The 110539-nt window shown below is 69.5% G+C and carries 108 protein-coding genes (1 of these 108 cut by a window edge); 61 read left to right on the forward strand and 47 right to left on the reverse strand.

The genetic code is table 11. From position 1 onward, the window contains the following. Positions 1 to 146 precede the first annotated feature (146 nt). Complete coding sequence (locus SNE35_RS29950) at positions 147 to 827, forward strand: hypothetical protein (protein ID WP_320426732.1); 681 nt, start codon at positions 147 to 149, stop codon at positions 825 to 827. A 58-nt stretch (positions 828 to 885) separates the two neighbouring features. Here SNE35_RS29950 and recQ read toward each other — a convergent pair whose 3' ends face one another. Continuing rightward, positions 886 to 2757 carry a DNA helicase RecQ gene (gene recQ, locus SNE35_RS29955; protein ID WP_320426733.1) on the reverse strand — a complete coding sequence of 624 codons (1872 nt, stop codon included), beginning with the start codon at positions 2755 to 2757 and terminating at the stop codon, positions 886 to 888. Positions 2758 to 2785: 28 nt separating this feature from the next. On the opposite strand from recQ, the gene SNE35_RS29960 reads away from it, so the two are divergent. Beyond that, the gene (locus SNE35_RS29960; RefSeq protein WP_320426734.1) at positions 2786 to 3271 is read left to right on the forward strand and encodes a cupin domain-containing protein; all 486 of its coding nucleotides are present in this window, start codon (positions 2786 to 2788) and stop codon (positions 3269 to 3271) included. A gap of 6 nt (positions 3272 to 3277) precedes the next feature. Here the strand turns inward: SNE35_RS29960 and SNE35_RS29965 are convergent, their stop codons facing one another. Genes SNE35_RS29965 through SNE35_RS29975 form a run of 3 tightly spaced genes read right to left on the reverse strand, consistent with a single transcriptional unit; the run spans position 3278 to position 5954 of the window. Continuing rightward, complete coding sequence (locus SNE35_RS29965; RefSeq protein WP_320426735.1) at positions 3278 to 4123, reverse strand: head GIN domain-containing protein; 846 nt, start codon at positions 4121 to 4123, stop codon at positions 3278 to 3280. Then, positions 4120 to 4851 carry a LytR/AlgR family response regulator transcription factor gene (locus SNE35_RS29970; RefSeq protein WP_320426736.1) on the reverse strand — a complete coding sequence of 244 codons (732 nt, stop codon included), beginning with the start codon at positions 4849 to 4851 and terminating at the stop codon, positions 4120 to 4122. The genes SNE35_RS29965 and SNE35_RS29970 overlap by 4 nt, the downstream gene beginning before the upstream one ends. A gap of 5 nt (positions 4852 to 4856) precedes the next feature. Then, a complete protein-coding gene (locus tag SNE35_RS29975) occupies positions 4857 to 5954 on the reverse strand; it encodes a sensor histidine kinase (RefSeq protein ID WP_320426737.1) in 1098 nt (365 codons plus the stop codon). Positions 5955 to 6222: 268 nt separating this feature from the next. Here SNE35_RS29975 and ssb point away from each other — a divergent pair, with 268 nt between their 5' ends. Together ssb and SNE35_RS29985 are read left to right on the forward strand one after the other, a co-directional pair. Beyond that, positions 6223 to 6774, forward strand: coding sequence for a single-stranded DNA-binding protein (gene ssb, locus SNE35_RS29980; protein WP_320426738.1), 552 nt, complete (start codon positions 6223 to 6225; stop codon positions 6772 to 6774). Positions 6775 to 6935: 161 nt separating this feature from the next. Beyond that, positions 6936 to 8393 carry a B12-binding domain-containing radical SAM protein gene (locus SNE35_RS29985; protein ID WP_320426739.1) on the forward strand — a complete coding sequence of 486 codons (1458 nt, stop codon included), beginning with the start codon at positions 6936 to 6938 and terminating at the stop codon, positions 8391 to 8393. A 23-nt stretch (positions 8394 to 8416) separates the two neighbouring features. Here SNE35_RS29985 and SNE35_RS29990 read toward each other — a convergent pair whose 3' ends face one another. Further along, complete coding sequence (locus tag SNE35_RS29990; protein WP_320426740.1) at positions 8417 to 9430, reverse strand: phosphoenolpyruvate carboxykinase (ATP); 1014 nt, start codon at positions 9428 to 9430, stop codon at positions 8417 to 8419. Between the two features lie 32 nt (positions 9431 to 9462). On the opposite strand from SNE35_RS29990, the gene SNE35_RS29995 reads away from it, so the two are divergent. Beyond that, positions 9463 to 10701, forward strand: coding sequence for a nucleotidyltransferase family protein (locus SNE35_RS29995; RefSeq protein WP_320426741.1), 1239 nt, complete (start codon positions 9463 to 9465; stop codon positions 10699 to 10701). Here SNE35_RS29995 and SNE35_RS30000 read toward each other — a convergent pair. Beyond that, entirely contained in the window at positions 10683 to 11789 is a 1107-nt protein-coding gene (locus SNE35_RS30000) for a glycosyltransferase family 4 protein (RefSeq protein WP_320426742.1), read from the reverse strand. The genes SNE35_RS29995 and SNE35_RS30000 overlap by 19 nt on opposite strands. A gap of 23 nt (positions 11790 to 11812) precedes the next feature. Between SNE35_RS30000 and SNE35_RS30005 the strand changes: the two genes are divergently transcribed. Next, positions 11813 to 12640: a class I SAM-dependent methyltransferase gene (locus tag SNE35_RS30005; protein WP_320426743.1), complete on the forward strand. Its 828-nt coding sequence runs from the start codon at positions 11813 to 11815 to the stop codon at positions 12638 to 12640. On the opposite strand, the gene SNE35_RS30010 is transcribed toward SNE35_RS30005, so the two are convergent. The 12 genes from SNE35_RS30010 to SNE35_RS30065 form a co-directional block, all read right to left on the reverse strand. Beyond that, the gene (locus SNE35_RS30010) at positions 12604 to 14040 is read right to left on the reverse strand and encodes an oligosaccharide flippase family protein (RefSeq protein ID WP_320426744.1); all 1437 of its coding nucleotides are present in this window, start codon (positions 14038 to 14040) and stop codon (positions 12604 to 12606) included. The two genes, SNE35_RS30005 and SNE35_RS30010, sit on opposite strands and share 37 nt — an antisense overlap. Beyond that, positions 14037 to 15122 carry a glycosyltransferase family 4 protein gene (locus SNE35_RS30015; protein WP_320426745.1) on the reverse strand — a complete coding sequence of 362 codons (1086 nt, stop codon included), beginning with the start codon at positions 15120 to 15122 and terminating at the stop codon, positions 14037 to 14039. Before SNE35_RS30015 ends, SNE35_RS30010 begins: the two co-directional genes overlap by 4 nt. Next, positions 15123 to 16583: a B12-binding domain-containing radical SAM protein gene (locus SNE35_RS30020; protein ID WP_320426746.1), complete on the reverse strand. Its 1461-nt coding sequence runs from the start codon at positions 16581 to 16583 to the stop codon at positions 15123 to 15125. Continuing rightward, positions 16580 to 17746, reverse strand: coding sequence for an amidohydrolase family protein (locus SNE35_RS30025; protein ID WP_320426747.1), 1167 nt, complete (start codon positions 17744 to 17746; stop codon positions 16580 to 16582). Before SNE35_RS30025 ends, SNE35_RS30020 begins: the two co-directional genes overlap by 4 nt. Continuing rightward, entirely contained in the window at positions 17743 to 18420 is a 678-nt protein-coding gene (locus SNE35_RS30030) for a class I SAM-dependent methyltransferase (protein WP_320426748.1), read from the reverse strand. The genes SNE35_RS30025 and SNE35_RS30030 overlap by 4 nt, the downstream gene beginning before the upstream one ends. Further along, a complete protein-coding gene (locus SNE35_RS30035) occupies positions 18417 to 19409 on the reverse strand; it encodes a radical SAM protein (RefSeq protein WP_320426749.1) in 993 nt (330 codons plus the stop codon). Before SNE35_RS30035 ends, SNE35_RS30030 begins: the two co-directional genes overlap by 4 nt. Beyond that, entirely contained in the window at positions 19396 to 20478 is a 1083-nt protein-coding gene (locus SNE35_RS30040) for a DUF3445 domain-containing protein (RefSeq protein WP_320426750.1), read from the reverse strand. The genes SNE35_RS30035 and SNE35_RS30040 overlap by 14 nt, the downstream gene beginning before the upstream one ends. Continuing rightward, a complete protein-coding gene (locus SNE35_RS30045) occupies positions 20475 to 20888 on the reverse strand; it encodes a c-type cytochrome domain-containing protein (RefSeq protein WP_320426751.1) in 414 nt (137 codons plus the stop codon). The genes SNE35_RS30040 and SNE35_RS30045 overlap by 4 nt, the downstream gene beginning before the upstream one ends. A 106-nt stretch (positions 20889 to 20994) precedes the next feature. Next, positions 20995 to 21699, reverse strand: coding sequence for a TorF family putative porin (locus tag SNE35_RS30050; RefSeq protein ID WP_320426752.1), 705 nt, complete (start codon positions 21697 to 21699; stop codon positions 20995 to 20997). Further along, complete coding sequence (locus SNE35_RS30055; RefSeq protein WP_320426753.1) at positions 21699 to 22937, reverse strand: S8 family peptidase; 1239 nt, start codon at positions 22935 to 22937, stop codon at positions 21699 to 21701. The genes SNE35_RS30050 and SNE35_RS30055 overlap by 1 nt, the downstream gene beginning before the upstream one ends. Next, positions 22934 to 23566, reverse strand: coding sequence for a zf-HC2 domain-containing protein (locus tag SNE35_RS30060; protein ID WP_320426754.1), 633 nt, complete (start codon positions 23564 to 23566; stop codon positions 22934 to 22936). The genes SNE35_RS30055 and SNE35_RS30060 overlap by 4 nt, the downstream gene beginning before the upstream one ends. A 19-nt stretch (positions 23567 to 23585) precedes the next feature. Next, positions 23586 to 24203: an RNA polymerase sigma factor gene (locus SNE35_RS30065; protein WP_320426755.1), complete on the reverse strand. Its 618-nt coding sequence runs from the start codon at positions 24201 to 24203 to the stop codon at positions 23586 to 23588. Positions 24204 to 24332: 129 nt separating this feature from the next. Between SNE35_RS30065 and SNE35_RS30070 the strand changes: the two genes are divergently transcribed. Then, entirely contained in the window at positions 24333 to 25049 is a 717-nt protein-coding gene (locus SNE35_RS30070) for a PEP-CTERM sorting domain-containing protein (RefSeq protein ID WP_320426756.1), read from the forward strand. Here SNE35_RS30070 and SNE35_RS30075 read toward each other — a convergent pair. From SNE35_RS30075 to SNE35_RS30105, 7 genes are all read right to left on the reverse strand, one after another. Next, the gene (locus SNE35_RS30075; RefSeq protein ID WP_320426757.1) at positions 24991 to 25536 is read right to left on the reverse strand and encodes an SRPBCC family protein; all 546 of its coding nucleotides are present in this window, start codon (positions 25534 to 25536) and stop codon (positions 24991 to 24993) included. The genes SNE35_RS30070 and SNE35_RS30075 overlap by 59 nt on opposite strands. A 31-nt stretch (positions 25537 to 25567) precedes the next feature. Beyond that, positions 25568 to 26527, reverse strand: a complete 960-nt coding sequence (locus SNE35_RS30080) for a YncE family protein (RefSeq protein WP_320426758.1) — start codon at positions 26525 to 26527, stop codon at positions 25568 to 25570. 2 nt (positions 26528 to 26529) lie between these two features. Beyond that, positions 26530 to 26901, reverse strand: coding sequence for a hypothetical protein (locus SNE35_RS30085; RefSeq protein WP_320426759.1), 372 nt, complete (start codon positions 26899 to 26901; stop codon positions 26530 to 26532). 11 nt (positions 26902 to 26912) lie between these two features. Next, complete coding sequence (locus tag SNE35_RS30090) at positions 26913 to 27578, reverse strand: hypothetical protein (protein ID WP_320426760.1); 666 nt, start codon at positions 27576 to 27578, stop codon at positions 26913 to 26915. Further along, complete coding sequence (locus SNE35_RS30095) at positions 27575 to 28459, reverse strand: quinoprotein dehydrogenase-associated putative ABC transporter substrate-binding protein (protein ID WP_320426761.1); 885 nt, start codon at positions 28457 to 28459, stop codon at positions 27575 to 27577. The genes SNE35_RS30090 and SNE35_RS30095 overlap by 4 nt, the downstream gene beginning before the upstream one ends. Then, positions 28456 to 28863, reverse strand: coding sequence for a c-type cytochrome (locus tag SNE35_RS30100; protein ID WP_320426762.1), 408 nt, complete (start codon positions 28861 to 28863; stop codon positions 28456 to 28458). Before SNE35_RS30100 ends, SNE35_RS30095 begins: the two co-directional genes overlap by 4 nt. A 146-nt stretch (positions 28864 to 29009) precedes the next feature. Beyond that, a complete protein-coding gene (locus tag SNE35_RS30105; RefSeq protein ID WP_320426763.1) occupies positions 29010 to 30830 on the reverse strand; it encodes a methanol/ethanol family PQQ-dependent dehydrogenase in 1821 nt (606 codons plus the stop codon). 442 nt (positions 30831 to 31272) lie between these two features. On the opposite strand from SNE35_RS30105, the gene SNE35_RS30110 reads away from it, so the two are divergent. From SNE35_RS30110 to fae (SNE35_RS30175), 14 genes are all read left to right on the forward strand, one after another. After that, positions 31273 to 32295 (forward strand): AAA family ATPase, encoded by a 1023-nt coding sequence (locus SNE35_RS30110; RefSeq protein ID WP_320426764.1) that lies wholly within the window; start codon positions 31273 to 31275, stop codon positions 32293 to 32295. Beyond that, complete coding sequence (locus SNE35_RS30115; RefSeq protein ID WP_320426765.1) at positions 32292 to 33122, forward strand: DUF58 domain-containing protein; 831 nt, start codon at positions 32292 to 32294, stop codon at positions 33120 to 33122. Before SNE35_RS30110 ends, SNE35_RS30115 begins: the two co-directional genes overlap by 4 nt. Next, a complete protein-coding gene (locus SNE35_RS30120; protein ID WP_320426766.1) occupies positions 33115 to 33972 on the forward strand; it encodes a hypothetical protein in 858 nt (285 codons plus the stop codon). Before SNE35_RS30115 ends, SNE35_RS30120 begins: the two co-directional genes overlap by 8 nt. 8 nt (positions 33973 to 33980) lie before the next feature. Further along, positions 33981 to 35033, forward strand: a complete 1053-nt coding sequence (locus SNE35_RS30125; protein WP_320426767.1) for a vWA domain-containing protein — start codon at positions 33981 to 33983, stop codon at positions 35031 to 35033. Further along, positions 35030 to 35584: an MxaK protein gene (locus SNE35_RS30130; protein ID WP_320426768.1), complete on the forward strand. Its 555-nt coding sequence runs from the start codon at positions 35030 to 35032 to the stop codon at positions 35582 to 35584. The genes SNE35_RS30125 and SNE35_RS30130 overlap by 4 nt, the downstream gene beginning before the upstream one ends. Further along, positions 35581 to 36591 (forward strand): vWA domain-containing protein, encoded by a 1011-nt coding sequence (locus tag SNE35_RS30135; RefSeq protein ID WP_320426769.1) that lies wholly within the window; start codon positions 35581 to 35583, stop codon positions 36589 to 36591. The genes SNE35_RS30130 and SNE35_RS30135 overlap by 4 nt, the downstream gene beginning before the upstream one ends. Beyond that, positions 36588 to 36980, forward strand: coding sequence for a 4a-hydroxytetrahydrobiopterin dehydratase (locus SNE35_RS30140; RefSeq protein ID WP_320426770.1), 393 nt, complete (start codon positions 36588 to 36590; stop codon positions 36978 to 36980). The genes SNE35_RS30135 and SNE35_RS30140 overlap by 4 nt, the downstream gene beginning before the upstream one ends. Before the next feature lie 70 nt (positions 36981 to 37050). Then, positions 37051 to 38061: a beta-ribofuranosylaminobenzene 5'-phosphate synthase family protein gene (locus SNE35_RS30145; protein WP_320426771.1), complete on the forward strand. Its 1011-nt coding sequence runs from the start codon at positions 37051 to 37053 to the stop codon at positions 38059 to 38061. A gap of 8 nt (positions 38062 to 38069) precedes the next feature. After that, positions 38070 to 38993 carry an NAD(P)-dependent methylenetetrahydromethanopterin dehydrogenase gene (locus tag SNE35_RS30150; protein WP_320426772.1) on the forward strand — a complete coding sequence of 308 codons (924 nt, stop codon included), beginning with the start codon at positions 38070 to 38072 and terminating at the stop codon, positions 38991 to 38993. Beyond that, positions 38993 to 40015: an ATP-grasp domain-containing protein gene (locus SNE35_RS30155; RefSeq protein ID WP_320426773.1), complete on the forward strand. Its 1023-nt coding sequence runs from the start codon at positions 38993 to 38995 to the stop codon at positions 40013 to 40015. The genes SNE35_RS30150 and SNE35_RS30155 overlap by 1 nt, the downstream gene beginning before the upstream one ends. Next, positions 40008 to 40994: a methenyltetrahydromethanopterin cyclohydrolase gene (mch, locus tag SNE35_RS30160; protein WP_320426774.1), complete on the forward strand. Its 987-nt coding sequence runs from the start codon at positions 40008 to 40010 to the stop codon at positions 40992 to 40994. Before SNE35_RS30155 ends, mch begins: the two co-directional genes overlap by 8 nt. Next, positions 40994 to 41917, forward strand: coding sequence for an ATP-grasp domain-containing protein (locus SNE35_RS30165; RefSeq protein ID WP_320426775.1), 924 nt, complete (start codon positions 40994 to 40996; stop codon positions 41915 to 41917). The genes mch and SNE35_RS30165 overlap by 1 nt, the downstream gene beginning before the upstream one ends. Positions 41918 to 41924: 7 nt before the next feature. Then, positions 41925 to 42770, forward strand: a complete 846-nt coding sequence (locus SNE35_RS30170) for a triphosphoribosyl-dephospho-CoA synthase (RefSeq protein ID WP_320426776.1) — start codon at positions 41925 to 41927, stop codon at positions 42768 to 42770. 50 nt (positions 42771 to 42820) lie between these two features. Continuing rightward, positions 42821 to 43330 carry a formaldehyde-activating enzyme gene (gene fae / locus SNE35_RS30175; RefSeq protein WP_320426777.1) on the forward strand — a complete coding sequence of 170 codons (510 nt, stop codon included), beginning with the start codon at positions 42821 to 42823 and terminating at the stop codon, positions 43328 to 43330. Between the two features lie 70 nt (positions 43331 to 43400). Here the strand turns inward: fae (SNE35_RS30175) and SNE35_RS30180 are convergent, their stop codons facing one another. Then, complete coding sequence (locus SNE35_RS30180) at positions 43401 to 43877, reverse strand: dihydroneopterin aldolase (protein ID WP_320426778.1); 477 nt, start codon at positions 43875 to 43877, stop codon at positions 43401 to 43403. A gap of 199 nt (positions 43878 to 44076) precedes the next feature. Here SNE35_RS30180 and SNE35_RS30185 point away from each other — a divergent pair, with 199 nt between their 5' ends. From SNE35_RS30185 to SNE35_RS30230, 10 genes are all read left to right on the forward strand, one after another. Next, positions 44077 to 46137: a sigma-54-dependent Fis family transcriptional regulator gene (locus SNE35_RS30185; protein ID WP_320426779.1), complete on the forward strand. Its 2061-nt coding sequence runs from the start codon at positions 44077 to 44079 to the stop codon at positions 46135 to 46137. Beyond that, positions 46115 to 46726, forward strand: a complete 612-nt coding sequence (locus SNE35_RS30190) for a flavoprotein (protein WP_320426780.1) — start codon at positions 46115 to 46117, stop codon at positions 46724 to 46726. The genes SNE35_RS30185 and SNE35_RS30190 overlap by 23 nt, the downstream gene beginning before the upstream one ends. Next, positions 46705 to 48102, forward strand: a complete 1398-nt coding sequence (locus tag SNE35_RS30195; protein WP_320426781.1) for a DUF6513 domain-containing protein — start codon at positions 46705 to 46707, stop codon at positions 48100 to 48102. Before SNE35_RS30190 ends, SNE35_RS30195 begins: the two co-directional genes overlap by 22 nt. Continuing rightward, a complete protein-coding gene (locus tag SNE35_RS30200; protein WP_320426782.1) occupies positions 48099 to 48674 on the forward strand; it encodes a DUF447 domain-containing protein in 576 nt (191 codons plus the stop codon). Before SNE35_RS30195 ends, SNE35_RS30200 begins: the two co-directional genes overlap by 4 nt. Then, positions 48671 to 49366 (forward strand): (5-formylfuran-3-yl)methyl phosphate synthase, encoded by a 696-nt coding sequence (locus tag SNE35_RS30205; protein WP_320426783.1) that lies wholly within the window; start codon positions 48671 to 48673, stop codon positions 49364 to 49366. Before SNE35_RS30200 ends, SNE35_RS30205 begins: the two co-directional genes overlap by 4 nt. A 64-nt stretch (positions 49367 to 49430) precedes the next feature. After that, positions 49431 to 50924 carry a TonB family protein gene (locus SNE35_RS30210; protein ID WP_320426784.1) on the forward strand — a complete coding sequence of 498 codons (1494 nt, stop codon included), beginning with the start codon at positions 49431 to 49433 and terminating at the stop codon, positions 50922 to 50924. 407 nt (positions 50925 to 51331) lie between these two features. Further along, positions 51332 to 55933, forward strand: a complete 4602-nt coding sequence (locus tag SNE35_RS30215; RefSeq protein WP_348539332.1) for a response regulator — start codon at positions 51332 to 51334, stop codon at positions 55931 to 55933. 85 nt (positions 55934 to 56018) lie between these two features. Then, complete coding sequence (locus SNE35_RS30220; protein WP_320426785.1) at positions 56019 to 56402, forward strand: COG4315 family predicted lipoprotein; 384 nt, start codon at positions 56019 to 56021, stop codon at positions 56400 to 56402. Positions 56403 to 56555: 153 nt separating this feature from the next. Further along, entirely contained in the window at positions 56556 to 57086 is a 531-nt protein-coding gene (locus SNE35_RS30225; RefSeq protein ID WP_320426786.1) for an RNA polymerase sigma factor, read from the forward strand. Further along, positions 57083 to 57868 (forward strand): anti-sigma factor family protein, encoded by a 786-nt coding sequence (locus SNE35_RS30230; RefSeq protein ID WP_320426787.1) that lies wholly within the window; start codon positions 57083 to 57085, stop codon positions 57866 to 57868. The genes SNE35_RS30225 and SNE35_RS30230 overlap by 4 nt, the downstream gene beginning before the upstream one ends. A gap of 15 nt (positions 57869 to 57883) precedes the next feature. Here SNE35_RS30230 and SNE35_RS30235 read toward each other — a convergent pair whose 3' ends face one another. From SNE35_RS30235 to SNE35_RS30245, 3 genes are all read right to left on the reverse strand, one after another. Then, entirely contained in the window at positions 57884 to 58468 is a 585-nt protein-coding gene (locus SNE35_RS30235; RefSeq protein ID WP_320426788.1) for an amino acid kinase family protein, read from the reverse strand. 116 nt (positions 58469 to 58584) lie between these two features. Continuing rightward, positions 58585 to 59631 (reverse strand): hydantoinase/oxoprolinase family protein, encoded by a 1047-nt coding sequence (locus tag SNE35_RS30240; protein ID WP_320426789.1) that lies wholly within the window; start codon positions 59629 to 59631, stop codon positions 58585 to 58587. After that, positions 59628 to 60590 carry an ATP-grasp domain-containing protein gene (locus SNE35_RS30245; RefSeq protein ID WP_320426790.1) on the reverse strand — a complete coding sequence of 321 codons (963 nt, stop codon included), beginning with the start codon at positions 60588 to 60590 and terminating at the stop codon, positions 59628 to 59630. Before SNE35_RS30245 ends, SNE35_RS30240 begins: the two co-directional genes overlap by 4 nt. Before the next feature lie 9 nt (positions 60591 to 60599). On the opposite strand from SNE35_RS30245, the gene SNE35_RS30250 reads away from it, so the two are divergent. The 7 genes from SNE35_RS30250 (at position 60600) to SNE35_RS30280 (ending at position 67672) form a co-directional block, all read left to right on the forward strand. Then, the gene (locus SNE35_RS30250; RefSeq protein WP_320426791.1) at positions 60600 to 61304 is read left to right on the forward strand and encodes a HisA/HisF-related TIM barrel protein; all 705 of its coding nucleotides are present in this window, start codon (positions 60600 to 60602) and stop codon (positions 61302 to 61304) included. Positions 61305 to 61473: 169 nt separating this feature from the next. Further along, positions 61474 to 62736, forward strand: a complete 1263-nt coding sequence (locus tag SNE35_RS30255; RefSeq protein ID WP_320426792.1) for a molybdopterin-binding domain-containing protein — start codon at positions 61474 to 61476, stop codon at positions 62734 to 62736. Continuing rightward, positions 62733 to 64427, forward strand: a complete 1695-nt coding sequence (locus tag SNE35_RS30260) for a formylmethanofuran dehydrogenase subunit A (RefSeq protein WP_320426793.1) — start codon at positions 62733 to 62735, stop codon at positions 64425 to 64427. Before SNE35_RS30255 ends, SNE35_RS30260 begins: the two co-directional genes overlap by 4 nt. A 178-nt stretch (positions 64428 to 64605) precedes the next feature. Further along, on the forward strand, positions 64606 to 65517 hold the full coding sequence (gene fhcD, locus SNE35_RS30265) for a formylmethanofuran--tetrahydromethanopterin N-formyltransferase (protein ID WP_320426794.1): 912 nt from the start codon (positions 64606 to 64608) through the stop codon (positions 65515 to 65517). Then, on the forward strand, positions 65514 to 66311 hold the full coding sequence (locus SNE35_RS30270) for a formylmethanofuran dehydrogenase subunit C (RefSeq protein WP_320426795.1): 798 nt from the start codon (positions 65514 to 65516) through the stop codon (positions 66309 to 66311). Before fhcD ends, SNE35_RS30270 begins: the two co-directional genes overlap by 4 nt. 15 nt (positions 66312 to 66326) lie before the next feature. Further along, entirely contained in the window at positions 66327 to 66863 is a 537-nt protein-coding gene (gene fae, locus SNE35_RS30275; protein ID WP_320426796.1) for a formaldehyde-activating enzyme, read from the forward strand. A gap of 152 nt (positions 66864 to 67015) precedes the next feature. Continuing rightward, positions 67016 to 67672: an HAD family hydrolase gene (locus SNE35_RS30280; RefSeq protein WP_320426797.1), complete on the forward strand. Its 657-nt coding sequence runs from the start codon at positions 67016 to 67018 to the stop codon at positions 67670 to 67672. On the opposite strand, the gene SNE35_RS30285 is transcribed toward SNE35_RS30280, so the two are convergent. Next, positions 67673 to 68338 (reverse strand): M48 family metalloprotease, encoded by a 666-nt coding sequence (locus SNE35_RS30285; protein ID WP_320426798.1) that lies wholly within the window; start codon positions 68336 to 68338, stop codon positions 67673 to 67675. It lies immediately after the preceding gene. 255 nt (positions 68339 to 68593) lie between these two features. Between SNE35_RS30285 and gspG the strand changes: the two genes are divergently transcribed. The 10 genes from gspG to SNE35_RS30335 are packed head-to-tail and all read left to right on the forward strand — an operon-like array spanning position 68594 to position 77854. Continuing rightward, the gene (gene gspG, locus SNE35_RS30290; RefSeq protein ID WP_320426799.1) at positions 68594 to 69028 is read left to right on the forward strand and encodes a type II secretion system major pseudopilin GspG; all 435 of its coding nucleotides are present in this window, start codon (positions 68594 to 68596) and stop codon (positions 69026 to 69028) included. Between the two features lie 6 nt (positions 69029 to 69034). Next, the gene (locus tag SNE35_RS30295; RefSeq protein ID WP_320426800.1) at positions 69035 to 70231 is read left to right on the forward strand and encodes a type II secretion system F family protein; all 1197 of its coding nucleotides are present in this window, start codon (positions 69035 to 69037) and stop codon (positions 70229 to 70231) included. Then, positions 70228 to 71769 carry a GspE/PulE family protein gene (locus SNE35_RS30300; RefSeq protein ID WP_320426801.1) on the forward strand — a complete coding sequence of 514 codons (1542 nt, stop codon included), beginning with the start codon at positions 70228 to 70230 and terminating at the stop codon, positions 71767 to 71769. Before SNE35_RS30295 ends, SNE35_RS30300 begins: the two co-directional genes overlap by 4 nt. Further along, entirely contained in the window at positions 71762 to 73108 is a 1347-nt protein-coding gene (locus SNE35_RS30305; RefSeq protein WP_320426802.1) for a hypothetical protein, read from the forward strand. The genes SNE35_RS30300 and SNE35_RS30305 overlap by 8 nt, the downstream gene beginning before the upstream one ends. Then, positions 73105 to 73662, forward strand: a complete 558-nt coding sequence (locus SNE35_RS30310; protein ID WP_320426803.1) for a hypothetical protein — start codon at positions 73105 to 73107, stop codon at positions 73660 to 73662. The genes SNE35_RS30305 and SNE35_RS30310 overlap by 4 nt, the downstream gene beginning before the upstream one ends. Next, positions 73662 to 74264: a hypothetical protein gene (locus tag SNE35_RS30315; RefSeq protein WP_320426804.1), complete on the forward strand. Its 603-nt coding sequence runs from the start codon at positions 73662 to 73664 to the stop codon at positions 74262 to 74264. Before SNE35_RS30310 ends, SNE35_RS30315 begins: the two co-directional genes overlap by 1 nt. Further along, on the forward strand, positions 74261 to 76471 hold the full coding sequence (locus SNE35_RS30320) for a secretin N-terminal domain-containing protein (protein WP_320426805.1): 2211 nt from the start codon (positions 74261 to 74263) through the stop codon (positions 76469 to 76471). Before SNE35_RS30315 ends, SNE35_RS30320 begins: the two co-directional genes overlap by 4 nt. A 7-nt stretch (positions 76472 to 76478) precedes the next feature. Continuing rightward, positions 76479 to 76946 (forward strand): type II secretion system protein, encoded by a 468-nt coding sequence (locus tag SNE35_RS30325; protein ID WP_320426806.1) that lies wholly within the window; start codon positions 76479 to 76481, stop codon positions 76944 to 76946. Then, complete coding sequence (locus tag SNE35_RS30330) at positions 76946 to 77329, forward strand: type II secretion system protein (RefSeq protein ID WP_320426807.1); 384 nt, start codon at positions 76946 to 76948, stop codon at positions 77327 to 77329. The genes SNE35_RS30325 and SNE35_RS30330 overlap by 1 nt, the downstream gene beginning before the upstream one ends. 21 nt (positions 77330 to 77350) lie before the next feature. Then, a complete protein-coding gene (locus tag SNE35_RS30335; RefSeq protein ID WP_320426808.1) occupies positions 77351 to 77854 on the forward strand; it encodes a type II secretion system protein in 504 nt (167 codons plus the stop codon). Here the strand turns inward: SNE35_RS30335 and SNE35_RS30340 are convergent. Together SNE35_RS30340 and SNE35_RS30345 are read right to left on the reverse strand one after the other, a co-directional pair. After that, positions 77851 to 78255, reverse strand: coding sequence for a hypothetical protein (locus tag SNE35_RS30340; RefSeq protein ID WP_320426809.1), 405 nt, complete (start codon positions 78253 to 78255; stop codon positions 77851 to 77853). The genes SNE35_RS30335 and SNE35_RS30340 overlap by 4 nt on opposite strands. Further along, the gene (locus SNE35_RS30345) at positions 78252 to 78686 is read right to left on the reverse strand and encodes a VOC family protein (protein WP_320426810.1); all 435 of its coding nucleotides are present in this window, start codon (positions 78684 to 78686) and stop codon (positions 78252 to 78254) included. Before SNE35_RS30345 ends, SNE35_RS30340 begins: the two co-directional genes overlap by 4 nt. An 86-nt stretch (positions 78687 to 78772) precedes the next feature. On the opposite strand from SNE35_RS30345, the gene SNE35_RS30350 reads away from it, so the two are divergent. Continuing rightward, positions 78773 to 79294 carry a CAP domain-containing protein gene (locus SNE35_RS30350; protein ID WP_320426811.1) on the forward strand — a complete coding sequence of 174 codons (522 nt, stop codon included), beginning with the start codon at positions 78773 to 78775 and terminating at the stop codon, positions 79292 to 79294. On the opposite strand, the gene SNE35_RS30355 is transcribed toward SNE35_RS30350, so the two are convergent. The 4 genes from SNE35_RS30355 to SNE35_RS30370 form a co-directional block, all read right to left on the reverse strand. Then, positions 79266 to 79925, reverse strand: coding sequence for a response regulator transcription factor (locus SNE35_RS30355; protein WP_320426812.1), 660 nt, complete (start codon positions 79923 to 79925; stop codon positions 79266 to 79268). The two genes, SNE35_RS30350 and SNE35_RS30355, sit on opposite strands and share 29 nt — an antisense overlap. Positions 79926 to 79947: 22 nt before the next feature. Next, positions 79948 to 81201 (reverse strand): sensor histidine kinase, encoded by a 1254-nt coding sequence (locus tag SNE35_RS30360; protein WP_320426813.1) that lies wholly within the window; start codon positions 81199 to 81201, stop codon positions 79948 to 79950. After that, the gene (gene mnmA, locus SNE35_RS30365; RefSeq protein WP_320426814.1) at positions 81198 to 82301 is read right to left on the reverse strand and encodes a tRNA 2-thiouridine(34) synthase MnmA; all 1104 of its coding nucleotides are present in this window, start codon (positions 82299 to 82301) and stop codon (positions 81198 to 81200) included. The genes SNE35_RS30360 and mnmA overlap by 4 nt, the downstream gene beginning before the upstream one ends. 83 nt (positions 82302 to 82384) lie before the next feature. After that, positions 82385 to 82879 carry an NUDIX hydrolase gene (locus SNE35_RS30370; RefSeq protein WP_320426815.1) on the reverse strand — a complete coding sequence of 165 codons (495 nt, stop codon included), beginning with the start codon at positions 82877 to 82879 and terminating at the stop codon, positions 82385 to 82387. 103 nt (positions 82880 to 82982) lie between these two features. On the opposite strand from SNE35_RS30370, the gene SNE35_RS30375 reads away from it, so the two are divergent. The 3 genes from SNE35_RS30375 to SNE35_RS30385 are packed head-to-tail and all read left to right on the forward strand — an operon-like array spanning position 82983 to position 85861. Beyond that, complete coding sequence (locus SNE35_RS30375; RefSeq protein ID WP_320426816.1) at positions 82983 to 84098, forward strand: Re/Si-specific NAD(P)(+) transhydrogenase subunit alpha; 1116 nt, start codon at positions 82983 to 82985, stop codon at positions 84096 to 84098. Positions 84099 to 84119: 21 nt separating this feature from the next. Continuing rightward, positions 84120 to 84440: an NAD(P) transhydrogenase subunit alpha part 2 gene (locus SNE35_RS30380; protein ID WP_320426817.1), complete on the forward strand. Its 321-nt coding sequence runs from the start codon at positions 84120 to 84122 to the stop codon at positions 84438 to 84440. Beyond that, positions 84437 to 85861, forward strand: a complete 1425-nt coding sequence (locus tag SNE35_RS30385) for an NAD(P)(+) transhydrogenase (Re/Si-specific) subunit beta (protein WP_320426818.1) — start codon at positions 84437 to 84439, stop codon at positions 85859 to 85861. The genes SNE35_RS30380 and SNE35_RS30385 overlap by 4 nt, the downstream gene beginning before the upstream one ends. On the opposite strand, the gene SNE35_RS30390 is transcribed toward SNE35_RS30385, so the two are convergent. Both SNE35_RS30390 and SNE35_RS30395 read right to left on the reverse strand, forming a co-directional pair. Beyond that, positions 85845 to 86705, reverse strand: a complete 861-nt coding sequence (locus tag SNE35_RS30390; protein WP_320426819.1) for a PEP-CTERM sorting domain-containing protein — start codon at positions 86703 to 86705, stop codon at positions 85845 to 85847. The two genes, SNE35_RS30385 and SNE35_RS30390, sit on opposite strands and share 17 nt — an antisense overlap. Before the next feature lie 65 nt (positions 86706 to 86770). After that, positions 86771 to 89518, reverse strand: a complete 2748-nt coding sequence (locus SNE35_RS30395; protein WP_320426820.1) for an ATP-binding protein — start codon at positions 89516 to 89518, stop codon at positions 86771 to 86773. Positions 89519 to 89705: 187 nt separating this feature from the next. Here SNE35_RS30395 and SNE35_RS30400 point away from each other — a divergent pair, with 187 nt between their 5' ends. The 3 genes from SNE35_RS30400 to SNE35_RS30410 are packed head-to-tail and all read left to right on the forward strand — an operon-like array spanning position 89706 to position 92654. Next, positions 89706 to 91379 (forward strand): long-chain-fatty-acid--CoA ligase, encoded by a 1674-nt coding sequence (locus SNE35_RS30400; protein WP_320426821.1) that lies wholly within the window; start codon positions 89706 to 89708, stop codon positions 91377 to 91379. Positions 91380 to 91417: 38 nt separating this feature from the next. After that, positions 91418 to 91915: a hypothetical protein gene (locus SNE35_RS30405; protein ID WP_320426822.1), complete on the forward strand. Its 498-nt coding sequence runs from the start codon at positions 91418 to 91420 to the stop codon at positions 91913 to 91915. A gap of 13 nt (positions 91916 to 91928) precedes the next feature. Beyond that, a complete protein-coding gene (locus tag SNE35_RS30410; RefSeq protein WP_320426823.1) occupies positions 91929 to 92654 on the forward strand; it encodes a 16S rRNA (uracil(1498)-N(3))-methyltransferase in 726 nt (241 codons plus the stop codon). Here SNE35_RS30410 and SNE35_RS30415 read toward each other — a convergent pair. Continuing rightward, complete coding sequence (locus tag SNE35_RS30415) at positions 92613 to 93923, reverse strand: THUMP domain-containing class I SAM-dependent RNA methyltransferase (protein WP_320426824.1); 1311 nt, start codon at positions 93921 to 93923, stop codon at positions 92613 to 92615. The genes SNE35_RS30410 and SNE35_RS30415 overlap by 42 nt on opposite strands. A 71-nt stretch (positions 93924 to 93994) precedes the next feature. Here SNE35_RS30415 and SNE35_RS30420 point away from each other — a divergent pair, with 71 nt between their 5' ends. Next, positions 93995 to 94924, forward strand: a complete 930-nt coding sequence (locus SNE35_RS30420; protein ID WP_320426825.1) for a S1C family serine protease — start codon at positions 93995 to 93997, stop codon at positions 94922 to 94924. A 12-nt stretch (positions 94925 to 94936) separates the two neighbouring features. On the opposite strand, the gene SNE35_RS30425 is transcribed toward SNE35_RS30420, so the two are convergent. The 6 genes from SNE35_RS30425 to argS all read right to left on the reverse strand — a co-directional run bounded on the left by SNE35_RS30425 (position 94937) and on the right by argS (position 101145). Next, entirely contained in the window at positions 94937 to 96463 is a 1527-nt protein-coding gene (locus tag SNE35_RS30425) for an RNA polymerase factor sigma-54 (protein WP_320426826.1), read from the reverse strand. 17 nt (positions 96464 to 96480) lie between these two features. Next, positions 96481 to 97257 carry an LPS export ABC transporter ATP-binding protein gene (lptB, locus tag SNE35_RS30430; RefSeq protein ID WP_320426827.1) on the reverse strand — a complete coding sequence of 259 codons (777 nt, stop codon included), beginning with the start codon at positions 97255 to 97257 and terminating at the stop codon, positions 96481 to 96483. Further along, positions 97254 to 97892: a lipopolysaccharide transport periplasmic protein LptA gene (gene lptA / locus SNE35_RS30435; protein ID WP_320426828.1), complete on the reverse strand. Its 639-nt coding sequence runs from the start codon at positions 97890 to 97892 to the stop codon at positions 97254 to 97256. The genes lptB and lptA overlap by 4 nt, the downstream gene beginning before the upstream one ends. Positions 97893 to 97961: 69 nt before the next feature. Next, on the reverse strand, positions 97962 to 98636 hold the full coding sequence (locus tag SNE35_RS30440; protein WP_320426829.1) for a thiol:disulfide interchange protein DsbA/DsbL: 675 nt from the start codon (positions 98634 to 98636) through the stop codon (positions 97962 to 97964). A gap of 92 nt (positions 98637 to 98728) precedes the next feature. Further along, positions 98729 to 99436 carry an SPOR domain-containing protein gene (locus tag SNE35_RS30445; RefSeq protein ID WP_320426830.1) on the reverse strand — a complete coding sequence of 236 codons (708 nt, stop codon included), beginning with the start codon at positions 99434 to 99436 and terminating at the stop codon, positions 98729 to 98731. Then, positions 99433 to 101145, reverse strand: coding sequence for an arginine--tRNA ligase (gene argS / locus SNE35_RS30450; RefSeq protein WP_320426831.1), 1713 nt, complete (start codon positions 101143 to 101145; stop codon positions 99433 to 99435). The genes SNE35_RS30445 and argS overlap by 4 nt, the downstream gene beginning before the upstream one ends. Positions 101146 to 101185: 40 nt before the next feature. Here argS and SNE35_RS30455 point away from each other — a divergent pair, with 40 nt between their 5' ends. From SNE35_RS30455 to SNE35_RS30465, 3 genes are all read left to right on the forward strand, one after another. Further along, positions 101186 to 102538, forward strand: coding sequence for a serine/threonine-protein kinase (locus SNE35_RS30455; RefSeq protein ID WP_320426832.1), 1353 nt, complete (start codon positions 101186 to 101188; stop codon positions 102536 to 102538). A 124-nt stretch (positions 102539 to 102662) separates the two neighbouring features. Next, complete coding sequence (locus SNE35_RS30460; RefSeq protein WP_320426833.1) at positions 102663 to 102896, forward strand: PsiF family protein; 234 nt, start codon at positions 102663 to 102665, stop codon at positions 102894 to 102896. 165 nt (positions 102897 to 103061) lie between these two features. Next, on the forward strand, positions 103062 to 103343 hold the full coding sequence (locus SNE35_RS30465; protein WP_320426834.1) for a hypothetical protein: 282 nt from the start codon (positions 103062 to 103064) through the stop codon (positions 103341 to 103343). A gap of 21 nt (positions 103344 to 103364) precedes the next feature. Here the strand turns inward: SNE35_RS30465 and SNE35_RS30470 are convergent, their stop codons facing one another. Beyond that, positions 103365 to 104291, reverse strand: coding sequence for a LysR family transcriptional regulator (locus SNE35_RS30470; protein ID WP_320426835.1), 927 nt, complete (start codon positions 104289 to 104291; stop codon positions 103365 to 103367). A gap of 119 nt (positions 104292 to 104410) precedes the next feature. On the opposite strand from SNE35_RS30470, the gene SNE35_RS30475 reads away from it, so the two are divergent. Continuing rightward, positions 104411 to 106585, forward strand: a complete 2175-nt coding sequence (locus SNE35_RS30475; RefSeq protein WP_320426836.1) for a malate synthase G — start codon at positions 104411 to 104413, stop codon at positions 106583 to 106585. Positions 106586 to 106693: 108 nt separating this feature from the next. Here the strand turns inward: SNE35_RS30475 and SNE35_RS30480 are convergent, their stop codons facing one another. Further along, a complete protein-coding gene (locus SNE35_RS30480) occupies positions 106694 to 109636 on the reverse strand; it encodes a TonB-dependent receptor plug domain-containing protein (protein ID WP_320426837.1) in 2943 nt (980 codons plus the stop codon). A 753-nt stretch (positions 109637 to 110389) separates the two neighbouring features. On the opposite strand from SNE35_RS30480, the gene SNE35_RS30485 reads away from it, so the two are divergent. After that, positions 110390 to 110539 carry the 5' end (the start) of a TonB-dependent receptor gene (locus tag SNE35_RS30485; protein ID WP_320426838.1) on the forward strand. 2601 nt of this gene lie beyond the right edge of the window, so only the first 150 of its 2751 coding nucleotides appear in the window; its start codon is at positions 110390 to 110392; its stop codon lies beyond the right edge, outside the window.

The following is a 110539-nucleotide window of genomic DNA, read 5'->3' on the forward strand; positions in this document are numbered from 1 at the left end:
GTGAGAATGCTCATGGACTTCCCCTTCCGGATGCGTTGATGAGATATCGCACTTCCCATCGTGGCATTCAGTTGCCGTTCGCCGCAACGCGGCCCATTCGGGACGGGGAAGTCCCTTTCATTCGTTAGCCATTGCAGCAGCGCTTCATGCCGGATACACATCTGCTCTACGAGAGAAATTTCGACACACTGCTGCTCGACAGCCTCGACTTTCTTAGAAGGTCTTCAGACCTCCACGAAGTGGACGATGAGGGCCAAGCATTCGCCCGAATCTCGATAACCTATTCATTGCTGCTCCTTGAGGCGGTCGCGAACACCTGTCTCGAACATCTCGACTTAAGCCGATCTGTGCACGACGAAATGGACCGACTTCCGGTGCTTGCAAAGTTCGACTTTTACCTTCGGATTCGATTTAAGGGTCGCAATCTTGATCGCGGCAGTCACTATGTTGAATGGCTGTATGAGCTGAAGAGGCTCCGGGATGGCCTTGTGCACCTCAAGCCTCACAAGGTCGAATGGATCGGTGATCTCGATGGCAGCATGTCGGCCGAGTCCGTTCGCACCAAAAGCCTAGATATTGCGGTCAACCCGAAATTCTGGGGCAAATCAGATGCAATCAACGTCAGTCGTGGCGTGCATGGATTTCTCCGGTACTTCTTTCGAGAGCAATGTCGATATGGCCCTACCAAGGTCGCGTCGCTACTCTTTTCGGAATCCCGGGTGCCTGGCGACAACAATCACTTCTTTCCCTGTGCGCCACGACATTGGAAGGCACTCTTCGCATCCCGGGATGTGGACCTGTCGTATATCAAGCTGATGTGGGTGTGAAGGCGATGGCTAACCCTGCATTCCAGCGGACGCCTAACGGCGCCGCTGAAATTGAACGTTAGACGGCTTCCAGCACCCGCAGCAGCTCTCGCCCGTAGGCCTCCAGCTTCTTCGCGCCGACGCCGCTGATCCCGGCCAGGTCGTCCAGGCTCTGCGGATGCTGGCGTGCCATCTCGGCCAGGGTCACGTTCTGGAAGATCACGTAGGCGGGCAGGCCGTGTTCCTTGGCCACCTCGCCGCGCCAGCTCTTCAGCGCCTCGAAGCGTTGCTGGGCGCCGGTGTCCAGGTCCATCGCCTCGACGGCGGCCTTGCTGCTGGTGCGGGTGCCGCGTTCACGTGAGGACTTGCCGCCGCTGCCGCGCTTGGGCTTCTCGTTGGCTTCGCGCAGCCGCACTTCCACGCCGCCCTTGAGCACGGCCCGGGCGCTGTCGGTCAGCGCCAGCGTGTGGTATTCGCCTTCGGCGACGACGTGGCCCAGGGCGATCAGCTGGCGCAGCACCGCGCGCCACTGCTGCTCGCTCCGGTCGGCGCCGACACCGAAGGTGCTGAGCGCCTGGTGGTCGTACTGCGCCACCTTCTCGGTGGACTTGCCGCGCAGCACGTCGATCAGGTGGCCGGCGCCGAAGCGGCGGCCGCCATGCTGGTGGAAGCGGTAGATGCAGGACAGCAGCTTGCGTGCCGCGTCGGTCGCGTCCCAGGTGGCAGGCGGGTTCAGGCAGTTGTCGCAATTACCGCATGCGCTGGAGGCCTCGCCGAAGTAGCCGAGCAGCCGCACGCGCCGGCAGTCGGTCGCCTCGGCCAGGGCCAGCAGCGCGTCGAGCTTGCCGCGCTGGACCTGCTTGAAGTCTTCCTCGGCCGGGCTCTCGTCGATCATGCGGCGCTGGTTGACGACGTCGGCCAGGCCGTAGGTCATCCAGGCGTCGGACGGGCCGCCGTCGCGGCCCGCACGGCCGGTCTCCTGGTAGTAGGCCTCGATGTTCTTGGGCAGGTCCAGGTGGGCGACGAAGCGCACATCCGGCTTGTCGATGCCCATGCCGAAGGCGATGGTGGCGACCATCACGATGCCGTCCTCGCGCAGGAAGCGGTCCTGGTGCTTCTGGCGCACGGCACCGTCCAGGCCGGCGTGATAGGGCAGGGCACGGATACCCTCGGAACTCAGCCACTGGGCCGTCTCCTCGACCTTCTTGCGGCTCTGGCAGTAGACGACGCCGGCCTCGTCTTCGTGTTCGTCGCGGATGAAGCGCAGCAGCTGCTTGCGCGGCTCGTCCTTCTCGACGATCGCATAGCGGATGTTGGGCCGGTCGAAGCTGCTGATGAAGACGCGCGCCTCCTCGAGCTTCAGGCGCTGGATGATGTCGGCGCGGGTGCTGTCGTCGGCGGTGGCGGTCAGCGCGATGCGCGGCACGTCGGCATAGCGCTCGTGCAGCAGCGACAGCGCCAGGTACTCGCTGCGGAAATCATGACCCCACTGACTGACGCAGTGCGCCTCGTCGATCGCGAACAGGCTCAGCAGGCCCCGTTCGTGCAGCGAATCGAGCTGGGCGAGGAAGCGCGGGTTCGTCACCCGCTCCGGCGCCGCGTAGAGCATCACCAGGCGCCCGCTCATCAGCTCGCGCTCGACGAACAGGTACTGCTCGGTGTCCAGGGTCGAGTTCAGGAAGGCTGCGTGCACGCCCGCTTCCTCCAGCGCGCCGACCTGGTCGTGCATCAGCGCGATCAGCGGGCTGACGACGACGGTGACCCCCTGCTTGCCCCGGTGCCGCGCGATGGCCGGCACCTGGTAGCAGAGGCTTTTCCCGCCGCCGGTGGGCATCAGCACCAACGCGTCGCCGCCGCCGGTGACGTGATCGATGATCTCGGCCTGCGCGCCGCGGAACGCGCCGTAGCCGAAGACTTCTTGCAGGATGTTCAGGGGGCGGGAATCATTCATGGACCCGCTATTGTCGATGGAGACGAAATTGAGCCCAGACGAGCTTCGAGGGAGCCTGATTCGCAACTTCCTGACGGTGCCGCGCGAGCACTTCGTGCGCGAGCCGCTGTACGAGTCGAGCATGGCCCGGGTCAGCGACGGCACCGTCGCCCGCAAGCTCGGCTGCGGCGTGGACACGCTGCCGCCAGGCAAGACCGGCTGCCCCTATCACTTCCACCATGCGCAGGAGGAGATGTTTGTCATCCTCGAAGGCCGCGGCACCTTGCGCGTGGCCGGCCGGATGCTGCCGATCGAGGCCGGCGACGTGATCCACATCCCGCCCGGCCCCGAGTACCCGCACCAGATCCTCAACACCTCCGACGCCGACCTGAAGTTCCTGTCGATCAGCAGCCAGGAGCGGCCCGAGGTCTGCGAGTACCCGGATTCGGACAAGACCGGGGTGTTCTTCGGCAAGGGCAAGCGCCCGCCTTTGATCCAAAGAGAATCGCTCGACTACTGGGACGGCGAGCCCTGATGAGGGCTATTTCTTGTCGCCCCGCGCGTTGACCGAGCCCAGGCCCTCGGTCGACTTCTTCACCTGCGGCTGGCCCCAGTAGTCGACGTTGCCGACGCCGGAGATGCCGACGCGTAGCGCGTCCGTCACCCACAGGTGGGCGTTGCCGACGCCGCTGATCGAGACGCTGGCCGAGGTGGCGCGCAGCGAGTCGGCGATCAGCTTGCCCTTGCCGCTGATGCTCAGCCGCAGCGCCTTGACCTGGCCGGACAGCTGGCCGTCGCCGGCGCCTGAGACGTCGAAGCTCAAGGTGCCCGCGTTCAGCTCGTCCATCCGCACCTGGCCGGCGCCGGAGATGCTGATGACGAGCTGGTCGGAGCGGATCGGTCCGACGGAGACGAGGTCGGTAGCGCCGGACAGGGTGAGCGCGCTCAGCTCGCGCATCCGCACCTCGACCTGCAGGCGCCGGTTGCCGGCCCAGAACTTCCAGCCGCCGCCCGGGTGGATCGTCAGCCGCTTGTTGCGCACCTCGATCTCCACCCCCTGTTGCACCGTGTCGTCGCCGGAGATGAAGACCTGGTCGCGCTCGTCCTGGATCAGCCGCACCTTGGCGGAGCCGTCGATCTCGACGCGGTCGAACGGACCCGGCGTGTAGAGGCGGCCGTCGGTCAGCGGCGGAACCGGAGGCACCGGTGGCACCGCGGGAACGGCCGGTGTCGCGGGGACGGGCTGGGCCGCCGGCGTGGCTGGCGTTGCGGGCGTCGCCGGCACGGCGGGTGTCGGGTACGGCGCTGGGGTCGGCGGTGTCGCGCGCTGCGCCTCGGCGCAGCCGGCGCAGGCCAGCAGCAGGAGGCTCGGCCAGATGCGGTTCATATCGATTGCTCCCGAAGCTTCTTGGAGACCTCACGGCTGGCCGTGATGCGGGTACCGTCGCGCATCTGCACGATCAGTTGCGAGTTGTCGTCGGGCGTCATCGAGTCGACGAAATCCAGGTTGACGATGCAGGCGCGCTGCAGCCGCAGGAAGCGCGTGGGGTCCAGCCGCTGCTCGAAGGCCGCGATCGGCAGCCGCACCAGGAAGCTGCGGCCGCGGCTGGCGATGGCGGTGTACTTGTTGTCGGAGCGCAGGTGCTCGATCTCGTCGACCTGCAGCGGGAAGATCTTGCCCTGGTCGCGCACCATCAGCCGCGTCAGCGGTTCGCTGGACGGTGCCTGCAGCGCCTCGACGACCGGCGCGGCGATCTGCGTGGCGTGCTCGACGGCCTCGACGAAACGCTCGTGCGAGAAAGGCTTCAGCAGGTAGTCCACCGCATGCAGCTCGAAGGCGGCCAGCGCGTGCTCGTCGTAGGCGGTGGTGAAGATCACGGCGGGGCGCTCCCCGTCCTCGCCCAGCGCGCGCAGCACCTGCAGGCCGGTCAGGCCGGGCATCTGGATGTCCATCAGCACCAGGTCGGGCTTCTGCGCACGGATCTCGGCCAGCGCGGCCTCGCCGTTGGCGGCGATGCCGATCAGATCGAGTTGCGGCATGTCGCGCACCCAGTCGGCCAGCGCCTCGGCGGCCAGCGGTTCGTCTTCGGCGATCAGGACTCTGGTGGTGCTCATCATGTTCACTGGGGAATGAGAAGGTCGACACGGAAGCCGGCGCCCGGCGCGGTCTGCACACGCAGCCGGGCCCGGCCCTCGTAGTCCAGCGCAAAGCGGCGCTGCAGCGCGGCCAGGCCGATGCCGCGGCGACCGCCCGGCTTGTCTTCGAGCTTGGCCGGGTCGCAGCCGGGGCCGTCGTCCTCGATGCTCAGCTCCAGGCCCTGGCTCAGCGCATTGCGGCTGCTGCGGATGCGGATGCTGCCGCCCATCACGCGCGGCGCCACGCCGTGCAGGATGCTGTTCTCCACCAGCGGCTGCAGGGTCAGCGGGGGCAGTTCGTCTTCCAGGGTGGCGGGGTCCAGCTGCCAGTCGATGCTGAGCCGGCCACCCAGGCGCAGCGATTCGAGCGCCAGGTAGTCGCGGACGAACTCGATCTCTTCGTTCAGGCTCACCCGGTCGGTGGCGCTCCGCTTGGTGTCCAGCACGTAGCGCAGCATGCCGGCGAAACGCAGCAATGCGGCCTCGGCGGCCTGCGGGTCCTTGCGCGTCAGCGCGATCAAGGTGTTCAGCGTGTTGAACAGGAAGTGCGGATTCAGCTTGCCGCTGATCACGGCCAGCTCGGCCCGCGCCAGCGCCGACTCGGCCTGCGCCGCGGCCACCGCGGCGGCGCGGGCGCGCTGGGTCTGCAATGCGGCGGTGAAGCCTGTGGCGATGGCCGCGTAGACCACCACGCCCCAGATCGCGCGCCACAGCAAGGTCTGCGTCAGCACCGCCGAGGCATGGTCGATGCCGAACATCGCCCAGGCGCTACCGAACTCCAGCGCCTGCCAGGCCGCGCCGAATAGCAGCGCTGCGGCTACGTGGACGCCGGCCAGCACGCCGGCGGAGAACTCCTGCTTCTGCAGGCTGCGCACCCAGGGCAGCACCGCAAAGCCCAGCAGCATCGGGGGCCAGAGGGTCAGGCTGGCCTGGTAGACGGCCACCCACAGCTGCCACAGCCCGCGCTGGAATTCCGCCCCGGCCAGCACGTAGAGCAGCCAGGCCAGCAGGCAGGCGCCGGCATAGGCGAGCCAGAGGCGGCGGCTGTTGGGCGTGGACGGTGACGAGGGGGCTGCGGGCATGGTCAGCGCTGCCCGGCCGTCCGAAGGCGCTGACGCGCCCCCTCGGGGGGCAGTGAACGAAGTGAGCGGGGGGGCAACATGGTCAGCATCTTAGGAGTCGCCCACCGGCGGCGCAGCGCCGGGGCGATCAATCGCCGGCCCGGCGGCGCGGATTGCGATTTCGTGACACCGGCCGGGCCTCCCCTGGTCCGCAGGAGGCGGCCGCCGAGGGTCAGGCGGCATAATCCGCCACCTACCCACCGAATTGAACGAACGAGCGGAGCCCCTCATGGCCAGCGTCAACAAAGTCATCATCGTCGGCAACCTCGGCCGCGACCCCGAACTCCGATACAACCCCAGCGGCGTGGCCTTCTGCTCCGTCAGCATCGCCACCACGCGCCAGTGGAAGAACCGCGAGAGCGGCGAGCGCCAGGAAGAAACCGAATGGCACCGCGTCGTCTTCAACGACAAGCTGGCCGAAATCGTCGGCGAGTACTGCAAGAAGGGCCGTTCGCTGTACGTCGAAGGCCGCCTGCGCACCCGCAAGTGGCAGGACAAGGAAGGCCGCGACACCTACACCACCGAAATCATCGCCACCGAGATGCAGATGCTCGGCGGCCGTGACGGCGGCGGCGAGGGTGGCGAAGGCGGCGGCGGTGGTGGATACGGCCGCAGCAGCGCCCCGCGCGGCGGCGACGATTACGGCGATGCGCCGGCCGCCGCCCCGCGTGCTCCGGCCCGCACGGCCGCCCCGGCTCCCCGCGCGCCGGCGGCTGCCCGCCCGGCACCGACGAAGTCCTCGACCGGCTTCGACGACATGGACGACGACATCCCGTTCTGAGTCCGGCCGGCAGCAGCCCTGCCCGCATCAGGCCCGCAGCCGCAACGGCTGCGGGCCTTTTTCTTTGCCGCCCGGCAAAGGTGCGCGCTTGAACCCGCCGAGGGCCCGCAGGCACATACCGCAGGCGCAGCGTCGTGCGGCGCCCTGTGGAGAGGCCCTGCATGCTGTCCATCCTGATCGGACATTCCTATTTCCAGCAGTTCGACCGCAAGCAGGCCGAACGCGCGAAACCCTATCCGCCGCTGGCGACGCTGCAGGTCGCGGCGCTGCTGCGGCAGCAGGGCCACCGCGTCGGCCTGTTCGACGCGATGCTGGCCGCCAGCGAGGCAGAGTTCGAGGCCAGCCTTGAGCGTGACCGGCCGCAACTCGTGCTGGTCTACGAGGACAACTACAACTTCCTGACCAAGATGTGCCTGGCCCGCATGCGCGAGGCCTGCCTGGCGATGATCGGCATGGCGCGCGAGCGCGGCGCCCGGGTGATCGTGGCCGGCTCGGATGCCAGTGATGCGCCGGAACCCTATCTGCAAGCGGGCGCCGATGTGGTGCTGCGGGGCGAAGGGCTGACGGAGCTGCAGGCGATGCTGCCGCGCCTGGCGGCACGGATCGACCTGCCGGCGCTGCAGCTGATCGCGGGCCTGCCTTCCGCCAGCTGCCTGGCCGACGGTGTCGTGCGGCGCGGCGAAGCGCCCTTGCTGGCCTACGCGGAAGTCCCCAGCCGCGGCGAGGAGCGGCCGCTGGAGGCCGAGGCTGCCTGGGATCTCGTCGACGTCGAGCGCTACCGGCGCGTGTGGACGCAGGCGCACGGCCGGTTCAGCCTCAACATGGCCTCCTCCAAGGGCTGCAGCTTCCGCTGCGCCTGGTGCGCCAAGCCGATCTGGGGCCGGCGCTACGAGCAGCGCGACCCGGTCGCCGTCGCGGCCGAGATGACGCTGCTGCGTGAGCGCTTCGCCCCCGATCACGTCTGGTTCGCGGACGACATCTTCGGCTTCCGCGCCGACTGGGTGCAGCGCTTTGCCGATGCGCTCGAAGCGCGCGGCGGCGGCGTGCCCTTCACCATCCAGATCCGGCCCGACCTGATCAGCGAGGCGATGGCCCAGGCGCTGGCGCGGGCGGGCTGCCAGGAGGCCTGGCTCGGCGCCGAGAGCGGCAGCCAGAAGGTGCTGGACGCGATGGACAAGGGCACGACGGTCGAGACCATCCATCTGGCACGCGCGCGGCTGCGCGAGCAGGGCATCCGCGTGGGCTTCTTCATCCAGCTCGGCTACCTGGGCGAGGAGGGGGAGGACCTGCTCGCGACCCGGCGCCTGGTCGAGCAGGCCCGGCCGGACGACGTCGGTGTCAGCGTCGCCTATCCGCTGCCCGGCACGCGCTTCTTCGACGAGGTGCAGGCGCAGTTGCGTGGCAAGACGCACTGGGACGACAGCGGCGACCTGGCCATGATGTTCGAAGGCACCTTCGGCACGGCCTTCTACCGCGAAGCGCGGGACCTGCTGCACGAGCAGGTCCGGGTCTCGCAGCTGCCTTCCGAAGCCCGGGCGCTGGCCGAGCCTGTTCTGGCCGGCCGCTGGGACGCGCTAATGGCCCGCGCGCAAGTCCATCAGGAAGCCTGTCTCGCGTGACGATGGCGCCGCTTCTTCAAGAATCAATGCCGGCCGAGCAGTTCGCCCAGCGCGGCCACGCCCTCGCGCGGATGCGCGCCGCGGCGCAGCTCGAAGCAGCGGAGCTTGGCGATGCTGCGTTCGAAGGCCGGCCAGTTGTCGAGCTGGGCCGCGTAGGGCTGGGTCGCGCGCAGGCGGACCGTCGCGGTTGCAAGGTCCAGCGGCCGCAGCAAGGGCTGCCCGTCGCTGACTTCCGGGCTCAGGAACACGATCGCCTGCAAGGCCAGCGGCGTCGCTGCCAGCACGGCGCCGCTGCCGCGAAGGTCGACCTCGAACTTCTCCACCCCGCTGCGGCGGCGGATCACCGGCGCGGCCTGCATCTGCACGCGGCGCGCCTCCGCTTTGACGAAGCGCAGCGCATCGAAGCGTGGATGAAGGAAGTTCGCCACGCCGGTCACTTTCAAGGATGCCGGGTCGACGAAGCTCGCGTCCTCGGTCAGGAACTCCATCCCTTCCAGCAGCGCTTGCAGGGTCAGCGTGGTCTTGCCAGCGCCGCTGTCGCCGATGAGCAGCACGCCGCGGCCCTGCCAACCCACGCAGCCGGCATGCAGGGGCGCCAGGTTCTGCGCGCGGCTGGCCAGCGTGAAGACGGCGAACTCGAGCAGCTCGTAGCGGGCGTGATAGCGGTGGGCTGCAAGCAAGCCGCGGGAGATCGACACGCAGGCGCCGCGTGCGGCCGGCGCGGCGAAGGCGAAGTTCGCGCCATCGATGACCGCGCCGAACAGGCCGGCGCCGCCGTGCATCCGCGGCAACGGCGGTTCGGCCTGATCGGCGAGCGAGATGTCGTCGATCAAGGCCAGATCGACGCGCAACGGAGCCGGCGTCGCGCCCAGTCGCTGCGCCGGCAGGTCGGCGTAGGCCTGGTCGACGAGGTCCAGCAATTCGGCGCTGTCGCTGCGGAACTCGAAGCGCGTTCCGAGCAGATCAAGCTCGATCGCGCGTTGGCTGCTTCCGAACTCGCCGAAGGGATCGGCCGCATTGGCAGCCGGTGGGTTCACGGTGTTCATTGGGTAGGGCCGCAGGAGTGAAGATGATGATGAAGAAAGATCGATTTGCGGATCCGTTGCCGGCACGGAGCGAGCTGGAGCGCGCGCTTGGCAGCGTCTCCCGCCGCCTGACCGCCGAACTGCAATCGCCCAGTGAGGAGCCGCCCGATTGGCAGGATTTCGAATGGCGCGTGGCCATGGCGGTGGCGGTGATGCAGGGCACATCGGCCCTGCTGGCGCGTCGTCTGCGCTGGCGCGGCCCCGGCGACTGGCAGTCGTTCCTGGCCGAGCAGCGGGAGCATGGCGTCCTGCGTGAGCGGCGGATACGGCAACTGCTCGAACGCATCGATCTGGCAGCACGCGAGGCTGGTGTGCCCTTGGTGGCGCTCAAGGGCTCGGCGCTGCTGCATACGGGAATCTATGCTGCGGGAGAACGTCCGCAGAGCGATATCGACCTGCTCTGCCGTGAGCAGGATCTGGGGGCCGCCGACCGCGCGATTGCCGCGCTCGGCTACGAGGCAAAGGGAGCCACCTGGAAGCACCGCGTGTACGACGTCGCTGACGGGCACGCCGAGGTCCGCTTCGGCGAGCACGAAGCCAATCCCCTGAAGATCGAGCTTCACACCCGCATCGCCGAGCGCCTGCCCTATAGCGATGTGCAGGTCGATGTGTTTCCCGCGGAGGCCCAACCGGGCCTCAACGGATATGCGAGGCCTTCGGCCCTGCTGAATCACCTGTTGCTGCATGTCGCGGGTAATCTGTCCTGGCGCGGCGGCCGGCTGATCCAGGTTCACGACATTGCTCGCCTGTGCCGGCAATTGCCGCAGACCGAACTCGCCGATGTGGCCGGGGACCCCCGGGCTCGCTGGTGGAAATGGCCGAGCTTGCGAATTGCCGAGCGTTGCTTCCCAGGGAGCGTGCCCGACTTCCTCCTTGCGCGAACGGCCGAGGCTTGTCCCTGGCACCTTCGGCATTGGGTCGATTCGCGCTCCTTCGATGAGCTGTCGCTTGTCGATCCCCGGCATGCGACCTTGCTTGGGCTGGCCTGGGCAACGGATCTTCGCGAGGCCGTACGATACCTTGGGGAGTCCCTTGTACCGCCGGAGTCGAGGCTCGAGGGGCAGACGATGCTGATCCGTAAGGACCCATGGTCGACCGGGTCCGACTGGCAATGGCTGCCTCGCTGGCAGCGCGTGCTGCACCGCCTGTTCCGGCGTCCGGTACGTGCGCCGACGCTCTATTCGCTGCACAGTGCCATCGCGTATCACCCGGCGAACTCCTGATGCAATTGCTCGAACAGCGCACCAGTGTGGTCAGCATCCTCGTGCAGCGCCCACTGCTGCGCGGCAGCCGCAAGCCGCAGGCGGCCGTCTTCGTCCCGCCCCAATTGGGTGATGGCGGCTGCCAGTGCGTCGGCATCCCCGATCGGAACCGCCGCGGCCGCATCCGGCGCCCATTCGGCGATGTGCCCGACCGCCGTGCCGACGCAAGGCACGCCGAGCGCCGCGGCCTCCAGCAGCGCGAGCGGCCCCGCCTCGTGGCGCGAACTCATCACGAGCAGATGGGCCGCGGCCACCCGCGGGCGGAGCATGGCCTGCGTTGCGAATCCATGGAAGCGCACCCGCTGCGCCAGCCCGAGCTTCACCGCCAGCGCCTGGATCTCGCCGCCCAGCGTGTCCTCGCCGACGATGTCGAGTTCGAAGTCCACGCCGGCGCCGTCCAGCAGCGCCATGGCCCGCAGCAGTGTCGGCTGATCCTTGACGCGGTTCAGGCTGGCCACATGGATCAAGCGCAGCGGCTCGCCCGGTTGGCGGCGCCGCGGCGGCATCGGCGGCCAGGCCTGCAGGTCGACGCCCAGCGGAATGCGCCGCGCCGGCAGGCCCAGCTCGCGCAGTTGATCGAGCATCGGCGCGCTGGCCGCGCTCAGCACGCTCGCGCCGCGCAGCACCAGTGCTTCACGCGCGCGGCCGCGCCAGCCCAGCCGCCCGCCGTAGCCGATGTCGTGCAGCGCGACCAGCTCGCCGCCGGCCAGGTGCACGCAGCACGGCAGCCAGAGCCAGCGCGCCGCCAGCACGCCAGCGAGGCCCGGCTCGCCGGACCAGATCGACTGCACCAGATCGAAGGGCGCGCGCCGGTGCTCGCCGACGATCGCCGCCGCCGTGCGCAGCGCGCTGAAGCGACCGTGCGCGCCGATGTTGTGAATCGTGCAGCCGCGCAGCATCCACCGGCCAGGCTGCGCTTCCTGCCGCAGCGCAAACACCTGCACGTCGTGCCGCCGCGCCAGTCTCTCCAGCAGGGCGAGCAGGGTCGGGATCACCCGCTGCTCGCCCGTGCGGTCGACGCCGCCGGGCACGACCACCGCCAATCTCATCGCAACGTCTCCCATCGATTCCCATGAACGACACCCGCACCGAGCTTCGCCTGCACGACACCCAGCAAGCCTTCGACAGCGTCGCCCCTGACTACGACGGCCCGCGCGGCAACAACGCCGCGATCCAGGACATGCGCGCCGAGATGTGGGGCTGGCTCGACCGCAGCTTCGCGCCGCGCAGCCGCCTGCTCGACCTGGGCTGCGGCACCGGGCTGGATGCCGTCCATCTGGCGGGCCTCGGCCATCGCGTCACCGCCAGCGACTGGTCGCCGGCCATGGTCGAGCGCACGCGCGACCGGGCGCAGCAGGCGGGCCTGGGCGAGCAGGTCGAGGCGCTGGCCATCGGCGCGCACGAGCTGGCCCGCATCGAGGGCGAGACGCGCTTCGACGGCATCTACTCCAACCTGGGCCCGCTCAACTGCGTGCCCGACCTGGCCGAGCTGTCCGCGCAGTGCGCGCGCCTGCTGAGCCCTGGCGGCGTGATGGTGTTCACCGTGATCGGTCGCTACTGCCCGTGGGAATTCATGCACTACGTCGCGCGCGGCCGCTGGCAGCGTGCCGGCATCCGCTTTGCGCGCGGCACCGTGCCGGTCGGCATGAACGGCAAGACGATCTGGACGCGCTACTACACGCCCGCGGAATTCACCCGCCCGTTCGCTGAGCAGTTCGACGTCGAGCACGTGCGCGGGCTCTGCGTCTTCGTGCCGCCGCCCTACCTGCTGGGCCTGCGCGACAGGCATCCGACCTGGTACGAGCGGCTGTGGCGCCTCGACCGGCGCGTGGCCGGTTGGCCGGGGATCAGGCAGTTGGGTGATCATTTCCTGGTGGTGCTGCGCAAGCGCGCGAGCTGAATCAATTCGTCGAGCAGCGGGTGCCGCGTCAGGCGCAAGGCCAGCGGCCAAGCGCAGAAGGCCGCGGCGGCCGAGAGCCAGAGAGACGCCCAGGGCGTGGCCGCCAGTGCGCAGGCGCCTGCGACGAGCAGGCTGGGCAGGTCAGCGCGCAGCAGTTGTGGCAAGCCCAGCCGCAGGTGCCGCTCGAACAGGCGCTGTTGCAAGGGCAGCACCAGCAGCACGGCCGCGGCCAAGGCCCAGGCGAAGGACGCCAGCCGACCGTCGTAGAGCACCCCGACGAGCAGCAGCCGCGCCGCGAACTGCGCCGCCGTCAGCAGGGTCGCGAGATGTGGCCGACCGATGGCGGTGAGCGCCAGGCCGGCATGATGCGTCGCCAGACCTAGGGCAGCAGTCAGGGCCAGCGGCGCGACGGCTGCGGCGCTGCCGGCCCAGGCGCTGCCGAACAGCAGGTGCAGCAGCGCCTCGCGCTCCATTGCGATCCACGCGAGCAAGGGCCAGGCAGCGCCGGTGAGCAAGGCGCTGGCGCGCATCAAGCCCGGGGCCAGCGATGTGCCCGCGGCATGCTGCCGTGCCACCAGCGGCAGCGTGCCGAAACCGATCGCCGCGCCGGCCATGTTCTGGAAGCTGCCGACGACCGCGTTCGCCCGGCCCAGCATCGCCACCTGCGCCGAGCCGCCGAGGCGGCCGAGCAGCAAGTCCGGCACCAGGCCGTTGAGCCCGCTCAGCAGATTGCCGCCCAGCGCTCCGCTGCCGAAGCGCAGCACCGGCCGCCAGCCCTGCCAGCGCGGCCGCCACGAGAGACCCGGCGGACGCATGAACCCGTAGGCGATGGTGCAGACCAGCACCCGCAGGACCTGCGCCCATGCCAGGCCCAGCGCGCCGTGGCCTTGCTGCGTGAATCCGATCGAGGCCAGTCCCCAGCTCAGCGTGCCCAGCCTCGACACCCAGGCGATGCGCGAAGCCTCGAGCGCGCGCAGCTGCAGCGCGGCCATCAGCGCGCTGAAAGGTGTGAGCACGAGGCCCAGCGTGAGGACGCGGATCAGCGGGGCGAGCGTCGGCATGCCCAGCAGCTGTGCCAGCAGGCCCGCGCCGGCCAGTAGCGCCGCGCCCAGCGCCGCGGTGACGGCGATCTGCAGCCCGACGCAGGCGCCGAAGCGCTCCGCGTCGAGCTCCGGCTCCCGCTGCAGGTAGCTGCTGACGCCCAGGTCGCGCAGCAGCTGCGCCACGCCGATGACGGCCGAAGCCGTGGCGAACAGGCCCAGCTCCGCCGGTGCCAGCATCCGCGCCAGCAGCAGGCCGATCACGAAGCTGCCGACGACGGCGCCGACGGACGAGGCGAGATTGATCCACCAGGCGCGCCGCAGGCGACCGTTGTCGTGCATCGGCAGCGCCGCGATCACGACAGCAGATCCCGGTAGACATCGACGAGCCGCCGGCCGAGCGCCGATGGCGACAGCGCCTCATCGAAGCGTGCTCGGGCCGCCGCGCGCAGCGCCGGCTGCGGGCGGGCCCAGGCGGCGACCAGCGCCGTGGCCAGCGCCGGCGCGTCGGCGACGGGCGAGAGCCCCGGCAGCTCGGTGCCCTCGCCCAGCACCGCACGGAAGGACGGAATGCCCGTCACCACCGGCGGCAGCCCGCAGGCCAGTGCCTCGATCAGGCTGTAGCCGGTGCTCTCGCGATGGCTGGCCTGCACCAGCAGGTCGGCCGCGCTCATCAGCGTCTCGATCCGCTCGTGCGGCTGGCGGCCCAGCAGATGCACGCGGCCGGCCAGTCGCGGATCGCCGGCCACGCGCTGCTGCACGGCGTCCAGCAGCGGCGCGCTGCCGTAGCAGCACCACAGCTGCGCGTCGGGCAAGCGAGGCGCGGCCAGTGCCAGCGCATCGAGCATCGTCAGCGGATCCTTGTTCGCATCGAGGTGCGCGACCCACAGCAGCGCCGGAGCCCCGTGCAGGCCGGTGGCGCGGCGCGCCTCCTCGCGCGGCTGCGGCTGGAAAGCGGAAGTCGACTCGGGCAGCTCGTAGATGCGCGTCTGCGGCGCCAGCAGTCGAGGCTGCGTGAACGGCAAGGCCTGCTCGCGCGAGCAGAAGATCACCCCGCGGGCGGCCCGCGCGGATCGCCGCCAGTGCCAGCGGCGCCAGAGCCGCGGCGGCCGGTCGGCATGGTCCTGCAGCACGATGGGCCGGCCGGCGCTGATGGCGGCCAGATTGCGCAGCTCGCGGCCGAAGCCGAGCCCGTGGACATGCAGGATCTCCGCGTCAGCGATCGCCGCCTGCAGCCGGGTTCCATCCAGCGGCCCGAAGCGGTACTCGACGCCCGCATCGGCCAGGATGGCGCGATGGCCGCTGGCCTGCAGCACGCGGACCTGCGCGCCGCCGAGCGCGGCCGAGCGCGCGAGCTGGCCCAGCGTCGGCCAGGCGGCCAGCAGCTCCGCCGGCGCACGGCCCGCGGCATCGCGATGGAAGTTGAGCTGCGCGACCCGCATTCACAGCCCCTTGAGCTGCGGATCCCACAGCCGCACCACGCGGCGCATCAGCGCCAGCTCCCAGGGCCGGTCGTAGCGGCGCAGCCGGTAGCGCCAGGCCGCCACGCCGCGCAGCGCCTGCTTCTGCCAGCCGGGCGCGCGCCAGTCGGTGACCGTCGGGAAGCGGCTGCCGAGCACCAGGCGGAAATCCTCGATGCGCTGGCGCAGCGGCGCGTCCACCCAGGGTGCATCCTTGTGGCACCAGTAGCGCACCCACTGCGGCTCGGCCCAGCCTTCGGCCGTCTTCGGGAAGTCCAGCTTGGGCGCGTTCGGGTCCGGCCGCATGCCGCGCTGTGGCGGCAGCGGCGTGTTGATGTGCAGCATGATCTCGGCGGCCGGATGGACGCGCTTGATGCGCCGGATGAACTCGAAGGTGCGCTCGGTCTCGCCGACCGGATCGTGCGGCGGCGCAAGCATGAAGGAGAGTTCCGGCACCACGCCGTTGCGCCGGCAGGCTTCCACTACCTCCAGCGTCTGGTCCGAGCGCGTGCCCTTGCGCATCGATTTCAGCGTGGCATCGTCCGGCGATTCGGCGCCGATGTAGGCCATGCGCAGCCGGCTCTTGCGCACGAGGGCCCAGGAGGCTTCCGACAGGCCCACCAGCGCGTCCGCCCGCGCATAGCACCACCACGGCATCGCCACGCGCGCGAGCGTGTGCAGCAGCGGCTGCATGTCCACCTCGCGGTCGAAGAAGTTGTGGTCGTAGAACTGCACGGAGTCCACGCCGAAGCGCGCGCGCAGTTCGAGCAGGTCCTGCTCCACGCGTTCGGCCGGTGGCAGCGCCGTCTTGCCGCGGAACAGCGCGGCCACGCCGCAGAAGCTGCAGCGGTAGCGGCAGCCCAGCGCCGCCTGGTAGCCGGTGGTGCGGCGGCCCAGGTACGTTGGGCCGATGTAGCGCTGGGGCTCGTCCACGCTGTCGAAATCCAGCGCCGGCGCCACCGGCGAGAAGCCGCGGTCGTGGTTGTGGATGATCTCACCCTGGCGGCGCCACGAGAGCCCGGCGATGTCCTGCAGCTCGCCGCCGGCCGCCAGCGCGTCGAGCAGCTCACGGATCGTGCGCTCGCCCTGGCCGCGCACCGCGTAGTCCACGACCGGGCTGGCCAGCGTGGCGTCGGGGCACAGCGTCGGGAAGTAGCCGCCCCAGATGATCGGCAGCTGCGGCGCCTCTTCGCGGATCGCACGCGAGACCGCCAGTGCCGAGGGCAGCTGCGGTCCGCCCATCACGCTGATGCCGATCGCCACCACGCCGCCTTCGCGCAGCGCGGCGCGCGTGCGGTCGATGAAATCGCGATCGAGATTGCCGTCGATGATGCGCGTCGCATAGCGCTCCGACAGCGCCGCGGCCAGCTGCATCACCGCCAGCGGAAAGCGCGCATGCGAGGTGATGGTCGGGTTGATGAGCAATACGCGGGGCGGGGTCATGACAAGGCTTCCAGGGCGGGTGCCAGGTCGAGGCCGGGCTCCGTCACGTCTTCGAGCTGCAGCGCGGCGACGAGGCGGGCGTGCAGGAGCTTGGGGCGCCCGTCGAGGCGGACGGGCAGCAGGTCCGCGTCGTCGAGGCCGGGCAGGTGCGGATCGGCGAGGAGGATGCGGCCGTCGACCGCGACCAGCTCCACGTCGGCCCGCCGGGCGCGGGACAGCGCGAGGCCTGCCGGCAGCACCAGCAGGTCGGCCCGCGCGCCCGGGGCAAGATGGCCGCAGTCGGGCAGGCGCAGCAGTGCGGCGGCCTGCGTGCTGACCAGCGCTTCGAGCGCCATCTCGTCGAGCATGCTGTGCTGGCGAGCCACGGCCAGCTCGTCCAGCAGGTCGCGTGTGCCGCTGATGCGCGAATCGCTGCCCAGCGCCAGCCGGCCTTGCGCGGCCAGTGCTTGCGGGGCGATCGTCCGGCCGAACAGATGCAGGTTGGAGGCCGGGCACCAGACCAGGCCGCCGCCGGCCTGCACCAGGCGGCGCTGCTGGGCGTCGTCGAGCGCGAGGCCGTGGACGAGCAGCGTGCGTGGACCGAGGCAGCCCAGCGCTTCGAGCCGCTCGAACTCGAGCCGGGCGGCATCGTCGACACCCTCGGCGGCATGAACGATCCACGGCTCGCCCGCAGGCGCCCCGTGGCAGGCCGCACGCACGGCCGCGTCGCCATCGAGGCCCAGCGAGTGCGACCAGGCGCTGCGCAGCACGCGCACCGGAAAGTCCTCGTCGTCGAGGCGGGGGTGCCAGGGATCGTGATGCGCCACGGTGGTGGTGCCGGCCAGCAGGTTCTTCAGGCCGCCAGCGAGCAGCCGCGCCGGCTTGGACCGTGCCGCATTGGCGCGCAGCCGCGGGTCGAGCGCGCGCTGGGCGTCGATGTCGGCGATCCATTCGGCCACGTTGGCATGCGGCTGCTGCCGGTACTTGAGCCGCGGCAGGCTGTTGAGCTGCAGGTGGTCGTGGGCGTTGATCAGGCCCGGGCGCAGGCAGCGGCCGGCCAGGTCCAGCACGTGGTCGCCGGGCTGCGGCGCCGAACCTGCCACGCGGCCCTCGGCCACGCGCAGGTCGAAGCGCCGCCCTGCGGCATCGCTAGCGTTGGCGAGGAACAGCGGCGTGCTCGTCACGGCTTGTCCATCCGCACGACCAGCAGCAGCGGCAGGCCGTGCCAGCGCGCATGGAAGGCGTCCGAGCCACTGAACTGTTCGGTGAATTCATGCCCGACCCGCAGGCTGCGGCAGACGCGCAGATGGAGGCCGCAGACGGCCGCGGCGAAGGCGTAGTCGGCCGGGTCGTGCAGGTTGTGCGCCAGGCGGTGCTCCTGCCCTTGCGCATCGGTGAAGCTGCGGTGCATGCCGGCGCGCGCCGCGTCGGGGTGGAAGTCGGAGATCAGCAGGCTGCCACTCGGTGCCAGCACTCTGGCGGCCTCGCGCACCCAGGCCATCAGCGAGGGGGCGTGGCCCACGGCCAGGCCGCAGAGGATCAGGTCGAACTGTGCGCTGGCGAAGGGCAGCGCGGCCATGTCGGCCTGCACGCGCCAGGGCAGCACGGCGTGCTGCAGCATCTGCGGCGCGCGGTCCGCGCCGACCACGGCCGCGGCGCCGCGCTGCTGCATCAGCAGGCCGTAGCGACCCGTGCCGCAGGCGAGGTCGAGCACGCGCCGTCCGCTCGGGTCCGGGCACAGCGCCAGCATGGCGGCCTGCTCGGTGCGCATCAGCGGGTTGTGGGCCTCGGGCGGATAGCGTTCGGCCCAGCGGTCGTAGGCGGCGACGTTGGCGAGCGCTTCGCTGGTGTGGTTCATGCCGCGATGGCTTCCGGCTCACGCCACTTGGCGCAGACGCAACGCTCGCATTCGGGCCGACGGCCGGCGGCGATGTTCCCGCGCAGCTGGCGCATGAAGGGCGTGTTCAGCGCGGCGGCCAGGTCGGTGGTCGGTGGCGCCGGCGGACCGGGGATGAAGAAGCAGGGCCGCAACTGGCCATCGGCCTGTACGACGGCCGAGAACGCCGGTGCATTGCAGCGCACCGGCGGAAACGCCCCCTGGCCGGCGAGCGCCGCGTAGTAGGCGTGCAGGCGGCGCAGCTTCGGCGGCGATTCCTCGATGAAGCGTTGGGCGAAGGTGCTTGCTTCGCCGCGTTCGAGCGCGTCGAGCACGTCGGCAAAGTCATCCAGGTCCGCGCCGGTGATCGCGATGTCCGCAGCGCCGCCTTGCCCCGGCTCGCGGCCGAAGGCCTCGGCGTTGCCGAGATCGGCCGCGAGGAAGGAGACGCTCGCCGCACCGAGCTCGCGAGCCAGTGCCACGAAGCGCGGCAGCGCGCGGAAGTTGCCGCGCTGCACCGTCACGCGCAGCCCCACCTGCGCACCGGCGTGCACCGCGGCGTGAATGCCTTTGCAGACGGCATCGAAGGCATCGACCCCGCGGATGGCCGCATAACTCTCACGATCGGCGCCATCGAGCGAGACGGTGACCCGCTCGAAGCGCTCCGCCGCCGCCTGCGCATGCTTGGCCAGCGCGAGGCCCGCGGTGAGCAGCCACAGGCGCAGACCCTGTGCGCGCAGCCGGTCGGCGATGGCGGCCCATTCGGGATGCAGCAGCGGCTCACCCCCCGAGATCAGTACCTCGCGCGTGCCGAGGTCCTTCAGGCCGGGCAGCAACGCATCGAGCTGCTCCATGCTCATGTCGCGCCGGCCGGTGCGCCAGTAGTCGCAGCTGATGCAGCGCGAGTTGCAGCGCTCCGTCAGATAGAGCGTCAGCAGCGACAGCGACTGCAGGGGCTCAGAAGAAAGCATGGAGTTCGGCGAACAGGGTTCGCCGGTTGTCCACCGCGTTCTGCGGGATGCCGCCATACCAGCGGTAGCCGCCGCGCAGCTGCATGAAGCCGATCGGCGTGTACTCGTAGACCAGGCTGTAGCGGACCTTGTCGTCGTGGCTGACGTGGGTGTCCGGGTCCAGCCATTCGCTGCTCAGCTTCAGGTTGTGGCCCTTGATCACCAGCCAGTTCGCTTCCAGCAGGCTCGCGGTCTGGCGGCGCCGGCCTTCCGGGAAGCCCTCGTCGCTGACGTAGTCCAGCTCGGCCAGCCAGGCGACCGGCCCGGTCGTCGTGCCGGCGAACAGGCCCCAGGCGTCGCGGCCGCCGGCGGTGGACTGCACCTTCGCCGTCGATGCGCCCAGGCGCCCCCAGGACTGCAGCCACATCACCTGGCCGGTGAGCTGGTGGCCGCGCACGGAGCCCTTGTTGCCGGGGCCGTCGCTGTAGACCAGCTGGGCCGACCAGTCGCCCTTGTCCATGCCGAACTCGACGCCCTTGTCGGGAACCGTCATGCTGATGCCGCTGAGCTGGCGCACGAAGGCCGTGTTGTCCTGCAGCCGCCAGCCGAAGGGCAGGTAGAACTGGCCGGCCTTGGCGTACCAGCTGCCGTCCGAGGTCTGCAGCCGCAGATAGGCCTCCTGGCGCAGCGACTTGCCCGGCGCCACCTGTTCGTCGATGTAGGCGCCGAGGCGGTTGTCCAGCAGCTGCAGATCGGCATAGAGCCGGGTCTGCTCGTTGCCGGAGACGCGCGTGCTCGGCTGGCCGCTGACGTGGGTCTCGGTCGAGTCGGTGCGCAGGTCGCCGCCCACGCGCAGCCAGCTCGCCAGGCTGCCTGTCCACGAGGACATCGGTGCCGGTGCGGGGTTCGCCGCGATCACGTTCTGCACGAAGGTCTGGCCCAGCGCGGTGCGCAGGCCGCCGCCGCTCGGGTTGACGTGGCAGGCGGAGCACTTGAGTCCGTAGCGGATGGCCAGGTAGGGCTCCGCCTGCGCGGTGACGGACGCCAGCAGGCCGATGACCAGCGCGAGCAGCAGGTGGATCGCCCTCATGGTGCCGCTCCTTCGGCGATCCACTGGCGGATCACGGCGATCGTGGCGTCATCCAGGTAGGGGCCGCCGAACGGCATCCGCGCGCCGACGGCGGCATGGCCCTCGATCTTCTGGATCAGGTAGCTGTTGTCCGGATCGCCCGGCGCGATGCGCTTCAGCGAAGACACCTCGGCGCTGGAGACGCCGACCGTCATCGCGTAGGCATTGCCGGCGTCCAGCCGCAGGCCTTGCGGCGCCGAGCCGCCGGCGTGGCAGGCCGCGCAGATCGGCGTGAACACGTGCGACTGTATCGACGTGTAGTTGGGCAGCAGCGGGCCGCCGGGATCGGCGCCTTCGCCGATCGGCCGCCCGTTGGCATCGAGCCCTTCCCCGCTGCCGCCACCACATGCGTCGACCAGTGCGACGATCAAAACACAAAGGGCAATCCGCCCCACCCAAGCCAGCCGCATCATGACCTCCGAGTCCGTCGAGATTGCCGGTTAGTACCGGCGCGACGGTCAGGGGTTCAAGTGCGGACTAGAAGCTGGTTGAGAGACCGAGTACGAGGGCGTTGCGCCGGCGCTCGGTCATCCAGGTGTACGGGCCGCCGCGGCTGACGGCGACCCAGGAGAGCTGCAGTTCCACGGACTGCACTTGCCAGGCTAGGCCCAGGCGCGAATCGAAGCGGGTGTCGCCGTGCGTGATCCCGTAGTCGCCGCGGGAACCGTTCAGCGCGCCCAGGTGGGCGCTGGCCATCAGGGTCTTGCGCAGCGGCCAGTTGAAGTTGAGTTCGCCGTAGACGCTGTGCTGGCCGGTGCCGTAGTAATCGTTGGCGTAGTGCAGCCGGGCGGACCAGCGCTCGCCGAGCAGGCCGGCGTAGAGCTCACCGAAGTCGTAGCGCGTGATCGAGGCGTAGTGGTTGAACTGCAGGCCGGCCTCGGCATCCAGGCCGGGCGCCAGGTTCACGACGCGGCCCCCATAGGCGCTGATCACGTTGCTGCTGTGTTCCGAGAACTTAGCCCGCATCGCCGTCCCGCCGCCGTACCAGCCGCCGTTGCCGTCGTAGGCCAGCGTCAGCTGCGCGGCCGGCTTGTCGTCGCTGTACGAGAGGCCGCGGTCGCGCGCGTCAGACTGGATGGACACAGTCCCGCCAAGCTCGGCCAATGCCGGCGGCGTGATGCTGGCGAGGAGCCATGCCAGGGATGCGGTCGTGGCCGCGCGGTTCGGAGATCCGAAGGACATTACTCCGAAGTTTGCCCCAGAGTCACGGCTCCACAGCTTGGCGAGGGTGAACGGGCGCGCCGCGCGAGCGTGGCGCAGGTGTCGATCCGGCCGGATTTGTCCAGCACCAACATCTTGCCCAGGTCCTTGGGCTGCCCACCGCCGAGTTCACGCAGCAGGGCCACCAGCCCGGCTGCATGGGCCGACGCGAACGACGATCCGTTGACCAAGGTCCAACCGCCGTTGGGCGTCGTGGCCGGCACGTCGCGCCCCGGCGCCAGCACCGCGCCCGCGGGCAGCGGTGGCGCGCTGCCCACGGCGAGCACGCCGGCGTGGTCGGCCGGAAAGCGCTCACCCTCCTCGCTGCCCACGGCGGCCACCACGGCGATGCCGCGCGCCACGGCCTCGTCGATCAGGCGGCCCAGCAGCCGGTCGTCGGGGCCGCCCAGACTCATGTTGATGACCTCGGCGCGCTGCTGGATCGCCTCGTGCAGGGCCTTGGCGAGCGAGAGCGTGGTGCACAGCGTGAGCGCGGCGCCCTCCTGCCAGCAGGCGCGCAGAGCCAGCAGGCTGGCGCGCGGCGCCACGCCAAGGATGCCCTGCCGGTTGTCGGCGCGCGCGGCGATGATGCCGGCCACCGCCGTGCCGTGGGCCTCGCCCTGCAGCGGGCGGCCGTCGACGAAGTTCTCGTTGAGCACGACCTGGCCCAGCAGGTCGGGGTGCTCGCTGGAGACGCCGCTGTCGATCACGGCCACGCGCGTGCCGCGGCCGGTGGCGAGGCTGTGGAGCTGCGTCAGGTGCCACTGCGCGGCGGCGGGCTGCGTGGGGTAGAGCGTCTTGTTCTCGCCGGGAGCTTCCGCCGCCTGGCCGCGGTAGAGATTCTCGGTCTGCGCCCAGGCCACGCGCTTGTCGTTCGACAGCGTGCGCGCGACCTCGGCCGCGCTGTGCGTTCCGCCTTCGGGCACGCGCATGACGAAGCAGTCGACACCGACCAGCGGCATCGCCCATTCGTCCTGCAGCTCCAGCGCGTAGTCGCGCGCCAGGTCGGCCGCCAGGCGCTTGCGGGCCTGAAGGCCGACGGCGTCGCCGTAGTGGCCGGCGTAGCTGCTGTCGGGCCGATAGTGCGGCCGCGGCAGGCGCAGCATCACGAGCAGTTGCTGTTCCTGCGCTTGCGGCGTGGGCACTGCCTGCGCCGCCACGGCCGGGCCGGCGATCCAGGCCGCGGCCGCCAGCAGGAGCAGGCGAAGAAAGCGCTTCATGGCTGGGCCGGCGGCGGGGGTGGATCGAGCGATTCGGCCAGGGACACGACTGGCTCGGCGCGCAGGGCGGCCAGCGCCGGCGCGCCGCCGGGCAGGTGCAACCGGTACGCGCCGCTCTCGGTCGGGCCGCCCACCACCTGCGCACGATGGGCCAGCAGCGCCTTGCGGATGCCGGCTTCGTCCACTCCGGGGCGGAACATCACGATCGTTTCGGCATGCACGGTCTCGGCCGGCATGCCGGCGGCGGACAGGCCCTTGTACGGCGCCAGCGCTTCCGGCGCGGGCCGGGCGACGACGAAGACCAGCGCCACGATCGCCACGCCCTGCAGACCGAGCGCCCAGGGCATCCAGCCGCGCTTTGCTTTCTCCGGCGCCTGCTCGTTCATCAGGCGGCGCATGCGATGCAGCGCGGCCTCGGTGTTGAGTGCGGGCTCCTCGCGGCTGTCGGCCAGTGCGGCCTGCAGCGAGCGCTCGGCTTCCAGCTCGCTGCGGCAAGCGGCGCAGTGCTGCAGGTGCTCGCGCACCAGGCTCATTTCCTCGCCGGACAGGCGTTCGCGTGAGTACCAGGGCAGCAGCGCCAGCACGGCCTGGTGGGGATCGGTTTCGAGGGGGACGACGACATTGCTCATATGACTCTCCTGGCGCTTCTCATTCGCCCAGGTCTTCCAACAGCCCGCGCAGGCGGCGCCGCGCATAGAACATGCGCGTCTTCACCGTCTCGGGCGGGCAACCGACGATTTCGGCAATCTCCGCATGGCTCATGTCCTGGAAATAGCACAGCTCGACCACCGCGCGGTGATCCACGCTCAGCGCGCTCATCGCCTCCTGCAGCCGGCGGCGCAGCTGCACGAAGCCGATCGCCGACTCCGGGCCCGGCGCGGAATCGGCCGTTTCCGGCAGGTCCGAATCGTCGGCCGGCAGGTCCTGCCGCGACAAAGCCTTCAGCGCCTTGCGGTAAGCGATGCCGAAGATCCAGGTGGACAGCTTGCTACGTCCGTCGAAGGCGTCGGCGCGGCGCCAGACGACCATCATCGTGTCGTTCAGCACCTCTTCCACCACCTGGTCGCCCTGGCGGATCATGTGCAGCAGGAAGCGCTGCAGCCGGGGGTGGTAGAGGCGGTAGAGCTCCTCGAAAGACTTCTGCCGGCCCTGCCGCACCCCTTGGAAAAGAAACATTTCCGCGGCATCGGGCGCGCCGCCGGGCGGCACTGCCCCTTCCCTGGACAGGCCCGGTTGCGTCGTCTTGCGCAGGATCCGGTTCAACATGCGTAGATTCTCCTCCGCATGAATTCCCGCCCGGCGCCTGAAGGTTCAAAGTGCCGCCCGCCGGCTCGCTTGACCGTCCGCCGCCCGCGTGCCACGCTCGCGGCCTGGTTTCCAGGCGTGGAGGTTTGCATGAAGCCGTTGTCGATCGCCATCCTGTCGCTGGCCGGTGCCGCCCTGATTCCGGCGCAAGCGTCCACCGCCACATTCGACGACCTCCCCACCCCGCCGCCGCTGACCAGCTCGACCGGCCTTTTCTACGCCAACGGCGACAGCTCGATCTACCAGGGCGTCACGTGGGACAGCCGCTTCGTCGTCGTCGGCGACGAGGCGCGGGTGGATCCGGTGACGCCGGGGCCGCTGTTCGGCATCCCGCACTCCGGCCACTACTTCCTGACCAACGGGGGCGATGGCACCGGCAACGACGGCCTGCTGATCACAACGGGCATGGTGCTGACCGGCGCCTGGTTCGGCCGCAACGAGTACTACGGCTTCGGCGCCGGGTCGGACCAGGTGACGATCAGCGCGCTGGGCACGGGCGGCACGGCGCTGATGTCGGTCGTGTTCGACCTGCCGGCGCCGGCCGTGGCGGGCCAGCCCGGGGTCATGGGCTTCGTCGACACCAGTGCGTTCGCAACCTTGGCGGGCATCACCGGCTACCGGATCGACCGGCACGAGACCGGCGACCTGACCGGCAACTGGGTGGCCGACGACTTCACCTTCGAGCCGGCCGCCGTCGTGCCGGAGCCGGCGTCGGCGGCCCTGCTGCTCGCCGGGCTGCTGGCTGTGCTTACTTCTGCTCGGCGAGTTTCTTCAGATTCGCCAGGCCGGACTGGTAGACGCCGGTGATCGCGGCCACCGCGGCGTCGTCGTTCAGTTCCGGCGGCGGCTCGTTGCCCGGGTGTCCGCGGTAGAAGGCGCCGCGCCATTCGACGACGGTCTTGCCCGCGTCGGCGCCCTCGCCGGCCGTGACGCTGATCGTCGAGGTGTAGTTGGTCACCGGCAGCGCGCCGCCGTCCTTGGCGCGGTAGCTGTACTTCATGCCGGCGTCGTCGTAGCGCTCGATCGTCTCGGTCAGCTCGCCTCCGCCCTTGAGCTTCAACGAGCGCACCGAGCCGACTGCATTGCCCTGGCTGGCCGGGCTTTCGGCGATGGCGGGGTGCCAGTCCTTCAGCGAGTCGAAGTTCTTGATGCGGGCCCAGACGGCGGCCGGCGGCGCATCAATGGTCACGCTCTCGGTCACCTTCTGGCGGGTCGGCCCGTGGGCGAGGGCGGCCAGCGGTGCGAGGGCGAGCAGGGCCAGCAAAGTAGCGGCGAGTTTTCTGCGTGTGTTCACGACTTGTTGTCTCCTTGTTGTCGATGAAATGTCAGGGCGGCGTCGGTGCGCCGATGAAGGCGCCGAAGCCGCGGCTGTTCTTGCCGGTGCGGATGCGGCGCAGCTCGCGGCCGCTGGCGGCGTCCAGCACGCTGACTGCGTCGTCCATCCAGTTGACGACGTAGACCTTGTCCTCGTACGCGGCGATGCCCTCGGGGTAGCCGAAGCCTTCCAGCGTGCGCAGCGGCGCCAAAGTGGCGGCGTCGATCACCGAGACGCTGTCCTCGTGCTGGTTGCTCACATAGAGCAACGAGCCGCCCGCGGCCAGCGCGGCGCCGTAAGGCGCCTTGCCGACGTGAAGCGTGGCCGTCACCGACATCGCGCCTGGCTTGGAGAGGTCGATCACCGAGACATCGTCGCTCAGCACGTTGAGCGCGTAGAGGCGCTTGCGCGGCGCATCCAGCAGCAACGCGAACGGATGGGTGCCGACCTTGGCGCGGGCGACGACCTTACGCTCGCGCAGGCTGACGGCCGCCACGCTGTCGTCGTCGCGCTCGGCCACGTAGACGATGTCGCCGCCGTCATTCGCCACGCCGGCCGGCGCGTGGCCCACGGCGATGCGGGCCACTGGTTGCGTCGCCGTGCCGCCGGTGTCGAACACCAGCAGCTCGTTGGCATACCAGTCGGCGACGAAGAGCTGCCTGCCGTCCGGCGCCGCATCGATGCCGACCGGCCCTTGGCCGGCCTGCAAGGTGCGCACGACCGACTGGCTGGCCATGTCGATCACCGAGATGTCGCGGCTGTCCGGATTCGAGATGAAGGCCCGCCCGCCCGCCGCGACCACGCCGGCCGGCGAGCGCCCCACCGGCACGGTGGCGACGACTCTTTGCTGCGCCAGGTCGATCACCGAGACGTCGTGGCTGCCCTGGTTGGTGATGTAGGCGAAGGGCGCGGCGAAGGCGGACGCCGCGCAGCCGAAGGCGATGCCCAGGAGGGCGCCGATGCAGCGCACCGCTACTTCGGCCCTTCCATGCCGATGAAGCAGCCCTTCTGCGCCTTCGCGTTCAGGTCGCGGTAGCGCTTGATCTCGGGCTTGATCGATTCGTTGTCGCGCAGCGTGCCGCCGCGTTCGCCGCCGATCGTCATCGCGTTGACGACGGTGGTCATGTGGATGTAGTCGTCGTAGGGCACCTGCGCTGCGATCGAGTCGATCGCGCAGGAGCACTTGCTGACCATCTCGTAGTAGTGGCCGGGGTGCGCGGCCATGCATTCCTGCACGTAGAGGACGCGGTCCGAGGTCGGATAGCCGTTGTCGTCGGCGGCGTGCGCAGCCGCACCGCTCAGCAGCGCGGCGCAGCAAATCAACAGTTGTTTACTTGTGATCATCATCAGTGTCCTCAGTGCGCCGCGGGTTCGGCGCCGTCGATCAGCAGTTCCTCGCTGAGCAGCGCCTGGCCGCCGCTGCCGCCGGCGGTCAGCGTGCGGATCGCGTAGACGCCGCCGGGCACGGCGTCCGACAGCAGGAAGTGGTACTCCTTGCCGGTGAACTGCTCGAAGCGCGCGCTGTTCGGGTCGTCCACGTAGGGCTTCAGCGTGACCTCCTGGCCAGCCACGGTCTTGCCCTGGTAGCGGAAGCTGGCCGGGACTACCGTGGCGCCCTGGTAGGCGGCCATGCGGATGCGCTTGCGGAAGTAGTTCTGGCTGCCCTTGGTGATGCGGTTCATCTCGCGGATGTCCCGCTCGAGGAAGTACAGCGTCACCGGATTGGCGCTGCCGTAGTCGATGTCGGGCAGTGCCGTGCGGCGCGGGCCGCTGAGGAACTCGCCGTGCACGGCGCAGCAACTGCCCTTGTCGGTGGGGTTCAGGGTCAGCGCCACGCTGTCGTCGAAGCCGGGCTCCAGGCTACCGCTCTTGCGGAAGCTGTAGTGCAGGGTCATCGGCGGACGCAGCGTGCTGAGCTGGTCGGTCATGAAGATGGCCTTCTCGGCTGGCGAGAAGTCGTCGGCGGCCAGCGCCGCGCCCGAGAGCAGGGCGGCGCCGATGAGCAGCAGCGCCTTCTTCATTTGTCCGCCGCCAGCCGGGCCGCGTTCTTAGGGTCCACGTAGGACTCGTCCACCACCGGCACGTTGAACTCCTTCAGGATCGCCTGGATCGCGTCGCGTTGCGAATCGATCAGGCCCTCGACCTGCTTCTTCCAGGCCGGCTCGCCGTAGCGCACGCCCATGGCCATCTCGTAGTCGAACTTGATGCCCGGCTCGGACTTCAGCGGCACCACGGCCAGCTTGGGCGACTGCACGCGCTTGGCGAAGTAGCCGCCCATCGGGCCCCACACCAGCGCCACGTCGATCTTGCCGGCGGCGAGGTCCTTCTCGATGATCTCGCCCGGGTACTGGCCGGGGTCGGCGTTCATCAGGTGGTAGGGCACGGTCTGGTCGACGAGGCCGTGGCGGTTGACCCAGTCGGAGCCGGGGCCCTGGTCGTACAGGCCGATGCGCAGCTTGTGCAGCTTGGCCGGATCCAGCGCGAGGAAGTCGGCGCCGGTCTTCACATCGTCCAGGCCGTGCCCTTGCGCGAACACCAGCGCGTAGGTCGAGCGGTAGTAGGGCTTGGTGACCGAGACCTGGTCGAAGCCGATCGGCACGCCCATCACGATGTCGCAGGGGTAGTCGCTGCCGGGCAGCTTGTAGCGCAGCGTGTTGCGGATGAAGTTCATCCGCTGCGGGAACGAGTAGAAGGTCACCGGCAGGCCCATCGCCTTGCCGAAGACCTGGGCGATGCGGTTCTCGATGCCGGTGCCGTCCGTCGTCGTGAACGGCGGGTTGTTCGGGTCCTGGCAGACGCGCAGCGCCTCGCGGGCGGGCGGCTTGTCGTCCTGGGCCAGCGCCGGTGCCGTCGCCCCGGCGGCCAGCGCCAGCGCGACGAGGAGGGAGGCGGGTTTGATCATTTGATGGGTTCGACGCGGGCCTGCGTGATGACGCCGTCGGAGCGACCCTTCAGGTACTGGTAGAGCGCTTCCTTGTTGTCCATCACCTGCTTGCTGGTGCTGAAGCTGGGCATGCCTTTCTCCAGGCGCCCGTTGGTGATGGTGGTGAAGAACTCGTCCTTGGTGAGCGTCTTCAGGCTGTTGATCAGCGAGGGGCCGACCATGCCTTCCTGGTTGGCGCCGTGGCAGCGGTCGCAGGCTGCGGCGCGCCAGGTGCGGAATCCGTTCATCGTGACCGGATCGACCTTGGTGCCGTCCACCACCTTGAACCCGCTGTTGTCCTGCGCCTGGGCGGCGGTCGCGGCAGCCAGGCCGAGCAGCATGGCGGCGAAGAAAGAAGGCTTCGTAGAAAGGAGAAATTTCATTCCGATTCCCAATACGTCCAATACGTCCACATCAAGAAAAGAAACGGGGCGGTGTCCACGTTGGAAGCCGCCCCGTCATTTACCAGCCCGGACGTTGCTTGCTTGTTTCCGGGCTATCGAACATCACTACTGAATCGATCGATCAATCAGTTCGGCAGTGCGAACACCGTCAGCGAGCCGCCGAGGTCGGTGTACTTGGCCAGTTCGGCGTAGCCGCCGACGGCGCCCAGGCCGTCCTGCGGCTTCTCCAGGCCAGCGGCCATGCCGATGCCGGCCCAGCCACCGATGCCCGAGAACACGCCGATGTACTGCTTGCCCTTCTGCTCGTAGGTGAAGACGTTGCCGATGATCCCGGACGGCGTCTTGAACTTGAACAGCTCCTTGTTGATGTCCTTCTTGTCAACGCACTTCAGGTAGCCTTCCAGCGTGCCGTAGCAGCTGATGCCACCGGCGGTGTTGAGCGCGCCGCTCCAGACCGAGAACTTCTCGGAGTGGCTCTGCACGATCTTGCCGGTGCCGGCGTCCCAGGTGATGTAGTTGCCCATGCCGCCATGGCTGTTCGGCGCGGGGTACATCGAGAGCGTGGCGCCCACGTACGGCTGGCCGGCGGTGTACTCGACCTTGAACGGCTCATAGTCCATGCAGACGTGGTTCGTCGGCACGTAGAAGAGCTTGGTTTCCGGGTCGAACGCGGCCGGCTGCTGGTCCTTGGAGCCCAACGCCGCCGGGCAGATGCCCTTGGTGTTGACGTCAGGACCGTTCTGCGCGGTCGAGTACTTCGAGACGACCTGCGGACGGCCGCTCTTCATGTCGACCTTGGTCGCCCAGTTGACGGCCGGGTCGTACTTCTCGGCCACCAGCAGTTCGCCCGTCACGCGGTCCAGCGTGTAGCCGAAGCCGTTGCGGTCGAAGTGCACCAGCGCCTTGGTCGGCTTGCCCTTGACGTTGATGTCCGCCAGGATCATTTCGTTGATGCCGTCGAAGTCCCACTCGTCGAACGGCGTCATCTGGTAGACCCATTTGACCTTGCCGGAGTCGACATCACGCGCCCAGATGGTCATCGACCACTTGTTGTCGCCGGGGCGTTGCGACGGGTTCCAGGTCGACGGGTTGCCGGTACCGTAGTACATCAGGTTCAGCGCCTTGTCGTAGCTGTACCAGCCCCAGGTGGTGCCGCCGCCGGTCTTCCACTGGTCGCCCTGCCAGGTCTTCAGCGACGAGTCCTTGCCCACCGGCGCCATCTTGCCGTCGGTCCAGGTCATCGTCGTGGCCGGGTCCATCAGCATTTCTGCGTCTGGGCCGACGCTGTAGCCCTTCCAGGCCAGCTTGCCGTCGTTGATGTTGTAGGCCGCGATGAAGCCGCGCACGCCCCATTCGCCGCCGGAGATGCCGGTGATGACCTTGTCCTTGAAGACGTGCGGCGCGTTGGTGTTGACGGCGCCCAGCTTCGGGTCACCGTTCTTGACGCTCCAGATCACCTTGCCGCTCTTGGCGTCCAGCGCGACGAGCGTGCTGTCCGCCTGCTGCAGGAAGACCTTGCCTTCGGCATAGGCCAGGCCGCGGTTCACCGTGTCGCAGCACATCTGCGGGATCACGGCCGGGTCCTGCTTCGGCTCGTACTTCCAGAGGATGCGTTGCGAATCGAGGTCGATCGCGAAGACCTTGTTGGGGAACGGCGAGTGCAGGTACATCGTGCCGTCGATCACCAGGGGCGAGCCCTCGTGGCCGCGCAGCACGCCGGTGGAGAAGGTCCACGCGACCTGCATCTTGCCGACGTTGCCTGTGTTGATCTGGTTGAGCTTGCTGTAGCGCTGGTTGAACATGTCACCAGCCTGCATCGCCCAGTTCTTCGAATTGGCAATGTTCTTCTCGACGTCGGCGTTGGCCAGAGCCAAGGCCGGGACGGCGAGCAGTGCCAGGCCCAGATGGCGCAGAAAGCGCCATTTCGAATGCCCTGTTACTTGCATTGATGTCTCCTGTTTTGAAGTGACCTGAGCCGGGTGCACCGAAAACCCAAAGAAGCACTCGAAGATGACCCGCTGACGAATGCACCGCTCGCTCGGCAAGGGTGAACTGCAAGTTCTGAGCCTGCTTTTCCTCCGCACTTCAAAACCATGGAGAACAAGCGTGCCGCGGGCGGCGGCCGCACGCCAGGGAAGATTTCCCGCGTGAAATCGCCCGCCGACCCCGCGGGCGGCGCGGCCGGCCGGCCCGCTCGTGCCTCGCGTGTCGCGGCTGCCACCTCACGTTTGCCACAGAGTGTTCCAGCGCTTGGATTGGGTTGTGGCGGCGGCGCAGCAGGGTTCGCCGACGCCGTGGGCAAGGTGATGGCCAACAGCGGCGGCGTGGTTCTTGCAATCCATGCCGGATGCGCCGCAGAGCGCCATGACACACACGGAGACAACCTGGATGGAGAGCACGGACCGGCTGTTGACCGATTGGCGCGAGCGCGCGCTGGCGTTGGAAGGCGAAGTGGGCAAGGTGGTGATCGGTCAGCAGCGGGTGATCCGGCTGGTGAACCTCGCTGTCTTCGCGCGCGGCCATGTGCTGTTGCAGGGCGATGTGGGCGTCGGCAAGACGACCTTGCTGCGTGCCTTCGCGCAGGTGATCGGCGGCAACTTCGCGCGCACCGAGGGCACGATCGACCTGATGCCCAACGACCTCGTCTACTACACCTACATCAGCGCGGAAGGCCGCCCCGCCGTCGAGCACGGCCCGCTGATCCGGCACGGCGAGGACCTGGCGATCTTCTTCTTCAACGAGATCAACCGCGCGCGGCCGCAGGTGCACTCGCTGCTGCTGCGGGTGATGGCCGAGCGCACCGTCTCGGCCTTCAACCGCGAGTACAGCTTCCCGCACCTGATCGTGTTCGCGGACCGCAACCGCGTGGAGCGCGAGGAGACCTTCGAGATCTCGTCCGCCGCGCGCGACCGCTTCATGATGGAGATCACCATCGACGCGCCCGCCGCCGAGGCCGACCGGCGCGAGCTGATCTTCAACCCGCGTTTCCACGACACCGACCGGCTGGTGAGCACGCTGGCGCCGGCCATGATCGACCATCGCGGCCTGAACGCCGCGGCCGACGCGATCCAGCGCGGCGTCGATGCCAGTGACGCGCTGAAGGACTACGCGCTGAAGCTGTGGCGCGCCACCGCCGCGCCGCAGGACTTCGGCGTCACGCTGTCGGGCCTGGACGTGTCGCAGCTGATGCTGGCCGGCGCCAGCCCGCGCGGCATGAGCTATCTGCTGCGCGCCGCGCGCACGGCCGCCTGGCTGGACGGCCGCGCCTTCGTCACGCCCGAGGACGTGCAGGCCGTGTTCGCGGAGACCATCGCGCACCGGCTCTGCTACCAGCCGGTCTACGAGATGCGCCGGCAGGAGGTCTCCAGCCCGCTGATCGCGGCGATCCTGTCCGCTGTTGCAGCTCCATGATCCCCGAGATCCACTACCGGATCGGCAATCCGGCGCTGGGCCATTTCCCCGGCCACCACCGCAGCCGGCGCGGCGACAGCGGCTTCGAGTTCCGTGGCCATGCCTCGCTGCTGGACGCGCCGGACCCGCGCCGGCTCGACCTGCACGCCAGCCTGCGCGACCCTTTCGGCAACTGGTCGGTGCGGATCTATAGCCAGCGCAAGGCGATTCCGGTGGCGGTGCTGGCCGACCTGTCCGCGTCGATGGGCTTCGACGCCAAGCTCGGTGTCGTCGCTGACTTCGTCGACAGCCTCGCCTGGTCCGCCTGGCGCACCGGCGACAGCTTCGGTTTCGTCGGCTGCGACGAGCGCGTGCGCGAGGATCTGCTGCTGCCGCAGAGCCGCAGTCGCGCCGCGGCCGGCGAGGTGACAGCCCGGCTGCGCACGCTGGACCCCGAGGGCCGTTCGGCCGCGGGTCTCGCCCAGGCGCATCGCTACCTGCCGCAGCGCCGCACGCTGGTGTTCCTGCTGTCCGATTTCCACCTGCCGCTGGACGAAGTGTCACGGCTGCTGGTGGGCCTCTCCGCGCACGAGCTGGTGCCGGTCGTTCTGTGGGACCGGCGCGAGTTCGCGCTGAGCGCCGAGCGCGGCCTGGCGCAGGTGGCCGATCCGGAGTCGGGCCGGCAGCGCCTGGTCTGGTGGCGGCCGGCGCTGCGCGAGCGCTGGGCGGGTGAGCTGGCGCAGCGGCGCGAGGCCCTGCTGGCGGTGTTCGCCGCCCAGCGGCTACGGCCCTTGTTCGTCGAGGGCGCCTTCGATGCCGACGCCGTGACGAGGCACTTCCATGCGTAGCGGAGTCTGTGCGCTCGCGTTGCTGTGGGGCACCCTGGCGGCGCAGGCGCAGCAGCTCTCCGCCCACGGCACGGAGCCGCGCGCCTTCGGCTACTACGTCGGCGACCGGATCGAGCGCGAGCTGACGATCGAGGTGCCGCCCGGCCTGAAGCTGGACGAGGCCTCGCTGCCGCGGCCGGGCCAGCGTGGCGCGGCACTGGAGCTGCAGCAACTGCAGCGCGAGAGCACGGCCGACGGCCTGCGGCTGCGTTTCGTCTACCAGCTGTTCAAGTCGCCGCCGCAGACCGAGACCTTGGAGATCGCCCCGATCATCTTGCGCTTCAGCGGCCAGCCGCGCGCGCAGGACCTGCGCATCGATGCCTGGCCGGTCACCGTCTCGCCGCTGGTGCCGGTCGAGGCGCCATCGCGCCAGGGCCTCGGGCCGCTGCGGCCCGACCAGGCGCCCTTGCCGGCCGACACGCGCCCGCCGCAGCAGCGCCTGCTGGTGGAAGGCATCGCCGCGCTGCTGCTGCTCGCCTACCTGGCCCATGTGTACCTGCTGACGCCCTGGTGGGCGCGCCGCGGCCGGCCCTTCGGCCAGGCCTGGCAGCGGCTGCGCGGCGACGCCCACGGCGACTTCCAGCTGGTCCACGAGGCGCTGAACCGCACGGCCGGCGAGGTGCTGTTTGCGCAAGGCGTCGATCGCTTCGTCGCCGCCCAGCCGCGCTACCGGCCGCTGCAGGCGGAGCTGGCCGAGTTCTTCCAGCGCTCGCGCCAGGCCTTCTTCGCGGTCGGCCCGGGCCAGGACGACGGCCCCTGGCTGCGCCAGTTCTGCCGCAAGTGCCGCGACGCCGAGCGCGGCGCCGCCTGACGATGAACATGCCGCCGCCGCTCCACTTCGACAGCCCCGCCGTGCTGGTGCTGCTGCCGCTGGCGCTGCTGCCGCTGTGGTCGCGCGCCGGCCGGCCGCTGAAGAACGCCTGGGTGGCGCTGCTGCCGCGCGACCGCGCGTCCGAGAACCTGCAGCGCGGGCTGCGCGCCGCGGCGGTGCTGGCACTGGCGCTGCTGGTCCTCGTGCTGGCCGGGCCGTACTGGCCCGAGTACACGGTGGAGAAGGTCGGCCGTGGTGCCGAAATCGTGCTGGTGCTGGACCGCAGTCGCAGCATGGACCAGGGCTTCGCCGGCACCGGCCGCAAGCCCGGCGGCACGCCCGAGAAGGTCACGCCCGAGGCGCTGGACCGCTACGTCCACATGCAGGGCAACCGCGACCGCGACCCCAAGGGCCAGGTGGCGCGCCGGCTGCTCGCGGACTTCACCGCCGGCCGGCCCAACGACCGCTTCGGCATGATCGCCTTCAGCACCCTGCCGCTGCGGGTGCTGGACTTCACGCAGAAGAACGAGGCCATCCAGGGCGCCATCGCCGCCGGCAATATCGGCCGCGGCCTGTCGGAGACGAACATCGGCCTGGCGCTGCTGATGGCGCTGTCCTACTTCGAGGGCCGGCCCTACACCGGCTCGCGCATCGTGATGCTGGTGTCCGACGGCGGCGACCGGCTCGACCCCAATGTGCGCGAGAACATCGCCAACGCCGCCCGCAAGCAGCGCGTGGCCATCTACTGGCTCTACCTGCGCTCGGCCAACAGCCCCGGCCTGGAGCCCGAGAACACCGACGCCGACGACGACACGGTGCCCGAGCACACCTTGCACCGCTTCTTCGAATCGCTGGGCACGCCCTACCACCCCTACGAGGCCGACAACGACCAGGACCTGCAGAAAGCCATCGAGGACGTCAACCGCATGGAGAACCTGCCGATCACCTACCTCGACACCGTGGCCCGCCGCGATCTCTCGCCCTACGGCTACGCCGCAGCGCTGCTGTGCGTGCTGCTGCTGCTCGGCGCACGGATGATGGAGCTGCGCCGATGGGCATGAGCACGACGAACTTCGCCACCCGCCGCCGCACGCGCGTCGTGCTGGCCCTGCTCGCGCTGCTGATCCTGGCCATGATCTGGGAGCTGGTGCAACTGCAGCGCCTGCACGCGCTGAACGCGCAGATCGCCGCGCCCGGCACCGCCGCGCTGCCGGCCGATGCCCCGCCCGAGCTGCGCTTCGCCCAGGCCCATGCGCTGGCCGCCGCCGGGCAGCGCGAACCGGCGCTGAACCAGTACCGCGCGCTGCAGGGCGACACGCCGCTGGGCCAGGCGGCGCGCTACAACAGCGCCAACCTGCTGCTGCACCAGGCGCTGGAGATCCGCGCCGGCCCGCAGCCGGGCCAGGCGATCCCGCTGATCGAGTTGGCCAAGGAAACCTATCGCGACCTGCTGCGCCAGGATCCCGGCCGCTGGGACGCCCGCTACAACCTCGAACGCGCCCAACGCCTGCTGCCCGATCCCGAGGAAGTCGAGGACACCGCGCCCGACGCCAAGCGCGACGCTGAACGGGCGGCCACGACGATGCGCGGCTACTCGCCAGGTCTTCCGTGAACTGGCTGGCCCACCTCTGGAGCGAGCGCCGCGATGCGCTGCTTCTGGCCGCCGCCGCGCTGGCGCTGGCCGCCACCTTCCTGAACCCGGGGCTGACGCTGGGCCGGCCGCTGTTCGACGAGGTCGTCGTGCTCGACATCACGCAGAGCATGAACGTCACCGACCGGGTGCTCGACGGCAAGCCCGTCTCGCGCCTGGCCTTCGCCAAGCATGCGCTGCGGCAGTCGTTGCTGGACCTGCCCTGCGGCTCGCGCGTCGGCTGGGGCGTGTTCACCGAGTACCGCTCCTTCCTGCTGCTGGCGCCGATCGAGGTCTGCGGCAACCTGAACGAGCTGCGCGCGACCCTGGACCACATCGACGTGCAGATGGCCTGGGCTGGCAACAGCGAGGTGTCCAAGGCGATCCACAGCGGCCTGGGTATCGCCGGTGCGCTGCCGGAGAAGCCGGCGCTCATCTTCATCACCGACGGCCAGGAGGCGCCGCCGCTGAACCCCAAGTACCGGCCCCATTTCGACGACAAGCCAGGCGAGATCCCGGGGCTGATCGTCGGCGTCGGCGATCCGTCCAAGTCCTCGCCGATCCCCAAGACGGACCCGATGGGCCGGCCGCTGGGCTTCTGGAAGGCTGACGAGGTGCTGCAGACCGACCCGCGCAGCCGCGGCCGCGGCGCCAGCGTCGGCAACGAGCAACTGGTGGACGACGCCGGCGCTGCGGCACCCGCGCCCGCGCTGGGCGCCACGCCGGGCCGCGAGCACCTGTCCTCGCTGCGCGAACCCTACCTGCGCCTGTTGGCCGACGAGCGCGGCCTGGGCTTCCACCGGCTGGAGAGCGCCGAGGGCCTGTCCGAGGCGCTGCGCGCGCGGGCGCTGGCGCGGACGGTCAGCGCGCGGGCTGACGGCCGGGTGGCATTGGCCGTGCTGGCGCTGGGGCTGTTGCTGTGGACGGAGGGCGCCGGCACGTTCGTGGCGATGATGGTCACCGGTTTAGCCATCAGGAGACGACGATGAGCCAATGGCGAAGGAAGTCGACCGCCGACGAGGTCTACGCGGCCGAGGAGATCGAGGCGCGGCTGAAGGACGAGCTGCCGCACTGGTACCTGGAGGATGGCTGGATCCGCCGCAAGTACAAGACCAGCGGCTGGAAGGGCACGCTGATGGTCGTCAACACGGTCGGCCACCTGGCCGAGGCGGCCTGGCACCACCCGGATCTGACCGTCTCCTACGCCTTCGTCACCGTCAAGCTGATGAACCACGCCGCCAAGGGCATCACCGAGAAGGACTTCGCGCTGGCCGCGAAGATCGAGGAGGTGGTGATGTGGCGGCCCGGCGCGGTGGAGGGCGCGGCGCTGGAGGGCACGCCCGACGACCCGCGCTTCAAGTACGTCAAATACGACTGAACACAGTGTCCCCCGTCCGGGACATTCGGGCGCCCGTGCAGGCGGAACGCGCCTTGCTTTATCCCGAGTCATGACAACGGCAACCTCCGACGACCGCGCCATCGGCATCCGCGCCCCGGGCCGCCTGCACCTGGGCTTCCTGGACCCGGCCGGCACCCTGGGCCGGCGCTTCGGCAGCCTGGGCCTGGTGATCGACGGCTTCGAGACCGAGGTGGAGCTGGCGGGCGCGGGCGCCGACGAGTGGCGGGCCGCAGACGCGGCCGCCGAGGCCGAGCTGGAGCGCGCCGCCCGCTACCTGGCGCTGCTGCGCGAGCACACCGGCTGCCTGGCGCCGCTGCGCGTGACGCTCAAGCGGGTGCTGCCGCCGCATGCCGGCTTCGGCTCCGGCACGCAGCTGGCGTTGGCGCTGGGCCGGGCCTTCGCGCGCTGGCACCGGCTGGATCTGTCCAGCCTGACCCTGGCGCACTGGCTGGCGCGCGGCCTGCGCTCGGGCATCGGCATCGCCGGCTTCGACCAGGGCGGCCTGCTGATGGACGGCGGCCCCGGTGCCGACGGCCGGCCGGCACCGCTGCTGTCGCGCATCGCCTTCCCGGAGGCCTGGCGCGTGCTGGTCGTGCAGGACGAGCGGCGCCGCGGCCTCTCCGGCGCGCAGGAGAAGCAGGCCATCGCCGCGCTGCCGCCGTTCCCCGAGGCGCTCTCCGCCGACATCTGCCACCAGGTGCTGATGCGCGTGCTGCCGGCGGCGGCCGGCGCCGAGTTCGCGCCCTTCGCGGCCGGCGTCAACCGCGTCCAGCAACTGCTGGGCGACCACTTCGCGCCGGCCCAGGGCGGCAGCGCCTACACGAGCCCGGCGGTGGAGCGCGCCATCGCCTGGCTGCACGACGCCAGCGGTGGCGAGGCCGCCATCGGCCAGAGCTCCTGGGGGCCGACCGGCTTCGCGATCGTGTCCTCACTCGCGCGGGCCGAGGCGCTGGCGGAGGGCGTCCAGGCGCTGCTGCCGGCCGGCGCCAGCGTGCGCATCGTGCGCGGCCTGAACCGCGGCGCGCTGGTGACCGAATCCACTCCTTGCCTCATCGAATGACTATCCCCATGGAACGCCCTTACATCCTCCACATGTTCACCCCGGGCAAGCAGATGAGCCCCTTCGACGTCAACATGGCTGCCGACGCCGGCTACCAGGTGCTGGCGCCCTATTGCGAGGTCGACCTGGCCAACGTCACCGCGCTGACGCAGGACGCGATCTTTTCCCGCGGCCCCAAGGGCGTGACGCGCACCGGCATCTTCATCGGCGGTCGCGACGCGCTGCTGGCCGCCGACATGCTGAAGCAGTCCGCCGCGGCGATGTTCAAGCCCTTCGTCGTCTCGCTGATGGCCGACCCCAGCGGCGCCTACACGACCGCCGCCGCCATGGTCGCCTGCGTCGAGGCCGCGCTGAAGAAGCACCACCAGTGCGGGCTGGACGGCCTGCGCGTGCTGGTGATGGGCGGCCTGGGCCCGGTCGGGCGCATCGCCGGCGTGCTGGCCGCGCAGGCGGGCGCGCAGGTGAGCCTGTCCAGCCGCAGCGGCGTGGACCTGGCCGAGGAAGGCGCGCACGAGACCGGCACGCGCTTCGGCGTGACCCTGCACGGCGTCTCCGGCAAGAACAAGGAGCTGGTGCGCCAGTCGCTGGCCGAGGCGGACGTGGTGCTGACCTGCGCCGCCGCGGGTGTGCAGGTGGTGGCGCCGGACGACCTGCCCTTCGCGCCCAAGGTCAAGGTGGCGGCCGACGTCAACGCGGTCGCGCCGGAAGGCTTCGCCGGCGTCGGCGTGATGGACGACGGCAAGCCGGTGGCCGGCACGCAGGGTGCGGTGGGCATCGGCGCGCTGGCGATCGGCAACGTCAAGTACCAGACCCAGCACCGGCTGCTGGTGCGCATGCGCGAGTCGGAGAAGGCCGTCAGCCTGAGCTTCGGCGATGCCTTCGAGACCGCGCGGGCCTATCTGGCTGAACAGGCCGCGAAGGCCGCCGGCTGATGCGCATCGCCGTCGCCGGCCTGTCGGCGCGCCTGATGGCCGAGGCCGCGGCGCGTGCGGGGCATGAGGTGGTCGCGCTGGACCTGTTCGGCGACCTGGACACCCGCGCCGCCGCCGTCGAATGGCACGGCATCGGCGAGCCGGCCGAGTTGCGCATCGACGGCGCGCGGCTGCTCGATGCGCTGCAGGGCAGCGGCGCGCAGGCCTGGATCGCCGGCAGCGGCTTCGAGGCCCAGCCGGCACTCTTGGCGCGGGCCGCGGCGCTGTGCCCCCTGCTCGGCACGGCACCCGAAGATGCCGCCCGCATCCGCGAGCCGGCGCTGTTCTTCGGCCTGCTGACCGCCTGCGACATCGAGCATCCGCGCTGGGGCGTGGAGGTGCCGCGCGACGGCCGGCCCTGGCTGCGCAAGAACGCCTGGGCCTGCGGTGGCACGCACGTGGAGCGTGTGGCGGCCGGCGCGCGCCAGCCCTCGCCGCACCACTACTTCCAGCAGGAGGTCGCCGGCCCGGCGATGTCCGCCACCTTCGAGGCCGACGGGCGCTGCGCCACCGTGCTTGGGGTCAACGAGATGATCCTCGCGCCGGGCTCCTTTGCCTTTCGCGGCGTGATCGGCCCTGTGCCGGTGCCGCCGGCGCTAACGCGCAAGATCGACGGCATCGTCCAGCGGCTGACGGAGAGTTTCCGGCTGCGCGGCCCGTGCAGCCTCGATTTCATCCGCACCGGCGAGGCCTCGCTGAGCGCGCTGGAAGTGAACGCGCGGCCGCCGGCCAGCATGGCGCTCTATCCCGCCAACGGCGAAGTGCGCGGCCTGGAGACCGTCTTCGCCCGCCGTGCCGGCGAGATCACGCGCAGCCTGGCCAAGCCCGGCGTCCATGATGTGCCGCAGCCGGGCACGCGCTACGCGGCCGGCGATCCGGTCTGCAGCGTCTCGGCCGCCGGACCCGATGCGGCGGCCGTGCGCGCGAAGCTGGCCGCGGCGCGCGAAGCCTTGCTCGATTCCCTGGAGAAGTCCCATGTCTGAGAAGCTCAGCGTCAATGCTGGCGCGCGTCACGCGGTCGAACGCCTGATCGCGGAGGCCGACGCACTGGAAGTCGCCGTCCGGCGCGATGAGGCCACCGGCGTGACGATCGTCGATGCCGGCATCGAGGTGCGCGGCAGCACCGCCGCCGGCCTGCTGATCGCCGAGATCTGCATGGGCGGGCTCGGCCATGCCGGCCTGCATGCCGCGGGTGCCGAGACGGGCTGGCCGACCTGGATCGAGGTGCGCAGCTCGCAGCCAGTGACGGCCTGCCTGGCCAGCCAGTACGCCGGCTGGAGTCTCGCCGCCAGCAAGGAGGAAACGGGCGGCAAGAAGTTCTTCTCGCTGGGCTCCGGCCCGGCCCGCGCGCTGGCCGCCAAGGAGGCGCTGTTCACCGAGCTGGGCTACCGCGACCGGGCCGACCGCGGCGTTCTCGTGATGGAGGTGGACCGCTTCCCACCACCGGTGATCCTGAACAAACTGCTGCACGACTGCGGCCTCGCGCCCGAGGGTCTGACCGTGGTCCTGACGCCGACGACCAGCCTCGCCGGCACGGCGCAGATCGTCGGCCGCGTGCTGGAGACGGCGCTGCACAAGGCTCACACCCTGGGCTTCGACCTGCACCGCATCGTCGAAGGCGTGGCCAGCGCGCCGCTGCCCGCACCGAGCCCGGACGGCGGCGTGGCCATGGGCCGCACGAACGACGCGATCCTCTATGGCGGCCGTGTCCATCTGACGGTGCGTGGCGAGGACGAGGCCGCGCAGGCGTTGGCGCGGAATCTTCCTTCGACCAACTCGCCCGACCACGGCCGCTCCTTCGCCGAGATCTTCAAGGACGCTGGCTACGACTTCTACAAGATCGATGGCGGCCTGTTCGCGCCGGCCGAGGTGTGGGTCAGCAACCTGGACAGCGGGCGGACCTGGCATGCCGGCCGGCTCGACGTGGCCTTGCTGCGCGGACTCTGGCTGGAAGAGGCTTGATGAGGATCGCGATCTTCACTGACGAGACCGGCTGGCACACCCGCCAGCTGCAGGCGGCGCTGCGCGCGCGCGGTGCGGTCGGGCGCTGCATCGACCTGGCCGATTGCCACATCGACACCACGGCGGCCTGGCACGGCCTGGCCATCCCCGGCTTCGGCCGCGAGCTACCGGCGGCGGCGCTGGTGCGCGGCATCGCCGGCGGCAGCTTCGAGCAGGTGACCAAGCGCCTGGGCGTGCTGCATGCGCTGCGCGAGCTGGGCGTGCCGGTCTACAACGACGCGCGGGCGATCGAGCGCAGCGTCGACAAGTCGATGACCAGCCTGCTGCTGCACGCGGCCGGCGTGCCGACGCCGCCGACCTGGGCCACCGAGTCGCCGGCCCAGGCGCAACGCATCGTGATGCGCGAGAGCGCCGCCGGCCACGCGCTGGTGCTGAAGCCGCTGTTCGGCTCGCAGGGCAAGGGGCTGCAGCTGATCGGCCAGGTCGATGGCGTCCACCACCCGCTGCCGGATCTGAGCAAAGGCTATGGTGGCCTCGCCTACCTGCAGCGCTTCATCCCGCCGGCCACCGAGCCGGGCTACGACTGGCGCGTGCTGGTCGTCGGCGGGCGGGCGGTGACGGCGATGCGGCGCGTCAGCGCGCACTGGGTGCACAACGTCGCGCAGGGCGCGCGCTGCCAGCCGGCGCCGCTGACACAAGCGCTGGCGCAGCGAGCCGAGGCCGCGGCCGCCGCGCTGGACATGGACTACGCCGGCGTCGACCTGATGCCTGCGGCAGGCGGTGCCATCCAGGTGATCGAGGTCAACGGCGTGGCCGCCTGGCAGGGACTGCAGCGGGTGACCGGCTTCAACATCGCGCAGGCGATCGTCGACGACCTGCTGGATCGCAAGCTCGCCGGCCTGGCGCCCGCGCGCATGGCATGAACACGCGATGAACGCTCGCGATGCCTTCCTGCGCGCCTGCACCCTGGACGTCGCGGTGCGCAAGCCGGGCAACGTCAGCGTTCACTCCGCCGGCCACCGGATGCAGGCGCAGCAGTTCCTGGACAGCGCGCAGGCGGCGGCCGGGCCGCTGTTCGAGCGGGGTTCCGGCGTCGGCGAGCGGATCGAAGGTGCGGTGCGCGCCAGCTGGGCTGCCGCCGGCTGCAATACCAACCTGGGCATCGTGCTGCTCTGCGCGCCGCTGGCGGTGGCCGTCGAGCGGCATGGCGAGGCGACGCCGGCCGCGCTGGAGGCGGTACTGTCCATGCTGGATCTGGACGATGCCCGCGCGGCCTACCGCGGCATCGCGCAGGCCAATCCCGGCGGGCTCGGCTCGGCCGAGGCGGAGGACGTCCATGCCGAGCCCGGCGTCGGCCTGCGCGCGGGAATGGCGCTGGCGGCCGATCGCGACCTGATCGCGCGCCAGTACCGCGACGGCTATGCGGACGTCTTCGCGCGCGTGCCGCCGGCGCCGCCCGAGGGCCGCCCGGAGGCCGCGGTGCAGGCCGTCTACCTCGACTGGCTCGGCACATTTCCCGATTCACACATTGTTCGAAAACACGGCATCGCCGTCGCACAGACTGTCATGGCCGTGGCGCAGCGCTGGCGCGCCCGCGCGGCGGCCGGCGAGGCGCTGGACGGGTCGCCCGAGTTCGCCGCCTGGGACGAAGCGCTGAAATCCCGGGGCATCAATCCCGGCACGACGGCCGATCTGACCGTGGCGACGCTGATGCTGTCCTTTCTCCGGGCGGGTGGCACGGATCGTGATAACTCCCCCCTTGCGCCGGCCGTTTGAACCGCCGGTGGTTCGATCCCTCATCAGATACGCAAGGAGACGTGGAAATCATGGCAAAGATCGATCGCATGCTGGTTGGCGAGTCGCTGGTCGGCGACGGCAACGAGGTGGCTCACATTGACCTGCTGATCGGGCCGCGCGGCAGCCCGGTCGAGTCGGCGTTCGCGAATGCGCTGACCAACAACAAGGACGGCTTCACCTCGCTGCTGGCCGTGGTCGCGCCGAACCTGCTGACCAAGCCGGCTACCGTGATGTTCAACAAGGTCACGATCAAGGGCGCCAAGCAGGCGGTGCAGATGTTCGGCCCGGCGCAGCGCGCGGTGGCCATGGCCGTGGCGGACTGTGTCGAAGACGGCACGATCCCGGCCGACGAGGCCGACAACCTGTTCATCTGCGTCGGCGTGTTCATCCACTGGCTGGCCGAAGACGACGCCAAGATCCAGGACTACAACTACCGCGCCACCAAGGAGTCGATCAAGCGCGCCGTGTCCGGCACGCCGACGGCTGCCGAGGTCGTGGCCAAGAAGGGCTCGTCGCCGCATCCGTTCGCGGCGGCCTGACAGCCAGCACTGTTTGTCTCTCCGGGGGTAAGGCCGGCAGGGGTGCCGGCCTTTTTTATCGCCTCCGGATTTATCGTTCTGGGCAGAGGCCGGAGCCCAGCAGCTGCAGGATCGTCGCGGACTGCGTGGCCGATGCCGGCGCGCTGCGCTCGATCTGCACGCCCACCGCTTCGACGTCGTCGAACTTGCGCGGCTTCACCACCTTGACGCGGGCCCAGCGCGCGCCGAACTCGCCGATCAGGATGTCGCTGGCGATCGTCTCGGCCAGCGCCTCCAGCAACTGCAGCCGGTGCTCGGCCAGCAGCCGCAGCAGGCGTTCGCGCACGCGGCCGTAGTCGATCGTGTCGCCGATGCGGTCGGTGTCGCAGGCGCGGGCGCGCGGCACGCCGGCCTGCACATCGATCACCAGCGGCTGCGGCGCGTGCAGCTCGTCGTCGAAGATGCCGATCACCGTCTGGGCGCGCAGGCCTTCGATGAAGATCAGGTCGAGCGGCGTGGCCGCGGCATCGGCTTGCGCGGCGGCGCGGGGCAGGGGGACGGCGATCATGGGCGTGCGGCAGAGGGTTGCGATGTTGCGCCCAGGTTGCAATAAACACGCCCAGCGCACAGCGTCGTGTAACTGCGCGTTTAACCGGGTGCAAAGCCCTTGCAATCGCCCCAGAATCAGATTTCCGCGCCGCGACACCCTCGGGTGATGCGACGACGAGAGCACAAGAAGATCGCACAGGATCCATCAGGAGACATGAATGACACTTGCGCTGCGCAATAGCGGTGGGGATCGCGGTGGCGATCGGCATGCCGATCATGTGCTGGACGTCGTGCGCAGCGGGCTGCACGAGGAGGCCAACGACATCGTCGCGCGCTCCTGGAGCCGCTGCCTCAACGAGTACCGGCTGCACCCGGACAAGCTGCACGAGCCCGCCTTCGTCAGCCGCCAGGATCTGGAAGCGCGGCGCGAGCGCCATGCTGACGTGATCGACTGCGCCCGTTACGAGATGACCTCGCTGTACCAGCAGCTGGGCGATTCCGAGTCCGCCGTCGTGCTCACCGACACCGACGGTGTCATCGTCCACATGGTCAGCTCCACCGAGTTCGGCGCCGAGATGGGCCCGCTGGGCCTGCGCGCCGGCGGCAAGTGGAGCGAGGTCGATGCCGGCACCAACGGCATGGGCACCTGCTTGGCCGCCGCCGCGCCGATCTCGGTGAGGCGCGAGGATCACTTCTTCACCCAGTTCACCGGCCTGACCTGCTCGGCCGTGCCGGTGTTCGACCCCTCGGGCAATATCGCCGCGGTGCTCGACGTGACGAGCCGCTCCAGCATGATGCAGCAGCATCTGCTGGTGCTGCTGGGCATGACGGCGCGGATGATCGAGAACCGCCTGATCGACCGCCGCTTCCGCGACGCCTACCCGGTGCACTTCCACAGCCGCCCCGAGTTCGTCTACACCTTGCACGAAGGCCGGCTGGCCGTCGACGGCGACGGCAGCATCCTCGCCGCCAACCGCAGCGCGCTGTTCCAGCTGGGCCTGCAGACGATCGACGAGATCCGCACGCGCCGCGTCGAGGACCTGTTCCAGAGTTCGCTGGAAGACATGCTGCAGCGCAGCAGCCAATCGTCCTTCCATCCGGTCGTGACCTTCCGCGCCAATGCGGCGCTGCGCTACTTCGCCGTGGCGCGCCGGCCGGCCACCGATGCGGTGGTGCCGCGCACCAATGTGCCGAGCGTGACCCACGTGCCGACCCCCGGCACCGTTTCCGCCACGCCGGCCGCCCGCTCGGCCACCCGGCTGGCCGCGGTGCGCGCCGCGGCCGAACCCACCTTCAAGGACGCGCGGCTGACGGCCCATCTCGCCACCGCCCGCCGTGTGATTGCCCGCCAGACGCCGGTGCTGCTGTCCGGCGAGACGGGTGCCGGCAAGGAGGTGTTCGCCCGTGCCGTGCACGAGGGCTCGCCGCACGCCAGCGGCGCCTTCGTCGCGATCAACTGCGCCAGCCTGCCGGAGACCTTGATCGAGTCCGAGCTGTTCGGCTACCGGGCCGGTGCCTTCACCGGCGCGCAGCGCACCGGCCGGCGCGGCAAGATCCTGCAAGCGGACGGCGGCACCCTGTTCCTGGATGAGATCGCCGACATGCCGCTGGACCTGCAGGCGCGCCTGCTGCGCGTGCTGGACGAGCGCCAGGTCACGCCGCTGGGCACCGAGGACACGCACCCGGTCGACTTCCAGTTGATCAGCGCCAGCCACCAGCGCCTGCCGGAGCTGGTGCGCGAAGGCCGCTTCCGCGAGGACCTGTACTACCGCCTGGCCGGCATCGAGCTGGCGCTGCCGGCGCTGCGCGAGCGGGCCGACAAGCGCGACATCATCCAGGGCGTGCTGGAGGCCGAAGCCGGTGCCGGCATCAGCCTGAGCCCGGAGGCCGAGCGCATGCTGATGGCCTATTCCTGGCCCGGCAACATCCGCCAACTGCGCCACGTGCTGCGCACCGCCGCGGCGCTGGCCGACGGGCGCATGATCGTCTGCGACAACCTGCCCTCGCTGCAGGCCGAAGGCATCGCCCCGGCGCCGCTGGTGCCGGCCCTGCCCGCGGCCGCGGCACCTGCCGCGGAGGCGCAGGAGGCCGAAGAACAGGCCACCGCCGCCGCACCCAAGCTCAACCTGATCCAGGCCAACGAACGTCAGGTGCTGCTGCAGATGCTGGAGCACCACCGCTGGAACGTCAGCAACGTCGCCAAGGCCCTGGAGGTCAGCCGCAACACGCTGTACCGCAAACTTCACAAGCTGCACATTGAGATCAGCCACCCCGACTGAGGAAGACGAGGCGCTGGCGGGCGCCGCGCCGCGCTCGCGCTTCGCCTGGTGCATCACCGGCTCCGGGCATTTCCTGGACGAATCGCTGGAGATCGCGGCGCGGCTGCCGGATGTGGACCTGTTCCTCAGCGCCGCTGGCGAAGAGGTGCTGGCCATCTACAAGCTGCCGCTGGAGAAGCTGCGCGAGCGCTTTCCGCGGATCTTCCGCGACAAGACGGCCAGCGGCGTGCCGGTGGGCATGCTGTACAGCGAGGTCTATCACACGGTGCTGATCGCGCCGGCCACCAGCAACACGGTGGCCAAGTGCGCCTACGGCTTCAGCGACACGCTGGCGACGAACATGTTCGCGCAGGCCGGCAAGCTTTCCATCCCCGGCATCGTCTTTGCATGCGATACCGAACCGGTCGTCGTCACCAAGGCGCCGCACGACTGGGTCACGCTGCGGCCGCGGCGCATCGAATTGGAAAACGTGGAACGCCTTCGACAGATCGATCATTGCCAGGTGGTGTGTTCTCCTTCGGAACTGGAAGGGGCGCTCGACGCGCGCCTGAAGGAGCTGTCCCTGCGATGGAACACATCGTCTTCCTGACCGGCCACCTGGCCGAGCCCGCGCTGCGGCGCGTGCTGGAGGGCATGGCGCCGCAAGCGTTCAGCTGGGAGGTGCGCGACCTCGGCCTGCAGGTGGCGGGCCTGATGACGGCGGAGATGATCCAGCGCCGCCTGCCCGCGCCGGTGCAGGGTGACCGCATCCTGGTGCCCGGTCGCTGCCGTGGCGACATCGAGGGCTTGAGCGCGCACTACGGCATCCCGGTCCAGCGCGGTCCCGAGGAGGTGAAAGACCTGCCGCGCTTCTTCAAGCAGGCGGCCAAGCCGGTGGACCTGAACGCCTACGCGGTGAAGATCTTCGCGGAGATCGTCGACGCGCCGCGGCTCAGCATCGAGCAGTTGCTGACCCGCGCGCGCGCCCATGCCGCCGACGGCGCCAACGTGATCGACATCGGCTGCCTGCCCGCCACCCCGTTCCCGCAGCTCGAAGACTGCGTCAAGGCGCTGAAGGCCGAGGGCTTCACCGTCAGCGTCGATTCGGTCGACACGGACGAGCTGCTGCGCGGCGGCCGGGCCGGCGCCGACTACCTGCTGAGCCTGAACGCCGACACCCTGTGGCTGGCCCGCGAGGTGGCCGCCGTGCCGGTGCTGATCCCGCGCGTGCCCAGCGACGAGGAATCGCTGGCCGAGGCGATCGAGCAGATGCGCGCCTGGGGCCTGCCCTTCCTCGCCGATCCGATCCTCGACCCGATCCCCTTCGGCTTCACCGCCTCCATCGTCCGCTACCACCGGCTGCGCCAGCGCTTCGCCGACGTGCCGATCATGATGGGCGTCGGCAACGTCACCGAGCTGACCGAGGCCGACACCAGCGGCATCAACGCGCTGCTGTTCGGCATCTGCGCCGAGCTGGACGTGGCCGCGGTGCTGACGACGCAGGTCAGCCTGCATGCCCGCCGCGCGGTGCGCGAGGCCGACTGGGCGCGCCGCATCATGCATGCCGCGACCAGGCAGGGCAGCCTGCCCAAGGGCATCAGCGATGCGCTGATGACGGTCCATGCCAAGCAGCCCTTCACCGACACGCCGGACGAGATCGCCACCACGGCGGCGGAGGTGCGCGACCCGAACTTCCGCGTGCAGGTCTCGCCGCGCGGCCTGCACGTCTACAACCGTGACGGCCTGCGCCTGGGCCAGGGTGCCTTCGAGCTGTGGCCGCAACTGGGCCTGGAGAACGACGCCGCCCATGCCTTCTACATGGGCGTGGAGCTGGCCCATGCCGAGATCGCCTGGAAGCTCGGCAAGCGCTACGTGCAGGACCAGCCGCTGGACTGGGGCTGCGCCGTCGAGACGACGGCGGTGGACCTGCAGGGTTGGTGCGCACCCGGCAGCACGATGGTGACGGGCCAGGCGAGAAACAAATGAACAACGATCAAATCTTCGAAGTCGTCATCACGACGGTCTCATCGGCCGGCGTGCCGCACATCGCCCCGATGGGCATCCGCTACCAGCCCGAGGGCCGGGTCTTGCTGATGCCGTTCAAGCCGTCGACGAGCCTGGACAACGTGCTCGCCACCGGCCATGCGGTGCTGAACCGCCTTGTCGACACGCGCGTCTTCGCGGGTGCCGTCACCGGCCGTCGGCAATGGCCGCTGCTGCCGGCGCAGCTCGTCACCGGCCAGCGCCTGGCGCAGGCGTTGAGCCATGTCGAGCTGGCGCTGGCCGAGCAGCGCGACGATCCGCAGCGCCCGGTGCTGGTGATGCGCACGGTCCACGAGGAAACACACGCCCCGTTCATCGGCTTCAACCGCGCCCAGGCCGCGGTGATCGAGGGCGCGGTGCTGGTCAGCCGTCTGCGCATGCTGCCGGCCGAGAAGATCGACAGCGAGATGCGCTACCTGCAGATCGCCGTCGACAAGACCGCCGGCCCCGAGGAGCAGGAGGCCTGGGGCTGGCTGCTGGAAGCGGTGGCCAGCCATCGGGGTGCGGCCGCATGAAGATGCTGGTCAGCGTGCGCAGCGTGGCCGAGGCGCGGCTGGCCGCGGCCGATGCCGACTTCATCGACCTGAAGGAGCCGCGCGACGGCGCGCTCGGCGGCCTGGCCGTGGAGACGATCGCGGCCATCGTCCGCGCGCTGCGGGCCGATGCCTCGCCGCTGCCGGTCAGCGCGACGATCGGCGACCTCGGCATGGGCGAGATCGAACGCATCGCCGCGGCGGTGCGCGCGGTGGCGGCCTGCGGCGTCGACTACGTCAAGGTCGGCATCGAGGCGGCGCCCGGCGCGGCCGAGTTGCTGGCGATGCTGGCGCGCTGCGGCGCCGCCATCGTGCCGGTGTTCATCGCCGACCGTGGCGTCGACCCCACGCTGTTGCGCCAGGCCTGCGGCACCGCGGCCTTCCCCGCCGTGATGGCGGACACGGCCGACAAGCGCGCCGGCAGCCTCTTCGATGCCTGCCCTGAGGCTGAGCTGCGCCGCTTCGTCGGCGAGGTGCGCCGGGCCGGCAAGCTGGTCGGCCTGGCCGGCGCGCTGCGCCTGGCGGACCTGCCGCGGCTGCAGGCGCTGGCGCCGGATTTCGCGGGTTTTCGCAGCGCGGTCTGCGACGGCGACCGGGCCGGGGCGCTGTCCGCCGAGCGTCTGCGCGCGCTGGCGGCCGCCTTGCGCGACCCGATCGCCCTGGCCCTGCCTTGATTGAATACACAATGCGCCCCCATGGGGTCGAGCGAACGAGAACTAGAGGCAAAGGACGTCGACGATGGGATCTGAGCGCCGGCGCGAGTCGCTGGCGCTGCTGGTCTCGCTCGCGATCCATGCGCTGCTGCTGAGCCTGGCCTTCGGCGGCGAAGGCTTCGGCCTGCCCGGCTTTGCCTGGAATGTGCGCCGTGCCGAGGTGCCGGACCTGCGCGTCGTGCTGGCGCCGCCCCCCGCGCCGGAGGCGGCGGGCAGCGGCGAGCCCTACGACGTGGACGGGACGGCCAGGGACACCGAGACGCCGCGTGCCGACGACGCGGCGCCGGCCTCGCCCGGCGCGCCCGAACTGATCGCCCTGGACCATTCGGAGCGGCCCGCGTGGACGGCGCCGTCCGGCCGCGGCGGGGCGAACCAGCCGGCGGCCCCCTCGTCGGCGCCGGTCGCGGCGGCCGAGTCCGTCGAGCCGCCGCCGCTTCCCCGGGCCAGCGAGCCGACCCCGCCCGTGCCCGCACCGCCCTCGCGGGACGAGGACGAACAGCGGCGCGAACAGCGACGCCAGGAAGCCGTGCGCATCGAAGCCGAGCGGCTGGAAGCGGACCGGCTGGCCGCCGCCGCAGCAGCGGCAGCACGCGCCGAGGCCGAGCGCCAGGAGGCCGCCCGTGTCGCTGCGGCCCAACGCGAGGCCGCCCGGCTCGACGCGGAGCGCGAAGCCGCCGCGCGCCAGGCCGCCGCTCGCGAGGCGGCTGCATCGGCTGCCGCTGCGACCGCCGCCGCGGCGGCTCGCGAGGAGCAGATCCGTCGTCAGCAACAACAACAGCAGCAGCAGGCGGCCGAGGCGGCGCGTGTCGAAGCAGTGCGCCAGGAGGCTGCACGGCAGGCGGCCGTCGCGGCATCGGCCGCCGCCGCTGCCGAAGCGGCCCGGCAGCAGGAACAGGCCCGGCAGGCGGCCGCCCGCCAGGAGGGGGAACGGGCCGAGGCCGCGCACCAGGCCGCCGCCCGTGAGGCCGAGGCCACGGCGGCGGCGGCAGCAGCCGCTGCAGCCGCACGCGCCACGGCCGAAGCAGCCGCGCGCGCCGAAGCCGCCCGGCAGCCGACGCCGGCCCAGATCGAAGCCGCCAAGCGCGAGGAACGCCTGCGCGCCATCGTCGGCCGCCAGCTCGACGCCGAGGCCGCGCAGCGCGACGCGCGCCCCTCGGCCGCGAGCAGCCTGCGCCGCGGCCGCCTGTTCGGCCGCAGCGACGCCAATGCCGAGATGGTGCTTTACGCCGAGGCCTGGGCCCGCAAGATCGAGCTGAACCCGACCTTCGAGATGGTGCGCGAGGCCGCCCAGTCGCCGCACGCCGACGCCTTGGTCACGGTGGCCGTGCGCAGCGACGGCTCGGTCGAGTCGATCAACTTCGTGCGCAGCAGCGGCGTGCCGGCGCTGGACGAGGCGATCCGCCGCGTGATCCGCAGCCAGGAGCACTATCCCGAATTCCAGCCGGCGCTGGCACGCGACTACGATGTGATCGAGATCCGCCGTACCTGGCGTTTCGACTCGGCGATCCGGCTGTTCTAGGGCCTGTTCGCACTACGGAGAGGGATCGCGTTGTGATCAAGCGGGCCGCAGGCAAGGCGCAAACCGGAGTCGGGTTGATACCCGACGAGGATTTGCAACGCTGTATGCGGCCCGCTTGATCACAACCCTTCGGGAAGGCCCGGCATCAGGGGCCACTCGGCGTTGCAGCCCTTGCCCGCACGCGAGTGCGGGCGGCGGTCTGTGCCTGGATTGACCCCTGATGCCGGGCCTTCGCGACCCTCTCCGTAGTGTGAACAGGCCCTGGCGAACCACCGGGTCGAGGCGCCCGAGCTTGTCAAGGCGATAGCGCTACGCCATAGTGCAACGGACGCCAGGGAGCTGGAGGCTACGGACCGTCAATGGGCTCATTCAAACGCATGCTCCAAGGCGCCTCTCTCCGTACCAAGTTGTCCATCGCGTTCGGCAGCCTGCTGCTGCTGGCGGTTCTGCTGGGATTGCAGAGCCTCGTGGCGATCATCAAGGTCGATGCGGCGATCCAGGCCATGTACGCCAACGAGCTGCAGGGCGTGTCGAACGCCCGGGCCGTGCAGTTCCACTACGCGGCGATGGGGCGGGAGCTGCGGCAAGCCCTGCTCACTTCGGACGAGAGCGTGCGGCGGCGCGTGCTGGGCGAGTTGGACGATGAAAGGGTCGAGCTGGGTCGCGAGCTGAAGGACCTGCAAGGCCGCGTCATCGACTACGAAAGCCAGCGCAGCCTCAGAACCTTCGAGCAGTCCTACGAGGTCTACCGTCAGGACGTGGAGCAGGTCTTGCGCCTGATCCGGGACGACCGCCTCCTGGAGGCGAAGCAGCTCGTCTCCAGCCAGGAATTCGACCTGAACGGCGAGGCCGTCGCGCAGGCGATGGAAGTGGTGATCTCCAGCAAGGAAGACGCTGCACGTGCCTCGATCGAAGACGTCCAGGCAATGGCCGACAGCACGAAGGCGAAGGGGCTGGCGCTGCTGGTGCTGGGTGGCCTCTGCAGCGGCGTGTTCGTCTGGCTGATCGTCCGCTCGATCCGCGTGCCGGCGACCGAGCTGCAGTCCGCCGTCGAGCGGATCGCGGCGGGTGAGCTGGATCAGGCCGTCCCGCATGTGGAGTACCGGAACGAGCTGGGCGCCCTGGCCCGCGCCGTCTCCGTGCTGCAGGTCGGCGCCCGGGAACTGGACGACCAGCGCTGGGTCAAGACGCAGGTGGCGGCCATCTCCACCGAGCTGCAGACGGCACGATCGCTGGAGGAACTCGCCGATCGCTTCTTCGACCGGGTGGTGCCGCTGTTGAAGCTCGGTCAGGCGGCGATCCATCTCGATGAGGCGAATGCGTCGGAGCCGCGCCTGCTGGCGAGATTTCCGCGCGAATCTCCGGACCCTGGCGATCGGACCGAAACCGAGGGACTGATGGCGCTGCCGATCCGGCGGACGGATGTGCTCGTCGGCGTGCTGGAGATCACCTGCGAAGAAGCACTGAGCCCCGCGAGGCAATCCTTGCTGGACGCGCTGATCCCCGTGCTGGCGACCAACATCGAGGTGCTCCAGCGCAATATCTCCACGCAGGAACTGCTGGCGGCGCTTCGCGTGGCCAGTGCCGAACAGGCGTCCATTCTCGAAGCGGCGACGCTCGGCGTCGTCTTCATCCGCAGCGGCATCATCGTCCGCTGCAACAGCGAGTTCGATGCGCTGTTCGGCACGGAGAGCGGCGCGCAGATCGGACAGTCGGTGCGCGCCTGGTACGACGCGGACGAGGTCTTCGAGGACACCCTGGTCAATGTGTACCAGCAACTGCAGGCCGGCGGCCGGTATCAGCGCGAGCGCGAACTGAGGCGGGCCGACGGGACCCGCTTCTGGTGCGAGCTGAGCGGATCGGCCATCGACAGCACGGACCTGAGCAAGGGCACGGTCTGGATGCTGCGCGACATCACGGACCGCAAGGCCGCGGAGCGCGAGCTGTCGGAGGAACGCGCCCGGCTGCTGCGCATCCTGGAGAACAGCCCGGTCGGGGTGTCGATCAATTCGGACGACGGGCAGATCGTCTTCGCGAACCATCAGATGTCACAGCTCACCGGCCTGCCCGCCGACGAGCTGCTGGCGCGCAACACCCATTCGCTGTGGCGCTATCCGGAACGCCGCAAGGAGATCCTGGAACTGCTGCGCCGCGACGGCATCGTCAAGGACTTCGAAGCCGAGTTCATCCACAGCGACGGCGGCATCCGTTCGGTCCTGATCAGCGTCAATCGGATGCGCCACGGCGAGACCGACATGCTGGTCAGCTGGATCCATGACGTCAGCGAGCGCAAGCGCATGGAAGCGCAGATCCAGCAGGCCAGCTTCCTCGGCGACATCGCGCTGGAGCTGACGGGCAGCGGCTACTGGTACCTGGACTACAGCAACCCCGACTACTACTTCCAGTCCGAGCGCTCGGCGCGCATCCTCGGCGAGCCTCTCAGCGCGGACGGGCTCTACCGGCTCGACACCCAGTGGTACTCCCGCATGGAGGAGGCGGACCCCGAGATGGCGCGCGCCGCGCTGCAGCGCTATCGGGACGCCATCGACGGCAAGTACGACAAGTACGAGTCGATCTATCCGTACAAGCGGCCGATCGATGGCGAGGTGGTGTGGATCCATGCGGCCGGCAAGCTGCTGCGCGACGCGAGCACCGGCAAGCTGCTGTTCATGTACGGCGCCTACCAGGACATCACGCAGCAGAGGCGCGCCGAAGACGAACTCCGCCAGGCCCGCGAACTGGCACTGGAGGCCACGCGCGCCAAGAGCGACTTCCTGGCCAATATGAGCCACGAGATCCGTACGCCGATGAATGCCGTGATCGGCCTGTCGCACCTGGCGCTGAAGAGCGGGCTGACGCCGAAGCAGCACAACTACGTGCAGAAGATCCACCAGTCCGGCACGCACCTGCTGGGCATCATCAACGACGTGCTCGACCTGTCCAAGATCGAGGCGGGCAAGCTCAGCGTCGAGAACGAAGCCTTCGACCTGAACGAGCTGCTGTCCAACCTGGCCAATCTGGTGGCCGAGAAGGTCAGCGCGCGCGGCCTGGAGCTGGTGTTCGACCTGCCGAGCGACGTGCCGACGCGGCTGGTGGGCGACAGCCTGCGCATCGGGCAGGTGCTGATCAACTTCGCCAACAACGCGGTCAAGTTCACCGAGGCCGGCGAGATCGCCGTCAGCGTCCGCCTGCTGGAGCAGGCCGGCAATCGCGCGCTGCTGCGCTTCGCGGTGCGCGACACCGGCATCGGCCTCAAGCCCGAGCAGATCGGGCGACTGTTCCAGAGCTTCCAGCAGGCCGATGCCTCCACCTCGCGCAAGTACGGCGGCACCGGCCTGGGGCTGGCCATCTCGCGGCACCTGGCCGAGCTGATGGACGGCGAAGCCGGCGTGGAGAGCGAATTCGGCAAGGGCTCGACCTTCTGGTTCACCGCCTGGCTGGGCGTGGACGACCAGCCCCGCGTGCGCCGGCAGGCGGCGGTGCTGCGGGCCGACCGGCGCGTGCTGGTGGTCGATGACAACGGCGCCGCGCGCACGGTGATGACCGAGATGCTGCGCAGCATGGGCTTCGTGGTCGCGTCCGCACGCAGCGGCGAAGACGCGCTGGTGCAGCTGCGCGAGGCCAGCGATGCGCATGAGCCCTTCGACGTGGCGCTGCTGGACTGGAAGATGCCCGGCATGGACGGCGCCGAGACGGCCCGCGCCATCCATGCGCTGGGGCTGCCCGCGTCGCCGCAACTGCTGATGGTGACCGCCTTCGGCGAGGACGACGCCCATGCGGCCGCCACCCGCGCCGGCATCCGCATCGTGCTGACCAAGCCGGTCAGCGCTTCGCAGATCTTCGACGCGATGGCGCAGCTCTCCGGCGAATCCGAGACCGACGGCCCGACGCAGGCGCAGGTCCAGGACACGGAACTGCTCGACGGGGTGCGCGCGCTGGGCGCGCGCCACATCCTGCTGGCCGAAGACAACGAGATCAACCAGCTGGTCGCCACCGAGATGCTGTACGAGGCCGGCCTCTCCGTCGACGTGGCCAACGATGGCCAGGAGGCGCTGGACATGGCGCAGCAGCGCCGCTACGACCTGGTGCTGATGGACCTGCAGATGCCCCGCATGGACGGCCTGCAGGTCACGCGCTTCTTGCGCGACATGCCGGAGCTGCAGGACCTGCCCATCATCGCGATGACCGCCAACGCCATGCAGTCCGACCGCGACCGCTGCGCGGCGGCCGGCATGGTGGACTTCGTCAGCAAGCCCATCGACCCCGAGGCGCTGATGCGCGCGCTGCTGCGCTGGCTGCCCCGTGAGCGCCGCAGCGCGGCCCCGGACGAGGCGGCCACGCCGCCGCCCGCCGCCCGCCCGGAGGCCCCGCCGGCGGACGGTGGTGTCTCCCTGCTCCAGGCCGTGCGGGGTGTCGAGGGTCTGGATGCGGCCGGCGGCCTGCGCCGCGCGCTGGGGCGTGAGCCCCTGTACCGCGACCTGCTGCGCCGCTTCGTCGACCAGCAGGCGCCGGGTCTCGGGCCGCTGAACAAGGCCCTGGCCGTCGCCGACCACGCGCTGGTGGAGCGCATCGCGCACTCGCTGCGCGGCGTGGCCGCCAACCTCGGCGCGGACCGCATCGCCCAGCTGGCCGGCGTGCTCGAACAGGAGGCGCGCAACGTCGCTCCCACGGCGCAGCTGCAGGTGCTGGCCGATGCGCTGGCCGAGCCGCTGGCGCGCCTGACCCGCCAACTGGGCGAGGCGCTGGACAGCACGGCCACGCCCGCCCCCCAGGCGGCGAACGGCGCCAGTGCCGTCGCGCCACAGGAGCGTTGGGCGGATATCGCGCGGGAGCTGGCGCAACTGCTGGACGATGGCGATGCCGAGGCCGGCGACTTCCTGAAAGTCCACGACGGCACCCTGCGCGGCATGCTGGCCCAGCGCTACGACGCGCTGCAGAAAGCGGTCGGCAACTTCGAGTTCGACGCGGCTGCGCAGTTGCTGCGGGATGGGTGGCCGGGCCCCGCCTGAACTTTTTTCGATCGCCTGGGAATAAACGGCGCGGGCATCGCGTCTGCCCCATGTTCCCTACCCACAACCCCCTGGAGGTGATCCGATGTTTCCTGCCAAGACCAAGCGCATCCTCGCTGCCGCCGGCTTCGGCCTGCTGACCGCCCTGTCCTGCCACGCCCAGGCGCCCGCCAAGGTGGTCGACGGCGTGCTCGTCGCGCCGAACGGCATGACGCTCTACACCTTCGACAAGGACACCGCCGGCAACGGCAAGAGCGCCTGCAACGGCCCCTGCGCCACCGCCTGGCCGCCGCTGATGGCCGCCGCCGGCGACAAGGCCAGTGGCGACTACAGCATCGTCACCCGCGACGACGGCGGGCAGCAATGGGCCTACAAGGGCAAGCCGCTCTACGCCTTCAAGTCCGACCAGAAGGCCGGAGACCGCAGCGGCGACAAGTTCAAGGACGTCTGGCACGTCGTCACGCCCTGATGGAGCCCCTCGTCCAGCGGGTACGCTGGCCGGTCCCCCGAGGGGACGGCGATGCGTGCGGCGTCGAGCCGCACGCACATCGCCAGTGGGCCGGCTTGGGGCGGCCCGGCGCTCGGCCCGGGATACCCATTCGGCCGAGTTCGGTATGAACGCATGAAAGTCGAGGAGGCACTCGGCCCGCAGCAACTGCTCGGCTGGGTGCCGCGCCTGCGCCGCTATGCGCGTGCGCTGGCCGGCAATCGCAGTGATGCGGACGACCTGGTGCAGGACACGCTGGAGCGTGCCTGGGCCCGGGCGGCGCTGTGGCCGGGCGTGCGCGACATGCGGGCCTGGCTGTTCGGCATCATGCACAACCTCCATGTGGACGGCCTGCGGCGCCGCCTGCCGACCGAGAGCCTGGATGACCTCAGCGGCGGCCCGCCGCCGGAGTCCTCCGAACCGCCCGCCCAGGCCGACCGCCTGGCCGTGCGCGACCTGGAGGCGGCGCTGGCCCTGCTGCCCTCGGAGCAGCGGGAGGTGCTGCTGCTCGTGGCGCTGGAAGACATGGGCTATGCCGAGGTGGCGCGCACCCTGGACATCCCGATCGGCACCGTGATGTCGCGGCTGTCGCGCGGGCGTGAGCGCCTGCGGGCCCTGATGGCCGAGCGCGCCGGGCCGGTCCGCTTGAAGGTAGTGAAGCAATGACAAGACCGTTCAGCGACACGGACCTGCACGCGCTGGTCGACCATCAGCTCGACCCGGCACGCGAACGCGAACTCGAGGTCTGGCTGATCGACCACCCCGAGGAAGCACGCCGCGTCGCCGACTACCGCGCGCAGAAGCGCGAACTGCGCGAACTGTTCGACCCGGTGCTGGACGAGGCGCCGCCGGCGCGCCTGCTGCGCACCGCGCCGGCCACCTTGCGCTGGCGTGCCTGGCCCGCGCCGCTGCGGATGGCGGCGGGCCTGCTGCTGGCCGTGGTCAGCGCGGCGGGCGGCTGGGTGGCGCGCGGCGAACTCGCACCGGGGCCAGTCCTTGCCCTGGCCGCGGACGAGGGCTTGCCGCGCCGCGCCGCCATCGCGCATGCGGTCTACACGCCGGAGCTGCGCCGGCCGGTGGAGGTCGATGCAGCCCATGAGGACCAACTGGTCACCTGGCTGTCGCGCCGCATGGGCGCGCCGATGAAGCCGCCGCAGCTGCAGCCGCTGGGCTACTCGCTCGAAGGCGGCCGCCTGCTGCCCGGCGACGACGGCCCGGTGGCCCAGTTCATGTACCGCGACGAGGCCGGCAAACGGCTGACGCTCTACGTCTCCCGCGAGGCCAAGGCCGCTCCGGCCGGCGCCGCGTTCCGCTTCACCCGCGAGGGCGCGCTGAACGTCTTCTACTGGGTGGACGGGCCCTTCGGCTACGCGATCTCCGGTGCGGTGGAGCGAGCCGATCTGGAGCGGGTGTCCAGCGAGGTCTACAAGCAGCTGGGCGGGTCCTGACGAGGCGGGGACGGGTCAGACCCCGAAAAGAAGGGCGCGCATCTCGTCCAGATCATCCTTGTGCAGCAGCGAGATCGGGAAGGCCGCGCCCTCGGCCGCGTCGGCGAAATGCCGGTCCACGATGCCCTGGTCGCTCAGCTGAGCCAGCGGTGCCTGGGGCGGGATCACGCAGGATTTGATGACGACGAGCCGCTCGGCGTTCAGCCGCTTGGCCAGGTCCAGCGCGATGCTGTCGGAGGTGAAGTCCCAGTTGGTCTGCGCGTCCGGCGTGTCGCGCTGCAGCTCCAGCGGCAGCCACAGCGCGGTCTGGCCCTTGTGCAGCACGCGGTGGATGTCGGTCTTGCTGCTGGTCAGCCGCAGTGCCGGGTTCATCGCGTTGAGCTGGTAGGCGAGCTGGGCCATCGCGAGGATGGCCATGTTGTGCGCGGCCAGGTCATGGAACTGCCACTGCTGCTGGCTGCGCCGCACCTCGTCGGCGAAGGCGCCGCCGCCGCAGACGACGGTGACACGGCCCCCGCCGAGCTGGGCCAGCAGATCGAGCCAGCGCGGCAGCGCCTCGGCATCCGCCGCGAGACTGCCGCCGAGCTTGACGATCCACATCAGCGAAGCTCCCCGCGTAGGTTGGAGTGAGCACCGCGAACTCCAACGACCGATGGCCGCCTGCTTCGTTGGAGTTCACTGCGCTCACTCCAACCTACGGATTGATGGTGGTTCATTCAGCGAAGCTCCCGATCGAGCAACAGCGCCACGGCGACACTGGGGGCGCAGACCTGCGCCCAGGCAGCCACCTCGGGCGAGGCGGCGCGCGCCAGTTCGCGGCCGTAGCTGCGCATGCCACCGAGGCCCGCCGCGGCCGCGAGATCGCCGAGCAGGAAATCTCCGCAGCCAGCACCGACAGCCACCGCCCGATGCGGGGTCAGGCCGTGCAGATCGACCACCCGCCGCAACTGCCCGGCCAGCTCCGCCACCTGCGCGGCGCGCCACTCGCCGGCGAAGGCTAGCCATTCCTCATCCGTCGCATCGCGCGCATCCATGCCGATCATCCGGGCCAGCCGCTTGCGCGTGGCGGGCAGGTCCTTGCCGGCGTTGTCGGCGGGCGGGTAGAGATCGTGCGCCGGGTCCAGCTCGCCGCGCAGGCGGTAGACGTCGGCGACGGTGGCGAAGAACTCGTTCATCACGTTCAGCGGCCGGCCGCGCCAGCCGATGCGGGCGGCCAGCGCGCACAGCGGCGTGCGCACGACGCCCTGGTAGACCAGCTCTCCGCTGGCCAGGCGCTCCACGTCGCTGCGCGCCGCGGTCAGCAGCCGGCCGTCGCGGAAGGCGATCAGGTCGGTCGTCGTGCTGCCGATGTCGACCAGCACGCCCTCGCCGTCCAGTTCGCTGGCTGCATGCCGCGCCGTCGCCAGCCAGTTGGCCGAGGCGATCTGCGTCCAGGCTGCGGCGGCGTCGGCGGGCCAGCCGGCCTCGCCGGCGAAGAAGTGCAGCCGACCCGGCAAGTGCTCGGCCAGCAGCGCGGCAATGCCCTGCACGCCGGCCTCGCGGTGCTCGAACAGGTCCGTCATCTCACCGGTCATCGTGACCGCGTGATGCGTGTCGGCATCCATCGGCCAGCGTTCGCGCGCCTGGGCCAGTGCGGAGACGAGGTGGTCGAGGCCTTGCCACAGCGGGCAGGCCCACTGCGCCACATCCACCGTGCGGCCATCGACGACCCGGCTGGCCTTCAGGTGCGCGCCCCCGACGTCCCAGCCGATCAGGCTCGTCATGCGATGGCCTCCTGCGGCGCGCGCAGCTTGTCGGCCACGATCTCGGCGGCCAGGTTGCGGCCCAGCGCGGCGGACATGCCGGCATAGGCCACGGTGACCCGCGGATTCACCTCGATCAGCACCGGCCCGCGCTGCGGGTGCAGCACGACGTCGATGCCGGCAAAGCCCCGCAGGCCCGGGATCGCGCGGCCGACCTGGGCGGCCAGCCGGGCGATCGCCTGGCCCTCGGCGCTGCCGGGCGCGATGGCGTTCAGCACCAGCCCGTCGAAGGACAGCAGGCCGTCCGCCCGCTGGCCGATGCGCTGGCGGTTGATTGCCAGCACCTCGGTGCCGCCGGCGCCGCAGAGGAGGGAGACGCTCAGCGCCTCGCCGTCGACCCAGGGCTCCACCGTCATCGGCTGCGCTGCCGCCGCAGCCTCGTCCAGCGCGCGGACGCGGCTGTGGTGGATGCGCGTGTCGACGCAGCCCGCACCGTCGTCCGGCTTCACCACCCAGCGGCGCACGGCCGGATCCTGGGCGAAGGCCAGCGGTGTGGGCACTTCGTGGGCGGCCAGGTGGCGCAGGGTCGCGCCCTTGCCCGTGCACAGCGCGATCGCCGCCTCGGAGCAGCCGAGCCAGCGCGCCGGGCCGACGAGCCGCGCCATCTGCGCGAGCAGCCCGCCCGTCTCCGGCGCGACGATCCAGGCGGCGTCGTGCAGGGCGGTCTGGCGGGCGACGAAGTCGGTGGCCGCCTCGCCGGCGCGGGGTATCGCGATGGCCGCGCCGGCCGGCTCGCCGGAGCGCACGCGCACGGAGCTTGCAACCGTGACCGCACAATCGCCCGAGGCCAGCAGGTCCGCCGCCATCGCGTCGCGCATCGTCAGGCCCAGCGGCAGCAGCTCGGCAGCGGCCGCCTCGTCGGGCATCGGACCGCCACCGCTCAGGTACTCGTAAACAAAGATTCGCTTCGTCGTTGTCATCATCGATCCATGCAACTCGTTCCCGTCATCGATCTTCTCCGTGGCCAGGTCGTGCGCGGCATCCAGGGGCGTCGCGAGAGCTACCGCCCCATCGTCTCGGCGCTGTGCGGCACGGCCGAGCCGCTGGCCGTGGCGCGGGTCTTGTGTGAGCACTGCGCGTCGGACACGCTGTATGTCGCTGACCTGGACTCGTTGCAGGGCGCGCCGGCGCAGACGGTGCTGCTGGGTCGGCTACTCAAGGCGATGCCGCGGCTGACGCTCTGGCTCGACGCAGGCTTTGCGGACGCCGAGGCCGCGGCGCGGCTGTTGGCGGCGCTGGACCCGGCCGCAGCGGTACGCGTGCTGCCGGTGTTCGCCAGCGAATCGCTGCGCTCGCCCGCCGCGCTGGCCACCTGCTTCAACGACCCGGCGCTGCTGTCGCTGGACCGGCGCGACGGCCAGCGACTGGACCCGGCCGGCTGCTGGGAGCGGCTCACGCTGTGGCCTGAACGGGTCATCGTGATGACGCTGGAACGCGTGGGCGCCGACAGCGGCCCGGACCTGGACACGCTGCGTGCCGTTGCCGCCTCTGCCCGGCCGTGCACCCGGCTGATCGGCGCCGGCGGCATCCGCAGCGAGGCCGACCTGAGCGAGGCCGAGGCTGCTGGCGCCGATGCCTGGCTGGTCGCCAGCGCCTTGCACGACCTGCGGCTGTCTCCTCGCCGCGGCGGCTGATTGCTTGTCTCCATAAAGAACTCCGCATCACGTTTCGTGCCACCTTGCCCACCGGTAGTGCACGCGGAGCCAGCCGCCGGAAACGCGACACAGTGTCTCGCTTCCGGCCCGTCGGCGGGCGCGGGTGGCGGCCGGGGCGATGGCACATCGTTTGCGTGCAGGGGTCCCCATGACCGTTGCCGCCGATCACGTACTTGCCGACCCCTGGACCTGTCCCTTCTGCCTGCTGCTGTGCGATGGCGCCACTGTCCGCGCCGATGCGGCCACGGGCGCGCTGAGCGTCGAGGGTGCCTGCGACTGCGCGCGGCGGGCGCTGGCAGCCTTCCGCGCCACGCCGTCTGCCGCCACGCCTGAGGTCGATGGCCGCCCGGCCACGCTGGACGAGGCCGTGGCCGCCGCCGCCACGCTGCTGCGCGCCAGCCGACAGCCGCTGTTCGGTGGCCTGGGCACGGACGTGGCCGGCGCCCGCGCGCTGTACCGCCTGGCATCGGCCACCGGCGCGATCTGCGACCCGGCCGGTGGCGAGGCGCTGGGCCAGAGCCTGCGCACCCTGCAGGACCGGGGTCAGTTCACGACGACCTTGGCCGAGGTTCGCACCCGGGCCGACCTGATCGTCTGCCTGCCGGGCCTGCCGCTGGCGCAGGCGCCGGATCTCTTCGAGCGCGCCGGCCTCGGCGACACGACGCAGCCGCTGGCGCCGCAGCGCCACCTGGTGATGCTGGGCGGCGATGCGGATGAGCAGGCGGCCCTGGCCGCACTGGGCCGCCGGCCGGGCGTGACGGTGGAGGCGCTGCCGCTCGGCGATCCGTTCGAGACAGTGGCGCTGCTGTCGGCCCTCGTCGCCGGCCGCGGCGTCGATGCGCCGGAAGCGTTGAAGGCCCTGGCCCAGCGCTTGCGCGCGGCAGGCTACGCGGTGATCGTTGGCGAGCCGGCGCGGCTCGGGCCGCAGGGCGCGCTGCTGATCGAGGGCGTGAATCGCATCGTCGGCGAGCTGAACCGCAGCACGCGGGCGGCGGCGCTGTGGCTGGGCGGCGGCAATGGCGCGGGCACGGTGAACCAGGTCTTCACCTGGCTGTCCGGCCTGCCGCTGCGCTCGCGCGCCGGGCCGCTGGGGCTGGAACACGAGCCGCTGTGCCACGGTGCCGCCCGCCTGCTGGCCGATCGCGCGGTGGACAGCCTCTTGTGGGTGTCCTGCTTCACGCCCGCCTCGGTGCCGCCTCAGACTGATTTGCCCTTGATCGTGCTGGGTCACCCAGATCTGCCGGCCAGGGGACGGGTCTTCATCCCGGTCTCGACGCCGGGCATCGGCTCGCGCGGCCATCTGTTCCGAGCCGATGGCGTGGTGCTGCTGCCGCTGTTCCCGATCTACGCGGACACGCTGCCGACCTTGGCGGAGGTGCTGGGCCGCATCGGCAAGGCGCTGCAATCATGAGTGGCAAGACCATCCGCCTGCGCGGTGGCCGGGTCGTCGACCCGATGGTGACCATGGACAGCCAAGTCCGCGACCTATGGGTGCGCGATGGCCACCTCATCGACGCGCCGGCCGAGCCGCCCGATACCGACGTCGACGCCTCGGGCTGTGTCGTGATGGCCGGCGGCATCGACATGCACACGCACATCGGCGGCGGCAAGGTCAACCTGTCGCGCCTGCTGCTGCCGGAGGACCACCGCCGGCCCGACGGCAGCCCGATCGCGCTGCCGACCAATCCGCTGGAGCTGGCGTCCTGCGGCGACTGCGCGCCGGGAACCCTGCACACCGGCTACCGCTACGTCGAGATGGGTTACACGGCGGCCTTCGAGCCGGCGATGGTGCCGGCCAATGCGCGCCACGCCCACATGGAGATGGGCGACACGCCGATCGTCGACCACGGCGCCTACGTGATGCTGGGCAACGACGAGCTGTTCCTGCAGATGCTGGCCGAGGGCCAGGACTTCGAGCGCATCCGCGACTACATGGGCTGGACGATCCGCGCGACCAAGGCGATGGGCGTCAAGGTCGTCAACCCGGGCGGCATCTCGGCCTTCAAGTTCAACCAGCGCAAGCTCGATGTGGACGAGCAGCACGTGCACTGGCGCGTGACGCCGCGCCAGGTCGTCCACACGCTGGCACGCGCGCTGCGCGAGCTGGGCGTGCCGCACCCGCTGCACATCCACGGCAGCAACCTCGGCGTGGCCGGCAACATCAAGTCGACCCTGGAAACCATCGAGGCGCTCGAAGGCCTGCCGGCGCACCTGACGCACATCCAGTTCCACAGCTACGGCACCGAAGGGCCGAAGAAATTCAGCTCCGCCGCCGCGCAGCTGGCCGAGGCGGTCAACGCGAACCCGAACGTCAGCATCGACGTCGGCCAGATCATGTTCGGCCAGACGGTGACGGCCTCCGGCGACACGATGCGCCAGCATGCCAACGCCGGCCTCGCCAGCCCGCGCAAGTGGATCGGCGCCGACATCGAGTGCGACGCAGGCTGCGGCGTCGTGCCCTTCCGCTACCGGGAGACCAGCTACGTCAACGCGCTGCAGTGGGCGATCGGGCTGGAGATCTTCCTGCTGGTGAAGGACCCCTGGCGCGTCGCGCTGACGACCGACCATCCGAACGGCGGCCCCTTCACCAGCTACCCGCACCTGATCCGGCTGCTGATGGACCGCAGCTTCCGTAACGAGCAGCTTCAGCGCATCCATCCCGACGTGGCCGCCAACTGCGCGCTGGCCTCGATCACCCGCGAGCTGAGCCTGGAGGAGATCGCCGTGATGACGCGGGCCGCGCCGGCGCGCCTGCTGGGCATCGCCGGCGAACGCGGCCACCTCGGCACCGGCGCGGCGGCGGACATCGCCGTCTACCGCGAGCAGGCCGACCGCGAAGCGATGTTCACCACGCCCGAGTACGTGTTCAAGGACGGCACCCTGGTCGCCCGTGCCGGCCGCATCACCGCGGTGACGCCGGGCGGCACGCATTTCGTCGAGCCCGAGTACGACCGCGGTATCGAGAAGCTGCTCCGCCGCCACTTCGACACGCAGGGCATGGTAGGCCTGGACAGCTTCGCGATCTCGCACGACGAGCTGTGCACTTGCTGCAACCATGGCGGGCGGCTTCTACCAGCGGCGTGCTTCGAGGGGGTGCGATGAGCCGCGTACCGCACCCGTATTCTTGGGCCGAGCGCCGGGCCGCTCCCAAGCCGGCCCTCCTGGCGATGTGCTTGGGGCTCGATGCCCCAAGCATCGCCGTCCCCTCGGGGGACCGACCAGCGTACTCGCTGGGCGAGGGGCTGACATGTCATCCGGCAGCCCTGTTCGAGGGGCAGTCATGATCCGCAACGGTGTCGCTATCGACGACGGCTTTGCGGAAGCCTTTCCGATGAAGGGCACGCGGCTGCTGGTCACCGCGCACAACGCCGAATGGGCACGCCATGCCGCGGTCGCCGCCACCGGCTTCGCCACCTCGGTGATCGCCTGCGGCTGCGAGGCGGCGATCGAGCGCGAGCTGGCCGCCGACGAGACGCCCGACGGCCGGCCCGGCATCAGCCTGCTGATCTTCTCGATGTCCGGCAAGGAACTGGCCAAGCAGATCGAGCGTCGCGTCGGCCAGTGCGTGCTCACCTGCCCGACGACGGCCGTCTACGCCGGTATTGCGGAGGGCGAGGCCATGCCGCTGGGCCGCAACCTGCGCTTCTTCGGCGACGGTTGGCAGGCCTCGAAAGTGATTGCCGGCCAGCGCTACTGGCGCGTGCCGGTGATGGACGGCGAGTTCGTCGCGCAGGAGAGCTGCTACGTCGTCAAGGGCGTGGGCGGCGGTAACCTGCTCTTGCTGTGCACCGACGTCGATGCCGCGCTGGCCGCGTCCGAGGCGGCGGTGGCGGCGATGCGCCGGGTGCCCAATGTGATCATGCCCTTCCCGGGCGGGGTGGTGCGTTCGGGCTCCAAGGTCGGTAGCAAGTACGCCAGCCTCAGCGCCTCCACCAACGATGCCTTCTGCCCGAGCCTGCGCGGCCTGGTGGCGAACAGCGAACTGACGCCGGAGGTCCGCTGCGTGATGGAGATCGTGATCGATGGCCTCGCCGAAGCCGACGTCGGCGCGGCGATGCGTGCCGGCATGGAGGCCGGCATCGAGCGCGGCGCGGCGAAGGGCCTGCTGCGGATCTCGGCCGGCAACTATGGCGGCAAGCTCGGGCCCTTCCACTTCCACCTGCGCAAGCTGCTTGGGGAGGCCGCATCGTGAGCGGCTGGCGTTTACGGCTGAAGCAGGCGCCGGCCCTGCGGCTGGACCTGCGCGGGTTGTCGCTCGCTGTCGAGGACATCGAGCGCGTGCGCGTGGGCCGCGGCAAGGAGCTGCTGCCGCTGGCGGAACTCTTCGACGTGGCACCCGATGCCGATGGCCGGCTGCTGCTGGAGGGCGGCGAGGGCCTGGCGCGCTGCGACCGCATCGGCTGGGGCATGAAGCAGGGCGCGCTGATCGTCGATGGTCCGGCCGGCCACTACGCCGGCGCCTGCATGAGTGGCGGCACGCTGCAAATCAATGGCGGCGCCGGGCTGCTGGCCGGCTGCGAGATGAGCGGCGGCACGCTGACCGTCAATGGCGACGCCGGTGACTTCGCCGCCAGCACCCTGCCCGGCAGCATGGATGGCATGCGCGGCGGCACCTTGATCGTCAAGGGCAGCGCCGGCGCGCGCTTCGGCGACCGCATGCGGCGTGGCACCGCGCTGGTGTTCGGCGATGCGGGTGATTTCGTCGCCTCGCGCATGGTGGCTGGCACGATCGCCGTGGCCGGCGCTGTCGGCGCGCATCCGGGCTATGGCATGCGGCGCGGCAGCTTGGTGCTGCTGCAGGCGCCGGCCCGGCTGCCGGCGACCTTCGTCCCCGCCGGTGCCGAGGCGCCGGTCTTCTGGCAACTGCTAGCGCGCGAGCTGGCAAGTCATGGCGGCCCGTTTGCCCCGCTGCCCACATGCCGCATCGAGCGTCATCTGGGTGACCTCGCCGCCGACGGCCGCGGCGAACTGATCCTTCTTCGCTAACTCCTGAATGTCACGATGAGCAACAACGACTACCTCTTCCACGCCGGCGAGGCCACCGTGCTGGCCGCCGAGGGCCAGTTCACCGATGCGATGCCCGAGATCCTGATCGGCCGCACCGACGGCCCGGTGGGCCAGGCCTTCGCCAACATGATGGCCCAGAGCAAGGGCCACACGGCGATGTTCGCGATTCGCGCCTGCAACCAGCTGGTGCGGCCGGCCACGATGATCGTGCCCAAGGTGACCTTGAAGGACATGGCCAATGTCGACCTCTACGGCGGCGTGGTCCAGAGCGCCACCGCCGATGCGGTGGTCGACTGCCTGATCGAGGGCGTGATCCCCAAGGACCGCGCCAACGAGCTGTGCATCATCAGCCTCGTCTGGATCGACCCGCGCTGCGCCAAGGATCCGAACCTCGACAAGAAGGACATGTACCGGACCAACTACGAGGCGACGAAGCTGGCGATCAAACGCGCATTGAACAACGAGCCTTCGGTCGACGAGCTCATTGCCAACCGCCACAAGATCAAGCACGACATGGACGATTGGTCCTAGCCTGTGAGCCCCCGGCCCAGCGAGTACGCTGGTCCGCCCCCCGAGGGGGCGGCGATGCTTGCCGGATCGACCGGCAAGCACATCGCCAGCGGGCCGGCTTGGGGCGGCCCGGCGCTCGGCCCGAAATGCCAACGACCGCGGGAGCCTTGACCATGGATCTTGCACTGTTCGACCTCGATCACACGCTGATCCCGTTCGACAGCGGCATGGCCTGGACCCGCTTTCTGGCCGGGCGCGGCGTGCTGCCCGCCACGGCTCCGGACGACTACCTGGCCGCATGCCAGGCCTATGTCGACGGTAAGCTCGACATCGTCGCGCTGCACCGCGCCACCGTCGCGCCGCTGGGTGCCTTTCCGTCGACGGCCATCGAGTTCTGGGCGACGGAGTTCGAAGCCGCGATGGCGCCGCAGCTCCCGGCCCTGATGCAGGCGCTGGTCCGCCGCCATCGCAATGCCGGCGCGCTGTGCGCGCTGGTGACCGCTACGACCCGCTTCATCGCCGAACCCTTCGCCCGCCTGTTCGACATCCCTTACGTGATCGCCACCGAGTCCGCCCGCGATGCGCGCGGCCGCTTCACCGGCGAGATCGTCGGCCAGCCCTGCTTTCGCGAGCACAAGCGAAGCCGCGTCGACGACTGGCTGTCCGCCCGCTCGCTCCACTGCTGCGCCTTCGAGCGCAGCTGGTTCTACACCGATTCGTTCAACGACCTGCCGCTCTTGGAGGCGGTGTCGCAGCCGGTGGCGGTGCGGCCGGACGTGCGGTTGCGGGCCCAGGCGCAGCGCGCGGGCTGGGCCATCGTCGAGGACTGACTAGGGCTGCGGCTTCAGCAGGTCCGCCTGCCAGCGCAGCGCCGCCAGCCTTCGCTGCGTGCTCGGGTGCGTCACGGTGTCGTTCTGCGCGCCGAGGTACATGAACACGCCTTGCGGGTTGTAGCTGGCCGGCCGTAGCTTCGTCAGGACCCGGCCGGCGAAGGCGTCGGCCTCGAATTCCTGCTGGTTGGCCAGGCGCGCGGCGTCGCGGCCCATCCGTTCGTTCAACTGCGGTTCGATCGGCCGGCGGGCGTCGATCTCGCCCGGCACCCATTTCTGGAACAGCAGGCCCATCTGGCGCCAGTGGTTCAGCGACACATGCCCGAGTTCGTGCGCCAGCACGAAGAGGCGCACCTGTTCCGGTGCATCGGCCAGCCGCGCATTGGCCACCAGCGCGTGGCCGTTGAGGGTTTCGGCGATCGTCGGGCCGACGATCACATGCAATTCGGCCTGGCCGTTCATCGCCAGGGCCTTCAGCAGTTCGTTGAAGCTCTGCTGCAGGATCTGCGCCTCTCGCCCGTCCGGTGCCGCCAGCTCGAAGGATTCGAGCTGCAACTGCTGCGAACGGTCGAGAACATCGTTGATCGTTTCGGCGCGCGCGGGCCAGGCGCCCAGCAGGACCAGCAGGGCGATCAGCGACAGGCGGGTGGACAGCAAGGGCTTCATGGCTCGAACTCCGGATCAAACCGCCATTGCAAGTGACGTGCCTGCGGGTTACTACCTAGCTGTGCCTAATTTACCGAAGCCGGCAAGGGCTGTGGGTTGTCATCGTGCTGACCCGGGGCGTCCCCCACAATGAGGGTCGGTCATGTCCCAATGGCTGCCGCCGGTCGGTCATGAGACAGTCAGGCTCCAGCCGAACACTGTCTCGATACTTGATTGATGAAACAGCAGTTCGTCTTCCCTGAAGCTGAGTCTTCCATGGCCTCCTCCTCTTCCGCTTTTCGCCGCCGCTACCACGCCGGCTTTACGCTGCTCGAACTGCTGGTCGTGATGGTCATCATCGGCCTGCTGGCCGGTTATGTCGGTCCGAAGTTCTTCGGCCAGATCGGCAAGTCGGAGGTCAAGGCGGCGAAGGCGCAGATCGATGCGCTGCAGAAGGCGCTGGACCAGTACCGGCTCGATGTCGGCCGCTACCCGTCGACCGAGCAGGGCCTGCAGGCGCTGGTCGTGAAGCCCTCGGACGAGCCGCGCTGGGCCGGGCCCTACCTGTCCAAGGCGCTGCCCAAGGACCCCTGGCACAACGACTACCAGTACCGCGCGCCCGGCGAGCACGGCGAGTACGACCTGCTGTCCTACGGCCGCGATGGCCGCCCCGGCGGCGAGGGCGAAGACGCGGACCTCGTCAGTTGGTGAGCCGCGATGCCCAGCTATCAAGCCAGGGTCTTCGGCCCTGACGGGGCGGTCAGGACCCAGCGCATCGATGCGGCGGACCGTCAGTCGGTCGCCGCGGCGCTGGGCGTGGCGCCGCAGCATGTGCTGGCGGTGCAGGAGCTGTCGACCAAGACGGCCGAACGCGGCACCGCCAAGACGAAGAACTTCCCATTGCGCCTGTTCAGCCAGGAGTTGGCGGTGCTGCTGGACGCCGGCATCGCGCTGCTGGAAGCGCTGAACACCCTGCGCGAGAAGGAAGCGAACGGCGCCGTGCGGCAGGCGCTGGACGCGGTGATCGACAGCGTCGAGCAGGGCCTGCCACTGTCGGCGGCGATGCGGCGCCAGCCGCAGGCCTTCGACGAACTGGTCTGCGCCATCGTCTCGGCCAACGAGCGCACGGGCCAGTTGAGCACCGCGCTGGCGCAGCACGCGCAGTACCTGGCCTGGGTGGAGAACCTGCGCTCGCGCCTTGTCGCGGCCTGCATCTATCCGCTGATGCTGCTGGCCGTCGGCGGTGCGGTGATCCTGTTCCTGCTGCTGTTCGTGCTGCCGCGCTTCGCCGGCATCCTGGACGGACTCAACACCGACCTGCCCTGGGCCTCGCGCATGCTGATCCTGTTCGGCCAGACGGCCGGCCAGCACCCGGGTGCGGTGCTCGGCGCGCTGGCCGCGCTGCTGGCGGTGGGTGCGGCGCTGTGGCGCAACGAGGCGTTGCGGCTGCGCCTGCAGGCCTCGCTGTGGACCCTGCCGGGCCTCGGCGCGCGGCTGCGCGTGCTGGCGCTGGCGCGGCTGTACCGCAGCCTGGCGATGCTGCTGGCCTCCGGCGTGCCCGTGCTGCCCGCGCTGCGCATCGTGCAGGACGTGGTCGCCGCGCCGTGGCGGCCGGCGGTCGGCGCCGCCTGCGCGCGCATCGAGCGGGGCGAGCGTCTGTCCGAGGTGCTGGAGGGCGAGAACCTCGCCACGCCGGTGGCGCGGCGCATGGTGCGGGTCGGTGAGCGCAGCGGCGAGGTGGCCGGCATGCTGGAGCGCGCCGCCGCCTTCCACGACGAAGAGGCCGTGCGCCTCACCGAGCTGTTGACCCGTGCGATCAACCCCGCGCTGATGCTGGTGATGGGCGTGCTGATCGGCGGCATCATCGTCCTGATGTACCTGCCGATCTTCCAGCTGGCGGAGCAGGTGCAATGAGCGCAGCGCTGAACGCTCACTCGCTGGCGGACTGGCTGCCGGCCGATCAAGGCCCGTGGCATCTGGACTTCGAGCACTGGCCGCAGGCGCAGGCCCAGCGCTGGCGCACGGTGCTGGCCGTCGGCGAGGCCTCGGGCCGGCGCATGCTGCTGGCGGAGCGCGAGCTGGACAGCCTGCTGCTGCAGAGCGTCGAGGCGCGGCTGCAGGGACCGGTGCGCTGGCTGCGCTGCGATCCGGCGGCGATCACGCACTGGCTCGGCGCCGGCGAGGCGGACTTCCGCGCGCTGTCCGACGTCGAGGAAGACAGCGTCGAGGCCGAGGTCGGTGAGGCCGCGGAAGAGCTGTCGGCCCTGCGCCTCTCCGAACAGGCCAGCCCGGTCGTGCGCCTCTTGAACGCACTGCTCTACGACGCGCTGCAGGACGGTGCCAGCGACGTCCACATCGAATGCACGGCGCGTGGCGCGACGGTGCGCTTCCGTGTCGACGGCGTGATGGCGATGGTGCGCTCGGTCGACGGCGCGGCCACCGCCGAGCAACTCGTCTCGCGGCTGAAGGTGATGAGCGAGCTCGACATCGGCGAGCGCCGGCTGCCGCAGGACGGCCGCTTCAAGCTGCGCGTGCAGGGCCGCGAGGTCGACTTCCGGCTCTCGATCATGCCCAGCGTGTTCGGCGAGGACGCCGTCATCCGTATCCTCGACCGTGCCCGCATCGAGCAGGCCGGCGCGTTGACGCTCGATTCGCTGGGCTTCGACGGCGACGAGCGCGCCGCCGTGCGCCACCAGGCGCGCCAGCCCCACGGCATGCTGCTGGTGACCGGCCCGACCGGCTCTGGCAAGACGACGACGCTCTACGCCACCCTGGCCGAGATCCACACCGGTACCGACAAGATCATCACGATCGAGGACCCGGTCGAGTACCAACTGCCCGGCGTCGTGCAGATCCCCGTTAACGAGAAGAAAGGCCTGACCTTCTCGCGCGGCCTGCGCTCGATCCTGCGCCACGACCCGGACCGCGTGATGGTCGGCGAGATCCGCGATGCCGAGACCGCGCAGATCGCCGTGCAGGCCGCGCTGACGGGCCACCTCGTGTTCAGCACCGTCCACGCGAACAACGCCTTCGACGTGATCGGCCGCTTCATGCACATGGGACTGGACCTCTACAACGTCGTCTCCGCGCTGAACGCGGTGCTGGCGCAGCGGCTGGTACGGCTCACCTGCAAGCACTGCGCGCGGCCCTTCCTGCCCGATGAGGCCACCTTGCAACGCCACGGCCTGAAGCCCGGCGAGGGTACGTTCCTGAAGGGCGAGGGCTGCGGCCACTGCCGTGGCACCGGCTACAAGGGCCGCCGTGCGGTCGCCGAGCTACTGAAGCTGGACGACGCGCTGCGCGACCTGATCGTCGCCCGCGCGCCGATGTCTCAGATCAAGGAAGCCGCCCGCGCCCGCGGCATGAAGCCGCTGCGCGCCGTCGCGCTGCTGGCCGTCTGCCGCGGCGAGACGACCTTCGAGGAACTGGAACGGGTGACGCTTGATGAGTAGCGGAAAGCCCAACAAGATGCTGCGCTGGCGCCGTCGCCTCGCCGCGCGGCTGGCGAAGCCGCAGACGCTGTTCCTCGGCCCGGACGGCGTGCAGACGGTCGAGGGCCAGGTCTTGCCTTTCGCCGATTGGTGCGCGAGCCACGCGGGCCAGGCGGCCGATGTGATCGTCTCGGCCCGGCTGCTGCACGAGCTGGTCTGCGAGCCGGGTCTGCCGCTGGACGACGAGGCGGCGCTGCAGACCTACGCGCGCCAGTTGTTCAGCCACTACTTCGGCGCCGCCGCGCAGCGCTGGCCGCTGGCCGGCTGGCGGGCGGGTTCCCGGCGTGGCGCTGCCGCGCTGCATGGCCTGGATTGGGCGGCGCTGCAGCAGGCCACCGACGAAGCGGACGTCGACCTGCGCAGCGCGCGTCCGGCCTGGGCACCGCTGCTGCAGCGCCTGGCGCGCGAGCAGGCGACGGCTGCGCTCGCCTGGGTCGAAGGCAGCCTGCTGTCGTGGGTGGTGTTGAAGGCTGGCGATGTCGCCGCTGTGCGCCAGCAGCGGCTCGTCGAACCGACGCTTGCCGCATTGGCCGAGACCTTGAACGAGCTGCGTGCGGCGGATGCGGTGGACGCCGTCACGGCAGCGGGTTATGGACTCACCGGCGAGGCCTCGATGCCGGCCCAGATGCAAGTGCTCGGCCGACTCGACGCGACCCAGCCAGAGCTGGGTCTGTTCGCACAAGCGACGCGCACCGCCGACCGCGCGCTGCCGCAACCAGACTTCCTGGCGCAGCGCGTGCGCCACTCGCTGCTGGCCTGGCCGCTCGCGCTGACGGGCCTGCTGGTGCTGGCCACGGCCGGCTGGAGCGCCGTCGACAGTCATCGCCAGCACGACGAGGCGCAGGCGGGCGTCGACGGACTGGCCGCGCGCGTCGCGGGCCGCAAGCCAGTCGCTGCGGCGGCGCCGCGTATTACCCGAACCACGACGACCGCCGACGCCGACCGCCTGCGCAGCGCCGCCGAGGTGCAGGCGCTGCTGCAGCAGAACTGGGAACCGCTGCTGGCCAATGTCGAGGAGGCCGGCGCCAGTCTGCCGGCGGGACAACTGAGCTGGCTGTCGCTGGACTACAGCGCCGGCCGCAACGAGCTGCGGCTAGAAGGCCTGGTGCAGGACAAGGCGGTGGCGCTGCAACTGGTGGACCGGCTCGCCGCCGCGCCCGGCTGGGGCAACGTGGTGCTGAGTCGCTTCCAGAACGGCGAGCAGGGCCTCGTCGGCCAGCGCTTCGAACTGGGCGCCCGGCTGCAGACCGATCGGCTGAAGGCCGAGTTGCCCGCCAAAGAGGAGCACAAGCCCTCATGAACATCGCCAACGCTGAACTGAAGCGACAGCTGCGCACACTCGGCTTGCCGGGTCTGGCCGGCCTGCTGGCGCTGATCGCCGCCGCAGCGCTGGCCTTCACCGCGCATCGCTGGGACACGCAGACGGCCGAGCTGCAGGCCCGCGCCGACGGTCTGCGCACGCGCCTGCGCGCGCTGCAGGCCAGCGGCGCCGACAAGACGATCACCGAAGCGCCGGCCACCCCGGACGAGTGGCACAACAACCTGCCGCCCGCCACCGAGCGCCAGCAGCGCCTGGCCGACCTGCTCGAGATCGGCCTGCGCATCGGCCTGACGCCGGTGCGCACCGAGCACCGGCTCAGCGTCGACAAGGCCGCCGGCCTGGAGCGCCTGCGCATCAGCATGCCGCTGACCGGCGGCTACGCGCAGCTGCGCCACTACATCGAGGCGGCGCTGGAGCACGACCCGGCGCTGAGCCTGGACAGTCTGAAGCTGCGCCGCGCCTCGCCGCTGGCGCCCGAGGTGGAGGCCGAGCTGGTCTGGTCGCTGCACAGCCGCAGCGGAGGCGAGTCCTGATGAGCGGCGCGTCGGACAAGACGGGCAACAAGCCGCTGCAACTGCGCCACTGGCTGCTGGCCAGCGGGCTCGCGATCACGCTGGCCGCGACGATGTGGGCCGCGCAGACCGGCGATGACGATGAGGCCGACGTGCAGGCGGTGGCTGGCAGTGACCGCCGCCCGGGCACCGCGGCAAGCGTCGATACCAGCAAGTCCGACAAGAAGCCTGTCGACATCGAGCCGCCCCGCATCGTCGACTGGAACACCACCGAGCGCGCCGCCTGGGCGCCGGTGACGCCGGCCCAGCTCGCCGCCTGGCAGCCGCCCCCCCCGCCCGCGCCACCCCCACCGCCGCCCCGCGCGCCAGTGGCCGCCGCGGCACCGATGGCGCCGCCCTTCCCCTACCAGCTGATCGGCCGCCTCGAAGAGCCGGGCGACGACGGCAAGCCGCGGGCGGTGGCCTTCCTGTCCGGCCCCAACCGCAGCCTCGGCGTGCATGCCGGCGAGGTGATCGATGGCCAGTGGCGCGTCGAGCAGGTCGGCGCCACCGGGCTGAGCCTCATCTGGCTGCCGGCCAAGCTCCCTCAAACGATCGCATTCCGTCCCGCATCTCCATCATGACCTTGAAGCCGCTCACTCTCGTTCTGATGCTGGTGGCCGCGGGCCTGGCCGGCTGCGCCAACCCGGCGCTGCGCCTGGCCGATGAGCAGGCCAAGGCCGACCAGCTGCCGCAGGCGCTGCGCACCCTGGACGAAGCGGCCCGCCTGAACCCCGAGGACCGCGAGATCCTCATTGCGCAGTCGCACGTCCGCGAGCTGCTGACGACGCGGCTGCTGATGACGATCGAAGGCCTGCGCGCGGCCGGCCGCTGGGACGAGGCCCGCGAGGCGGTGCAACGCCTGCGCGAGATCGACCCCAAGCATCCGCGCCTGGCCTGGTTCGAGACGGAGCTGGAACGTGGCCGCAAGGCGGACGCCAAGATCGCCACGGCCCGCGCGCTGCTGCGCGAAGGCAAGGCCGACCGCGCCGAGGCGATTGCCCGCGAGCTGCTGGCCGAGTCGCCGCAGAACGGCAATGCGCGGCTCTTGATGACGCAGGCGCTGCAGGCGCGGCCGCTGGAGGATCCGGCCGGCCTGACGCTCGGCCCCGCGTTCCAGAAGCCGGTGACCCTGGAGTTCCGAGATGCGCCGCTGCGCCAGGTCTTCGAAGCGCTGGCGCGCAGCTCCGACATCAACTTCGTGTTCGACCGTGATGTGCGGCCCGACGCGAAGATCACCATCTTCCTGCGCAACGTCACCCTGGACGAGGCGATGCGCGTGATCCTCGGCACGCAGCAGCTGGACCGCAAGTTGCTGAACGAGAACTCGGTGCTGATCTTCCCGAACAGCGCGGCCAAGCAGCGCGAGCACCAGGAGCTGATCACCCGCACGCTGTACCTGACCAATGCCGACGTGAAGACCGTGCAGGCGATGGTGCGCACGATCGCCAAGGTGCGCGACATCCACATCGACGAGCGGCTGAACCTGCTGGTCGTGCGCGACACGCCGGAGGTGATCCGCCTGGTCGAGAAGCTGGTCGCCTCGGTTGACCTGCCGGAGCCGGAGGTGATGCTGGACGTCTCGGTGATGGAGATCGGCAGCGACAAGGTCGAGTCGCTGGGCCTGTCCTGGCCGACGCAGGCGGCGGTGGGCGTGTTCGACGCGGCGGGCAACGGCGTGTCGAACATCTTCGTCGGCGGCAAGAACCGCAACGACATCCGCGCGACGATCGCCAACCCGCAGATCGTGGCCTCGATGACCGGCACCGCGTCCAACGCCAACCTGCTGGCTAACCCGAAGATCCGCGTGCGCAACCACGACAAGGCCAAGGTCGTCATCGGCGAGAAGGTGCCGGTCTTCACGACCACGTCCAACCTGTCGGTCGGCGGCAATGCGGTGGCGGCCTCGGTCACCTACCTGGACGTGGGCCTGAAGCTGGAGGTCGAGCCCTCGGTGCAGCTGGACAACGACGTCATCATCAAGCTGAACCTGGAGGTCAGCAATCTGCTGGGCCAGGTCACCGGCCCCGGCGACTCCACTGCCTACCAGATCGGCACGCGCCAGAGCACCACCTCGCTGCGCCTGAACGACGGCGAGACGCAGGTGCTGGCCGGCCTGATCAACGACGAGGACCGCGGCGACTCCAAGGGCATCCCGGGCCTGTCGACCTTGCCGCTGCTGGGCAAGCTGTTCGGCGTGCAGGGCGTGAACCGCAGCAAGACCGAGGTGGTGATGCTGATCACACCGCACATCGTGCGCAACCTGGTGCTGCCGGACGTCGGCGTCACCCGCATGGCCGGCGGCACCGACGGCTCGCCCGGCGCCTTTAGCACGATGTTGAAGCCGAAGGCGCGCGTGGGTGGGGCGATGAGTACGGGGCAGGTCGCGCCCCGCCCCAGCGCCCCGCCACCCACCGAGCCGCAGGACACGCCGGCCGCGGCGCCGCAGGAAGCGCTGGTGCGCTTCGAGGTGACGCCGTCGGCCCCGCCGGGCGGCACGGTGTCGGTGAGCCTGCGCAACGAGAGCGGCTTCACCGTCAAGGGCGAGCTGACCTATGACGGGTCGCGGCTGCTGCTGCCGCTGACCGTGCCGGGCGCCCCGCCGGGAGTGCTGTCGGTCGAGCTGCCGCCGCGCGGCGAGAAGGTCGTCGTGCTGCGCGCGCTGCCGGCCGCCAACGGACAGGTGCTGAACATCGAGTTCGGCAACCTGCAGGCCAGCGGGCCCAATGGCGAGCCGGTGCCGGCGCGCTCCGAGGGCGCGGGGCTCGTGACCGTGGAAATGCCGAGGTAACTCAGACGTGCGCACGCGCGGCTTTACGCTGATCGAGATGCTCGTCGTGCTCGCGATGATGGGCGTGCTCGCCATGGCGGCGCGGCCGATGCTGCAGATGTCGGCGCAGCGCAGCCGCGAGCACGAGTTGCGCACGGCGCTGCGGCAGATCCGCACCGCGATCGACGCCTACAAAAAGGCGGCCGACGAGGGCACGATCGCCCGCCCAGCCGACGCCAGCGGCTATCCGCCGACCCTCGATGCGCTGGTGGCGGGCGTGGCCGACGTGAAGTCCGTCAAGGGCCGCAAGATCTACTTCCTGCGCCGGCTGCCGCGCGACCCGTTTGCCGATCCGGCGCAGGAGGTCGCGCTGAGCTGGGGCCTGCGCAGTGCCGACAGCCCGCCCGACGAGCCGCGGGCCGGCAACGATGTGTTCGACGTCTATTCGCGCTCCACGAAGAAGGCGCTGGACGGCTCGCGGTACAAGGATTGGTGATGGGCACGAGGCCTCGCGGATTTACGCTGATCGAGCTGCTGGTGGTGATGGCCATCGTCGCGCTGCTGGCCTCGATCGCCGCGCCGCGCTATTTCGGCGGCTTGCAGAAGTCCAAGGAGGCCGCGCTGCGGACTTCACTGAACACGATGCGCGACGCGATCGACCACTACGTCGCAGACAAGAACAAATACCCCGACTCGCTGCTGCAGCTGGCCGAGGAGCATTACATCCGCGAGATCCCGGAAGATCCGCTGGTCGGCAAGAGCGACCAATGGGTCGAGGTACCGCCACCGCCCGATGCCCAGGTGTCCGGCAATCTGTACGACGTGCGTAGCGGTGCGGCCGGGCGTGCGTCGGATGGCCGGCTGTTCTCTGACTGGTAACTGGGCGGTGACTTGAAGCGGATGGCTGACCGGCAGCACGGCTTCACCTACCTGGTGATGCTGTTCTTCGTCGCGCTGACGGCGGCGGGGCTGGCAGCACTGGGCCAGAGCTGGAGCAATGCGGCGGAACGGGAACGCGAGGCCGAGCTGGTGTTCCGCGGCAACGAGATCGCTCGCGCGATCGCGAACTACGCGGCTGCTTCGCCCAACCCTGCCGCCCCGCAGTACCCGCGTTCGCTGGAAGATTTGCTTGTCGATCAGCGTGGCCTGAAGACGCGCTACCACCTGCGCCGAATCTATCGCGATCCGTTCACGAACGCGGCCGACTGGGAACTGATTCCGGTCAGCGAAGGTTCTGACCGCTTCAACGCAATCCGCAGTCGTTCAGTTCATCCGTTGCTGCGCGCGTTCAAGGATGATGGTTCGCCGGTGAAGAAAGCAAAGGACTGGGCGTTTAGTGGAGTGCCGGAACTCATGGCGGCTGCGCCAGCGGCATCGGCGGCAAGCGCCGCGAGCAGTCCCTAGTCCAGACCCCGCAGGCTGGCCGGGTCGAGCTGGCAGGTCTTCTTGCCGTCGCTGTCGCGCGGCCGGCAGCTGGCCGTCGGCACAGGCACGATGTTGCAGGTGGAGCGCATGCCACTGGCCGCGTGCTCCCGCTGTTCTGCCGTGGACTGGGCCAGCACGGCGGCCTGCAGCGCGTTGGCATCGGAACCCTGGGTCGACCAGGCCCGGTAGCCGCTCGGACCGCCGCAGGGCTTGCTGCCGACGGCGATGACGCGGCATTGGTCCGACTGGTCGCAGGCTGCATCGCCGATCGTGGCGCTGACCTTGTCCGCCAACTCGGCCGAAGACGGCGGCGGGGGCGCGGCGCAGGCCGCCACGCTGGCGCCGACCAGTGCGAGCAGAAGAAGGCTCAGACGTGTCATGCCCCGCCTTCCGCCCAGGGGTCGTAGCTGCCGAAGCACCACAGATGGCCTTCCGGGTCCTTGCAGGTGTAGACGCGGCCGCCGTAGTCCTGGTCGGCGATCGGCATCACCATTTCGGCGCCCGCGGCGGCGGCGCGCTCGCAGTGCGTGTCGATCGCGTCGATGACGATGTACGGGCACTGCGTCGAGCGGCCGCCGGTCTCATGCGGCTGCGCGGTGAAGCGGCCGAACTCGCCCTGCGGCGTGGCCGAGCCCAGCATCACCATCGCGTCGCCGCGGGCGGCGTCGCGCATCACTAGCTGCGCGTGCGCGATGCCGCCGCTGTCGTTGGGCACGATCAGGCCGCGCTCGAAGCCGAAGGCGCGGCACAACCAGTCGATCGCGGCGGGTGCGTCGTCGTAACGCAGGCAGGGAATCATGGTGGCAGGCATGAAACGGATTCTGCGCGCAGTCGGTCACGCGTCAACATGCGTCCAGATGACGCGTTATGTAACAAGTCGACATAACATTCCCGTCCATGCGCCATGCCGTCCTGGTCATCGCGGCAGCGACGTGTCTTGCAGCGGCGGCGTCCGCCGCCTCACCTGATCCCAGCCCCGATTGCCAGCCTTCGGCCGAGCAGGCCCTGCGCGCGCTCAATGCGCTGCGCGCCGCCGCTCGCAGCTGCGGCGCCACCCCGATGGCTGCCGCGGGGCCGCTGCGCTGGAATGACGAGCTGGCCGCGTCAGCCCGCCAGTACGCCGACGAATTGGCCGGGCGCGACACCTTGAGCCACGAAGGCCTCGTCTTGAAGACGCTCGGCCGCCGCGTACGGGCGGCCGGCTATCCGATGCAGCGGGCCGGCGAGAACCTGGCGGCCGGCGACGGCGACCTGGACGAGGTGCTGGATCGCTGGGCCTCCAGCGCCGATCACTGCGGCAACCTGATGGAGCCGACCTTCCAGGACGCCGGCCTGGCCTGCGCTCGCAGTTCAGGCCACTTCGGCTACTACTGGGTCTTGCACCTCGGGCTCAGATCCAGCCGAGATCGATTGCCCTGAGCACGGCCTGCGTGCGGTCGCGCACGCCCATCTTCGAGAAGATCGCCGAGCAGTGGTTCTTGATCACACCCTCGCTATTGCCCAGCAGGGTGGCGATCTCGGTATTGCTGCGGCCGCTGGCCACCAGGCGCAGCACCTGCAGCTCCTTGGGCGACAGCGGGTCGGGCTGATCGGCGGCGGTGAAGGCCAGCGGCTCGCCCTGGCGCTGCTCCATCCGCGTCGTCAGCGAGGGGCGCAGCGCGGTGCCGCCGGCCTGCACGTCGCGCAGCGCCTGCAGCAGGGTCTCGGGGCTGATCGCCTTCAGCAGGAAGCCGCGCGCGCCGGCGCGCACGGCCTCGTCGAAAGCCGAGGCGTCGTCGAAGGTGGTCAGCAGCACGACGGGGATCGCCAGTGCTCGCGCGGCCAGCGCGCGGATCAGGCCCAGGCCGTCGAGGCGCGGCATGCGCATGTCGGAGAGGATCAGGTCGGGCATGCCCTCGTCGGCGGTACCCGCCCGGGCGAGCCACTCGAGCGCTTCCGCGCCATCGCTGGCCTCGCCGACGATCTGCAGCTCCTCGCTCAGGGCGAGCAGGCCCTTGAGCCCTTCGCGCACCAGTTGCTGGTCCTCGACCAGCAGGATCTTGATTGCCATGTCTTCCCGATGTTCATCGTGATCAAGCGCTGCTTCGTGGGCAGCGCAGCTCGATGCCGAAGCCGTGGTTGCGGCGGCTCACCTGCATGCTGCCGCCCAGCTCCGTCATCCGCTCAGCCATGCCCTTCAGACCGTTGCCGGGGACCAGGTCCGCGGAACCGGGGCCGTCGTCCTCGATGCTGAGCCGGACCTCCCCATTGTCGTCTGCCGGGCTGCTGACGGCCAGCTTGACCCTCACATGGGCGGCTCGCGCATGGCGCACACTGTTCGTCACCGCCTCCTGCACGCAGCGCAGCAGCGCATGGGCGACGCGCGGACTCAGGTCGCGCGCGCCGGCGTCGATGTCCAGCTCGATGCGGGTACTGGCGATGCCGTCGGCCAGCGCCTGCAGCGCGCTGCTGAGATCGATGCGGCGTGAGCTGCGCTGCTGCGAGACGGCCTCGCGCACATCGGCCAGCAGGCGCGCCGCGCCCTCGCGGGCCTTGTCCACCGCCTGCGCGGCGCCGGCGGCATCGCTGCGCTGGAGTAGCGCGCTGCCGAGCTGCAGCTGCAGGTTCAGCGCCGTCAGGTGGTGGCCAACGACGTCGTGCAGCTCGCGCGCCATCAAGGTCCGTTCGCTGTAGCGCAGTTGCTCGGCCTGCAGCGCCTCGGCGCTGAGCCGCTCGGCCAGCATCACCTGCAGCCAGCGGCGCTTCTCGGCCTCGGCGGCGGCCATGCGACCGAGGCCGAAGGCCATGCCGTGCAGCGCCAGCATCGCCATGAAGAGGCCCAGGCTGTCGAACCAGGCGGGCACTTCCTCGGGTGTGGCCGCGCCGCTGCCCAGCGGCAGCAGCCAGTAGAGCAATACGTTCAGCAGCACCTGGGCCAGCGCGAACAGGAAGGCCGTGCGCACACGCAGCAGCAGCGCGGCCAGCGCGGTGACGAGAAAGGGCAGGCCCGGCGTGACGGCCAGCGCCAGCGCATCGATCAGCAGGATGCGGCCCAGCGCCTTGGGCGGCGGCTGGTCGGCCCGGCTGTCGCGGGCGAGCTGCCAGTAGGCCCAGGCGAAGAGGCCCAGCAGCGCCAGGCAGACAAGCAGCAGCAGCGGCGCGTTCGGCGAGCCGCCCAGGCGCAGCCACAGCGCGGGCACGACGCCGTCATAGGCATCGGTGCGGTAGCCCGCCAGGGTGGCTGCGGCCGAGCCGAGTTCGAGCAGGCAGACCGACAGCGCGGCGACGCGCAGCACCACCGTGGGCTGCGCAGCCCGCGCTAACAAGCGATCAAAAACGGTGCTCAAGGTGCGGCTGAGGCGATCACGCCGCCGCCCAGGCACACCTCGCCGTCGTACAGCACTGCGCTCTGGCCCGGCGTGACGGCCCACTGCGGCTCGGCGAAGCGCAGCGCGAAGCTCTGCGGGCCGGGTTCGAACTCGCAGCTTGCGTCGGCCTGGCGGTAGCGCGTCTTGGCGCCCAGCTCTCCGGAGGTCTCGGACAGCGCGCAGGTCCAGCTCATGTCGTCGGCCACCAGACTCGTGCTCAGCAACCAGGGGTGGTCGTGGCCCTGCACGACGTACAAGGTGTTCGTCTCCACGTCCTTGCGGGCCACGAACCAGGGCGCGTGCTCGCCGCCACCGCGTGGGGCGCCCTTCTCCTTGACGCCGCCGATGCCCAGGCCCTGGCGCTGGCCCAGCGTGTAGAACGACAGCCCCACGTGTTCGCCGATCTTGCGGCCGCGTTCGTCCTTGATCGGGCCGGGTTGGTGGGCGAGGTAGCGGTTCAGGAATTCGCGGAAGGGCCGCTCGCCGATGAAGCAGATGCCGGTCGAGTCCTTCTTCTTCGCGTTGGGCAGGCCAATCTCCTCGGCGATGCGGCGCACCTCGGTCTTCTTCAGCTCGCCGACCGGGAACAGTGTCTTCTTCAGCTGTGCCTGGTTCAGCCGGTGCAGGAAGTAGCTCTGGTCCTTGGTGTTGTCCAGGCCCTTCAGCAGCTGGACCTGGCCCTCATGCTCGCGGACGCGGGCGTAGTGCCCCGTCGCGATCTTCTCGGCGCCCAGGCGCATCGCGTGGTCGAGGAAGGCCTTGAACTTGATCTCGGCGTTGCAGAGCACGTCGGGGTTGGGCGTGCGGCCGGCCTGGTACTCGCGCAGGAAGGCGGCGAACACGCGGTCCTTGTAGTCGGCCGCGAAGTTGACGTGCTCGATCTCGATGCCGATCACGTCGGCCACGGCGGCCGCATCCACGAAGTCGATGTTCGACGAGCAGTACTCGCTGTCGTCATCGTCTTCCCAGTTCTTCATGAAGATGCCGACGACCTCATGCCCCTGCTGTTTCAACAGGTGGGCGGTGACGGCGGAGTCGACGCCGCCGGACAGGCCGACGACGATGCGTTGCTTTTTCATGGGGCGATTGTCCCAAACGGAGCAAGAACCGGCTGGCGCACGGTCTTGTCCATGACCTGCCTCAATGAAACGGGGTAAAAAATTTATTGTTTGACCTGCGGCATGTAGATCGAGGCGTCCGCGCGGATCGTATCGAGCGGCAAACGGCGCCCCGCGACGTGGTCCTCGATGCATTGCAGGACCAGCGGGCTGCGCATCCGGTGCGCGTTCGCGCGGACCTCTTCGGCGCTCATCCACAGCGTGCGCAGGATGCCCTTGTCGAGCACCCAGCCGGCGATCGGATCACCCGCCGCGCCGCAGAACGCGAGGCGCAGATAAGTCACGTCTTCCCCGGTGGCAGGCCGAAAGAAGCGCGACAGGTACATGCCCAGCAAGGCCTCGGGCGCGAAGTTGCGGCCGGTCTCTTCGAGCGTCTCGCGCACCACCGCCTGCTGCGGCGATTCACCCGGCTCGAGGTGCCCCGCGGGGTTGTTCAGCATCACGCCCTCGGGGGTCAGTTCCTCGACCAGCAGGTAGCGGCCGTCCTGCTCGATCACCGCGGCCACCGTGACGCTGGGGCGCCAACGTTCGTTGTTCATCAACTGTCGCTTTCATGCTTGCCCGGATGTCGGACGCGGAGCCTATTGTGTAAGCTCGCCCGCAGTCCGCCCATTCCAACGGTTAGAACGGGGAGTTCTTTCTATGCAGATCGGTGTCCCGCGCGAGAGCGCGGCCGGAGAAACTCGCGTGGCCGCCACGCCCGAGACGGTCAAGAAATTGATCGCCCAGGGGCATCAGCTGCGCATCGAGAGCGGTGCGGGCCTGGCGGCCAGCGCGACCGACGAGGCCTACGTGGCCGCGGGTGCGCAGATCGTCGACCGCGCGACCGCCTACCAGTCCGAACTGCTGCTGAAGGTCAGGAGCCCGAACGCCGAGGAACTGGGCCTGGTCAAGCCCGGCACCAACCTCGTCGGCATGCTGAACCCCTTCGACCGCGACGGCTTGCAGGCGCTGGCCACGGCCGGCCTCACCAGCTTCGCGCTCGAAGCGGCGCCGCGCACGACGCGCGCGCAGAGCATGGACGTGCTGTCCTCGCAGGCCAATATCGCCGGCTACAAGGCCGTGATGATCGCGGCCGACAAGTACCAGCGCTTCTTCCCGATGCTGATGACGGCGGCCGGCACGGTGAAGGCGGCGCGCGTGGTGATCCTGGGCGTCGGCGTGGCCGGCCTGCAGGCGATCGCCACGGCCAAGCGGCTCGGCGCGGTGATCGAGGCCTCCGACGTGCGGCCCTCGGTGAAGGAACAGGTCGAATCGCTGGGCGCCAAGTTCATCGACGTGCCCTACGAGACGGCCGAGGAAAAGGAAGCTGCGGAAGGCGTCGGCGGCTACGCGCGGCCGATGCCGCAGAGCTGGCTGGACCGGCAGAAGCTCGAAGTGGCCAAGCGCGTCGCGCAGGCGGACGTGGTCATCACCACGGCCCTGATCCCCGGCCGCGCCGCGCCGGTGCTCGTCACCGAGGACATGGTCAAGGCGATGAAGCCGGGCTCGGTGATCGTCGACCTCGCCGCACCGGCCGGCGGCAACTGCCCGCTGACGGAAGCGGGCCGCACGGTCGTCAAGCACGGCGTCACGCTGGTCGGCGAAACGAATCTCCCAGCCCTGGTGGCGGCCGATGCCTCGGCGCTCTACGCCCGCAACGTGCTGGACTTCCTCAAGCTCGTCATCACCAAGGAAGGCGCGTTCAACGTGCCGATGGATGACGACATCGTCGCGGCCTGCCTGATGACGCAGGGTGGCGAAGTCAAGCGCAAGTAACTATCCGGGGACATCCGCACCATGGAACTCGACATCGTCAACCACACGGTCACGAACCTGATCATCTTCGTGCTCGCCATCTACGTGGGCTACCACGTCGTCTGGACCGTCACGCCCGCGCTGCACACGCCGCTGATGGCCGTGACCAACGCGCTGTCCGCCGTCGTCATCGTCGGCGCGATGCTGGCCGCCGCGCTGACCGAGACGCCCTTCGCCAAGACGATGGGCGTCGTCGCCGTGGCGCTGGCCTCGGTGAACATCTTCGGCGGCTTCCTCGTGACGAGGCGGATGCTGGCGATGTTCAAGAAGAAGGAGAAGAAGAGCACGGAGGCTGCCAAGTGAGCATCAACCTCATCGTCCTGCTCTACCTGCTGGCGAGCGTCTGCTTCATCCAGGCGCTGAAGGGGCTCTCGCACCCGACCACGTCCATTCGTGGCAACGTGTTCGGCATGGTCGGCATGACCATCGCCGCGCTGACGACGGTCGCGCTGATCTACAAGCTCGGCGGCACCGCGCTAGGCCTCGGCTGGGTGCTGGTCGGCGTGGTGGTCGGCGGCGGCTACGGCGCCTGGCGGGCCAAGACGGTCGAGATGACTAAGATGCCCGAGTTGGTCGCCTTTTTCCACAGCATGATCGGCCTGGCCGCCGTGGCAATCGCCGCGGCGGCTGCGAGCGAGCCGGCCGCCTTTGCCATCGCCGCGCACGGCGACAGCACGATCCCCGGCGGCAACCGGATCGAACTCGCCCTGGGCGCGTTCATCGGCGCTCTGACCTTCACCGGCTCTGTCATTGCCTGGGGCAAGCTCTCGGGCAAGAGCAAGTTCCGGCTGTTCCAGGGTGCGCCTGTCGTGTTCAAGGGCCAGCACACGGTCAATGCGATCCTCGGCCTGGCGGCGGTGTTCTTCATCTACGGCTTCTGGGATTCGCAGGCGAACATCGACTTCACGCTGGTCGTGGTGCTGGGCTTCGTGCTCGGCGTGACGCTGATCATCCCGATCGGCGGCGCGGACATGCCGGTGGTCGTCTCGATGCTCAACAGCTATTCCGGCTGGGCAGCGGCGGGCATCGGCTTCTCGCTGAACAACGCGATGCTGATCATCGCCGGCTCGCTGGTGGGCAGTTCGGGCGCGATCCTGAGCTACATCATGTGCAAGGCGATGAACCGATCGTTCTTCAACGTGATCCTGGGTGGCTTCGGCGGTGACGCCACGGCTGCGGCCGCCGGCTCGACCCAGCAGCGAAACGTGAAGAGCGGCAGCGCGGACGATGCGGCCTTCGTGATGGGCAATGCCGAGAGCGTGATCATCGTCCCCGGCTACGGCCTGGCGGTGGCGCGTGCCCAGCACGCGGTGAAGGAACTGGCGGCCAAGCTCACCGAGAAGGGCGTGACGGTCAAGTACGCGATCCACCCGGTGGCCGGCCGCATGCCCGGCCACATGAACGTGCTGCTGGCCGAAGCCGAGGTGCCTTACGACCAGGTTTTCGAGATGGAAGACATCAACGCCGAGTTCGGCCAGGCGGACGTGGCCATCATCCTCGGCGCCAACGACGTGGTGAACCCTGCCGCGCACGTGAAGGGCAGCGCCATCTACGGCATGCCCATCCTGGAGGCCTACAAGGCCAAGACCATCATCGTCAACAAGCGCTCGATGGCGGCCGGCTACGCCGGCCTGGACAACGAGCTGTTCTACATGGACAAGACGATGATGGTGTTCGGCGACGCCAAGAAGGTCGTCGAGGACATGCTCAAAGCCGTCGAGTGAGCTTGCGGCGCGCGGCCAGTGCCGCGCCGCCCAGCAACATCAAGGCTGCCGCACCCGGCTCGGGCACCGCCATCGCCGAGGTGATGAAGTGCCCGTCGGTGGCCGCGCCGGTGGAGGCAGTGAAGCCGTAGTAGATGCTGCTGCCGGCGAGGTCGCTGAAGTCGACCGCGGCCTGCACGGCAAAGGTCTGGTATTGCGAGGGATCGCCGTCGGCCGTGTAGACCTGCAGGAAGCCGCTCAGCGTGCCGGTCGCGTCGCCGTTGCCGGACGGCGTGTAGGTCAGGCTGGCATAGGACTGGAAGGGCACGTTGCGGATCACGTCGCCGAGTCCGGTCTCGGTGACGGCCAGCGGCGTCGATGCATCGCCGTTGCGCAGGATCTGCAGGCTCGGCGAGACCGGTTCGCCGTCGAAGTTGAAGGTGTCGATGGCCAGCGCCACGCTGTGGTCCAGGCCGTCGTAGCCCAGCGCGCTGCCGCCACCGCCAAAGCCTGGCGCCGTGGCCAGGGTGAAGGTCAGCCCGTCGCCGCGCAGTTGGGTGCCCGCGATGAAGAAGTTGAAGTCGAAGAAGAAGGGCTGGTTGAAATCCAGCGCCAGCGCGGTCGGCGCGAAGCCGGCACCGGCCTGGGCTTCGACGCCGGGCGCCGTCAGCCGCAGATCGCTGTAGGTGAAGCCGTTGCCGGGTGTGGTGTTGCTGGCCGTGGCGCTGCCCAGCAAGGTCCAGGTCGTGAAATCGGTGAAGCCGGTGGAGAGGCTGGCGCCGGCCGGGGCGGCCGTTGCCGCGTGGTGCAGCGTGGCCAGGCCCAGCAGCAGGCTGGCGGCGAACAGGTTCTTGCGGATGGGCATGATGGCGAACTCCTGGTGCGGTTGAAAAGCCGCGCCAAGCGTCGCCGTCACCCGTTAGGCAAGCGTTAGTGCGCGGTCAGTGCGAGTGAGACAGCCTCCGCCAGCGACTGCGCGGCGCCGGCGGCCCACAACTGGCGAACCCTCGCCGTGCCCAGTTGCAGCGTGGTGAGCCGGCGGATGCGGCGCAGGTCGCGCCGGTCGGCGTCGCTGAGGCCGCCGAAGCCGGCGAGCCACAGCGCCTCGGCCGCGGCGGCGAGGCTCACGGCCCGCTCCGGCTCGCGCAGGTGCGCGAGCGGATGGGCCAGGTACCAGATCGCCATCAGCAGCTCCAGCCGCAGCAGGTGCTCCCAGCCGAGCCGTGCGCACTGGCGGTAGCTCGCCGCGGCATCGGCCCAGCGGCGCAGGCCGCGTTGCGCGTCGCCGCGTGCCACCAGCAGCTGGCACAGCATCTTCCAGTCCATCTGCGCGCGCAGGGCCGGCTCCAGCGCGACCAGCCGGGCCAGCGCCGCCTCGTGCCGGCGCGCGCCGTTCTCGCAGTTGGCCAGGTAGATCTGGCACATGTGGACCATGTGCAGATTGCCCAGGCCCTGCCAGAGCTGCAGCGCGCGCTCGTGCAGCGCCATGCAGCCCTCGAAGTCGCGCCAGTCGTGGCTGGCGAAACCCTGCATCGTCAGGATGCTTGCGAGCAGGTCGTCGTCGCCATCGGCGAGCGCCAGGTCGTGCGCCTCGGCGAGCCGGTCGACGACGCCGTCGGTGCCCTTGTCCAGGCGCCAGCGCGCCCGCGCCGCGGCGAAGAGCGCCATCGCGCGCCAGGGCGCATCGGCCGTGACCAGCGTCAGGCCGCGCTCTGCGTGGGCGACTGCATCGGCGCTGCGGCCGGCGCTGAACAGCAGCGCGCCGAGCACGCAGTGGCCCAGGCTCTGCAGCGCAGGATCGGCGCAGTGCTCGGCCGCCAGCGCAAGGTCGGTGAGGCCGGCCGTCGGCAGGCCGATGCCCTCGAAAGCGCGCCACAGCTGGAACATCAGCCGCACGGCATCCTCCGGCAGCCCGTCGGCAACGGCGCTGGCCAGCGCGGCGAGCACGTTGGGCGTTTCGGCGCGCAGCTCGTCCAGCGCGGGCGTGGCGGGCAGCCGCGCGGCCCAGCCGAGCAGCCAGGCCCGGTGCCGTGCGCGCAGCACCCGGGCGCTGTCGGCATCGAGCTGCAGCGCCGCGTATTCGCGCACCGGCTCCAGGCAGCCGTAGCGGCCCGCGCCATCGCCGCCCGTGGTGGCGCGCAGCAGCGAGTGGGCGACCACCTCGTCGAGCCGCAGCGCGATCTGGGCCTCCGGCACTTCGCAGACCTGGGCCGCCGCCGTCGCCGTGAAGCCGCCCTGGAACACGGTGATGCCGGCCATCAGCCGGGCCAGCGGCGCATCGAGCAGCTGCCAGCTCCAGTCGACGACGGCCTGCATCGAGGCATGGCGCTGCGCATCGGCATTCGTGCTGCGGCCGCGCGAGCCGCGGGCCAGCAGCGCCAGCGCGTTGCCACCCGGCTGCCGGCGCGCATCGCGCAGTAGCCCGGCCATCGCCGCGGGCGCGATGCTGCGCACCCGCGCCGCGGCCAGCTCGATCGCCAGCGGCATGCCTTCGAGCAGGTGGCTCAGTTCGGTCAGCGCGGCGAGATTGCCGGCGCGCAGCTGGAAGTCGGCCCGCACGGCGCGGGCGCGGTCGACGAACAGTGCGATCGCCGGATTGACGGCGGTCTCGGCCAGCGTGTCGCCGCTGTCGGGCAGGGCCAGCGGTGCGATGGCGAACTCGCGCTCGCCGTCCAGGCCCAGCACGCGGCGCGAGGTCACCAGCAGCTGCAGGCGCGGCAGCGCGGCCAGCAGTTGCGCCAGCAGCTCGGCCGCTGCCGCCTCGAGCTGCTCGAAGTTGTCCAGCACCAGCAGGGCCTGGCGCTCGGCCAGGGTGCCGATCAGTGGTGCCAGCGGCTCGGACGGGTTGGGCTGCAGCTGCAGGCTGCCGAGCAGTGCGTCGAGCAGCTGGGCCTGGGTGCGAGCGCTGGCCAGCGGCACGAAAACGACGGGAGCCGCGTAGTGCTGCGCGATGTCCACGGCCAGCCGCGTCTTGCCGCTGCCGCCAGGCCCCAGCAGCGTGACCAGGCGGTGCTGCTGCAGCTCGGCACGCAGGGCCTCGCGCTCGGCCTCGCGGCCGAAGAAACGGGTCAGGTAGACGGGCAGCGCATGGCCGCGTTCGGTGGCGCGGGGCGGCGCCGTGGCGGCGACTGCGGGAGGTGTCGGGTGGGCGGCCGTGGGTATCGCCGCTGCTTCCACGCGCTCGTACAGCGCGGCCAGCCGCAGTCGCTCGTCGGCGATCCAGTCGTCGTAGAAGCCGGGCATCAGCTCGCCGCCGTACTCGCGCAACGCCTCGGCGTAGTGGCTGGCGCGGACATGGCGTTCGAAGCGGAGGGCATCGCAATCCAGCGCGCCGGGCACCAGCCGCAGGCCCAGCCGATCGGCCAGCAGCACCCGCCGCGCGAGCGGCCCCGGCGGCTCCAGCATCTGGCGCAGTGCGAACAGCGTCTGGCGCAGCCGGTTGCGGCCGACGTCGAGCGCGACGCCGGGCCACAGCAGCTCGATCAGCTCCTCGCGCGGATGGGTGCGCTCCGGCTGCAGCGCGAGCCGGGCCAGCAGGGCGGCCACGCCGCGGCTGCCGAAGTTCTGCAGTGCCGGCTCGCCATCACGCTGCGCGCCGACGCCGCCGAGCAGGCGGACCTGCCATGCTGCGGCCGCGGCGTGGCCTGGAGTCGGCGGTGACGGGACCGGGTCTTGCATCGCGAGGCCGAGGTTACCGTGCTCTGGTGGTGCGCCCCACCCCGCATTCGTGCGCTATCGAGGTGCTGATGAATCTCGGCGTTATGCACCGCTTCGGGCGGCCGATGCACCGCTATCGAATCCCCTGATGCTGGGGCTGCCCCGCATCGGGGAAAATACCCAGCGCTATTCTGGGAGCAATGATTCGATGGAGAAGATCTGGTTGAGCCACTATCCGGCCGGTGTTCCGGCGGAGATCAATGCGGATCTGTATCCGTCGCTGGTCGAGTTGATGGACCGGGCGTTCAAGACCTTCCCGCAGCAGCCGGCCTACCGGATGATGGGCGCGACGCTGACGTTCGCCCAGATCGACGACGCCTCCCGCGCACTGGCCGCCTATCTGCAGGGCCTGGGCCTCGAGAAGGGTGACCGCGTCGCGGTGATGATGCCCAATGTGTTCCAGTACCCGGTGGCCGTGGCAGCGATCCTGCGTGCCGGCTACGTGGTCGTCAACGTCAATCCGCTGTATACGCCGCGCGAGCTGGAGCATCAGCTGAAGGACTCCGGCGCCAAGGCGATCGTCATCCTCGAGAACTTCGCCCACACGCTGCAGCAGGTGATTGCGAACGTGCCGACCAAGCATGTGATCCTTGCCTCGATGGGCGAGATGCTGGGCTTTGCCAAGGGCCTGATCGTCGACCTCGTCGTGCGCCATGTGAAGAAGCTGGTGCCGGCCTTCGAGCTGCCCGGTGCGGTGCGCTACAAGGACGCCGTGTCGCGCGGCCGGGCTTTGAGCTTCACCGCGCCGAAGGTCGGCCCGGGCGACATCGCCGTGCTGCAGTACACCGGCGGCACCACCGGCGTCAGCAAAGGCGCGGTGCTGCTGCATCGCAACCTGGTCGCGAACACGCTGCAGGCCGAGGCCTGGTACCAGCCGGCGCTCGGCAAGGTGCCGGCCGGCCAGCAGCTGATGAGCGTGGCCTCGCTGCCGCTGTATCACATCTTCGGCTTCACGACGAACATGATGCTGTCCATGCACCTGGGCGGCTGCAACATCATGATCCCGAACCCGCGCGACCTGCCCGCGATGTTCAAGGAGCTGAGCGCGCACACGATCCACAGCATGCCGGCGGTGAATACGCTGTTCCTCGCGATGGCCAACCACCGCGACTTCAACACGGTGGACTGGAAGAATCTGGTGATCTCGGTCGGCGGCGGCATGGCCGTGCAGCAGGCCACGGCCAAGCTGTGGCTGGAGAAGACCGGCTGCCCGATCGTCGAGGGCTACGGCCTGTCGGAAACCTCGCCGGTGGCGAGCTGCAACCCGACCGACAGCACGGCCTACAGCGGCACGATCGGCCTGCCGGTGTCCAACACCGAGATGTGCCTGCTCGACGACGACGGCCATGAAGTGCCGATGGGCGCGGCCGGCGAGATCGCGATCCGCGGCCCGCAGGTGATGGCTGGCTACTGGCAGCGACCCGACGAAACGGCCAAGGTGATGACGCCCGACGGCTACTTCCGCACCGGCGACATCGGCGTCGTCGACGAGCGCGGCTACTTCAAGATCGTGGACCGCAAGAAGGACATGATCCTGGTCAGCGGCTTCAACGTCTACCCGAACGAGATCGAAGACGTGCTGACCTTGATGCCCGGCGTGCTGGAGGCAGCGGCCGTGGGCATCGCGGACGCCAAGGCCGGCGAGGCGGTCAAGGTCGTCATCGTCAAGAAAAACCCGGCGCTGACCGAGGCCGAGGTGCGCGCCTACTGCGAGGCCAACCTGACCGGCTACAAGCGGCCCAAGGTGATCGAATTCCGTACCGAATTACCGAAAACCCCGGTCGGCAAGATCCTGCGCCGCGAACTGCGGGACAAGAGCTGACTTAACCTCGGCCGCTCCACCCGCATGAGCCGGAACCGATGGTGCTTGAGCAGCGATACCAGAAGACCGAGGCCGGGCGCGCCGAGATCAAGGCGCGCTCGCTGACCGCGCTTTCGCGCAGCGGCCGCAACCTGCTGCTGGTGATGGACGGCTCGCGCAGCGCGCGCGAGTGGCTGGCGATGGTGCAGGGCGCGACGGCCGGTGACGTGGAGCTGCTGCTGTCGCAGGGGCTGATCGGGTCCTTGTCGGCCGCGGTGCCTGCCCCCGCGCCGGTTGCTGCCGCTGCTGCCGCTGTTGTTGCGCCGGCCCCCGCCCCCGCTGCGGTCGGCTACGCCGAGCTCTACGCCTACCTGACCGGCAATGCCAAGCCCTTCTTCGGCCTGATCAAGGGCTACCGCATCGTGCTGGATGTGGAGCGCTGCGCCGACCTGCCGGCGCTGCAGGTGCTGGCCGAGCGCTTCGCGCTGGGTGTCGAGCGGGAGCATGGCGCGATGAAGGCGCGCGAGGTCCGACAATCGCTGGGACTTCCGCTCTGATCCTTCTTTCTCGATGCCGCGTTTCTTCGTCGACCAGCCGCTTGCCGGCGCTCCCGCTGAACTGAACCTGCCGCCCGGCGCGGCGCGCCACGTGCAGGTGTTGCGCCTGCAGCCCGGCGCGACGATCACGCTGTTCGACGGCTCGGGCCTGGAATGGCAGGCCGAGGTGCTGAACATGGGCCGCAGCGAGGTTGGCGTGCGCCTCGTTTCGAGTCAGGCGGTGCAGCGCGAGCTGCGCCAGGACGTGACCCTGGCCGTCGTGATACCGGCCAACGACCGCATGGACGGCATCGTCGAGAAGGCGACCGAACTCGGCGCCTTCGCGATCCAGCCGCTGATGAGCGAACGCTCGGTGCTGCGCCTGGCCGGCGAGCGGGCCGACAAGAAGGTGGCGCACTGGCAGGGCGTGGCCGTGGCCGCCTGCGAGCAGAGCGGCCGCACGTGCGTGCCGCGGATCGCGCCGGTGCTGTCCCTGAGCGCTTGGCTGCAGTCGCTAGGCACCGCGGATGACGAGCGCCGCTGGCTGCTGAGCCCGACTGCGGCGCAACCCTTGGCAGCCCAGGCTGCCGCAGCCCGCACGGTGGTCCTCAGCGGACCGGAAGGCGGCTTGAGCGCCGCCGAGGAAGACGCTGCACGTGCCCGCGGCTTCGTCGCAATGCAACTGGGCCCGCGCATCCTGCGGGCCGATACGGCACCCTTAGCCGTGCTCGGGTGGCTGGCCCTCGGGGAGCTCGCCTGACTTCGGCTTGCGCGCCGAACCCGCCACCAGGTCGAACCTGAACAGCCGGCATTCGATCGGGCCGTTCCACATCGGCACCTTGCGCGATTCCTTCAGCCGCATCTTGCTGGGCAGCTTCATGTCCGGGCACAGCAGCCAGGCGGTCCAGCCGGCGGGGTTCTGCGTGTAGGCGCGCTTCCAGTGGGCGGCCAGGCGGGGGAAGAAGTCGTCGCCGGCATCGCGCGATTCGGAGCCGCCGGCGTCGCGGCTCATCGTCATGCTGCCGGCCTTGCCGCGCACCTCGATCCGCTCGCCGTAGGGCGGGTTCATCATCACCGTGCCGGGCATGCCTTCGGGCAGATCGGGCGCCGGACGCTCCAGGGCATCGCCGCCGTTGAACTGGATGTATTGCGCCACGCCGGCGCGCTCGGCATTGCGGCGCGCGAAGTCGACCATGCGGAAGGCCACGTCGCTGCAGAAGATGGGCACGGCCGGCGCGTGTTCGCGGTCCTTCGCGGCCTGCTTGATCGCCTGGAAGCGGCCGCGCAGCGGGGCGAAGGGCAGCTGGCGCTCGAAGGCGAAGCGGCGCTGCATGCCGGCGGCCATGCCGCAGGCGATCTGCGCGGCCTCGACGGCGATGGTGCCGCTGCCGCAGCAGGGGTCGTGTAGCGCGCCGCCGGTCTCGGGCGTGCCGCGCCAGCCGGCGGCGGCCAGCATCGCGGCGGCCAGCGTCTCCTTCAGCGGGGCGTCGCCCTTGTCCTCGCGCCAGCCGCGCTTGAAGAGGGGCTCGCCGGAGCTGTCGATGTAGATCGTCGCGTCGGTCGGCCCGACGTGCATGACCACGGGCAGGTCCGGGAAGCGCGTGTCCACGCTGGGCCGCTCGCCGGTGGCGTCGCGCAGCACGTCGCAGATCGCGTCCTTGACGCGCAAGGTGGTGAAGTTGAGGCTCTGCAGCGGCGAGCGCTGGGCGACGAGGTCGACGCGGATCGTGTGCTGCGGCGTGATCCACTGGGTCCAGTCGATGCCACGCGTGATCGCGTAGATGTCGTCTTCATGCCGGTACGGGCCGCCACCGATCTCGATCAGCACGCGCTGGGCCAGCCGGCTCTCCAGGTTCAGCTGCATCACGCCTTCGGCATTGCTCTTCACCGACACGCCGCCGCGCAGCGCTTCGGTGTGCGCCCGCGGCAGGATCGCGCGCACTTCCTGCTCCAGCAGCGGCTCGACGCCGGAGGGGCAGGACAGGAACAGATAGAGGGTTTCTTTTTCGAACGGGACGGACGCGGACATCGCACGATTGTCCCCCACTTGGAATCCGCGCCTGTGCCGCCATCTGGCTGGCAAGAAGGAAGGACTGTTCGATGGGTGCCCGCGACGACTTGCCATTGCTCGATGCCTATTCCGAGACCGTGACGCGCGTGGCGCAGACGGCCAGCCGGGCCGTGGCCCACATCAAGGCCCGCCAGGGCAGCGGCTCGGGCTTTTTGTTCACGCCGGACGGCTTCGCGCTGACCAATGCCCACGTGGTCGAAGGCGCGGGCGAGTTGCGCGCCGCCTTCGTCGACGGCAGCGAGAGCGCGGCGCGGCTGCTCGGGGTCGATGCCTCGACCGACATCGCGGTGCTGCGCCTGGAGGCGCATCCGCCGGCCTTCCTGGAGCTGGGCAGTTCCGCGCAGCTGCAGCCGGGGCAGTTGGCAGTGGCCGTCGGCAATCCGCTGGGCTTCGACTTCACGGTCACGGCCGGCATCGTCAGCGCGCTGGGTCGCAGCCTGCCGGCGCGCGGCGGGCGGCTGATCGAGGACGTGATCCAGACCGATGTGGCGCTGAACCCGGGCAATTCCGGTGGCCCGCTGCTGGACAGCGCGGCGCAGGTGATCGGCGTCAACACGGCGGTGATCCCGTCGGCCCAGGGCCTGAGCTTCGCCGTGTCCATCGATACCGCGCGCTGGGTGGCTGGTGAGCTGATGCGCCATGGCAGCGTGCGGCGCGGCCGGCTGGGCCTGCAGTGCGCCGCGATGGCGCTGCCGCGGCGCTGGATCCGCGAGAACGAGTGGCCGGCGGCGACGGGCATCCGCCTTGTCGACGTCGTGGCCGGAGGTCCCGCCGCGCAGGCCGGGCTGCGCGAGGGTGACATTCTGATCGGCTGCGACGGCGCGCCGCTGGCACAGCTGTCCGACCTGCTGAAGCGCCTGGCGGGCGAGGGCTACGGCCGCCCGCTGGTGCTGAAGCTGCTGCGGCCGGTGGCCGGCGTGCTGACGACGATGTACCTGACGGTCAGGCCGGCCGGCTGAAGCCCGGCCTCGTCACATCGTCTTGCGCAGGTTTGCCGGCGCGATCTTCAGCGCTTCGCGGTACTTGGCCACCGTGCGCCGTGCGACCTGGATGCCCTGCTCCTCCAGCATGCTGGACAGCGCGCTGTCAGAAAGCGGCTTGTTCTGGTCCTCGGCGGCGACGAACTGCTTGATCAGCGCGCGCACGGCGGTGCTCGACGCATTGCCGCCCGCCTCGGTGTTGAGGCCCGAGCCGAAGAAGTACTTCAGCTCGAAGGTGCCGAAGCTGGTGGCCATGTATTTGGCCGTGGTCACGCGCGAGATGGTCGATTCGTGCAGGCCCAGCTCGTCGGCGATCTCGCGCAGCACCAGCGGCTTCATCGCCAGCTCGCCGTGCGTGAAGAAGCCCTTCTGCCGCTCGACGATCGCCTGCGAGACACGCAGGATGGTGTCGAAGCGCTGCTGGATGTTCTTGATGAACCAGCGCGCCTCCTGCAGCTGGCCGCCCAGCGCGCTATTGCTGATGCCGCCGCGCGTCGCGCGCAGCGCGTTCGCGTAGAGCTCGTTGATGCGCAGCTTGGGTGCGACCTCGGGATTCAGCATCACGCGCAGTTCGCGGCCGACCTTGCGCACGATCACGTCCGGCACCACGGCCTGGGCCTGGCCGCGGGCGAAGCGGCGGCCGGGCTTGGGCTCCAGCGAGGTGATCAGGCCTTGGGCCTCGCGCAGCAGGCCTTCGTCGGCGCCGGTCAGCGCCATCAGTCGCTTCAGGTCGCGCTTGGCGAGCAGTTCCAGATGCTGCTTGCAGATCAGGATGGCGATCACCTGGCCGGCGCTGCGCTGGATCGTGCGGAGCTGCAGCAGCAGGCACTCGGACAGGTCGCGCGCGCCGACGCCGGGCGGGTCCATGTGCTGCAGCCACTTCAGCGCGATGCGCAGGTGATCCAGCAGCTCCTCCTGGTCTTCGGGATCGTCGCCGGCGAGCGATTGGGCGATCTCCTCGATTGCATCTTCGAGATAGCCGTCTTCGTTCAGCGACTCGATCAGCACGTGCAGCGCGGTGCGGTCGGCCTGGGAGAGGCTCATGCCGGCGAGCTGCTGGCAGAGGTGCTCCTGCAGGCTGATCTCGGCGCTCTCGCGTTCGCTGCGGTCACCGTCGTCGTCGCTGTTGTTGCCGGAGCTGGTGCCCGGCGAGTTGCTGGGCAGCTCGCGGATGCCGTCGAAATCGTCGCGCTCGGTGCCGTTTTCCCAGTCTTCGCGCTCGGTGGTGCCGAAGTCCTCGGCCTTGATCTCGGGCGTGTTCTCCGCGTCCGCGCCGCCGCCGAGCTCGCCGTCGGCGCCGCTGTCCTCACCGGCGCTGGCCGCGCTGCGGAGCTCGGACAGCTCGGGCGTGGCGACGGAAAAATCTTCCTCCGGCTCCAACAGCGGGTTCTGCGCCAGCATCTGCTCGACTTCCTGGTGCAGTTCAAGCGTCGAGAGCTGCAGCAGCCGGATCGACTGCTGCAGCTGGGGCGTCAGTGCCAGGTGCTGGCTGAGCCGGACTTGAAGCGATGGTTTCATCGTGAGCGCCGGCGGGCTTACATACGGAAGTGTTCGCCGAGGTAGACCTTGCGGACGTCGGCGTTGGCGACGATTTCCGCCGGCGTGCCTTCGGCCAGCACCGAACCCTCGCTGATGATGTAGGCGCGGTCGCATATGCCCAGCGTCTCGCGCACGTTGTGGTCGGTGATCAGCACGCCGATGCCGCGCGCCTTCAGGAAGCCGATGATGCGCTGGATCTCCAGCACGGCGATCGGGTCGACGCCGGCGAAGGGCTCGTCCAGCAGGATGAAGCGCGGCTGCGTGGCCAGTGCCCGGGCGATCTCGACGCGCCGGCGTTCGCCGCCGGACAGGGCCGGCGCGGGGCTGTCGCGCAGCTTCTCGATGCTGAGGTCCTGCAGCAGGCCGTCCAGCAGTTCCTTGATCCGCTTGGCGGAGAGCGCGCGGCCGTTCTCGTCCTGCTGCAGCTCCAGCACCGCGCGGATGTTTTCCTCGACGGTCAGCTTGCGGAAGATCGAGGCTTCCTGCGGCAGGTAGGACAGACCCAGGCGCGCACGCTGGTGGATGGGCAGGCGCTGGACCTCCTGGCCGTCGATGCGGATCTCTCCGGCATCGGCGCGAACGAGGCCGACGATCATGTAGAAGCTGGTCGTCTTGCCGGCGCCGTTGGGGCCCAGCAGGCCGACGACCTCGCCGCTGTGCACGTCCACGTGCACGTCCTTGACGACCCGGCGCACGCCGTAGGTCTTGGCCAACCCTTGCGCTTCGAGACGGCTCGGGGTGGTCTTGTCGGGGAGGGTTCCGGCGCCTGTCATGAGGGCTTGCGCGGCTGCAGCGTCAGGCTTGGCTGCAGGGGCACCGCCGAGGCGGACGAAGCGGGCGCCTCCGGCGCGCTGGCGGCGCGGGGCATCAGGACCAGGCGGGAGCGGCCGCCCGGGTTCGGCGAACTGTTGCCGCCTTCCAGGGCGAAGACCTCGGTGCGCTTGTCGTAGATGATCGTGGCGCCGGTCACCTCATGGGCGACCAGGGTGCCGCGCATGTGGCGCACCCGTGCGTTGCCGACGAAGCGCACGGTGTCGGCGCGGGTGTCGTATTCGAGCTGGTCGGCCGAGCCTTCGATGAACTCGCCGGGCGCATCGCGGGCCTGGCGGAAGGTCACCTGCTTGGCGCTGGTGCCGTTGGCGTAGGCCTGGTAGTAGCCGTCGGGCGTTTCGCGGATGTCGGCCTTTTCGGCCCGCAGCACCATCGTGCCCTGCGTCATCACGACATTGCCGTTCATCTCGGTGCGGTTGTTCGCCACATCGGTCTGGCCGCCCTGGTCGAAGGTGACGTTCATCGGCTTGAGCCGGTCGGCCTTCTCGGCCTCAGCGGGGCCGGCACCCAAAGCGACCGCCAGCAGCAGGGCTGCGGCGGTCAGCGTTGACAAGGAATAGCGTGGCAGTTGTCTCATGGCGGCACAGTTCTTGCAGAACATTCTAGCCCGTGCCGCGGCGCGATCCCGCAGGGAAATGTGACGGGATTACGCCTTCGTGCGAGCGAGCTTGAGCAGGTAGTCCGCCACGCCGATCGCGTTCTTGCCCAGGCTCTCCTCGGTCAGGCCGCTGACACCGGCGCCGGCCATGGACGGCGAGGTCGTGAAACGGCCGCCGATCGCCAGCGTGGGCACGCCGTCGATCCGGTAGTCTTCGCTCAGCTTGGTGGCGGCTTGAGCCTTGGTCTGGACGCCGAAGGAGTTGAACGCGGCCTTGAACTTGGCCGGATCCACGCCCAGCTTGGTGACCATCGCGGTGATCGAGGCTTCGTCCGTCAGGTTCAGGCGCTGCACGTGGAAGGCGTTGAAGATGCCCGCGTGCACCTGCGCCTCGACGCCCATCGCTTCCAGCGCGAAGAACAGCTTCTGGTGCAGCTTGACCATCGCGTTGAAGCCGACGTGCAGGCGCCGGAAGGAGACGTCCGCCGGCAATTGCTTGACCCAGGCTTCCAGCGTCGGGTCGAAGACGAAGCAGTGCGGGCAGCCGTACCAGAAGAACTCGATCACCTCGATCTTGCCCGGCGGCGTCGGCAGCGGCTGGCCCATGCGCTGGTAGTTGCGGCCTTCGACGGGCGCGGCGCCCTGCGCGGAGGCCAGCAGCGGGGACGAAACGGCGGAAGCGCCCAGCAGGGCAGCGGAGAAATCGCGACGGCGCAGCAGCATGACTTTCTTTCCTCGGCGGAATGGGGTTTGACGCGGCAGCTTAGCCGAAGGCGGCTTAGTGCCGCCTTAACGAGCGACTTGCCCGACAGCCGTTACTGGCGTTGGACGCGCACCAGATTGGCCTCGACGCCGGCGGCCTCGACCTTGCGCTGCAGGTCTTCGGCTTCCGGGCGCCCATCCAGCGGGCCCATGCGGACGCGGTAGACGGTGCGGCCGGCCTGCTCGCGCTCCAGCACCTTGGCGCTGAAACCCTGCATCGCCAGCTTGGCGCGCTGCTGCTCGGCGTCGTCGGCCTGCGTGTAGGCGCCGGCCTGGACGTAATAGATGTACGGATCGTTGCCGCTGCCGGACATCGCCGCGCTGGCGGCGGCCAGGGCGGCAGTGGCCTTGGTCGTCGCGGGCTTCGATGCGGCCGGCGCCGGGACGGCTGCCACGACCGGCGGCGGGGTGACCACCGCGCCGGGCGCTTGTTCCACCGGTGCCACGTCAGGCGTCGGCGCTGGTGCTGGCGTGCCGCTGACGGTGCCGCTCGCCGCCTTCGCGCCGGACTTGCTCGCCAGCGGCGCGTTCGGATCCCAGTTCTTGTTGCGGGCGGCTTCCTCGGCGTCCTGCTCGGCGGTGCGCTGCGGCACCTTGTTGACGAAGGGCACCGGCACCTTGGTGATGTAGAGCGCCACGCCCAGCGCGACCGCCAGGCCCAGCAGCAGGCCGACGATCAGACCCAGCACGAAGCCGCCGCGCTGCTCCTGCTTCTTGTTGCTATTGCTGCCCTTGTTGCTGCCGCTCTTGGCGCTGCTCATGCGTTCTCCGTCGTCGTTTCTCGTGACATCTGATCCGGGGCGCTGACGCCCAGCAGGCGCAGCGCGTTGCGCAGCACCTGGCGCGTGGCCGCCAGCAGCGCGATGCGCGAGCGGGTCAGCGCTTCGGCCTGGCCCAGCACGCGTTCGGCCGCATAGTAGCTGTGGAAGGCGGCGGCCAAGTCGCGCAGGTAGAAGGCGACGTCATGCGGCGCCAGGCCCTCGGCGGCGCTGGCCAGCATGCGCGGGTAGTCGGCCAGCTTGAGCATCAGCGCCATCTCGGTCGGCGCGTCCAGCAGGCTCAGGTCGGCGCCGGCCAGCGCGGCCTCGTCGCCGCCCGAGTCCTCGGCCCACTTGCGGATGATCGAGCAGATCCGGGCGTGCGCGTACTGCACGTAGAACACCGGGTTCTCGTCGTTCTGCTTCAGCGCAAGGTCGACGTCGAAGACGAATTCGGTGTCGGCCTTGCGGCTGTTCAGGAAGAAGCGCACCGCGTCGCGGCTGGTCCAGTCGACCAGATCGCGCAGGGTCACGTAGCTGCCGGCGCGCTTGGAGATCTTGACCTCCTCGCCGCCCCTCATCACGGTGACCATCTTGTGCAGCACGTAGTCGGGGAAGCCCTGCGGGATGCCGATCTCCAGGCCCTGCAGGCCGCCGCGCACGCGGGCGATCGTGCCGTGGTGGTCGGTGCCCTGCACGTTGATGCACTTGGTGTAGCCGCGCTGGAACTTGTTCGTGTGGTATGCCACGTCCGGCACGAAGTAGGTGTAGCCGCCCTCGGACTTGCGCATCACGCGGTCCTTGTCGTCGCCGTACTCGGTGGTACGCAGCCACAGGGCGCCGCCTTCCTCGTAGGTCTTGCCGTTGGCGACCAGGGTCTCCACGGTCTTCTCGACGGCGCCGGAGCTGTACAGGCTCGTCTCGAGGAAGTAGTTGTCGAACTTCAGGCCGAAGGCCTGCAGGTCCAGGTCCTGCTCGTGACGCAGGTAGGCGACGGCGAACTGGCGGATGCTGTCCAGGTCCTCGATGTCGCCGCTGGCGGTGAACTGGCGGTCGTCGGCCTTGACGGTCTTCTTGGCCAGGAAGGCTTCGGCGATGTCCTGGATGTAGTCGCCGTTGTAGGCGCTCTCCGGCCAGCCGGCGTCACCGGGCTTGAAGCCCTTCAGGCGGGCCTGAGTCGAGGCCGCCAAGGTGGCGATCTGCACGCCGGCGTCGTTGTAATAGAACTCGCGGGTGACCTCGGCGCCCTGCGTCTGGAACAGGCTGCACATGGCATCGCCCAGCGCGGCCTGGCGGGCGTGGCCCACGTGCAGCGGGCCGGTCGGGTTCGCGGAGACGAACTCCACCATCACATGGCGGCCGCTCGACGGCTGGGTGCCGAAGCGCTCGGCACCGGCCAGCACCTCGGCGACGACCGACTGCTTGGCGGCCGGCTTCAGCCGGATGTTGATGAAGCCCGGCCCGGCGATCTCCATGGCCTCGACCCAGCGCTCGAAGGCCGGCTTGGCGCGCAGCGCGTCGACCAGGGCCTGGCCCAGCTCGCGCGGATTCTTCTTCAGCGGTCGCGCCAGCTGCATGGCGGCGGTCACGGCGAAATCGCCGTGGCTGGCCTGCTTTGGCGATTCGAAGGCGGCGGCGAGCTCGGCGCCGGGGCTCAGTTCCTGGATGGCTTCGCCCAGGGCGGCGAGCAGTTCCTGCTTGGCTTGGATCATCCCGTAATTCTAGATTGGCCCCCTGAGTATCATCCGACCCATGTCGATGGACTCCAGCCTAACGCTCGATTCGAGCGTCAACCTGCCGGCCCGAATCGGGCGCTACAAGGTGCTGCGCCAGCTCGGCGAAGGCGCGACCAGCGACGTGTTCCTGGCCGCCGATGAATTCAAGGGTGGCGAGGTCGCGATCAAGCGGATGCGCTCCTGGGCGGGCCGTGCGGAGCCGGGCGACTACAGCCTGCACTTCTATGCGGCCGAGGCGGCGCTGGCCGGGCGCCTGCCGCACCCGAACGTCGTGCAGATCCTCGACGCCGTGCCCGACACCGAGCAGCCCTACCTGGTGATGGAGTACGTGCCCGGCGTCACGCTGAAGCACTTCTGTCGCAGCGACCGGCTGCTGCCGCTGGACCAGATCGTGGAACTCGGCTTCAAGTGCGCGATGGCGCTGAGCTATGTGTTCCGCCAGGGCGTGATTCACCGCGACGTGAAGCCCGCCAACCTGCTGGCGGTGCTCGATGCGCAGGGCCAAGTGACGGACGTCAAGGTCAGTGACTTCGGCTCGGCGCTGAACCTGCTGTCCGACACGACGCAGGTGCACCGCGTCGGCTCGCTGGCCTTCATGCCGCCGGAGCAGATCGAGGGCGGCGACGTCGATGCGCGGGCCGACATCTATTCGCTCGGTGCAGTGCTCTACAACCTGATCGCCGGCCGCCCGCCGTTCGACGCGCCGAACCAGATGGCGCTGATGCACCAGATCTACCACCAGGCGCCGGCCTCGCTGGCGGACCTGCGCGGCGGCGTCACCCGCGAGTTGGATGCCGTCATCGCCAAGGCGCTGGCCAAGCATCCGAACGAGCGCTACCCGGATTGGGACAGCTTCGGGCGAGCGCTGTCGGAACTGGTGGCGAAGCAGCTGGTGCCGCTGGCGCGGCTGCACGAGGTCAAGGACTCGGAGCGCTTCAACATGCTGCGCGAGCTGGAGTTTTTCTCCGATTTCGGCGATGTGGAACTGTGGGAGGTCGTGCACCGGGCGCGTTGGCGGCGCTACCCGGTCGAGCATGCGCTGTACAAGCGGGGCCAGGAGGGCAATACCTTCCACATCATTGCGCAGGGCACGGTGGAGGTCTGGCGCGACGGCGGCCGGGTCGCGACCTTGGGCAAGGGCACCTCGGTGGGCGAGATGGCCTACCTGGCGCCGAATCCGGACCTGCGCCGGCACAGCACCGACATCAAGGTCAGCGAACAGTGCACGACGATCTCGTTCACGCCCGATTCGCTGGGCCTGCTGAGCCCCGAGTGCCAGCATCGCTTCGACCGCGCCTTCATCCAGGTGCTGGTGCGGCGCCTGCATGCGGCGCACGAGTCGATCGCGCATCCGCGGCGGATCCTGTAGCCACCCGCCTCGGGTAAAAGTGGCGCGCCGCGCCCCCAAGGACGAGCATTGCCCGCACGCCGGCGCATTGCTGGAATGGCCTTCCCATCAACCGCAACGCCCGATCGGGCAAGGAAGTGCCGCCATGAAGACTTTGATCACCGTCGTCGCCCTGTCTCTCGCCAGCCTCGCCGGCAGCGCCGCCTGGGCGAAGGACTCTGCCGACAAAACCACCGACAAAGCCGCCGAACCCTCGCCGGCCCGCACCGCGCAGCGCGAGAAGATGAAGACCTGCAACGCCGACGCCAAGGCCGCCGGCAAGAAGGGCGACGAACGCAAGGCCTTCATGAAGGAATGCCTGAGCGCCAAGAAGCAGTGATTGCATCGTTGTTGCAAACGGATACCAAGGGGACCCTCAGCGGGTCCCCTTTGCTTTGGTCGCGTGCGTTGCGGAGACAGCCATGCAAGCCCGTCTTGCTCCTGTCCTAGGGGCATGCTTGAATGAGCCCGGCCCCGATGGCCGATCACACCGAGAGGAATCCGCATGAAATCCCTGCCCCGCATCCTGTTCGCCGCCGCCCTGACCCTGGGCTTCGCGGCCGCCCATGCCGCCGATGCGACTTGCGATGCCCAGGCGACCGACAAGAAGCTGCACGGCGCCGCCAAGACCAGCTTCCTGAAGAAGTGCAATGCCGATGCCGCCGCCTCGGCGCCGGCCGGCAACGCCGCCTGCGAAACCAAGGCCGCCGACAAGAAGCTGCACGGCGCCGCGAAGAACAGCTTCGTCAAGAAGTGCACGGCCGACGCGGCCGCCGGCAAGTCCTGACCCGCGCGGTTCTTTCTTTCCTCAGCTTTTCTCTCTTGCGGCAGCCGGCGACCAGTACGCCGCGCTGCCGTAGTTCATCTTGAGGAAGTCGATCCACAGCCGCACCCGCAGCGGCAGGTGCTTGGCGTGCGGGAACAGCGCGTAGATGCCGTTCGGCGCGGCGGCGAAGGCGTCGAGCACACTGACAAGGCGCCCTTGCGCGATGTCGGTTTCCACCTCCCAGGTGCTGCGCCAAGCGATGCCCAGGCCGGCGACGCACCAGTCGTGCAGCACCTGGCCGTCGCTGCAATCGAGCCGTCCGCTGGGGCGCAGGTGCGTCAGCCCGCCGTCCACCATGAAAGCCCAGCCGCGCGTCTGGCTGGCGTCGGAGCTGAGCGTCAGGCAGGAATGCCTGGAAAGCTCCGAGGGGTGCTTCGGCGTGCCGGCGCGCTTCAGATAGCCGGGCGTGGCGACGCACAGGCGCCGGTTGTCGGCCAGCCGCGTGCTGACCAGACTGGAATCAGGCAGGTCGCCGACGCGCACCGCGCAGTCGAAGCCTTCGTTGACGATGTCCACGACCCGGTCGCTGAGGTTCAGCGAGACGCTGACGTCCGGATGCCGCGCCAGGAATTCCGGGATCAGCGGTGCCACGTGGCGGCGCCCGAAGCCGGCCGGCGCAGTGATCCGCAGGTGCCCGCTGGCCTTGACGCCGCCGGCGCTGACGCTGGATTCCGCGTTCGCCATGTCGGCCAGCACGCGCTGGCAGTCCTCCAGGAAGGCGCTGCCTTCGTGCGTCAGCGAGATGCGCCGCGTCGTGCGCACCAGCAGCTTGACGCCCAGCCGCTCCTCCAGCGCATCGATGCGCCGGCCCATCACCGCCGGCGCCACGCCTTCACCCAGCGCGGCGGCGGTCAGGCTGCCCTTGGTGGCGACGGCGACGAAGGATTCGATTTGTTTGAGGCGGTCCATGATCGGTGTCCAAGGTTGGATTCCCGCAGTTTAGTTATGGATTCCATGCATTGGCGTGTATGAATCGAGACAGGGATCTCGCATAAATTTCTTGCCATTCCCCATCATTGAGGTTCCCCATGTCCGACCGCACCCAAGTCCATGGCCTCCGGGTCGCCACCGTCCTGCACCGCTTCATCGAGGAGCAGGTCCTGCCCGGCACCGGTGTCAGCGCTGCCGACTTCTGGAAAGGCTTCGATGCCATCGTCCATGACCTTGCGCCGAAGAATGCCACCCTGCTGGCCGAGCGGGATCGCCTGCAACTGGAACTGGACGCCTGGCACAAGGCGCACCCTGGCCCCATCGCCGACATGCCGGCCTACAAGACCTTCCTCGAGAAGATCGGCTATCTGGTGCCGGTGCCGGCGGATGTGAAGACGACGACGGCCAATGTGGACGCCGAGCTGGCCGCGCAGGCCGGCCCGCAACTGGTCGTGCCCATCCTCAATGCACGCTATGCGCTGAACGCCGCGAACGCGCGCTGGGGTTCGCTGTACGACGCGCTGTACGGCACCGATGCCATTCCCGAGACCGACGGCGCCGACAAGGGCCGCGGCTACAACCCGGTGCGCGGCGCCAAGGTGATCGCCTTCGCCCGCCAAGTGCTGGATCAGGCAGTGCCGCTGGCGCAGGGCTCGCACAAGGATGCGACCGGCTATGCCGTGAAGGACGGCCAGCTGCAGGTGAGCCTGACCGGCGGTGCGATGGCGGGCCTGGCCACGCCGGCCCAGTTCGTCGGCTATCAGGGCGACGCGGCTGCGCCGACCTCGGTGCTGCTGGTCCACAACGGCATCCATCTGGACATCCAGATCGATCGCAGCACGCCGATCGGTGCCAGCGACGCCGCCGGTGTCAGCGATGTGGTGCTCGAAGCGGCCTTGTCGACGATCCTTGACCTGGAGGACTCGGTCGCCGCCGTCGATGCCGACGACAAGGTGCTCGGCTACGCCAACTGGCTGGGCATCCTGAAGGGCACGCTGACCGAGGAGCTCAGCAAGGGCGGCAAGACGATCACCCGCCGCCTGAACCCGGATCGTGTGTACGCCGGCCCGAACGGCGGCGAGGTGAAGCTGCATGGCCGCTCGCTGATGTTCGTTCGCAACGTCGGCCACCTGATGAGCAACCCGGCCATCCTCTGGGGCGACAAGGGCGAGGAGATTCCGGAAGGCATCATGGACGCCGTCGTCACGACTGCGATCGCTATCCACGACCTGCAGCGCAAGGGCAACTCGCGCACCGGTTCGGTCTACATCGTCAAGCCGAAGATGCACGGCCCGGCCGAAGTGGCCTTCGCCTCCGAACTGTTCGGCCGCGTCGAGGCGGTGCTGGGCCTGCCGCAGAATACGGTGAAGCTGGGCATCATGGACGAAGAACGCCGCACCAGCGTCAACCTGAAGGCCTGCATCGCCGCCGCATCGGCGCGCGTGGCCTTCATCAACACCGGCTTCCTCGACCGCACCGGCGACGAGATGCACACCGCGATGCACGCCGGCCCGATGCTGCGCAAGGGCGACATGAAGTCCACGCCCTGGATTCAAGCCTACGAGCGCGGCAACGTGCTGACCGGCCTGGCCTGCGGACTGCGCGGCCGCGCGCAGATCGGCAAAGGCATGTGGGCCATGCCCGACCTGATGGCCGCGATGCTGGAGCAGAAGATCGCGCATCCCAAGGCCGGCGCCAACACCGCCTGGGTGCCGTCACCGACCGCGGCGACCCTGCATGCGCTCCACTACCACCAGGTCGACGTGGCGGCGATCCAGCAGGAACTGGAGAAGATCGACGCCGCCGCCGAGCACGCGGCGCTACTGGACAAGCTGCTGCAGATCCCGGTCGCGGCAAGGCCCAACTGGTCCGCCGCCGACATCCAGCAGGAACTGGACAACAACGTGCAGGGCATCCTGGGCTACGTCGTCCGCTGGATCGACCAGGGCGTCGGCTGCTCGAAGGTGCCGGACATCCACAACGTCGGCTTGATGGAAGATCGGGCAACGTTGCGGATCTCCAGCCAACATATCGCGAACTGGCTGCTTCATGGCGTGGTGAGCGACGAGCAGATGCGCGCCACCTATGCGCGCATGGCGGCGGTGGTCGATCAGCAGAATGCGGGTGACGCGGCGTACAAGAGCCTGGCGCAGAACCCGCAAGGGGCGGCTTACCAGGCAGCGCTGGATCTGGTCTTCAAGGGCTTGGTCCAGCCGAGCGGCTATACGGAGCCGCTGCTGCATGCGTGGCGATTGAAAGTAAAGGCTGCATAGGCAGCGGTCAATCGGCAGCAATCGCGACAAAGAAAAAGGCCCGCCGATGGCGGGCCTTCGCATTCTTGAATCAAGAGTCGAACCCTTCTTGTGAGTTCGACTGCGAGATCAGAACGACTGGCTGTAACGGACCCAGTAGAAACGGTCGATTGGCAGATCCGGATCCACCGACGACGACGACGAATTGAGCGTCGCGTCGTAGTTGATTCGCGGCTTCTTGCCGAACACGTTGTTCGCGCCGACCATGATGGAGCCCTTCCAGGGCAACTTGTAGCCCACGCTCAGATCAGAGTAGGACACCGAGCCGAATTTGTTGTAGCCCGTGACACCGTCGCCGTTGACGGGACTGTTCCAGGTAGCCTGGCCGTTGGAGCAGGTGGATGTGTCGTCGTTGTCCCAGCATTGAGCCTTGAAGCCACTGTAGTAATGGGTCGTCCAGGTGGCCGACCATGCTTGGTAGCTCCAGTCCAGGGTGATGTTCGATTTCACCTTGTAGAACGGGAAGCCGCCGGCCTCGTTCTCGAGCGGTGCCGTCATGTCGCTGCGTGACGAATTCTTGGTGACGAAGCTCGTGGCACTCCGCAATGCGAACTGGCCGAAGCTGGTCGGGCGGAACTTGTAGTCGACCTCCAAGTCATAGCCCTCGGCCAGCAACTCACCCAGATTGGCATTGCCGCGCGACAGATTGATGATCTGGCCTGTCGCGGGGTCTCGTTTGATCGACGAGCAGAACGAAGAGATGTTCTGCACAAAGCACTGGTTTGCAACGTATGTGGCGCTGACCGCAGTGATGACGTTCTTGATGTCGATCCGATACCAGTCGAGCCCAATGTTGAGGCCTGGCAGATAGGACGGGTTGTAGACGAAGCCGGCGGTGAGCGTCTTGGCCGTTTCAGGCGTCAGGAAGGCATTGCCCGCACCGGCGTTGAAGGCCGTGATACTTTGCGTGCCGCCTGCACTCGGGATCGGTTGTCCCGCTTGATTGACCTGACGGTAGGTTGCGTTGGTACCTGAAGCAACGCAACGCGCCTGAACCGCCGCATCGGTCTTGGCTGCGCCGTAGACCGTATCGCAAGGATCCAGGAAAGTATCGAAGGTTTGAGAACCGCCGCCGAACGTATCACCCAGCGTCGGTGCACGGAAGCCTTGAGCCCAGGTCGCACGTGTCAGCAGATCCTTGACCGGCTTGTACATGATGCTGGCTTTGCTGTTGGTCGTGTTGCCGAAGCTGCTGTAGTCGGAGTAGCGCGAAGCGAGGTCAACGCTCAGCAGTTCTGCGCCCGGCACGCCCTTCAAGATCGGCACGTTCAATTCGGCATAGGCTTCCTTGACGTTGTACTTGCCATAAGTGCTGTTGCCGGCAAGGTTGGTCGTCAAAGCGTCCTGATCGATCTGGTCGGGCACGTTGTAGCCCGACACATCGCGACGCTCCACGCCCACCGCCAAGGCCAGAGGGCCGGCAGGCAGACGGTAGATCTCGCCACTCAAGTTGCCGTAGATGCTCTTGACCGTGCTGCCATAGCTAAGTTGGCTGGTCGACATCACGTACGCCAAAGCGGCCGCTGTCGAGGCCGACGGGCCACCGAGAATGTCGAACGGCACACAGCTCGACAATCCGATCGGGTTGGCAGCAGTGCCGCACTGGATGACACCGTTATTGTTGAAGGATGGGCCGAGGGCTTTCTTCAGGTTCGGCAAGTTCAAATTGCCGGTCATGACTTCATTGCCGGCTGCCTTGCTGAAGTTCACGCCAGCGTCCCAGTTCCAGGCCTTGCCGCCAAGGGTCAGGTCTCCGTCGAGGCCCATGTCGAAGTGAGATGCGCGGTTGTTGTTCACAGTCACGCGAGGCACTTCAATCGTTCGGCGCGTGAAGAACAGATCCACACCGCCCGTGCCGGTCGTATTGCCGACGGCTTGATTGCCATACGGGTTGTAGTAGCTATCTTTGCTGATGTAGACGGGATAGCCCGATTGGCTAGTGCTGTTCAACGGATAACCGGCGACTTGGGCAGTCGAGGTTCGGTCAGCAAACATGGCCGTTGCAGAGAAACGCGTCGACGGAGTGATGTCGATCGTGCCCTTGGTGAAGATCGACTTCATCTCGGTGCCGATCTGGAACATCATGTCCTGGCTCGAGTTGTAAGTGTCGGCCAGAGGATCGACGCCATTGTGGTAGTTGGCCGGATCATTCGATGCGGAGCCGGTGCCTACGCTCGTTGCAGTGCCCGTGTGATTCAGGACTCTGTTGAAATAGGCCGGGTTGGGGGAGCCATTGGCCAGTTTCGCGGGCTCGACCACGCCAGTGACCGGGTTGACGGGGTTGATGCGCCCCCAGGGACCTGCACCGAAGCCGGCACCATACTGGTCCGGGCCGGTACCGTAGCTTTGCGAGGTGATGTCGCGGGTACGCGCCCAGACCGGCTTTTGCTGGCTGAAGTTCGCGCCAAACATCAACGAAGAATGCTCGTTGCTGGCACCAAAAGTTACGGAGGCGTCAGTCGTCTGACCATCACCCTTCTGGTTCGCGCCGTAGTACACGCTCACGCTGCCGCCATCCATGCTTTTCTTCAGGATGATGTTGACAACACCGGCGATGGCATCAGAGCCGTAGATCGAGGAAGCGCCGTCCTTCAGGACGTCGATGTGATCAATCAGTGCAGACGGGACGGTAGACAGATCGGTATAACCCGCAATCGACTGGGTCCACCGCTTGCTGTCGACCAGCACCAACAGGCGTTGCGAGCCCAGATTGCGCAGGTTGATGTACTGGCCGCCTTCTTCGGCGTTGCTGGCCAAGGCTGAGCCCTTGCTGAAATCCGGAGTGCCGGCTGCAGACAGTTGGTTCAGGATGTCGCCAACGGTCACCAGGCCGCTCTTTTGAATCTCAGCCGAAGTGATCTTCTGAACCGGCTGAGCGGTCTCGGCATCGACTTGGCGAATGCGTGATCCGGTGACCTCAACGCGCTCGAGCTGCGTATCTTGAGCATGGGCAAAACCCACAAGGCCGAGCGCAAGCAGCGCGGCAAGTGAGACTTGGGAACGTTTGTGCATGACTTCTCCGAAGAAAAAATGGGGGTCTGTAAACCAACGAAGCTCGCCAAACGACTTGCATTCAAGGTAACGAAAGACAGGTCTGGCGGACTGAGGTCGCGATTGTGGGGAGTGACCTAGGCCATGTCGTCCCCGGGAAACTCGCTACATCTACATGAAGGGAGCGGCGCGAGCGACCGCGCCATCGCCGCTGAAGTTTTGAAATGCCTTTTGTAAGGCATTGATAAATAAGGTGTTTTTTCGGACTCCGACATGTAAGAAATGCGGAAGACTGAGCCCTAACTTCCGGCATGGGTTGGGCTATGTTGTTGCCCATGTGCAACGCCGGGATTGAGTTTGATTTCTGCCGCCGCACCGGTTGTTCGATAGGCGCCCAAATATGGGCTGGCAGATCATCTGCACAGAAAGCTGCGGAGACATGGCGAATTGGCGGTGCTCGACGCAAGACTGGCTGCCCGCCGTGTCTCCGCCTTGTTGACGCTCGCTGGCCTATTGCGTCGAACGTATTAGCCAGCAGTGGACGTTTGCCGGTCGCCGAACAGCACTGAGAAAAACTTCGGCCGCATTCGCATATGGATACATTGCGTATCAAATAGGCAACATAAAGCATATTTTGTTTCTGTCAACGGGAAACCTCGGGGGGGATTGCGGCCCTGTGGCAGCAAAACTTTACCTTGTGCCGACTCGCCCTAGGGTCGACCCATCATTCAGCTAGAGCACTACCGCCGAGCCTGTCCTCTGAGGAGAAACATTTTGAAACTTAATCCCATCTATCTTGCGGTCGTCGCTTCCATGGCGGCGATTCCGGCGCATGCGCAGCAGGATGCGTCACAGCAACTCGAGCGTGTCGTCGTGACGGGCTCCAACATCAAGCGGATCGACGCCGAAGGCGCGAATCCCATC

Source organism: Roseateles agri (assembly GCF_034043675.1).
Lineage (GTDB): Bacteria > Pseudomonadota > Gammaproteobacteria > Burkholderiales > Burkholderiaceae_C > KK5.

Bases quoted from the DNA above. Each gene is read 5' to 3' on its own strand.
- SNE35_RS30055 (WP_320426753.1), bottom strand. From the start codon at position 22,937: ATGAAGCGCTTTCTTCGCCTGCTCCTGCTGGCGGCCGCGGCCTGGATC.
- SNE35_RS30285 (WP_320426798.1), bottom strand. From the start codon at position 68,338: ATGAAGCCCTTGCTGTCCACCCGCCTGTCGCTGATCGCCCTGCTGGTC.
- SNE35_RS30125 (WP_320426767.1), top strand. From the start codon at position 33,981: ATGCCGCCGCCGCTCCACTTCGACAGCCCCGCCGTGCTGGTGCTGCTG.
- SNE35_RS30195 (WP_320426781.1), top strand. From the start codon at position 46,705: ATGGAACACATCGTCTTCCTGACCGGCCACCTGGCCGAGCCCGCGCTG.
- recQ (WP_320426733.1), bottom strand. From the start codon at position 2,757: ATGAATGATTCCCGCCCCCTGAACATCCTGCAAGAAGTCTTCGGCTAC.
- SNE35_RS30035 (WP_320426749.1), bottom strand. From the start codon at position 19,409: ATGCTTTCTTCTGAGCCCCTGCAGTCGCTGTCGCTGCTGACGCTCTAT.
- SNE35_RS30355 (WP_320426812.1), bottom strand. From the start codon at position 79,925: ATGGCAATCAAGATCCTGCTGGTCGAGGACCAGCAACTGGTGCGCGAA.
- SNE35_RS30155 (WP_320426773.1), top strand. From the start codon at position 38,993: ATGCGCATCGCCGTCGCCGGCCTGTCGGCGCGCCTGATGGCCGAGGCC.
- SNE35_RS30305 (WP_320426802.1), top strand. From the start codon at position 71,762: ATGAGTAGCGGAAAGCCCAACAAGATGCTGCGCTGGCGCCGTCGCCTC.
- SNE35_RS30400 (WP_320426821.1), top strand. From the start codon at position 89,706: ATGGAGAAGATCTGGTTGAGCCACTATCCGGCCGGTGTTCCGGCGGAG.
- SNE35_RS30020 (WP_320426746.1), bottom strand. From the start codon at position 16,583: ATGACCCCGCCCCGCGTATTGCTCATCAACCCGACCATCACCTCGCAT.
- SNE35_RS30220 (WP_320426785.1), top strand. From the start codon at position 56,019: ATGTTTCCTGCCAAGACCAAGCGCATCCTCGCTGCCGCCGGCTTCGGC.
- SNE35_RS30185 (WP_320426779.1), top strand. From the start codon at position 44,077: ATGACACTTGCGCTGCGCAATAGCGGTGGGGATCGCGGTGGCGATCGG.
- SNE35_RS30235 (WP_320426788.1), bottom strand. From the start codon at position 58,468: ATGTGGATCGTCAAGCTCGGCGGCAGTCTCGCGGCGGATGCCGAGGCG.
- SNE35_RS30440 (WP_320426829.1), bottom strand. From the start codon at position 98,636: ATGCTGCTGCGCCGTCGCGATTTCTCCGCTGCCCTGCTGGGCGCTTCC.
- SNE35_RS30405 (WP_320426822.1), top strand. From the start codon at position 91,418: ATGGTGCTTGAGCAGCGATACCAGAAGACCGAGGCCGGGCGCGCCGAG.
- SNE35_RS30170 (WP_320426776.1), top strand. From the start codon at position 41,925: ATGAACGCTCGCGATGCCTTCCTGCGCGCCTGCACCCTGGACGTCGCG.
- SNE35_RS30105 (WP_320426763.1), bottom strand. From the start codon at position 30,830: ATGCAAGTAACAGGGCATTCGAAATGGCGCTTTCTGCGCCATCTGGGC.
- SNE35_RS30465 (WP_320426834.1), top strand. From the start codon at position 103,062: ATGAAATCCCTGCCCCGCATCCTGTTCGCCGCCGCCCTGACCCTGGGC.
- SNE35_RS30455 (WP_320426832.1), top strand. From the start codon at position 101,186: ATGTCGATGGACTCCAGCCTAACGCTCGATTCGAGCGTCAACCTGCCG.
- SNE35_RS30240 (WP_320426789.1), bottom strand. From the start codon at position 59,631: ATGACGAGCCTGATCGGCTGGGACGTCGGGGGCGCGCACCTGAAGGCC.
- fae (WP_320426796.1), top strand. From the start codon at position 66,327: ATGAGCAACAACGACTACCTCTTCCACGCCGGCGAGGCCACCGTGCTG.
- SNE35_RS30350 (WP_320426811.1), top strand. From the start codon at position 78,773: ATGCGCCATGCCGTCCTGGTCATCGCGGCAGCGACGTGTCTTGCAGCG.
- SNE35_RS30050 (WP_320426752.1), bottom strand. From the start codon at position 21,699: ATGTCCTTCGGATCTCCGAACCGCGCGGCCACGACCGCATCCCTGGCA.
- gspG (WP_320426799.1), top strand. From the start codon at position 68,594: ATGGCCTCCTCCTCTTCCGCTTTTCGCCGCCGCTACCACGCCGGCTTT.
- SNE35_RS30335 (WP_320426808.1), top strand. From the start codon at position 77,351: ATGGCTGACCGGCAGCACGGCTTCACCTACCTGGTGATGCTGTTCTTC.
- SNE35_RS30255 (WP_320426792.1), top strand. From the start codon at position 61,474: ATGACCGTTGCCGCCGATCACGTACTTGCCGACCCCTGGACCTGTCCC.
- SNE35_RS29950 (WP_320426732.1), top strand. From the start codon at position 147: ATGCCGGATACACATCTGCTCTACGAGAGAAATTTCGACACACTGCTG.
- SNE35_RS30070 (WP_320426756.1), top strand. From the start codon at position 24,333: ATGAAGCCGTTGTCGATCGCCATCCTGTCGCTGGCCGGTGCCGCCCTG.
- SNE35_RS30000 (WP_320426742.1), bottom strand. From the start codon at position 11,789: ATGAGATTGGCGGTGGTCGTGCCCGGCGGCGTCGACCGCACGGGCGAG.
- lptB (WP_320426827.1), bottom strand. From the start codon at position 97,257: ATGACAGGCGCCGGAACCCTCCCCGACAAGACCACCCCGAGCCGTCTC.
- SNE35_RS30345 (WP_320426810.1), bottom strand. From the start codon at position 78,686: ATGCCTGCCACCATGATTCCCTGCCTGCGTTACGACGACGCACCCGCC.
- SNE35_RS30460 (WP_320426833.1), top strand. From the start codon at position 102,663: ATGAAGACTTTGATCACCGTCGTCGCCCTGTCTCTCGCCAGCCTCGCC.
- SNE35_RS30210 (WP_320426784.1), top strand. From the start codon at position 49,431: ATGGGATCTGAGCGCCGGCGCGAGTCGCTGGCGCTGCTGGTCTCGCTC.
- ssb (WP_320426738.1), top strand. From the start codon at position 6,223: ATGGCCAGCGTCAACAAAGTCATCATCGTCGGCAACCTCGGCCGCGAC.
- SNE35_RS30200 (WP_320426782.1), top strand. From the start codon at position 48,099: ATGAACAACGATCAAATCTTCGAAGTCGTCATCACGACGGTCTCATCG.
- SNE35_RS30370 (WP_320426815.1), bottom strand. From the start codon at position 82,879: ATGAACAACGAACGTTGGCGCCCCAGCGTCACGGTGGCCGCGGTGATC.
- SNE35_RS30100 (WP_320426762.1), bottom strand. From the start codon at position 28,863: ATGAAATTTCTCCTTTCTACGAAGCCTTCTTTCTTCGCCGCCATGCTG.
- SNE35_RS29970 (WP_320426736.1), bottom strand. From the start codon at position 4,851: ATGAGCACCACCAGAGTCCTGATCGCCGAAGACGAACCGCTGGCCGCC.
- SNE35_RS30410 (WP_320426823.1), top strand. From the start codon at position 91,929: ATGCCGCGTTTCTTCGTCGACCAGCCGCTTGCCGGCGCTCCCGCTGAA.
- SNE35_RS30230 (WP_320426787.1), top strand. From the start codon at position 57,083: ATGACAAGACCGTTCAGCGACACGGACCTGCACGCGCTGGTCGACCAT.
- SNE35_RS30005 (WP_320426743.1), top strand. From the start codon at position 11,813: ATGAACGACACCCGCACCGAGCTTCGCCTGCACGACACCCAGCAAGCC.
- fae (WP_320426777.1), top strand. From the start codon at position 42,821: ATGGCAAAGATCGATCGCATGCTGGTTGGCGAGTCGCTGGTCGGCGAC.
- SNE35_RS30420 (WP_320426825.1), top strand. From the start codon at position 93,995: ATGGGTGCCCGCGACGACTTGCCATTGCTCGATGCCTATTCCGAGACC.
- SNE35_RS29975 (WP_320426737.1), bottom strand. From the start codon at position 5,954: ATGCCCGCAGCCCCCTCGTCACCGTCCACGCCCAACAGCCGCCGCCTC.
- SNE35_RS30130 (WP_320426768.1), top strand. From the start codon at position 35,030: ATGAGCACGACGAACTTCGCCACCCGCCGCCGCACGCGCGTCGTGCTG.
- SNE35_RS30425 (WP_320426826.1), bottom strand. From the start codon at position 96,463: ATGAAACCATCGCTTCAAGTCCGGCTCAGCCAGCACCTGGCACTGACG.
- SNE35_RS30390 (WP_320426819.1), bottom strand. From the start codon at position 86,705: ATGCCCATCCGCAAGAACCTGTTCGCCGCCAGCCTGCTGCTGGGCCTG.
- SNE35_RS30480 (WP_320426837.1), bottom strand. From the start codon at position 109,636: ATGCACAAACGTTCCCAAGTCTCACTTGCCGCGCTGCTTGCGCTCGGC.
- SNE35_RS30110 (WP_320426764.1), top strand. From the start codon at position 31,273: ATGGAGAGCACGGACCGGCTGTTGACCGATTGGCGCGAGCGCGCGCTG.
- SNE35_RS30415 (WP_320426824.1), bottom strand. From the start codon at position 93,923: ATGTCCGCGTCCGTCCCGTTCGAAAAAGAAACCCTCTATCTGTTCCTG.
- SNE35_RS30300 (WP_320426801.1), top strand. From the start codon at position 70,228: ATGAGCGCAGCGCTGAACGCTCACTCGCTGGCGGACTGGCTGCCGGCC.
- SNE35_RS30150 (WP_320426772.1), top strand. From the start codon at position 38,070: ATGGAACGCCCTTACATCCTCCACATGTTCACCCCGGGCAAGCAGATG.
- SNE35_RS30380 (WP_320426817.1), top strand. From the start codon at position 84,120: ATGGAACTCGACATCGTCAACCACACGGTCACGAACCTGATCATCTTC.
- SNE35_RS30375 (WP_320426816.1), top strand. From the start codon at position 82,983: ATGCAGATCGGTGTCCCGCGCGAGAGCGCGGCCGGAGAAACTCGCGTG.
- SNE35_RS30340 (WP_320426809.1), bottom strand. From the start codon at position 78,255: ATGACACGTCTGAGCCTTCTTCTGCTCGCACTGGTCGGCGCCAGCGTG.
- SNE35_RS30180 (WP_320426778.1), bottom strand. From the start codon at position 43,877: ATGATCGCCGTCCCCCTGCCCCGCGCCGCCGCGCAAGCCGATGCCGCG.
- SNE35_RS30140 (WP_320426770.1), top strand. From the start codon at position 36,588: ATGAGCCAATGGCGAAGGAAGTCGACCGCCGACGAGGTCTACGCGGCC.
- mnmA (WP_320426814.1), bottom strand. From the start codon at position 82,301: ATGAAAAAGCAACGCATCGTCGTCGGCCTGTCCGGCGGCGTCGACTCC.
- SNE35_RS30260 (WP_320426793.1), top strand. From the start codon at position 62,733: ATGAGTGGCAAGACCATCCGCCTGCGCGGTGGCCGGGTCGTCGACCCG.
- SNE35_RS30470 (WP_320426835.1), bottom strand. From the start codon at position 104,291: ATGGACCGCCTCAAACAAATCGAATCCTTCGTCGCCGTCGCCACCAAG.
- SNE35_RS30040 (WP_320426750.1), bottom strand. From the start codon at position 20,478: ATGAGGGCGATCCACCTGCTGCTCGCGCTGGTCATCGGCCTGCTGGCG.
- argS (WP_320426831.1), bottom strand. From the start codon at position 101,145: ATGATCCAAGCCAAGCAGGAACTGCTCGCCGCCCTGGGCGAAGCCATC.
- SNE35_RS30120 (WP_320426766.1), top strand. From the start codon at position 33,115: ATGCGTAGCGGAGTCTGTGCGCTCGCGTTGCTGTGGGGCACCCTGGCG.
- SNE35_RS29985 (WP_320426739.1), top strand. From the start codon at position 6,936: ATGCTGTCCATCCTGATCGGACATTCCTATTTCCAGCAGTTCGACCGC.
- SNE35_RS30330 (WP_320426807.1), top strand. From the start codon at position 76,946: ATGGGCACGAGGCCTCGCGGATTTACGCTGATCGAGCTGCTGGTGGTG.
- SNE35_RS30205 (WP_320426783.1), top strand. From the start codon at position 48,671: ATGAAGATGCTGGTCAGCGTGCGCAGCGTGGCCGAGGCGCGGCTGGCC.
- SNE35_RS30165 (WP_320426775.1), top strand. From the start codon at position 40,994: ATGAGGATCGCGATCTTCACTGACGAGACCGGCTGGCACACCCGCCAG.
- SNE35_RS30085 (WP_320426759.1), bottom strand. From the start codon at position 26,901: ATGATCACAAGTAAACAACTGTTGATTTGCTGCGCCGCGCTGCTGAGC.
- SNE35_RS30395 (WP_320426820.1), bottom strand. From the start codon at position 89,518: ATGCAAGACCCGGTCCCGTCACCGCCGACTCCAGGCCACGCCGCGGCC.
- mch (WP_320426774.1), top strand. From the start codon at position 40,008: ATGTCTGAGAAGCTCAGCGTCAATGCTGGCGCGCGTCACGCGGTCGAA.
- SNE35_RS30065 (WP_320426755.1), bottom strand. From the start codon at position 24,203: ATGTTGAACCGGATCCTGCGCAAGACGACGCAACCGGGCCTGTCCAGG.
- SNE35_RS30145 (WP_320426771.1), top strand. From the start codon at position 37,051: ATGACAACGGCAACCTCCGACGACCGCGCCATCGGCATCCGCGCCCCG.
- SNE35_RS30315 (WP_320426804.1), top strand. From the start codon at position 73,662: ATGAGCGGCGCGTCGGACAAGACGGGCAACAAGCCGCTGCAACTGCGC.
- SNE35_RS30250 (WP_320426791.1), top strand. From the start codon at position 60,600: ATGCAACTCGTTCCCGTCATCGATCTTCTCCGTGGCCAGGTCGTGCGC.
- SNE35_RS29995 (WP_320426741.1), top strand. From the start codon at position 9,463: ATGATGATGAAGAAAGATCGATTTGCGGATCCGTTGCCGGCACGGAGC.
- SNE35_RS30060 (WP_320426754.1), bottom strand. From the start codon at position 23,566: ATGAGCAATGTCGTCGTCCCCCTCGAAACCGATCCCCACCAGGCCGTG.
- SNE35_RS29965 (WP_320426735.1), bottom strand. From the start codon at position 4,123: ATGAACCGCATCTGGCCGAGCCTCCTGCTGCTGGCCTGCGCCGGCTGC.
- SNE35_RS30115 (WP_320426765.1), top strand. From the start codon at position 32,292: ATGATCCCCGAGATCCACTACCGGATCGGCAATCCGGCGCTGGGCCAT.
- SNE35_RS30280 (WP_320426797.1), top strand. From the start codon at position 67,016: ATGGATCTTGCACTGTTCGACCTCGATCACACGCTGATCCCGTTCGAC.
- SNE35_RS30225 (WP_320426786.1), top strand. From the start codon at position 56,556: ATGAAAGTCGAGGAGGCACTCGGCCCGCAGCAACTGCTCGGCTGGGTG.
- SNE35_RS30015 (WP_320426745.1), bottom strand. From the start codon at position 15,122: ATGCGGGTCGCGCAGCTCAACTTCCATCGCGATGCCGCGGGCCGTGCG.
- SNE35_RS30090 (WP_320426760.1), bottom strand. From the start codon at position 27,578: ATGAAGAAGGCGCTGCTGCTCATCGGCGCCGCCCTGCTCTCGGGCGCG.
- SNE35_RS30320 (WP_320426805.1), top strand. From the start codon at position 74,261: ATGACCTTGAAGCCGCTCACTCTCGTTCTGATGCTGGTGGCCGCGGGC.
- SNE35_RS30095 (WP_320426761.1), bottom strand. From the start codon at position 28,459: ATGATCAAACCCGCCTCCCTCCTCGTCGCGCTGGCGCTGGCCGCCGGG.
- fhcD (WP_320426794.1), top strand. From the start codon at position 64,606: ATGATCCGCAACGGTGTCGCTATCGACGACGGCTTTGCGGAAGCCTTT.
- lptA (WP_320426828.1), bottom strand. From the start codon at position 97,892: ATGAGACAACTGCCACGCTATTCCTTGTCAACGCTGACCGCCGCAGCC.
- SNE35_RS30445 (WP_320426830.1), bottom strand. From the start codon at position 99,436: ATGAGCAGCGCCAAGAGCGGCAGCAACAAGGGCAGCAATAGCAACAAG.
- SNE35_RS30245 (WP_320426790.1), bottom strand. From the start codon at position 60,590: ATGACAACGACGAAGCGAATCTTTGTTTACGAGTACCTGAGCGGTGGC.
- SNE35_RS30030 (WP_320426748.1), bottom strand. From the start codon at position 18,420: ATGAACCACACCAGCGAAGCGCTCGCCAACGTCGCCGCCTACGACCGC.
- SNE35_RS30295 (WP_320426800.1), top strand. From the start codon at position 69,035: ATGCCCAGCTATCAAGCCAGGGTCTTCGGCCCTGACGGGGCGGTCAGG.
- SNE35_RS30475 (WP_320426836.1), top strand. From the start codon at position 104,411: ATGTCCGACCGCACCCAAGTCCATGGCCTCCGGGTCGCCACCGTCCTG.
- SNE35_RS30310 (WP_320426803.1), top strand. From the start codon at position 73,105: ATGAACATCGCCAACGCTGAACTGAAGCGACAGCTGCGCACACTCGGC.